Below are 83,408 nucleotides of genomic sequence, written 5' to 3' on the forward strand. Positions count from 1 at the left end.
GGCTGCTCGGCCCGCGCGGCGCGCTCGGCCGGTCGCTGGAAAACGCGGCGCGGCTTCGCCTCATCCGCCGCGGACGCGGCAGGCGCTCCGGAGGCCGCCGCAGGCGGCGCCTCCGCCGCTGCCGCGGGCGCTGCCCCGTCCGGGGCGACGGTCATCCGCCGCTCGACCCGTTCGAGCCGTTGCAGCAGCGCGGTTTCGCCCTCCGAAACCGCGGGCAGCATCATCCGGGCGCAGAGCAGTTCGAGCAGCAGCCTGGGCGCGGTCGCCCCGCGCATCTCGGACAGCCCGGTGTGCACGATCTCGGCGAACCGCGACAGCGTCGCCGCGCCGAGCTGTTCGGCCTGGGTCCGCATCCTGGTCAGCTCGTCACCGGCGGCGTCGATCAGACCGCGCTGGGCGGCGTCGGGCACCGAGTGCAGCAGCACCAGGTCCCGCAGCCGGTCGAGCAGGTCGGAGGCGAAGCGGCGCGGATCGTGCCCGGCCTCCACCAGCTTGTCGACGGTGCCGTACACGGCGGCGCCGTCACCGGCCGCGAGCGCGTCCACCATGTCGTCGATGAGCGCGACGTCGGTGACCCCGAGCAGCGCGACCGCGCGCTCGTAGGTGACGCCGTCCTCGCTGGCCCCGGCCAGCAGCTGGTCCAGCACGCTGAGGGTGTCCCGCGCCGAACCGCCACCGGCGCGGATCACCAGCGGGAACACCGAGGGCTCGACGCGCACGCCCTCCTCGCCGCAGATCCGCTCCAGCAGCTCCCGCATCACGCCGGGCGGCATCAGCCGGAACGGGTAGTGGTGGGTCCGCGACCGGATGGTGGTGAGCACCTTGTCGGGCTCGGTGGTCGCGAAGACGAAGATCAGGTGTTCCGGCGGTTCCTCGACGATCTTGAGCAGGGCGTTGAAGCCCTGCGTGGTGACCATGTGGGCCTCGTCGATGATGAAGATCCGGTAGCGCGACTGGGCCGGGGCGAAGAACGCGCGATCGCGCAGCTCGCGGGTGTCGTCGACACCGCCGTGGCTGGCCGCGTCGAGCTCGACGACGTCGACGCTGCCGCCGCCCTCGGGCGCGAGCGCGACGCAGGAGTCGCACTCGCCGCACGGGTCGGCGGTCGGCCCCTGCGCGCAGTTCAGCGACCGGGCGAGGATGCGCGCGCTGGAGGTCTTGCCGCAGCCGCGGGGGCCGGAGAACAGGTAGGCGTGGTTGATCCGCCCGGACGACAGCGCGGTCCGCAGCGGTTCGGTGACGTGTTCCTGCCCGACGACCTCAGCGAAGGTCGCCGGCCGGTACTTGCGGTATAGGGCGAGCGCCACGGTCGAGACCCTACGCGGTGGTGCCGACAGGGCGGATCCTGGTCCGGGAAGTAAAGGGGACCCCGTGCACCCGCCAGAGCCCGCTTACCCTTGCTGCCTTCCGGCCCTGGGGGAGTTCACAGGATGGACGCCGCACGAGGTCCACGGACAGTGTAGCCCACGCCCCGGCGGCCCCCGCAAAGGTGGGGTGCGGCAGCGATCCGGAGGGCATCGGAAATGAATTGAAGACAGGTTCCCGCAGCGCATTGTCGGCATTTGCCGGAAAGCTGGCTGCGGCGCCGGTGAAACCTCCGGCTCGAAGCAGCGGCAAGGTCGTGTTCGACGTCCCGGCCGACGCGGGCAGGCTCACCCTGAAGTACCTGCCGATCGGCGCCACCGAACCCCTGGCCGACTGGCGCTGATCCGCGGCGGGGCCGAGCTGGTCCGCTCCGGGATCGACTCGCCCCCATCGCCGAAGCCGACCCAGCAGTCCCCCTCAGCCCCTTTAGAGGAAAATGTCGATTATCTGCTTAAATTGACCCAGGGTACTGTTTTCGGGCGAACTATCCCCCTTGCCCATCGCCACCGCATCGTTGTTAATCTTGGCCAGGAGCTTCTTTTCTTCCACTTCGGTTGCGCGATTCGCCAACTTGACAGTGACTTGATTGAGATCGCTTAGCACCCTCCCATAGTAGTCATCATTCGACAGGTTGTCCCAATCAGTAAATTTCGCGAAATCCGCGGCCATAACTTCGCCGAGGCCTCCCGAGTTCTGACTCCAAGCATCCAAAGTCTCCTTGACCACTAGCTGCCGCTCGGTCATTTGCTCCACGGGCGGCATCTTGAATCGTCCCTCTTTCGACTCTTTCAGTGCCTTGATCAGGTTCCCCAAAACCTTGTCCATCTTCTCGGAATCGACGGGCGGCGTCGGAGATTCACCTTGCCCGGATTCCGCTTCCCTCCCAACCGAATACGCGATCTTGTTGATAGACATGACCCCCGCGGCCACATTCTTTTGGTGCTGCATCGGGTCACCGAAGAAGGCGCTGGCAGCATCGGTGGTATACGGAAGACTGACCTCTTGTTCGTACATTTTCGCGATGCTTTCCTGGACTTCGGGCGACTGCGCCTGGAGCCAGCTCTTGTCTTCAGGCGACAGAACCGAAACAAGTTCGTCAAGGAACTCACCCATGGGACTCCCCTCCCACTGGCCGACAATGAGACCTCAGACTGCCAGAAGAGCAGGGAAGGCACCTTTTCCATCACTCGGCAGGCCAGACTGAAATGCGATCGAGTGAATCGATCTCCTGAGAGTGGCGAGCATTCTCGATCACCTTCGCGGGGACGCGTTCACAGGCACTTCTGCATGCCTGGCTTCGCACGCCCCGACACCGCAGTCCCAGGACGAAGAACTGCCCGCGACGTTCGGCGGTTCGGTCTTGTCCACCGGGGTCGACGTCATCTCCTCGCGCTCGACGAGCCACCCGGCCCACCGCTTCGCGGCGCAGAGGTGGCCACGCTCCACGACGCAACCCCGTCGCCCCAGGTCACGACCCGTATCCGCTGCTCAAAAAGCCACCTGCTAGGCTTCCGCACGGAGGATTGGCCGAGCGGCCTAAGGCGCACGATTGGAAATCGTGTTGGGTTAACAGCCCTCACGGGTTCGAATCCCGTATCCTCCGCCAGCGCGGAAAGCCCGGGTGTCACCGACACCCGGGCTTTCGTCGTCGCGGGGTCAGCCCCTGAGGCGGACCACCTGCGGGTCGTGGTCGCTGGCCTGGTCGGCGAACTCGGCGTTGACGTGCACCACGTCGTAGTCGGCCGTCCCGGCGGCGGGGCTGGTCAGGATGTGGTCCAGCGCCTGGGAGTTCCCGTCGTAGACGTAGCTGTAGCGCTCGTTCGGCGGCAGCGAGTCCGCCGCGTCGACCAGCGCGCCGTCGGCGGTCAGCGTCCGCAGGGTCGGCGAGAAGCCGAAGTCGTTGAGGTCGCCCGCGACGACGACCCTGGCCTCGGCGTCGATTCCCCGCAGCTCGTCGACGAAACCGCGCACCGCCTCGGCCTGCGCGGTCCGCTGCTCCTCCGAAGTGCGCCGCGGCGGCTGGAACCGGCCGTGCAGCGGCTGGTCGCCGCCCTTGGAGTTGAAGTGGTTGGCGACCACGAAGACCTGCTTGCCCTGGAAGGTGAACTCGCCGACCAGCGGCTTGCGGCTGCTCTCCCACGCCGGGTTCGCCGGGTCGATGCGGCCGGGGGACGCGCTCAGCGCGGCGCGGTCGCCGTCGGCCACCGGGCGCACCGGGGTCACCGCGTCGCCACCCGGTCGATCCACAAAGGACACCCGGGCCGGGTTGAACAGGAACGCCACCCGGATGTTGCCGCCCGGCTGACCGCCGTCGGCGTTGTTCTCCGGGTCGATCTGCCGCCACTCGTAGCGCGGGCCGCCCGCCGCCGCGATCGCGTCGGTGAACCGGCGCAGCGTCTCGTCGGCGGCGACCACGCCGTCGTCGGTCGCACCGGTGTTGTCCTGGACCTCCTCCAGCGCCAGCACGTCCGGCGCCGCCAGGTTGCCCGCGACGGCCTTGGCGAGCTGGTCGAACTTGGCCTGCTCGTTGTCGCCGCCGAGGTTCTCGACGTTGTAGGTCGCCACCGACAGCTCGTCCTCGGCCTGCGGCCGGGTCGTCTCGCGCTCCAGCCCGCCCGGCTGGTGCTCGCCGAGGGCCGCGGCCTCCAGCACGTAGCCGCCGAAGCGGCTGTAGTCCAGCGGACCCGCGGTCGCGCCGCCCAGCCGGTCGCCCACGTCGGCCTTCGGGAACGGCCGCTCGGCGAACGGGATCAGCGACTCGACCTTCAGCCTGCCGCTGTTGTTCTCCGCGTACCCGGTGTAGGCGGTGCCGCCGCGCCCGGTCGCGTTCTGCTCGGGCTTGCTGGTCACCCACAGCGCGTTGTAGCCGTCGGTCGGCCCGACCACGCGGGCGTCGCGCACGCTCAGGCTCATGCCCTCGCGCGACTCGTAGAAGTCGAGCGCGAAGGCCGCCGGGTCGAGGTCGAGCTTGTCCAGCTCGCCCTCCGGGGAGTAGGCCGCCGGGACGGTCTCGGGCCCCAGCTCCTCGGGCCGGATCTCGCCCTTGCCGGTGACCTGCCAGGTCGCGCCGGTCAGCTCGGTGACCGACTGGTTCGGCGTGTCCTCGGGGCTCTCACCCTCGGCGAGCGGGTAGTACTCGGTGACCTTGCCCGCCACCGACACCGCGTCGCCGACGGCGACCCGCGGCGTTTCCCCGCCGGTGAACACGAACAGGCCCTCGCTGGTGCGCGCGTCGGCGTCCGGTTCCGGGTCCTGGACCCAGAAACCCCGGGCCGAGCCGAACGCCCGGACTCCGGTGACCACCCCGGGCACGTCGGCGACCTCCTGGCCGACGAGGTCGGACACCCGGCCGGTGCCCTGGATGTCGTGGATGCGGACCGCTGCCTGCGCCGTCGCGACCGGCGCCACGGATAACGCGCCCAGGACGACGACCACACCCGCGGCGAGCGTCGAGTTCCTCACCACTTATGCACCTTCCCCGTTTTGAAAACTTCACTCCGCAGAGTGAAAATACCGGGAAGGAATAACGAAGAGTGGTCATCCGTATGGCCCAAGTAAGGCTTCCGTATGACGTCCGCGCGGCACCGCCACGCACAGCAAAGAGCCGGTCACCGCGACTGCGATGACCGGCTCTTGCGAGCGGTAGCGGTGGGATTCGAACCCACGGTGGCGGTTAACCACACACGCTTTCGAGGCGTGCTCCTTAGGCCGCTCGGACACGCTACCGCCGACAAGCGTAACGGACGCCCTGATCAACCTCGCGCGGGGGTCACCGCCAGGCCCGCATCGCGTCCGCCAGGGTCGCCCGCGCCCTGGACAGCCGACCGCGCACGGCCTGCTCACCCGCGCCGACCCGGCGGCCGATCTCCAGCGACGAAAGCCCGTGGATCTCGGCCAGCAGCCAGACGTCGCGCTGCCCGGCGGGCAGCCCGGCCAGCGCCAGGCCCAGCGCCCGCACGCCCTGGCCGACCTCGGCCAGCCGCTGCGGGTCGCCCGCCGACCCGGCGAGCTCGGGCACGACGGCCACCGGGTAGGTCCGGCGGGTCCGGCGCCTGCGCAGCACGATCAGGCAGCGCCTGCGGGCGATCTGGAACAGCCAGGCCCGGGTCGCCCCGAAGTCGGTGACCCCGGCCATCTCGCGCCAGGCGGTGGCGAACACGTCCTGGACGACGTCCTCGGCCTCGGCGCGGTCGTTGAGCATCCGCAGGGCCAGGCCGAAGACCGGGTCCGAGTGGCGGCGGACGAGCTCGGTGAACGCGACCTCGTCACCGGCGGCGACCCTGGCTCCCAGCACGGCATCGGTCGGCTCCACGCCACCCCCCGCAATGCGATGGATCCGCCCGCTTCGGCTCGCGGGGTGGATCCATCGTCACAGCAGGCCGGAGGGTTCACCGGCTGGACAGGCCACCCGAACCGGTGATCATGGTCGGTGGCCGTGGAAGAAGTCCTCCAGCACGGCGGTGCACTCGTCGGCCAGGACACCGCCGACGACCTCGGGCCGGTGGTTGGTCCGCCGGTCGCGGACCACGTCCCACAGCGAGCCGACCGCCCCGGTCCGCGGCTCCCAGCAGCCGAAGACCACCCGCGCGACCCTGGCCAGCACCAACGCCCCCGCGCACATCGTGCACGGCTCGACGGTGACCGCCAGCGTGCAGCCCTCCAGCCGCCAGCCGTCGCCGTGCGCTGCCGCCGCCCGCCGCAGCGCCAGGATCTCGGCGTGCGCGGTCGGGTCCCGGAGGGCTTCGCGCTGGTTGTGAGCGGTGGCCAGCACCCGGCCGTCCGGATCGGCCACGACCGCCCCGATCGGAACATCCCCAGTGGACAGCGCGCCCGGCGCGACCCGCAGCGCGGCCCGCACCAGCTCGACGTCGGCGGCGCGGTGGGCACCGGCGCTCACTGGTCCAGCTTCTCCATCAGGCCCGCGAACTGGTCGCCGAAACCGCAGCGCTGGGCGATCATCTCCAGCTGCTCGTCGGGGTAGAGGTCGACCTCCTCGATGATCACCAGGAGCTCGCCCTCGGGCAGGCCGATGTCGGAGAGGATGGCCAGGTTGCCCTCCGGCCAGACCTCGTCGTCGTCCTCGTCCGGCGGGTCGATGCGCAGCAGGTCGAGCACGTCGGCGGCGATGTCGTAGTCCAGCGCCGCGGCCGCGTCCGAGAGCAGCAGGTCAACCCCGCCGGGGACGGGGCGGACCAGGACGAAGAACTCGTCGTCCACATTGCACATGCCGAACACCGCGCCGGTGGATCTCAACCCGCGCAGTTCCGTGATCGCGGCGTCGAGACCCGCCAGCACCGAGCTGTCCATCGCGCTGCACCGCCACCGGCCGTCCTCCCGCACCACGGCAACGGCGAAGCCCGCGACCGGCTCCTGGACCGTCATGAGGACACCGTAGAGGGTGCGAACGCCACCCGAAAGCACTATTGCGCGCTCGTAACCTTCCGAGCTCGCTTTCTTGCTCGTCCGGGTGCGCCGGTCACCTTCCGAAGTGGTCCGGCAGGATGGCCCCATGCGTGCCGTGTGCGTCATCGGACTGGGACTGATCGGCGGCTCCGTCCTGCGGGCCGCCTCCGCCGCCGGCCGCCCCGCTTGGGGCGCCACGGCGTCCTCGGCGGACGCCGACGCCGCGCGGGCCGACGGCTTCGCCGTCGAGGCCACCGCGGACGCGCTGCGGCGGGCCGCCGCGGAGGACGCGCTGGTCGTGATCGCGACCCCGCTGACGGCGGTCCGCGAAGTGCTCCGCGAGGTCGCCTGGCACGCGCCGGAGGCGTGGCTGACCGACGTGGTCAGCGTCAAGGACCCGGTGGACGCCGAGGTCCGGAGCCTGCTGCCGGGCGCGCGGTACGCGGGCGGGCACCCGATGGCCGGGGTCGCCGCGTCCGGCTGGAGCGCGGGCTCGGCGGAGCTGTTCCGCGGCGCCGCCTGGGCGGTGACGGTCGAGGAGGACACCCGGCTCGACGCGTGGCGGGAGGCCGCCGCGCTCGCGATCGACTGCGGCGCCCAGGTGGTGGCGGCCTCGGCGGCGGAGCACGACTCGGCGGTCGCCCGGATCTCGCACCTGCCGCACGTGTTCGCCGCGGTGCTCGCGGCCGTCGGCGCGGACGGCGGCGCGCTCGCGCTGTCGCTGGCGGCGGGCTCGTTCCGGGACGGCACCCGGGTCGCGGGCAGCGAGCCGGAGCTGGTGCGGGCGATGACCGAGGGCAACCGGGTCGCGCTGCTGGACGCGGTGGACGACGCGCTGGGCAGGCTCGGCGCGGCGCGCGGTTCGCTCGCCTCCACCGGCGGCCTGAAGTCCACTGTGGATGCCGGCCACGACGCGCGCGCCGAGCTGGAGTCGCTGCGCGCGGGCGACCCCGAGCGGCTGGACGTGCGGTGGGACGAGCCGGAGGTGCTGGAGCGCCTGCGCGAGCACGGTGCGGCGGGCGGCCGGATCGTCGCGCTCGGCGCCGAGACCGTCACGGTCGAACTGCCGTGACGCGGAGGGGCCGCCCGGTGCGCTCGGGCGGCCCCTCCCGGAACCACTCCGGCCGCTGCCGGCCGGGACGGGGCCGAGCCGTCCCGCCGTCAGCCCTGGCCGGGTGGTGGAACCTTTTCGCGAAGCTAAGCCGCCCAAGCCGCCGATGCTCACCCGGACCGGCGAATCCGCTCCACCGGGTGACGCAATCTCGTTGTCCCGCGATCGCGGTCAGCGCTACATTGCATGTGACCGGATGACCAGATTTCAAATCTGGTCATCGAGTCAACCAGGAGGAAACCCAGTGCCGCCCGAGCCCCGCAACCCCGACCGCGCCGACCGCATCCTCGACGCCGCCGCGGCGCTGATGCTCCGCCTCGGCTACCGGAAGGTGACCATCGAGGACGTCGCGAAGCAGGCCGGGATCGGCAAGGGCACCGTCTACCTGCACTGGCGCACGAAGAAGGAACTGTTCTACGCGCTGCTGCTGCGCGAGAGCATCGCGATGACCGAGCAGCTGCTGGCCGTGATCGAGGACGATCCGGAGGAGATCCGGATGCACCGGTTCGTCCGGAGCGCCTACCTGCTGACCATGCGCAGCCCGCTGCTGGCGGCGCTGCTCCTCCGCGACACCGAAGTCCTCGGCGAACTGGCCGAGATGGAACGCGCCGAGGACCTCGTGCTCAACGACCGGATCTACCAGATCTACGTCGAGCGCGGTCTGCTCAACGACATCCCGGACCTCCAGTTCGCCTTGCAGGCGACGGCGATCGGCTTCTACCTCACCGACCGCTTCGGCCACCACGAGGAACTCGACCTGGAGACCAAGGCGGACTCGCTGTCGCGGGTCGTCCGGCGGGCGTTCGAGCCCGACACCGGCCCGGACCCGGCCACGATCGCGCGCACGGCGGCCGAGCTCGGCGACATCCTGCGGGACTTCACGTCCCGCTACCGGAAGCGGATCTACGCGTCCGATCCGACGCGGGGAACCCGGTAGCCCCGGGCTCCCCCGACCAGAAGGGGCACCTGAAATGGCGACTGCCGCCGACACCTGGGGAATCAACGAGGCCCAGTTCTGGCTCCGGGGCGACCACCCCGAGCAGCCCGTGAAGTTCGATCCCGCCACCGGGCTCTGGAACGTTTACGGCTACCCCGAGGCACACCAGATCCTCAGCGACCCGAAGACGTTCTCCTCCGACACCCAGCGCCTGCTGCCGGAGAAGGTGGCCAAGAACTTCGAGGCGTTCTCCGAGGGCAACCTGGTCAACATGGATCCGCCGGAGCACGGCCACCTGCGCAAGCTGGTCAGCCACGCCTTCACCCCGAAGGTCGTCGCGGACCTGGAGCCGCGGATCGCCGAGCTGGCGGGCGAGCTGCTCGACGGCGTCGGGGACCGGATGGAGATGGTCACCGACCTCGCCTACCCGCTGCCGGTCATCGTGATCGCCGAGCTGCTCGGGGTGCCGGCGAGCGATCGCGGCCTGTTCCGCGAGTGGGTCGACGCGATGCTCAACAACAACGTGCAGTTCACGCTGACCGACACCGACGAGATGGAGAAGCAGACCGCGGTGGCCGTCGAGCAGGTCGGCAAGCTGACCGAGTACCTGCGCGAGCACGCCGCCGAGCGCCGCCGCAAGCCGCGCGAGGACCTGCTGACCAAGCTGGTCGAGGCGGAGGTGGAGGGCTCCCGGCTCAGCGAGAACCAGGTGGTCAACTTCGCCAACGTGCTGCTCATCGCCGGGCACATCACCACCACCGCGCTGCTGGGCAACACCGTGCTCTGCCTGGACACCAACCCGGAGCAGTACGCGAAGGTGCGGGCGGACCGGTCGCTGGTGCCCGCCGCGATCGAGGAGTCGCTGCGCTACTTCAGCCCGTTCGCCCTCGTCAGCCGGGCCACGACCGAGGAGGTCGAGCTCGGCGGCCAGACCGTTCCGGCCGATCAGCTGATGATGTTGTGGCTGGCGGCGGCCAACCGCGACCCGCGGCAGTTCACCGACCCGGACACCTACGACGTCACCCGCCCGGCGAACCCGCAGATCGCGTTCGGCCGCGGCATCCACTTCTGCCTCGGGGCGCCGCTGGCCCGGCTGGAGGGCAGGGTCGCGCTGAACCTGCTGCTCGACCGGTTCCCGCACCTGCGCAGCGATCCCGACGACGGCCCGACGTTCGTGCCGAGCCCGAGCATGACCGCGGTCCGGAGGTTGCCGTTGCTGCTCACCCCCAGAGCCTGAGCAGCAACGGCAGAAACCCCTGGTTACTGGCTAAGACGTTCCAACGGCCGAACGGTTGCCTCGAAGTTCGGAATTTTTCCGGCAACCGGACGACGTGACCGCCAGCCGCAACTACAGCACGTGCGGGAATCGACGGTCACTAGGCCGAACAGGGCATTTGGGTAGGCGTCCGCAACGCGGGCGCCTACCGGGCCGGAGCGCTTGCGGACGCTCGGCGCGGCGCGGAAATCAACCCGGGCGCCTCCCGGCCCGGAACCCGCTTGCAGCCGCTCGGCGCGATGCGGGAATCTCCGGGCATGACCAACATCGCCGACGAGTTCACCACCCACCTCCGGCAGCTCGGCGCAGCCGGGCAGGTCGTCGAGTTCGAAACCGAGGTGCCGACCGCGGCAGCGGCGGCCGAGCTGCTGGGCTGCGAGGTCGGCGCGATCGCCAACAGCCTGGTGTTCACCGTCGAGGACGAGCCGCTGCTGATCCTGACCAGCGGTGCGCACCGGGTGGACACCAAGCACGTCGCGCGGTCGCAGGGCCTCGGCCGGATCCGCCGCGCCACCCCGGATTTCGTGCTCGCCGCAACCGGGCAGCCCGTCGGCGGCGTCGGTCCGGTCGGCCATCCGCGGCCGATCCGCACCCTGGTCGACCGCCACCTGAACTCCTACCCCGTGATCTGGGCGGGTGCGGGCACGAAATACCGGATGTTCCCCACCACCTACCCGGAACTGATCCGGATCACCGGCGGGACCGAGATCGACGTGTCCGGATAACCCGGAAATGTCGACCTACCTGAGGGTAATGCCCGACTGGGTTCGCGCATCAGTTCGCCCGGCAGCGCGCCCGAAGCCGGCCGACGACTTTCTCCTCGACGAATTGAGTTCGGCGTTTTCCCAGCGCACACCCCTCCGGATCGATCAATAGCGCGGTTTTCGGGGATGCGAGAACGCAATACTGTGGTACCCGATGATCGAGCCTAACGGGCGATAACACCTTAAGGTGAAGCCCATCGATTCGATCCTGCACCCCTTCAACGGCACGGCTACAAAGGTCGTGGCTATCAGCCGTTCCGGGGGAACACCTGGGGCAGTCATCCGAGGAAGGAAGTATTATGCGATCTCTGTCTCGCGCGGTCGTCGTCGGTGCTCTGGCGCTCCCGCTCGCGTTCGCCTCCGTCGGATTCGCGTCGGCTGCCGACGCGAACAACAAGGACGACGGGCACAACGACGAGAGCAGCCACTGCTGGTACTTCAGCTGCAACGAGTTCTGGTCGTTCTCGGACAACGACACCCAGATCCAGAACTGGGGGATCATCCACAACACCGACAACAGCGACAACAGCACCAACAACGAGTTCAACTTCTGATCTCTGCCGCTGGGAGAGGGCCCCGTCGCGCCGCGGCGGGGCCCTCTTTTCCGGTTCAGATCGCGAGGGTGTCCAGGTGCCGCCGCAGCACCGCCAGGGTGCGGGCCGGTGAGATCGCCGAAGGGGCGGTGATCACGGTCAGCGCGAGACCGTCGAGCAGGGCGCAGAGCCGGTCGGTTTCCAGCGCGAGGTCCAGTTCGGGCGTCCGGCCCGACCGGACGCAGCCCTCGAGGATCCTGCGCACCACCATCCGCATGCCCTCGGACATCCGGCGCACGTACGGGGTGAGGTTCCCGTCGGTGCGCGCGGCTCCGCTGAATGCCAGCCACACGGCGGTTTCCCGGTGGCGCTGCTCGTCCAGCGGCAGGAACTCGGCGAGCATGTCCTCGACCAGCCGCCTGCGCTCCGGCGAGCCGCTGGCGGTCTCGCCGAGCCGGCCCCGGTGCACCGCGAACCGCTCGTCGACGGCGTCGACCAGCGTCTGGAACGCCAGCGCCATCAGCTCGTCGTAGCTGCCGCAGTAGTGGCGGACCGATCCAATCGCGAGGCCCGCCTCGGCGGCGACGGTGCGCAGGGACACCTGAGCCAGGCCGTCGCGGGCCACCACGCGGAACACCGCCTCGGCGACCTCGCGCCTGCGTTCGTCCGGATCGACAATCTTCGGCACCTTGCCGTTATAGCACGACCTTGCTAACTTCTTTTTGGCAAGATCGTGCTATTAAAGGAGTGCTGGTGAACCCGTTGCTCTGGGCGGTGATCGCGGTCGCCGTGCTGGTCGCGATCGGCAAGCGGTTCCTGGGCGAGCCGATGAACGCACGCGAAGTGTTCGTGACCCCGCTGGTGCTGCTGGGCATCGGCGTCTACGGACTGCGCGAGATCCCACTGTCCGCTGTGGACATAACCTGGATCGTCATCGGCAGCGCGGTCGGCCTGGGGTTCGGGGCGCTGCGCGGTACGACCGTCCGGATCTTCGAGCGCGGCGGAGTGCTTTGGCAGCGCTACACGAAGTGGACGGCCCTGGTCTGGGTGGTGTCGCTCGCGGGCAACGCGGGCATCGGATTCCTGGGCGCGGCAATGGGAATGCACCCCGACGCGCGCCCGATGACGCTGTCCATCGGCGTCGGACTGGTCGGCGAGATGATCAGCCTGGGGCTGCGTGCTCTGTCGAGCGGGACGCCGTTCGCGCCGGATCCGGACCGCACCACCGCCCGCCGCTGAACGCTCAGCGGGGTTCGAGCGCGGGGCGCACCGCATCGAGCAGGTCCGCCGAGGTCTCCTCGGCGCTCTGCCCGGTGGTGTCGAGAAGGACCTGCTGGGTGCCGGAGCGCCTCAGCCGGTCGGCCTCGGCGACCGCCCGCTCGGCCACCCACTGCTGGACGTGAGTCGAAACGCCGCGCAACTCGTCCCCGGCGAGCAGCGCCGACTCCCCGGCGGCCCGGCGCCGCACGCGATCGGCCAGCGTCGCGGCATCGGCGTCCAGGCCGACGCACAGATCGCCTGGCACCTCCCCGGGCTCGCGGGTCACGACGATCAGCGCCCGGGCCCCGGCGTCCCGGTAGCCCTGCCACACCTCCGCCAGATTCGCCTTCGCCACAGCGGAATCCGGGGCGAAGCCGAGCTGGTCGAGGTCGGCGTACGCGGTCGGGACGCCGTCTTTCCACAGGTTCTGCAGCACACCCCACGCGGCGGTCGACTTGCCCACCGCGGTGGGACCGGTCACGACGATCACCGGCCCCGGCAGCGGCCCGCCGGGCGGCGGGAAGAAAGGACCCGGGGCCACGACGCAGCGTTCGAGGAGGGCGTCCACTGTGGCGTCGGAGCTCTGCCCGGTGGTGTCCAGCGGAATCCCGAAGCCGGATCTTTCGAGCCTGTCGACCACCTCGAACAGCTCCTCCAGCAACTCGGCGGGCGACCCGCGCCCGAGGAACCGCCGCCGCAACTCATCCCGCTCGCAGCGCAACCGCACGAGGGTGAGCTCGATCTCGGGCCGGCCCTCGAAGTGCGGCCCGATCCCCAGCTCCGGATCCACGACCCCGGACACGACAACCTGCCGCACACCCGCGCGCCGCAACGTGCCGATCACCCGCAGCAGGTTGGCGGCCTTGATCCCGTGACCGGCGGAGCCCCCACCCGGCGGCGGCCCGATCAACCCGAGCTGATCGATGTCCACGTAACCGACGCTGCCGCCCCGCGCCGCGATCCGCGTGTACAGCCCCCAGCCGGTGGTCGACTTCCCCACCCCCGGCGCACCGGTCACCCACAGCACCGGGATCGTTTTCCGCCCCATACCTGGAGATCGTAGGGACGCGGGCAACGGGAATTCCGGTTCGGGACCAGCGGGCGGTTGATGTGATTTAGGGCACAAATTCGATTCAGCGCGACCCTGGTCAGGCTCTCGCGGTTTTCACCAAACGCACACGAGCAGACACTTTGCGTGTTGATCTCGGCGCGCCACCAGGGAAACGCTTTGCTTTCACAGGAACACCAAGAGTGACTACTTCGGCTTGATCACTATTCGGAACCAGTTCCGGTTCTATTCAGCAGCACCTGCGGATTTCCACCAGGTGAAACAGGACTCGGATGGTCCGCTTTCGCTGCGAGATCATTGGTCCGCCCGCACATCATGATCCGCAAACCAATAACCCGAACGTTCCTGGAAACGTCGGATCCGGCAGGCGGCGCCTGTTTGCCAACGTCCACTTTCTCATTGCGCCGAGGTCCCACGGATCCTTAGTGTCCAGTGACCGCCGGGGAGATCCCCGGCAAAGATCAAAACTGAGAAAGAAATCGATCATGAGACCACACATCTGCGTTCGGTGGGACGCATTCGACGCACTGCTTGAACAGCATGGCCTGCGGTCCAGGTACGCGATCGCCCGTTATTTGGATCTCAGCCAGCCGACGGTGAACCGGGTGCTCGACGGGAAGCAGTCTCCTGGAGAGCGGTTCATCGCCGCTGTGCTGAAAAGGTTCGACGTTCCTTTCGAAGACATCTTCGAGGTATTCGAAGGACGGGCGGCCTGCGAGGTGAGATCGTGACGACTTCGGCAGGTGGCCGGCACTTTCACCGCCGGTCCAAGGAAACGGTGCGCCGAACCGCATTATCGCGCACGGTCAACGGGGTGGAGGTCGTTCGCGACGAACCGACCGAGGCACCATTGCGCGACAAAGATCGGAAACCGATCCTCTGGACACAGACCCGCAAACTACTGCTCGCCGACGGATCGACCATCTACGGCTGCGCACATTGCGACTACGTCAACCACAACCCGCGCAGCATCCGTCCTCACCTCCGGCACTGCAAAAAGCGCCCTGCCGCACCGAGTACGGCCACCGCAGCGCCGACCGATCTGGTAGGCGAACTGGTGACGTCGTACGAAAAGCTCGCCACCGACCGCCAGGAGTGGAAAGAGCGAGCGCTGTCCGCCGAGCACCAGCTGCGGATGGTCCGCATCGCGCTCGGGGCCACCACGTGACCCGGCGCGGCTCAGTCCTCGCGCCACATGTCCAGCACCATGGCGTAGACCTCGGGCTTGCTCATCTCCGGGCGCTCCTCGACCATCGCGTCGACCAACCGCCGCGCCTCGTCGCGACTCACGCCGCGGGCCTCCGCCTCGCTCAGGTACGCGCGCTCCGACGCCGAAGGCCGCCCGCCGCCGACGCCCCGTCCGGGGAGCCCGGTCCGCCACCGCTCGATCTCGGGCACCCGCTCGGGCGCCCAGCCCGGCACGCCGTCGATCTCGACGTCCGGCGCCGGGAACGGGTGCGCCGAGCCGGCGGGGTAGCGCTCGCGCCACTTGGTGACCGCCGAGCGGGACACGTCGAGATGCCCGGCAAGGCCGGACGCCCCGAGGTACCGCGCCGGTCCTCCGCGGAACAGTTCCATCGCGCCATTCTCCCCCAACGTCGTCCCTGACGGGGACAACGTTATGGCACGGTCTGAAAACATCCCGAAAAGCAAAGGACCCCCTGCGAGAGGGGGTCCTGAGCTGTCTCGACCAGACGCGCGCCCGTAGGGATTCGAACCCCAAACCTTCTGATCCGTAGTCAGATGCTCTATCCGTTGAGCTACGGGCGCATGTTCATTTGTAGTGGGCACCCACCTCGCGGCGGGAACCACTGCGGAGGCTCCGGGATTTGAACCCGGGAGGGGGCGTAACCCCCAACCGCATTAGCAGTGCGGCGCCATAGACCAGACTAGGCGAAGCCTCCCGGTAGTCCTCGCGGCCACCGGAGAAAAGACTACACAACCCTCCAACCCCCCGGCACAGGGGGGTCGGTTACGGCTCCGGGACCCGCCCGGAGCCGGTCACCGTCAGCTCCCCGCGCCCTTGCTGAACTGCACGAACGGGGTCAGGGCCGCCGGGTTCTGCAGGGCGTCGCGGCTGACCGCCCGGTCCGGGTCCGCGCCGGCGAGGATCTTCTTCACCGGCACCTCCAGCTTCTTGCCGTTCAGCGTCCGCGGGACCTCGTCCACGACGATGAAGCGGTTCGGCACGTGCCGCGGGGACAGCTGCGAGCGGAGCGCGTCCTTAAGCGCGGGCTGGACGTCAGCCAGCTCGACGCCCTCGGCGAGCACCAGGAAGCACAGCAGTTCGCCGTCCGTCTCGCCCGCACCGGAGGTGTCGATCACCAGCGAGTCGACGACCTCGTCGAAGCCCTCCACCACCCGGTAGAACTCCGCGGTGCCCATCCGGATGCCACCGCGGTTGAGGGTGGAGTCGCTGCGGCCGTAGATGACCAGGGTGCCGCGGTCGGTGATGCGCACCCAGTCACCATGCCGCCAGACGCCCGGGAACGTGTCGAAGTACGCGTCGCGCAGGCGGGAGCCGTCCGGGTCGTTCCAGAAGAACACCGGCATGGTCGGCATCGGCTTGGTGATCACCAGCTCGCCGACCTCGTCGTGCAGCTCCCGGCCGTTCTCGTCGTAGGCCGCCACGGCCGCGCCGAGCATGCGGCAGGAGATCTCGCCCAGCCACACCGGGACGTCCGGGGCCGCACCGACGAACGCCGTGCACAGGTCGGTCCCGCCGGAGACGCTGGCGATCTGCACGTCCTCGCCGACGGCGTCGGCGATCCAGCGGAAGCCGTCGGTCGTCAGCGGAGCGCCCGTGGACCCGACCGCGCGCAGCGCGGAGAGGTCGTAGTCGTCCTTCGGGCGCAGCTCGCGCTTGAGGCAGCTCTGGATGTAGGGCGCGGAGGTGCCGAAGTAGTTGATCCGGTACCGCTCGGCCAGCTCCCACAGCACGTGCAGCCCGGGATGGCCGGGGCTGCCGTCGAACAGCACGATCGTCGTGCCCGCCAGCAGACCGCCGACCAGGAAGTTCCACATCATCCAGCCGGTCGTGGTGAACCAGAAGAACCGGTCGCCCGGGCCGAGGTCGCAGTGCAGGCCGATGACCTTGAGGTGTTCGAGGACCATGCCGCCGTGACCGTGCACGATGCCCTTGGGCAGACCGGTCGTGCCGGACGAGTAGAGCACCCACAGCGGGTGGTCGAACGGCACCGCTTCGAATGCCAGCCCGGCGCCCTCGTGCCGCGCGAGCAGGTCGTCCCACCGGACCGCGCCGTCCAGCTCCGCGCCGTTGCCGAGGTAGTCGACCAGGACGGTCGCGGCCAGGCCGGGGATGGTCCCGCGCAGCTCGTCGACGGTGGACCGCACGTCGAACGACCGCCCGCCGTAGACGTAACCGTCGACCGCGATCAGCACCTTCGGCTCGATCTGCACGAACCGGTCGGCCACCGCCCGCACGCCGAAGTCCGGCGAGCACGACGACCAGGTGGCCCCGAGGCTGGCCGCGGCCAGGAACGCGACCAGCGTCTCCGGGCTGTTCGGCGCCAGCGCCGCGACCCGGTCGCCGCGCCCGACGCCCAGCTCCACCAGCCCGGCGCGAGCGGCGGCCACCCGCGCCCGCAGCTCGCCGTAGCTGATCTCCTCGGTCCGGCCGTCCTCCCGGGCGAAGATCACCGCGAGGTCGGCGTCCGCCTTGCCCGCGCCCTCGCGCAGCGCGTGCTCGGCGTAGTTCAGGGTCGCGCCGGGGAACCACTGCGCACCGGGCATGACCTCGTCGGCCAGCACCCGCCGCGGCCGGTCGCGGAAGTCGACGTCGAAGAAGTCCGCCAGGGCGCCCCAGAATCCCTCCAGGTCCGCCACCGACCACTCCCAGAGAGTCCGGTAATCGGACAGATCCCGGTTCCGTTCGGTGCGCAGCCACTCGCGGAAGGCAGCCATCCGGCTGCCCCCCACCCGCGCCGGGCTCGGCTGCCAGAGCAGTTCAGGGGCGGTGCTCGATGTCATGGATCGTTCCTAACCCACGACCGCCCCTCCCGGCCAGAGCCGACGGCCACATATCCGATTATCGGACATCCGATCAACGCAGGTGCAGGTCGAACCAGTTCCGGGTCCGCTGCCACGCCTCGCCCGCGGCCTCGGCGTCGTGGTCGAAGCGGTGGTCGTCACCGGCGAAGCAGACCACGTCGGTGGCCACCCCGGCGCCCTCGGCCGCGTCGCGGAGCTTGTCGACCTCCTCGACCGGGGTGTCCTCGTCCGCGCCGTAGAGGCCGAGCCACGGGCAGGTCAGCTCGCCCGCGATCTCGACCAGCGCGGGCAGCGCGTCCGACAGCGGGTCGAGGATGCCGGGACCGCCGACGGTCACCGCCGCGCCGACCCGCCTGCTGGCCGCGACCACCAGGGCGGCGGTGCCGCCGATGTCGAACCCGACGACGCCGTGGTGGTCCGGCCGCACGCCCTGGTCGGCCAGCCACACGAAGGCGGCGTCGGTGTCGGCCAGCACGGACTCGCCGGACAGCCGCTGGACCTGGTCGTGGACGTGCTCGGCGGGATGCTGGTCGTGGAACTCGTCGGTGCCGTCGCGGTGGTAGAGGTGCGGCGCCACGGTGAGCCAGCCCTCCTCGGCGAGCGAGGCGACCAGGTGGCGCACCCGGTCGGTGACGCCGCGGGCTTCGTGCAGGACGACCAGTCCACCGCGCACCACGTTGTCCGGCTCGGCCACGGTGAGGCGGAGTTCGGTGCCGTCGGTGAGCGCAAGCGTCTCGATCCGGGTCTGGGTCATACCGTGCAGGTAATCACGCGAGGGTGAACGTCAGTCAACGTGATCAACCAGACGTGGCAGGTGATTTTGGCCTCCACTAAGTGAACGGTGGAGGTGTGGTCGGCCATTCGCCGCAATGTGCCGCCATGGCGCGGAAAACCCGCTTCCAGCCACGGCCACGTGCGGGGACGCGCCCGTTCGAATCCGGCGGGCGCAGGACGCCTCCCCGCACCGGGAGCATCGGGTCACTCAGTTCGGCGGAATCCTCGCCGCTGTCGATTTCCACCCGATCGGCACCCGCCGCGAGCAGCCCGCGAACGGCCGGACCGGGCGGCCCGCCGTTCACATCGGACCGGCGAGTGGACGACGCACGTTTCCCCCCGCTGGTAGACGCGCTACGTTCCAGGAGCGGAACCGCAGGAGAGCAAGGAGCTCAGGAATGACCGTTCGCACCCGCGCCGACCTGGACCAGCTGCCCGCCTACGTGGCGGGCCGGACCGTTCCCGGGTCGATCAAGCTCGCAAGCAACGAGGTCTCCGGGGGCCCGTTGCCCAGCGTCGTCGAGGCGATCGGGCAGGCGGCGACCGAAGTGCACCGCTACCCCGACATGGGCACGACGAAGCTGACCGAGGCGCTTGCCTCCCGGCTGCACGTGGCCCCCGAGCGGATCGCGGTCGGCTGCGGCTCGGTGTCGCTGTGCGAGCAGCTGGTGCTGGCGACCTGCACCGCCGAGGACGAGGTCGTCTTCCCCTGGCGGTCCTTCGAGGCTTACCCGATCATCACGCGGGTCGCGGGCGCCAGGCAGGTTCCGGTGCCGCTGACCGGGGACCACGCGCTCGACCTCGACGCGATGGCCGCCGCGGTCACGCCCGCCACCCGGCTGATGTTCGTCTGCACCCCGAACAACCCGACCGGCACCCTGCTGCGGCGCGCGGAGCTGGACGCCTTCCTGGACCGGATCCCGTCGGACGTGCTGGTGGTCCTCGACGAGGCGTACTGGGAGTTCGTCACCGACCCCGACGCCCCGGACGGGGTGGAGATCGCCCGCAACCGGGACAACGTGGCGTCTATGCGCACGTTCTCCAAGGCGTACGGCCTGGCCGGGCTCCGCGTCGGCTACGCGGTCGCGCCGGAGCACGTCGCCGCTGCGCTGCGCAAGGTGTGCATCCCGTTCAGCGTCAACGCGATCGCGCAGGTCGCGGCGCTGGCCTCGCTGGAGGCCCAGGACGAGCTCAAGGCGCGGTGCGACAGCGTCGTCGCCGAGCGCGTGCGGGTGCGCGACGCGCTGCTGGAGCTCGGCTACGAGGTGCCGGAGACCCAGGCCAACTTCGTCTGGCTGCCTTTGGGCGACCGGACCCAGGCGTTCAACGAGCACTGCCTGGAGAACCGGGTCGTGGTCCGGGCCTTCGTCGGCGACGGCGCGCGGGTGACCATCGGGCTGCCCGAGGAGAACGACGCCTTCCTCGCCGCCGCGCGGACCTTCCAGCAGTAGCACCGTCCGGGCACCGGCGAGCGCGCCGGTGCCCGCCGCGCGAACGGGGACCGCATGCCCGACATCCCGAACGAGGTCACCGCCGGCTACCTGGTCGTCGGCGCGGACGGCGCGGTCGCCGCCCGGGACGAGCGCCTGCGGTTCCGGTCGGCTTCGCTGGTGAAGCTGCACATCGCCCTGGACTACCTGGAAAACCTCGGCCCCGGAAGGGAAATCCCCGCCGCCGACCGGGCTCCGCTGGAGCGGATGCTGCGCGCGAGCAACGACGACGCGGCCAGCGAGCTGTGGGAGCGGGCCGGGCAGACCGAGGTCATCGGCCGGATGGTCGACCTGATCGGCCTGCGGGACACCACTCCCCCGGACAGCGAGGGGATGTGGGGCTACACCGCCATCAGCGCCGCGGACGTCATCCGGACCTACCGGTGGATCCTGCGCGAGGCGCGCCCCAGGGTCCGCGACTTCATCATGGGCAACCTGCGCAAGCACACCCGCTGGGCCGACGACGGGTTCGACCAGTCCTTCGGGCTGCCGAGCGCGACCGGCCGTCCGGCGGCCGTGAAGCAGGGCTGGTCCGGATTCGGCCCTGCGGCCAGGAAAACCGACCGCACGTCCGATGTCGACCTCACCCGTCCCGCGATGCACACAAGCGGCGCGGTCGGCGGCACGCTCGTCGCGGTGCTGACCCTGGAACCGGAGCACACCGACTGGGAGACGGCGGCGAACCGCACGACCGAACTCACCAGGTCACTTCTCGAGCCACTGTGGACATAACTCCGCGGACAGCAGGAAGGCCCGGCCGCTGAGAGCCGGGCCTTCGTGCCTGAATGCGGTGGTGCTCAGCGAAGAGAGGGGGAGTACTTCGCCGAGCACCACCGCGAGGGTGTGACCACCGATCACAGCGGTCACGTGGAGCGCGCAGTGACCTACGCACGAACGGAATCTAGTGCCCGGTCCGGATGCGCCGCTCGACGCGACACCGCCGGATGACCGGTTCGGGTGGAAGATCGAACCGGGCGGTCGATCTTCACCCCGCAACCCTTCAGCCGGTGACCGCGGCGTGGCCTGCCACCGCCTGCGCGGCAGGTGCGGTCGGCAGCACCTGGGCGGGCTGGGTGACCTCCGGACGCTGCTCCTCCGCCGGCTTCTCGGCCTCCTCTTCCTCCTCTTCGCACTCGTGCACGCACACGGGCTGCTCGTGCTTGCTGACCTGCTTCGGGTGGTCGACGACCGGGGCGTTGGTGCACTCCGTGGACGAGGACGACAGCAGCTTGCCCACGATGCCGAGGACGGCGATGTCGTTGCCGCACGCCTGGATCGGTAGCACGCTGAGGTTGTTGTCGTTGCCCACGTTGACGCCGTCGTTGTCGGCGCTGTCCGCCACGGCCGGCATGCCGCCCGCCAGCAGGCCGGAGGCCACGGCGACGGCACCGAACAGGTAAGTCCGCTTACGCATAGGGGTGCTCTTCCTTCTGTAGACCGGTTTCTGGGTTGACGGTGCTGGGTTTTTTCTCGTTGCTCACCGCAGGAGGACCAACGTGCCGAGCGGTAACGACGTCAGCGTGCGCAGGGCGTCGTCGGGAACCCGGACACAGCCATCGCTGCTGCCCTTGCCGAAGACCGACGGGTCCGGCCAGCCGTGCAAGGCCACCGTCCCCGGGCCACCGCCGTAGGTGCTGAACGTCTCGGAATGGGTGCCGAGCGGGAGGATGACCGGGCTGAACCTGGTCACGGTCTCCGCGATGGCGGCCATGATGAAGGTCCGGCCCCGCGGGGTGGGCGATCTGGCCGCGCCCACCCCGACGGTCCAGACTCCGATCGCCCGTCCGTTCTCCCGGAGTTCCAGCCGCCGGGCGTCGACGTCGACGTCGACGACGTAGGGCGTCCTGGCCCGTTCGGTCCGCTCGGGGCCGCCGAGCCGTACCCACCCGGTCGAGCCGTTCGGCCGGGAGGGAAGCAGAATCCTCGCCCAGCCACCGCGTTCGGCGATGACCGGAACCCAGGTCGGGTTGTTCAACTGCGTCGCGGGCAGCCGTGCGAACGCCGCACCTCCCGGTGCGCCGTGCACGGACAGTTCCTGCTTGACCCGCAACACGACTCCGGACGTCTCCGCCTGGGGTTCGGCGTCGACGGGAGCCGCCGGGAGCGAGCCGAAGGTGGTGGCCTCCGGCAGCGCGGGGTCGACGCGGTCCGGCGGGGCGGCTGGCCGCACCGCGGCCTGTCCCGCCGGGAGGTCCGCGGGCTGCGGCTGGACGCCGCAGGCGGCAAGCGCCAGCCCGCCGAGGGCCGCGATCGCGGCGCGTCGGCGGAGACCGACCGAGCACGATCGAACCCCGCGAGACCTCATGGTCGACTCCTGTGATTCGGCGACGTCGTCGGCGTCCCGGAAGGAATCCGGAAAACGACCCGGAATCCGCTTCATGTGGATCGACACCGAATCGCGAAGATCAGGTGCCGGAGGGACATTAACCCCGGTGCGCGGCGGGAACGGGTTCGCCGCGATGTCGCGAGTCGGCCGACATCAGCGCCATGACCAGCGAAAACGTGCCCTCGTTACACGCGAGGACGAACATCGAATCACTCACCAGAGTGGACTATTTACTGCATGAGGGTGAGCCCGGAAACGACGAACCGGGCCGCCCGCTCCCGGGGGAGCGAGCGGCCCGGTGGGATCCGCGGGGTCAGGCGGACCAGGTCGCGGCAGTGCCGAGCGGCTGCTCGTTGCTGTCGGTCGGGGCCCACTCGATCTTGACCGTGGACAGGTCGGTGTCGGCCGGGACGTCGTAGGTGATGGTCCCGCTGCCCGGCTCGCCGCCCTTGGTCAGCATCTCGATGAAGGAGTGCTCGATGCTGGCGGGGGCCTCCTCGTAGCGGTTGCCCTTGGCGTCGACCAGGACGAACTCGTCACCGCCGATGACGCCGGCGATGCCGTTGACCAGGGTGGCCTCGGCGTCGACGAAGACGTACTTGCCCTCGGCGGGCAGGACCGCCTCGAACGGCGCCTGGTCGGTCGGGGCCTTGAGGGTGACCTTCAGCGTGGTGCCCTTCTCGGGCGCGAACTGGACGGCCTCGCCGAACTTGGCGGTCTTGCCGCCCGCGGAGTCGTCACCGGAGCCCTGCTCCGAGGTCTCACTGCTGCTGGTGCCGCCGGCGTTGTCGGCGGGCGGGGTCGCGTCGGAGTCGCTCGAACCGCCTGCGCAACCGCTCAGCCCGACCAACAGCGCGAACGCGACAGGCGCGATCAGCCTTTTCAACTTTCCTCACACAAATCCAGGGAACTCGAACGGGTGAAAGATTGCCACAGACCAATCTCGCGGACAATTCCCTAAAGCAACTGATCGCAATTCCATCAGAACTGAACCGGAGATCAGTCGGTCCGTTTTCCGCATCCCCCGGAAAGGATACGCAAGAATCCGTAACAATGGAAAGTCCGATGCAACCGGCACGGCTCTCCGCGCGTCCAACCAGCGCACCCTCGCAGTCAGCGGACGAGGAGTTTCTCCACGGCCTCGGCGGAAGCGGCGCAGCGGAATCCGGTGTCGTCGTCGCGCATGGTCTCGGCGGCGTCGTTGAACGACGACGGGGTGGCGCGCGTGAAGGGGCTCGTCCAGCCGCCGCCCTTCAGTTCGCGCCTGCCCGGAATTGATTCAGTCGAGCACCACTCCCACACGTTCCCGCACATGTCGTAAACGCCGTAAGGGCTGACGCCGCTCCGGTAGCGGTCGACGGGTGTCGTGGCGCCGATTCCGTTCTCCCGCACGTTGCATTTCGCCGGTGTGGGCCGGTCTCCCCACGGGTAGACCATTCCGCGCGTGCCCCTGGCTGCCTTCTCCCATTGCCGGCTGCTCGGAAGCGATTTCCCCGCCCACTCGGCATAGGCAGCGGCGTCCTTCCACGTCACGAAGACGACGGGATGGTTCTCCGCGAACTCATCTGTCCAATGTGGAGGTGAAGGATGTCCCGTCGCTGCGGTGAAACGTGCGTACTGCGCGTTGGTCACGGGGTGGACGTCGATGTAGAAAGCGGGCAGCCACACGGAATCGTTGTTCGGTCCGGACAGGAAGGCGCTGCCTTCCACCTTCGCCATGGGACTACCGTCGACGGGGTGCCGGCCGTGCTCCACGTGCGCGCTGCCGGGAACCGGCGAATCCCCGGTCAGATGGGCGAAACGTGCCTGCGCGTCCGGGTCGCACCGCGAGAGGCACGTGTCGAGCGCCGCCTGGTTGATCGGGCGGGGCCTGATGTTCTCCCCGCCCGCCTCCCACTTCGAGATCATCCGCTCGCTGACGCCGAGGTGGGCGGCGAACTCGCGGATGCTCATCCGCCTGGCGTCGCGAAGTGCCCGCACCTCGACGCCGGACCAGCGCTGGACCGTCGCCACCTGCCGCTCCCCATGATCGTTTCCCGGGCGAGCGTAAGCCTTACAGGGTCTCAGGCGGAATGCCCGCGTAGAGGTCGCGAAGCTCTTGCAGGACCTTGTGATCGTCGGGCCAGGTGGCGTCGTCCACGGAGGCGATCGGGCGAACACCGACGGCGGCGTTGGTCGCGAACGCGGCCTCCATCCCGGTCAGGTCGGCGGGCGTGAGCGGCTCGGTGACGACCGGCTCGTCGAGCTCCTGGTTGAGCAGCGTCATCGTGATCCCGGTGAGGTATTCCGAACGCGGCCAGACGACCCTGCCGTCCCGGACGAAGCCGACGTTCGAGGTCGCCAGCTCGGAGACCGTGCCGTCCGGGTTCAGGAAGAGCACGTCGTCGAACCCCTCGCGCTGAGCGGAGCGCCGGAGCCGGAGCGGGCCGAACAGGCCGATGTGCTTCACCGCCGGCTCGTCCCGCTGGTAGACGGCGGTCCGCAGCTTCAGCGGCGACGGCGTCTTCGACGGCGCGGCGCGCGTGGTGATCAGGACCTGCGGGTCGGCGTCCGAACCGACGGTGCCCAGGTTGAACGCCGGGTCGTAGATGGTCACCCGCACGACGATCGGCTGGGGCTGGTCCTTCAGGGCGTGCCTGACGTAGTGCCGGACGCGATCGGTGTCGAGCTCCACGTCGAAGAGCCGCAGGCAGTCGCGGGTCAGCCGCCGCATGTGCAGGGACAGACCGCGCACCTGGTCGCCCTCGACGTGCATCGACGTGAAGTGGCCGTAGTTGGTCAGGGCAAGGGCTTCGATCTGCTCCAGCGTGGCGGGGACGCCGTTCAACTCCATGGCGGTCACCCTCCCACCCCGGCGGCTTGATCTTGAAGCCGCGAGCCGCCGAAGTTCGGTGAAAGTTCGGCGGCGCGAAGTGGGAACAGGCTCCTGTCTCAGACCTGGAGCGAAACCTCGTAGACCTCCTCCGTCGGGTGTCCGGCCCGCTCGTGGATCTTCTTGATCGCGTCCGCGCTCGGAGCCTCCGAAAGGCAGAAGACGATCCCCTCTGCCGGATCGGCCCAGGCCTGTTTGAAGTTGACGTCCTCCTCCGCCTGGATCGCGAGATCCGCACGGTGGGCTTCGTCCAACTGCTCCGGGGACAGACCGGTCATGCCGCGATGTACGTCCATGAACTGAGGCATGGGTGCTCCCCTCCACGCTCTCTCCAGCGTTCCACAGCTCGTCCGTCTTCAGGCTCTTCCGGGCTTTCCTCGAACGCTCCGGTCAAAACGTGCGGCGCACACGAGCCCGGACAAGCGAAGAGCCCGGCGGGAACGCTCCTCGCCGGGCTCTGGTCGCAGCAGCGGAAGCGGCGGGATTCGAACCCGCGGTCGCTCTCGCGACGCTCGCTTTCAAGGCGAGTGCATTCGGCCGCTCTGCCACGCTTCCAACGCCGCAGGGTATCGGCTCGGACCCGCCCGCAGACAGCCGGGATGCTCAGTCGTCGAGGCCGCGGAGGTGGTCGGTCAGCCGGTCGAAGACCTTCGCCAGGACCTCCTGCTCCTCGGGTTCGAGCTGGTCGATCATGTGCTCGCGGACGCCCGCGACGTGGGTCGGGGCCGCGTCCCGGAGCCGCTGGGCGCCTTCCTCGGTCAGGATCGCGAGCACCCCCCTGCCGTCGTTCGGGCACTCCTGCCGCCGCACGAGGTCGGCCGCCTCCAGGCGCCGGATCTGGTGCGAGATGCGGCTTTTGGAGTGCGCGACGTCCGCTGCGAGCCTGCTCATGCGCATCCGCTGCCCGGGCTGCTCGGAGAGCCGCACCAGGATCTCGTAGTCGGCGATCGAAAGCCCGTGCGCCGACTGCAACTCCCGGTTGAGCCGGTGGTCCAGCAGGGCGCTGCCGACGATGTAGGCGCGCCAGGCCGCCATCTCGTGGTCGTTCAGCCAGCCGGTTCGGGCTTCGGTCACGTTTGTCACTCGTTCAGGTTACCGGTTGGCCAATGGATCGTGCAGGAAAAAACAATTCGTCAGCTAACCGTTCCGCGCAGGTACGATTGCGGCGTGTCCGGCTTACTGGATCCCGATCCGCGGCGAATGCCGCTGGGTCGGCTGGTCGCGCTCACCGGTCACCGGCTGAACAGGCGCTGGCAGCAGGCCGTCGCCGAGCACACCCCGCTGAGCCGCACCGCGCTGACGGCGCTCACCGCGCTCGCCGAGCACCACGGCCTGACCCACCGCGAGGTCGCCCAGCACTGCTGGGTCCGGCCGGCCACGCTCACCCCGGTCGTGGACGGCCTGGAGGCCGACGGGCTGCTCAGCCGCAGGCGCGACGCCAGCGACCGGCGGGCGGTCCGGCTGCACATCACCGACGCCGGCCGCGAGGCGCTGCGGCAGGCGTGGCGGGGCATCAGCTCCGAGTTCCGCGAGATCACCCCGGCGACGACCCCGGCCGAGGAGGCCGTGATCCGGCGTTACCTGCTCTCGGTCCTCAACGGACTCGACGCGAAAGAAGGTGGCAGTGGCTCCTGCGGTTGAAGTGGTCGACCTGGTCAAGCGGTATCCGAAGAGCCGGTCCAACGCCGTGGACGGGCTCAGCTTCGAGGTCGCCCCCGGCGAGATCTTCGGCCTGCTCGGCCCGAACGGCGCGGGCAAGACCACGACGGTGGGCATCCTCACGACCCGGGTGCTGCCCACCGGCGGCAGCGCGCGGGTCGGCGGGGTCGACGTCGCGGCCGATCCGGTCGCGGCCCGCCAGAAGGTCGCGGTGGTGCCGCAGCGCGTCAACCTCGACCGGTCGCTCAACGCGCGCCAGAACCTCGTCTGGCACGCCTCCTACCACGGCGTCGGCCGCTCCGAGCGGCACCGGATGGCCGACGAGCTGCTGGCGCGGATGGGCCTGGCGGACAAGGCGAAAGCCCGCGTCGACGACCTCTCCGGCGGCCAGGCGCAGCGGCTGATGATCGCCCGCGCGCTGATCCACCGGCCGGAGGTGCTGTTCCTCGACGAGCCGTCCACCGGCCTGGACCCGCAGGCCCGGCTGTTCGTCCACGACCGGATCGAGGAGCTGCGCTCGGACGGCGTGACGGTGGTGCTGACCACGCACGACATGGACGAGGCGGAGAAGCTGTCGGACCGGGTCGGCGTGGTCGACCACGGCAGGCTGCTGACCCTGGACACCCCGGAGGCGCTGATCCGGTCGCTGCCCGGCAGCGGCACCGTCGACGCCACGATCCGCCCCAACGGCTTCGACCCGGCCGCGCTGCCGCGCCTGTTATCCGATGTGGACGGTGTGGAGCGGGTGGAGCGGATCAGCCCCGAGGACGATCCCGAGCTGCGCCTGCGGCTCTACGTCGGGGCCGAACCCGCCGGGCTGCTCGGGCCGGTCGCGCAGGCGCTGCACGAGCGGCGGATCACCGTCAGCGACCTGTCGCTGGGGGCGCCGACGCTGGAGGACGTCTTCATCGAACTGACGGGGAGGGAACTGCGATGAGCTCGGTCCGCGCGTTCACCGCGGTGCTCGGCCGGGACGTGTTCGTCACCGGCCGGGAACTGCCCAGCTTCCTGGCGCAGGTGCTGGTGCAGCCGGTGGCGATGCTGTTCATCTTCGGCACCGTGCTCGGCGAGCTCGGCTACACCCAGCCCGGCTACGAGCAGATCCTGCTGCCCGGCATGATCGCGCTGAACGCGTTCCTGGTGTCGCTGCAGAACACGTCCTTCCCGCTGGTGCTGGACTTCTCGTTCTCCCGCGAGATCGAGGACCGGCTGCTCGCGCCGCTGCCGATCAGCTGGGTCGCGGTGGAGAAGATGCTGTTCGGGGCGCTGCGCGGGCTGGTGGCGGCGCTGCTGATGGTGCCGATCGGGATCGTGATGCTCGGCGCGATCAGCTGGGACCTGTCCGGGCTGCCGTTCGCGATCCTGTGCATGCTGCTCGGTTCGCTGGCCGGCGCCGCGGTGGGGCTGACCATCGGCGCGGCGGTGCCGCCCCGGCGGATCAACATCATGTTCGCGGTGATCCTGGCACCGCTGATGTTCACCGGTGCGACCCAGTTCCCGCTGCCGCAGCTGGACCAGCTCCGCTGGTTCCAGGTGGTCTGCTCGTTCAACCCGCTGACCTACCTCAGCGAGGGCATGCGCGGAGCGCTGCTGCCCGGCGTCCCGCACGTCGCGCCGTGGATCTGCGTGCTGGCGCTGGCACTGGCGACGGCGGTGTTCGGCGCGCTGGGCATCAGGTTCTTCCTCCGCCGGGCACTGGACTGATCACTTCTTCCATGCCGGCCAGCGAAGACGGCGCCGCGTCAGACCAGAAGATCCACCCAGACAAGATGGTGATCCGAAGCGCCGTTGAGCCGAGACAGCTCGCCCCGCGGCCAGAACACCGCCGACCGGACCGGGACCAGCGACGGCAGAACGTAGTCGACGCGCAAATTCCCGGGTGACTCGTCGGAGAAGTCCGCGGTGTCGAAGTAGGCGGGACCGCGGTGGTCGGCGTTCGCGCCGCCCTGCGTGCGCGCGGCCTCGACCGCGCCGACGCTGCCCGGCTTCGGGTCGATGACGCCCGGGGCGCGCAGCAGCTGGTCCGCCGCGCGGTCGACGCTGTCGCCGTCCTCCGGGTCGGCGTTCTGGTCACCGGCGATCACGAACGGCTCGCCCGGTTCCAGCCCGCCCGCGCGACCGGCGTCGTCGCGGAAGTAGTCGGCACCTGCGACGTAGTCGGCCCAGAAGCGGATCTCGTCGTGGTTGCGCGCCCCGTTGCGGTCCTCCGGGCCGTCGAAGCTCGGCGGCGTCGGGTGCGAGGCCAGCAGGTGCACGGTCCGGCCGCCGACCTCGACCGGCAGGTCCCAGTGCGACTTCGACGACAGCCGCAGTTGCGCCCATTCCTGCGGCGAGTACCAGTCGCCGGGCTCCGGAGTCGCCGGGTCGTCCGGCCGCAGCGCGCCGGGCATGTCGGCCCAGCGGAAGTCCTGGAACGTCCGCACCTGGCCGATCGGGTACTTCGACAGCACGACCATCCCGTACTGGCCCGGGAATTGACCGAAGCCGAAGGCGTCGCCCGGACCGCCGGTGCGGCCGTCGTTGTCCAGGTCCATTCCCGACGGGACGCCGGTGTTGACCGGCGCGGTGTAGGCGTAGGGGTAGTCGATGGGCTCGGCGCCGTTGTGGCCGACCGCGAGGTAGTTGCGGCGGAAGGCGTCGACCGCCGCGCCGCCCGGGACGTGGTCGAACTCGTTGAGCAGCAGCACGTCCGGGCGGTTGCGCTGCACGACCTCGGCGACCGCGCGGGCCTGTTCGTCGTCCGGGGTGGACAGGTCGGCCAGCAGCTCGCCCTCGGCGGCGCGGTTCAGCGAGGCGTTGAAAGTGGCTAACCGGACGGTGGCCGGTCCCGCGCTCGCGGGCACTGCGAGCGAAGCCGTCACGGCGGTGGCCGCGACTGCGGCGAGAACAGCGCGTTTCATCCGATTTCCTCCAACAGCCGGGGTGGCCGCGGGAGCGCCCGCGGCCACCCGCAACGCGTCAGACCCGGTTCGGCGCACAAGCGTGCGCGTGCCCGGCGTGCTCCGGCTCCGCCGTCGCCACCCGCTGCGCGGTCAGCGGGCCTTCGGCGCTGCGCAGCTGCGCGCGCTGCGCCCGCGACTGCATCCCGTTCACACCTTCGGTGCTCGCGGAGTAGCCCTCGATCACCGCGGCAGCCGCCTTCGCGTTCCGCTCCAGCGCCACCCGGTCCACGTTGGCCAGCGTGTCGCCCGGCTTGTGGTAGTTCGGGTCGAACGCGACACCCGCGGTGCCGCCCCACTTCGCGGCCTGCTCCTCGGTCTTGATCTCCTCCGCGCCGGTGAACAGGCCACCGGCCGGGATGCCCACCGCGATGAACTCGCCGTAGTCGGACCGGCCGTCGAAGTCCTTGCCCTCGGTCTCGACGCCGTTGGCGGCGAGCGCGGCGACCAGGTCCTTCTCGATCTGGCCGGAACCCTGCGGGCCCGGTCCGGCGCCGACGCCGTCGGAGTTGTCGCCGTCGTAGGCGAAGTAGCCAGCGTTCGGCGAGCCGATCATGTCGAAGTTGAGGTACAACGCGATGTCGAGCTGCTGCTCGAAGCTGAGGCTCTGCACGTACTTCGTCGACCCGACCAGGCCGGACTCCTCGGCGCCCCAGAACCCGAACCGCACGGCGTTGTTCACGTGCGGGCTGCCGCCCATGCGCAGGGCCGTCTCCAGCATGCCTGCGCTGCCGGTGCCGTTGTCGTTGATGCCCGGCCCCTCCGGAACGCTGTCGAGGTGCGCGCCGGCCATCACGACGTTGTCCGGGCGCCCGGTCCGGGTCTGCGCGACGACGTTGCGGGTCCTGACGTTCTCCACCCGCGACTGCACGTCGAGGTGCACCTCGGCACCGGCCTGCCCGGCCAGCGCCTCGCCGACCTGCTTGGACACGCCGGCGGTGGGGATCTGGCCCGGCCCGCCGAGGGTTCCGTTGAGCGGTCCGTCGACGTTGTTGTAGACGATCGCCGCGGCGGCACCGGCCTCGGCCGCGATCCGCTGCTTGTCGCCGAAGGCGCAGGCACCGCGCTGGATCAGCACGACCTTGCCCGCGACGTCGGTGCCCTGGTAGTCGGTCGCCTCGCAACCCGGGGTCGGGTCGACCGGCAGCACCGCCAGCGGCGCCTTCAGCCCGCCCTGCGGGGTCGAGGGCGAGTACTCCAGCGCGTCGCCCTCGGTCGGCTGCCCGGCGACCGCGAGGCTGAAGGCGTCCAGGTAGTACGCCTGGTACTCGAACTCCGGCGTGGTGACGTCGAATCCGGCGTCCCGCAGCTTGCCCGCGACGTAGTCGACGCTGGCCTCGTAGCCGGGGCGCCCGGAGGCGCGGTTGCCGCCGTTCTGGTCCGCGATCCTCTGCAGCGCGATCAGGTGGCGGTTGACCGCGTCACCGCTGATCTCGTCGGCGAGGTCCCGCGGCGCCGCGGAGGCGGGCGCGACGGTCAGCGCCAGGGCCGTGCAGGCGGCGAGGAATCCGGTCACCGCACGCCCGGATGTGATGGTTCGCAAACTCATCATTTCCCCCGTTTCGGGTGAGTACGTGCCGATCAGCCTTGAGACATTCACCGGGCGAAGTCAAGACTTCACTCGCAAAGGTTAAGAACCGGGAACTCTTTCCCCTTTTTGCCGGACTACGGTCGGAACCATGTACGCGATCGCGATCCGTGAGCCGGGTGAACCGGACGTTCTGCAATGGACCGAGCAGCCCACCCCGCGTCCCGCCGCGGGCGAGGTGCTCGTCGAGGTGGCCGCGGCCGGGGTGAACCGGGCGGACCTGCTGCAACGGCAGGGCTTCTACCCGCCGCCGCAGGGGGCCAGCGAGATCCTCGGGCTGGAGTGCTCGGGAACCGTCGTCGAACTGGGAGAAGGGGTCACCGACTTCGCCGTCGGAGACCAGGTGTGCGCCCTGCTCTCGGGTGGTGGATACGCCCAGCAGGTCGCGGTGCCCGCCGGGCAGGTCCTCCCCGTTCCGTCCGGTGTGGACCTGGTCGACGCCGCCGGGCTACCCGAAGTCGCCTGCACAGTATGGTCCAACGTCTTCGTGGAGGCAGGTCTGCGCGACGGGCAGCTGCTGCTGGTGCACGGCGGTTCCGGCGGGATCGGGACCTTCGCGATCCAGCTCGGCCGCGCCCTCGGCGCGCGGGTCGCGGCGACGGCGGGATCGGCGGACAGCCGGAAGCTGTGCGCCGACCTCGGTGCCGATCCGGTGATCAGCTACCGGGACGAGGACTTCGTGCACGTGGTCAAGCGGCTCGGCGGGGCCGACGTGATCCTCGACAACATGGGCGCGTCGTACCTGGACCGCAACATCTCGGCGCTGGCCCCGGACGGGCACCTCGCGGTCATCGGCATGCAGGGCGGGCGCAAGGCGGAGCTGGACCTGGGCAAGCTGCTGGCCAAGCGCAACCGGATCTCCGCGCTCGGCCTGCGCGGGCGCCCGCTCGACGGGCCGCACGGGAAGGCCGCGATCGTCGCCGGGGTGCGCGAGCGGGTGTGGCCGCTGATCGAGTCCGGCGAGGTGCGGACGATCGTGCACAGCCGCGTCCCGCTGCCGGAGGCGTCGCGGGCGCACGCGACCCTCGAGTCCGGCGGGGTGCACGGCAAGATCCTGCTGGTGAGCTGACTCCGGTCTTCCCCACCCACCCGCCGGTCAGGTGGGTGGGTGGCTGGGGATGACCTCGGATGGCTGGGGATGGTTCAAGGGGGCCTGTGCACAACTGGTTGATCTTGAAACCCAGCTCCCGGCTCCCCGACCCCCGCGGAGCAGCCCCTCAGCCCAGTTCGGCGACGGCGCGGATGAGCTGGTCCACCTCGCCGGCGTTGGTGTAGTGCGCCAGGCCGACCCGGACGGCTCCGCCGACCTCGCCGACGCCGAGCACCGCGAAAACCCCGTGCGTTCCGGGGTCCGCGAAGGCGCAGACCCCGCGCTCGGCGAGGTGCTCGATCGCGTCCTCCGCCTTCACGCCGCTGATGGTGAAGGCCATCGACGGCACCCGGCGCATGGCGTCGCCGATCACCATCACGTGCCGCAGACGGCGCAGGCCGTTGGTCAGGTTCGCCAGCAGGCCCGCCTGGTACGCCTTGACCGACCCCAGCGAGGTCAGCAGGCGCTCGCGGCGCGGGCCGACCGCGGCGTCGTCCAGGGCGGCCAGGTAGTCCACAGAGGACACAACGCCCGCCAGCAGCGGGTACGCGTGCGGGCCGAGCTCCATCCGCTCCGGGCCGCGCACGCCCGGCTCCAGCGCCACCGACGGCAGCTGGTCGAGCATCGCCGGGTTGCGGAACGCCAGCGCGCCGACCGGCGGTCCGCCCCACGCCGAGGCGTTCACCGCGACGACGTCGGCACCCATCGCCGTGATGTCCAGCGGCACGAACGGCGCCGCCGCGGAGGCGTCGACGACCACCAGCGCGTCGTGCTCGGCCGCCGCTTCCGCCGCCTGGCGGACGTCGGGCCGGGTGCCGACCGCGCCGGAGGCCGCGGTGATCGCCACGACCTTGGTCCGCGGGGTGACCAGCTCCCTGTACTGCCAGGTCGGCAGCTCGCAGGTCTCGATGTCGACCTCGGCCCAGCGGACCGAGCCCCCGGAGCGCTGCGCCGCACGCTGCCACGGGGCGACGTTGGCCGGGTGGTCGAGCCGGGAGACGACCACGTCGTCGCCGATCATCCAGCCGTCGCCGAGCGCGTCGGCCAGCCGTTGCAGGAGCACGGCCGAGCTCGGGCCGAGCACCACCCCCGCGGGGTCGGCACCCACCAGATCAGCAATCGCGCGACGGGCGGCATCCACGATCGCCTCGGCGCGCTGCGACGCGGGGAAGATCCCGCCCGGGCCGGATACCGGAGCGCGCAACGCGGTCGACACCGCGGTCGCCACCTGCTCGGGTACCTGCATGCCCGCCGGGGCGTCCAAGTGCACCCACCCGTCGCCCAGCGCGGGGAACAGCCCGCGCACAGCAGCGACGTCGAACGCCATGCGCAACACCGTACGGAGCGCGGCGGGCAGCGGTGCCCCCGGGTGGCCGATATCGCATGCCGACTCGCCCGCGGGACCCCGCGCAAGCCAGGATGGAGCTATGAACCACAACGATCACGATCGGAACGAGGGCAGGCCGCAGGTGTTCGTGGTCGGCGAGGACGGCGCACCGATCGGCGCGGCAGCCGGCGGGGAGGCCCCCGAACGCGGCGAGGACGTCAACGAGCTGGTCGAGCAGCCCGCGAAGGTGATGCGGATCGGCACCATGATCAAGCAGCTGCTGGAGGAGGTCCGCGCGGCGCCGCTGGACGAGGCCAGCCGCAGCAGGCTCAAGGAGATCCACCAGTCGTCGATCCGGGAGCTGGAGCAGGGCCTGGCCCCCGAGCTGATCGAGGAGCTGGAGCGGCTGTCGCTGCCCTTCGCCCAGGAGCAGACCCCGTCCGAGGCCGAGCTGCGGATCGCCCAGGCCCAGCTGGTCGGCTGGCTGGAGGGCCTGTTCCACGGGCTGCAGACGGCGCTGTTCGCCCAGCAGATGGCCGCGCGGGCCCAGCTGGAGCAGATGCGCCGGGGCCTGCCCGCGGGCACGAGCGAGGCCGAAGCCCCTCACCAGCCCCGCGGCACCGGGCAGTACCTGTGAGTTCGCGGCGGTTCCGCGCGGAACCGCCGCGGGTCCGCGTGGAGCCGCCCGCGGCCACCGACGCCCACGGCCGGAACGCGCACCGGGATCGGTACTCTGACGCACTGTGCAGGCCACGAGCACGCTAGAGCGACCAGCAGCACCGCCCGAGACGTCGTCGCGGACCTGGCGCAAGGCGTTCAAGGACATCAGCGACGGGTTCCGGCAGCGCCAGCTGTGGGCCCACCTCGGCTGGCAGGACATCAAGCAGCGCTACCGGCGCTCGGTGATCGGCCCGCTGTGGATCACCATCAGCATGGGCGTGACGGTGACCGCGCTGGGCATCCTGTACTCCGCGCTGTTCGGCATGCCGCTGCACGAGCACCTGCCCTACGTGGCGGTGGGCTTCATCGTCTGGAACTTCATCAGCGGCTGCGTGACCGAGGGCACCGAGGTCTTCATCGCCAACGAGGGGCTCATAAAGCAGCTTCCGGCGCCGGTCAGCGTGCACATCCTCCGGCTGGTGTGGCGGCAGACCCTCTTCCTCGCCCACAACCTGGTCATCTACTTCATCGTGCTGGCGATCTTCCAGATGCCGGTGAAGTGGACCGTGATCACGGTCTTCCCGGCGATCGCGCTGCTGATGGTCAACGGGGTCTGGGTGGCGCTGCTGTTCGGCGTGGCCAGCACCCGGTTCCGGGACATCCCGCCGGTGATCCAGAGCTTCATCACGCTCGCCATGTTCATGACCCCGATCATGTGGAACGCCGAGAGCATCGCGAAGAAGGGCCTCGGCTTCCAGGCCAACTTCGCCGACCTCAATCCGCTCTACCACTACATCGAGATCGTCCGGGACCCGCTGCTCGGCGACGAGCAGCTGCTCTACCACTGGCTGATCGTCCTCGGGTTCACCGCGGTCGGCTGGCTGCTGGCGCTCGTCATCCTGCGCAACTACCGCGCCCGCGTCGCGTACTGGGTCTGATCGGGGGTCCGAGGAACTTATGGTCAGCATCGACGTCTGGAACGCGGCGGTCGACTTCCCGATCTTCGACGCGAAGTCGCGGTCGCTGAAGAAGGCCGTGCTCGGCAAGGCCGGCGGCAAGATCGGCACCGACAGCAAGGTCCCGATCATCGAGGCGCTGCACGACATCAACCTGTCGCTCTCGCACGGCGACCGGGTCGCGCTGGTCGGGCACAACGGCGCGGGCAAGTCCACGCTGCTGCGGCTGCTCGCCGGGATCTACGAGCCCACGCGCGGCAGCGCGCGGGTGGTCGGCAAGGTCGCGCCGGTGTTCGACCTGGGTGTCGGCATGGACCCGGAGATCTCCGGGTACGAGAACATCATCATCCGGGGGCTGTTCCTCGGGATGAACCGCAAGCAGATGGAATCGCGGATGGACGAGATCGCCGAGTTCACCGAGCTCGGCGACTACCTGGAGATGCCGCTGCGGACCTACTCCACCGGCATGCGGGTGCGGCTCGCGCTGGGCGTGGTCACCTCGATCGACCCGGAGATCCTGATCCTGGACGAGGGCATCGGCGCGGTGGACGCGGACTTCCTGGAGAAGGCCAGGGACCGGCTCAACGACCTGGTCAAGCGGTCCGGCATCCTGGTGTTCGCCTCGCACTCCGACGAGTTCCTGATCGAGCTGTGCAACACCGCCCTGTGGATGGACAAGGGCGGCATCAAGGAGCGCGGTTCGTTGCGTAGTGTGCTGACGCACTACAAGGGGCACGACCCCTTCGAGAACCTCAGCGAGGAAACCCTGGCCCGGATCGGCGAGACCGCGGCCTCGATCGGGAGCAAAGAGGACTGATGAGCACCGACTCCGCGCAGCAGCCCGAACTTCCTGCCGACTCCGTAGTAGCGGTCATCGTCACCAGGCACCGCAGAGAGCTGCTCGCCGAGTCGCTCAAGGTCATCGCCACCCAGACCCGGGTGCCCGACCACCTCGTGGTGGTCGACAACGGGCCCGACCAGCCCGCGCGGGACGTGGTCGCCGAGTGCCCGATCCCGTCGACCTACCTGCTGTCGAAGCGCAACCTCGGCGGTGCGGGCGGTTTCGCGCTGGGCATGCTGCACGCGCTGGCGATCGGCGCCGAGTGGGTCTGGCTCGGTGATGACGACGGCCGCCCGGCCGACGACCAGGCGCTGGCGACGCTGCTCGACGAGGCCCGCACGCGCAAGCTCGCGGCCGTCTCGCCGGTGGTGGTCAACATCGACAAGCCGGACCGGCTGGCGTTCCCGCTGCGCCGCGGCCTGACCTGGAAGCGGCGTCCGGAGGAGCTGCGGGCGCCGGGTTCCGACGGCGACTTCCTGCCGGGCATCGCCTCGTTCTTCAACGGCGCCCTGTTCCGCGCGTCCACGCTCGACGTGGTCGGGGTGCCCGACTACCGGCTGTTCTTCCGCGGTGACGAGGTGGAGCTGCACCGCCGGGTGGTGCGTTCCGGCCTGCCGTTCGGCACGACGCTGAAGACGCGGTTCGTGCACCCGGACGGCTCGGAGGAGTTCAAGCCGATGCTGGGCGGCCGGTTCCACGCCCAGGACCCGTCCGACGCGAACAAGCGGTACTACACCTACCGCAACCGCGGGTACCTGCTGTCCCAGCCGGGGATGCGCAAGATCGGTGCGCTTGAAGTGCTGCGGTTCGGGCTGTACTTCGTCGGCCAGCGGCGGGATCCGAAGGCCTTCCGGGAATGGCTTCGGCTGCTCCGGCAGGGCCGCCGGGAGCACTTCTTCCGGCGGTGATCGCGACACGCCGGAAACGTCACCGGCGGGTCACAGAATACTGAGAGTGGCCTGAGAGAAAGCTGAGTCGGCTGGTCAACGCGTTACCTCGCATTGCCGCCGAGTGTCAATTCACACATGCACCGAACGCAACGAATGGGCTGGTAACTGCGGCTACTATTCTCCATTCGTGTTCAACGGCCAGGACGAGAAAAACCGGATGGACGACGACGGCTCTCCGTCGGAGCCTCCGGTGCGAGCGGGTGATGGTCACCGAGCGAAGCGGCTGCGGCTGTTCGCGGCCATCACCGGCATCCTCGGCACCGTCCTGGCCCTCTCGCTGCCCTTCCTCCCGGTCAACCACGACATCACCACGCTGAAGTGGCCGACCGCGGAGGGGACCAAGCCGGTCTCGGCCCCGCTGGTCTCGTACTCGCCGGTGTGGCTGAACGCGAACCTGTCCTGCGAGACCGCCCGCGGCCTCGACGCCAGGACCGCGGCCAGACCGGCGATCCTGATCAGCACGAACCCGCCGAACTCCGAGTACGGCAGCCTCACCGGCATGGTCCTGCAGATCGACAACGGCCAGGTGACGCTGCTGTCGAAGGGCCAGTCGCTGAGCACCGTCCCGCTGCCCGCGGGCGACTGCTCGATCTCGGTGCACTCCGACGCGGTCGGCACCACGGCCAACGTCGGCGACAAGCCGCTGGCGTCGGTGCGCGGCGACCAGCGCCCGCAGCTGACCGGCATCTACTCCGACCTCGACGACTCGGTGGACAACGTCCGCGGGCTGTCGTTCGAGGCGCGGGTCGACAACCGGTACGAGAGCAGCGCGACCGTGCTCAAGATGAGCGTGATGGCGCTGACGGTGCTGGCCTTCATCGGTTGCGTCGTGGCGCTGCGCAGGCTGGACGTGCGGGCGGGCCGCAGGCCCCCGCGGCTGGTGCCGCCGAGGTGGTGGAAGCCGACGTTCCGCGACATCGCGGTGATCGGTTCGCTCTGCGTGTGGTGGGTCATCGGGGCGATGACCTCGGACGACGGCTACATCCTCACGATCGCGCGCGCCCGGGAGAGCGCCGGATACGTCAGCAACTACTTCCGCTGGTTCGCGGTGCCGGAGGCGCCGTTCGGCTGGTTCTACGAGCTGTACTCGCTCTGGGTTCAGGTCTCGACCGCCACGCCGTGGGTGCGGCTGCCCGCGCTGCTGATGGGCATCGTGAGCTGGCTGCTGATCAGCCGCGAGGTGCTGCCCAGGCTCGGGCAGCAGGTGCGGCGCAGCCACGCGGCGGGCTGGGCCGCCGCCGCGGTGTTCCTCGCGTTCTGGCTGCCCTACAACAACGGCCTGCGGCCGGAGCCGGTCGTGGTGCTGTTCTCGCTGCTCGCGCTGTGCGCGGTGGAGCGGGCGGTGGCCACCGGCAGGCTGATGCCCGCCGCGCTGGGGCTGGTGGTGGCCGCGCTGGCGGTCGGGGCGAACCCGCACGGCCTGGTCGCCGTGCTGCCCTACATCGCCGCGCTCAAGCCCCTGGTCCAGCTCGTGCGCAAGCGTGCGCGGGAGTTCGGCTGGCTGCCGGTGCTGGCGCCGATCTCGGCGTCCGGTTTCGTGATCCTGGTGGTGGTGTTCTCCGACCAGACGCTGCAGTCGGTCATGGACGCCACCGACCTGCGCACCGAGCTCGGCCCGAGCCAGGACTGGTACCAGGAGCTCAGCCGGTACAACCTGCTGTTCAGCGCCACCCCGGACGGGTCGATGACCCGCCGGTTCCCGGTGCTGCTGGTGATCCTGTGCGTGGTGACCTGCGCGGTCGTGCTGCTGCGCCGGGGCAAGATCCGCGGCGCCTCGCTAGGCCCGAGCAGGCGGCTGCTCGCGGTCGCCGCGCTGTCGTTCGTCGTGCTGGCGCTGACCCCGACCAAGTGGTCGCACCACTTCGGCCTGTTCGCCGCCGTGGGCGGTGCGCTGGCCGCGCTGACCGCGCTGGCGACCAGCAGCACCGTGCTGCGCTCCAAGCGCAACCGCGCCGCGTTCTTCGCCGGGCTGATGCTGGTGCTGGCCTTCGCCACCACCGGCCCGAACGCCTGGTGGTACGTCTCGGGCTGGGGCGTGCCGTGGTTCGACAAGGCGCCGCAGCTGTTCGGCTACAACGTCAGCACCATGTTCCTGGTCCTGACCGCGGTGGCGATGGTCGTGGCGTTCGTCGAGCACCTGCGCATCGACCCGCACAACCCGACGGTGGTCGACGAGAAGCAGCGCGGGATGGAGAAGCAGAGCCGCGCGCTGCGGCTGGGCACCGCGCCGCTGTCGATCATCTGCGCGCTGCTGGTGGTCATCGAGCTGGTCAACTTCGCCAAGGTGATCCAGAAGCAGTGGGGCAGCTACAGCCTCGGCGCCGACAACGTCAAGCAGATCACCGGCGCCAGCTGCGGCCTGTCCGACTACGTCTACGTCGAGACCGACCCGCAGGCGGGCATGCTCAAGGTCTCCGAGAACCAGCCGACCACCGCGGCGCCGCCGGTCAGCGAGGACATCCCGGTCCCGGCCAAGCGGCTCAAGGACAAGGAGACGCCGGACCAGTACCTCAAGGCCAAGCTGGAGGGCTTCAACCGGCCCGGCCTGCCCGCGGGCGACGGCAACGACCCGGACGAGCCGGACTGGTCCCCGCCGTACCGGTTCGGCGCCGACAACGCGCCGGTGTGGGGCAGCTACGACCAGACCGGCATCGGCACCGGCGAGCTGCGCACGCAGTGGTACGACCTGCCGGAACGCGCGGCCAGCGGCGAGGTGCCGGTGGTGATCATGGAGTCGGGCGCGGACGGCGGCGCGAACTCGGTCTACGTCGAGTTCGGGCGGGACACCGACAAGGGCTTCGAGATCATGCAGCGGCACTACGTCGGCCCGACCCCGGGCCCGATGTGGCGCGACCAGCGCATCACGGTCCGCGGCGACGCCGAGGGCGCCACGAAGATGCGGGTGGTCGCCACCGACCAGTCGCTCGGCCCGAACGGCTGGGTCGCGGTCAGCGCACCGCGGGCCCCGCAGCTGACGAACATGACCGACTTCGTCGGCGACGCCCCGACCTTCGTCGAGTGGACGGCCGCCCTGGTGCACCCGTGCCTGCAGATCCCGGGCATCCGCAACGGCATCGCCGAGATGCCGAAGTTCCGGGTGTCGGCGGGAGCGGAGGTCCGCGACATCGGCCAGGGCTGGTCGTCGCCGGACAGCGGCGGGCCGTTCGGGTGGATGAACGTCACGACAAGCATGCGGGAGCTGCCGACGTACGTGCGCAACGACATCCACCGCGACTGGGGCTCGCTGTACCGGGTCGACCCGTTCGTCCCGGGCGCGCTGCCCGCCGAGTCGGCGATGGACGTGCACATCGAGACGCACTGGGGCACGTGGACGCCGGGGCCGCTGAGCAAGACCGTGCAGCTGCCCGGCGACGTGCCCAACTCCGACGACCGCAACGACGTGCAGGGCTTCGGGAACAGCGACGAGGAGAAGGGCCCGGGGCAGCCCTGAGCTTCGGCGGGTTCCCGCTAAGCCCAGGGCGAAAGCGGTCCGCTCACGGTGAAACGGGGTGCCACGCCATCGGCACCCGTGGTGGTCTGAGCGCATGACCGAGACCAGACAGAACCTGGTGGTCCACCTCGCCGGGGCCGCCCAACCGCTGAACATCGCGCTAGACCGCGCCGAGGCCGAGGCGCTGGTCGAGCAGCTCGCCGACCTGCTGAAGAAGGGCGCGAGCAGGCTGCTGACCACCGCCGACGGCGGGCGCTTCGCGATCAACTTCGCCCACGTCGCCACCGCCCACGTCGAGAGCGGCCGGGGTGACTCCAACGCCTACGGCGCGCCGTCGCGGGCCACCGGCTTCGGCGGGTGACGGAAAAAGCCCCGCAGGCGCCTGGCCTGCGGGGCTTTCGCGGTGCGCCTGCTCAGTCCCGGAAGACGACCAGCTTCAGCATCACGAAGTTGATCAGCGTGCCCAGTCCCTGCGCGACCACCCAGATCCCGGTGATTTGCCAGTTGGCCTGCGGGTGCAGCAGCAGGATGAGCAGCTGGTTGGTGCCCACGTTGACGAAGAACGTCACCGTGTACAGCAACGCGAACGCGCCCGCCTTGGCACCGGTGTTGCCGGTGCCGGCACCGCTGAAGGTGAACTTCCGGTTGATCAGGTACGAAGCCGTGGTGCCGAGGATGAAGGAGATGGTCTTCGACACCCACGCGGGCCAGCCGAGACCGGCCAGCAGCGCCATGTACGTGCCGTAGTCGATCAGGGCGCAACCGCCGCCGATGACGATGAAGCGGATCAGCTGGCCGACCACTCCGAGGCTCTTGACCTCGGTGTTCGCGGCTTGTTCGGCAGCGGGTTCGGCCACGGCCACAGGTTCACCTCGGCAAGTCCGACTACGGGGCCCGTGCGAAAAATTCCCCGGGAAGTGTAGCGATGCCGCGCGGCACCCCGCCGGGGACCGGCCGCACCCGGCCGTGTGGGCGCCCACCCCGCGGATAGACTCGGCTGGGTGGGATCGGTAAAGGACGAGCTTCAGACGCTGACCGGCTGGGGGCGCACCGCGCCCACCACCGCGCGGGTGATCAGCACCCCGGACGTCGACGTGATCGCCAGCGCGGTCCGCGAGGCCGGTGAGCGCGGCGTCATCGCCCGCGGTCTCGGCCGCAGCTACGGCGACCCGTCGCAGAACGCGGGCGGCACCGTCATCGACATGACCGCCCTCGACCGGGTGCACCGGATCGACGTGGACGACGCGACCGTGGTCGTCGACGCGGGCGTCTCGCTGGACACGCTGATGCGGCGGCTGCTGCCGTACGGCCTGTGGATCCCGGTGCTGCCCGGCACCCGCCAGGTCACCATCGGCGGCGCGATCGGGTCCGACATCCACGGCAAGAACCACCACTCGCAGGGCTCGTTCGGCAGCCACGTGCTGGCGATGGACCTGCTCACCGCCGACGGCCAGGTCCGCACCCTGACCCCGGACGGCGAGGGTTCCGAGCTGTTCTGGGCGACCGTCGGTGGCATGGGCCTGACCGGCATCATCCTGAACGCCACGATCCGCCTCAAGCGCGTGGAGACCGCGTACTTCGTGGTCGACAACGTGCAGACCAAGAACCTCGACGAGCTGATCGAGCACTTCACCGACGGCTCGGACGACAACTACATCTACTCCGTCGCCTGGTTCGACTCGCTGGCCCGCGGCGACAAGCTCGGCCGCGCGCTGCTGACCCGGGGCAACTCGGCGAAGCTGGAGGACCTGCCCAAGAAGCTGCGCAGGGACCCGCTGAAGTTCAACGCGCCGCAGCTGATGACCGCGCCGCCGATCTTCCCGAACGGCCTGGTCAACAAGTACACGATCACCGCGTTCAACGAGGTCTGGTACCGCAAGGCGCCGACGAAGTACGGCGCGGTGCAGAACATCACCCAGTTCTTCCACCCGCTGGACCTGGTCGGCGACTGGAACCGGGTCTACGGCTCGAACGGCTTCCTGCAGTACCAGTTCATGGTGCCGTTCGGGCAGGAGGCGATGTTCCGCCGCTCCATCGACAAGATCAGCGCGTCCGGGCACGTGTCGTTCCTGAACGTGCTCAAGACCTTCGGCGCGGGCAACGAAGCGCCGATGTCCTTCCCGCGCGAGGGCTGGACGCTGACCGTCGACATCCCGATCTCCCGCGGCCTGGACCGGCTGTGCCAGGAGCTCGACGAGATGGTGCTCGACGCGGGCGGCAGGCTGTACCTGGCCAAGGAGTCCCGCACCTCGGCCGAGATGATCGAGCAGATGTACCCGCGGATCGGCGAGTGGCGCAGGATCCGCGCCTCCGTCGACCCCGAGGGCGTGTTCCATTCCGACCTTTCCCGGAGGCTGAGCCTGTGACCGCGGCGCTGGAGAACCGGAAGCTGATGGGCTGGGCGCGCACCGCGCCCACCCGGGCGCGGGTGCTCAGCACCCCCGACGTCGAGACCATCGCGAGGGCGGTGCGCGAGGCCGACGAGCGCGGTGTCATCGCCCGCGGCCTCGGCCGCAGCTACGGCGACGTCTCGCAGAACGCCGGCGGCACGGTCATCGACATGACCGCGCTGAACCGGATCCACGACATCGACCGGGACAACGCGGTCGTGGACGTGGACGCGGGGGTGAGCCTGGACCAGCTGATGCGCGCCGCGCTCCCGCACGGCCTGTGGGTCCCGGTGCTGCCCGGCACCCGCCAGGTCACCATCGGCGGCGCGATCGGCTGCGACATCCACGGCAAGAACCACCACTCGCACGGCAGCTTCGGCAACCACGTGCTGTCGATGGACCTGCTCACCGCCGACGGCCAGGTCCGCACCCTGACCCCGGACGGCGAGGGCTCGGAGCTGTTCTGGGCGACCGTCGGCGGGGTCGGCCTCACCGGGATCGTGCTGCGCGCCAAGGTGAAGATGAAGCGCACCGAAAGCGCGTACTTCATCGTCGACGCGGACCGGACCAAGGACCTCGACGAGACGCTGGAGCTGTTCTCCAACGGCTCGGACATGAACTACGACTACTCGATGGCGTGGTTCGACGCGATCTCGACCGGCGCGAAGCTGGGCCGCTCGGCGTTCTCCCGCGGTTCGCTGGCCAAGCTGGACGAGCTGCCGCCGAAGCTGCGGGCGAACCCGCTGAAGTTCGACGCGCCGCAGCTGCTGACGTTCCCGGACGTCTTCCCCAACGGGCTGGCCAACAAGCTGACGTTCAGCACGCTCAGCGAGGTCTGGTACCGCAAGACCCCGAAGGCCGGGCGCGGCCAGGTGCAGAACCTGACCGCCTTCTACCACCCGCTGGACATGTTCGGCGAGTGGAACCGCGCCTACGGCTCGAAGGGCTTCCTGCAGTACCAGTTCATCGTGCCGTTCGAGGAGCACGAGGCGCTGCGCAGGCTGGTGCAGCGGATCGCCGAGTCCGGGCACGTGTCCTTCCTCAACGTCCTCAAGCGGATGGGCGACAGCAGCCGCGCGCCGCTGTCGTTCCCGGTTCCGGGTTGGACGATCACGGTCGACTTCCCGATCAAGGACGGGCTGCACCGGTTCTGCGAGGAGCTGGACGAGATGGTGCTGGGCGCAGGCGGCCGGCTGTACTTCGCGAAGGACTCGCGGACGACGCCGGAGATGATCCAGCAGATGTACCCCCGTCTCGACGAGTGGCGCAGGATCCGCGCCGCCGTCGACCCCGAAGGAATCTTCAACTCCGATCTGTCCCGAAGGTTGGCCCTATGATCGACGCGGTTGGCAACCCGCAGTCCCTGTTCATCCTCGGCGGTACCTCCGACATCGCGCTCGCGACGGCGGAGCAGTACGCGGCGCAGCGCCCGCTGCGGATCATCCTCGCCGCGCGCCCGGAGGAAGCCGAGCTCCAGGAAGCCGCCGCCGAGCGGTTGCGCAAGACCGGCAGCACCGTGACGACGCTGTCGTTCGAGGCGACCGATCCGGACACCCACGGCGACGTGGTCGACAAGGCGTTCGCCGACGGCGACATCGACGTCACCCTGGTGGCCTTCGGCGTCCAGGGCGACAACGAGAAGGGCTGGACCGACCCCAAGGCCGCGCGCCTGGTCGCCGAGGTCAACTACGTCGCGCCGATCTCGCTCGGCGTGCACCTGGCGAACAAGCTGCGCAAGCAGGGCCACGGGCACATCGTCATGATGGCCTCGCCCGCGGGCGAGCGGGCGCGGCGCTCGAACTTCGTCTACGGCTCCTCGAAGGCCGGTGCCGACGTCTTCTACACGGGCCTGACCTACGCCCTGGCCGACGCGGGCGTGAAGGTGACGGTCGTGCGCCCGAACTTCGTGAAGACCAAGCTCACCGAGGGCATGAAGCCCGCCCCGATGGCGCAGACGCCGCAGCAGGTCGGCGCAGCCATCATCGACGCCGTGCGCAAGGGCAAGGAGTCGATCTGGGTTCCCGTGCAGATGCGCTGGGTCATGACCGTGCTGCGGCACCTGCCGCGGGCGATCTTCCGCCGCCTGCCGTTCTGATCGGCTGTCCGAGGAGGCCGTCCGGTTCGCACCGGGCGGCCTTCTCGCGTTTCAGCCGCGCGGACCTGCCATGGAGTGACTTCACGCTATAGTGCGCCGCGATATCCGGACAGTGACCGGTGGGGGTCTGTCGTGGCGGGGCGGCACAACCAGTGGAGGCGTTGGACGCTGGGGGGCGCGCTCGTACTGGGCGCAGGCGCGATCTTCCTGGTCCTCCGGGCGGCTGTCGGGGGCGGCCTGGGAGTAGGCGATCAAACAGCCAGCATCGTCGGCAGCATCTGCGGAGTGCTGGCTTTGCTCCTCGGGGTCATCTCTTCCCTGCGGCCTGCACAGCCCGGTGGGATCGATGAGCAAGCGGAGGTCGACAACGCGCAGCGTCACCTCACCGATCGGGTGCGGGAGTTGAGCGAGCAGGAGGAACGGAAGTGGGGGATCAATGATCCCCGACCACTGCCCGTTCGCTGGCATGTCGTCTCCGACCCGCTGGACCACGGGACGGACAGCGACGGCAACGCGGGCGAAACCCAAGAGGAACAGCTCACCCTCAACGGCACGTTCAGCTCGGTCCTGCGGTTCTACCGATCGATTCCCACCCGCCGGATGATCATTCAGGGCGAACCCGGCTCGGGGAAGACGGTTCTCGCTCACCACCTCGTTCTGGAGCTGTGCGCCGAACCCGACAGCGACCGACGAACACCCGTGTTGTTCAGCTTGAGCACGTGGGATCCGAAGGTTGATCTGCACAAGTGGCTCGTTGAACAACTGTCCCGCGACTACCCCGGTCTGAACGGCGAGCTGCCGACCGGCGGCACGCTCGCCGCCGTTCTCATGAACCGCCGCCGCATCCTGCCCGTCCTCGACGGCTTCGACGAGATACGCGACGAATTCCGGGATCACGCGATCGAGGGCCTGAGCCGATTTCACGGTCCGCTGATCGTGACGACCCGCCGATCCGAATACGGTGCCGTCACCGCCAAGACCAGAACGGTGGGCAACGCAGCGGCGATCGCGCTCGAACCCCCGGCGCTGGACGACGTACGCCGCCACCTGGCCGGCAGACCAAGCGAAGCCGCATCAGCCGCCTGGACACACGTCTTCGACCACCTCGAGGCCACTCCCGACAAGCCCGCGAGCCGGGAACTGGCGGCGGTGTTGTCCGTACCGCTGATGGTCATGCTCGCCCGTACCGTCTACCGCCACACCGACAACGGCTCGCCCACGGAGCTGCTCGACATCAGCCGGTCCCGCGGCCGGGACGGGCTCGAAGAGCACCTTCTGCGCACCTACATCGACACCGTCTACGACCAGCGCTACGCACCCCGCGGCGACGGCGGGAACACCGCGCCGTTCCCGTGCGAGCCCGACCAAGCCCGCCGCTGGCTCGGCTTCCTCGCCCACCACCTCGCCCGACTCAAGACCCACGACCTCGCCTGGTGGCAACTCGCCACCGCCCTCCCCTGGTACGCCAGAATCCTGACCACCATGAGCACGCTCGCGCTCGTGGTCGGGCTCCCGCTCGGGCTCACGGCCGGACTCACGGTCGGTCTCGCGTTCGGGCTTACGGTCGGGCTCACGGTCGGGCTGACGGTCGGGCTCACGGTCGGTCTCGCGGTCGGGCTCGTCAATGAAGTGAGCTTGCACCGCAGAGGTGCGGCGAGAGAACCAGAACGACTGGGCCTGCGCTTGCGACACCGGAAGCGCGGCCGATTCACGAACATCAAGAAGATCACGTCCCAATTCGCTGTCGGGCTCACGTTCGGGCTCGCGGGCGGGCTCACGTTCGGGCTCACGGTCGAGCTCGTGATCGGGCTCTCGGAGGGTTTCGGGCCCGATTTCGGGCTCTGGATCTTGTCTGGGCTCGTGGTCGGGTTCCCGTTGGGGCTCGTATTCGGGCTTGTGAACGTAGTGGCCGCGATGCTGGGCGACAGCCACGATCCGCAAGAATCCATCGCTCCGTGGACACTCCTCAGCGCCGACCGCGCAGCGACAATCGTCCGCACGATCGCGCCCATGATCGCGTTCGGGCTCCTGATCGGGCTCCTGGCCGTGCTCACGTACGAGTCCCCGGACCCGCTCAGCGCCGGATTCATGGCCGGGCTGGTCGGGCTTCTGTTCGGGCTGGTCGGGCTTCTGTTCGTGCTGGTCGGGTTTCTGTTCGGGCTGGCGCGGTTGCTGTTGTCAGCGTGGGGAAGCTGGCTCGTGTTCGCCCGCCTCTGGCTCCCGCTCACCCGCCGGCTGCCCTGGCGCCCCAAACGGTTCCTCGAAGACGCCTACAACCGAGGCGTCCTGCGCCAAGCAGGCTCGTTCTACCAGTTCCGCCACGCCCAACTCCGCGACCACCTCGCCAAGCAGCACCGCACCAAACCACGAACCGCGCCACCACCGGAAGTCACGCCAGGAAGCGAAGACCTTCACCCGGTACCCGAACCACGCTGACTCGCCAGCCCTGCGCCGAGCGGCTGACTCGTCTTCAGCCGAGGTTGTTCCTGGCCTGCTCGGCCGCGGCGTCGACCTGGTCGGTGAGCCGTTCGAGGGTGGCGCGCAGGTTTTCGAGCTCGGCGACCGACATTCCGGTCGCCCCCATCACGTCGGCCGGAACCCCCCGCGCGCGTTCCCTGAGCTCGCGTCCCGCGTCGGTGAGCGCCACGTCGACGGACCGCTCGTCGCTGACCCGCCGGACGCGGCTGACCAGACCGGCCGCTTCGAGCCGTTTGAGCAGCGGCGACAGCGTTCCGGAGTCCAGCCGCAGGGCGGTGCCCAGGTCCTTGACCGAGATCGGGTCGTTCTCCCAGAGCACGAGCATGACCAGGTACTGCGGGTAGGTCAGTTCGAGGTCGGCGAGGATCGGCCGGTAGAGGTTGGTGAACGCGCGGGACGCGCTGTAGAGCGCGAAGCACACCTGCCGGTCCAGCGTCAGGTACGACTCGGTGCTCATGGCAGCACCTCCCGTCTCACATGGCCTTGTCTCCACATCGGCCGTTCACCGCATTTTCGCACTTCGCCGGACTGCCATCCGCCGCCCCGCGGCACTTCACATTTCCGGCATCCGACAATCGTGACCTTATCGAGATACCGCAACGGTAAACCCGTTCACCTGTTTGGCAGATTTATGAAGCATGGGGATCGTTTCGCCTCCGCGGGGGGATAGTCGTCGTTTTGCCGTGTTCGCCGGGTTCGCGGCGCTGACCGTGCTGCTCGGCGTGCTGGCTGTGCTGGCGCCGGTCCGCGCCGACGCGCCGGTGGTCACCTGGCCGAAGGCCGGCCAGGCCCCGGTGTCGACGGTGCTACCGCTGTCGCCGTACCGGCCGCTGGACATCGACGCGGAGATCCCCTGCCAGGCCCTGGGGTCGGTCGATCCGAACGGCGGTTCCGCGCTGAGCACGCACGCGCCCGCCGACGGGCTCGGCATGAACGTCACGGTGCAGGGCGGTTCGGTCCGGTTCTGGGTCGACGGCACGGAGGTCCACTCCGAACCGCTGCGCGCGGGCTGCGCCTACCACGTGCGCGCCGACGCGCAGGGCGTCCGGATCGACCGGGACGGCACGGTGCTGGTGGACCGGAACGACCTGCGACCGCCGCAGGTTTCCGAACTGTCCACGCAGGCGGGCAACACCGCCGGGCTGGCCGTGCAGCTGCACCCCGACGCGCGCTACCAGTCCAGCCCGACGCCGCTGAAGCTCTTCCTGCTGATCGCGCACGGGCTGTGCCTCGTGGTGCTGCTGGTCGTGGCCTGGCGGTTCTGGCGGGGCAGCGGGCCGGGCATGCGCATCCCGCGGTTCGGTGCCGCGGACGGCGTGCTGGTGGTCGTCTCGCTCGCGTGGGTCTTCCTCGGACCGGCCAACATGGACGACGGCTGGTACATGATGATGGCCCGCAACGCCGGTGAAGCCGGGTACATGGGCAACTTCGTCTACATGTTCAACGCGACGGAGAACCCGTTCGTGCTGAGCCAGTACCTGTTGCAGCTCTGGGGGGAGCTCGGCGGCTGGTCGCTGTGGTGGATGCGGCTGGTGCCGACCATCTGCGGCGTCGTGACGTGGGTGCTCCTGCGGGTCCTGCTGGCCACCGTCCTCGGCCGCGCCGCGAACCTGCGCGCGGTCCCCTGGGCGCTGCTGGTCGCGCACCTGGTCTGGTACCTGCCCTACGGCACCACGCTGCGCCCCGAGCCGGTGATCGTGATGTTCGCGGCGGCGACCCTCGTCTTCGCCGAGGCCGCCGCGCTCCGCCAGTCCATCGGCGCGCTGGCGCTCGCCACCGTCTCCGCCGCGCTCGCGGTCACGGCTTCGCCGTCCGGCGTCGTGGCGGTCGCTCCGCTCCTGCTGTGCCTGCCGTGGCTGCTGCGCTGGCTGCGCGAGCAGGGCTGGGCGGCTCGGGCCTCAGCGGTGCTGCTCGCCGCCGCCTCCGCGACGGTGGTGGTCCCGATCGGCTTCGCCGACGCGACCCTCGGCGACGTGCTCGAAGCCACCGCCGTGCACAAGTGGTACTACCTCTCGCTGCCCTGGTACGAGGAGTTCGAGCACTACAAGACCCTGCTCAACACCGCGGGCTGGGCGCGCAGGCTCCCGGTGCTGCTGAGCCTGGCGATCGTGGTCGTGGTCGCGATCGCCAGCGGTCGCGGCGGGGTGGGGCGCGACCCGATCCGCAGGCTGGTGCTGGTCTCGGCGATCACCACGTCGCTGGCCCTGGCGCTGATCGCGCTGAGCCCGACCAAGTGGGTCAACCACTTCCACTCGGTGGCGGCGGCGCCGACGGTGCTGCTGGCGGCGGCGCTGCTGCGGTCCCCGCTGCCGCGGCGGGCCGGGCTGGTCGTGACGAGCGCGAGCGTGCTGCTGCTGGCGGGCGCGGTGTCGCTGAGCTTCGCCGGGGAGAACAAGTGGATGCCGTTCACCGACGCCGGGCAGCGGTTCGGCGAGCACCTGAACCCGGATCCGCTGACCAACAACCTGGAGCCGCACTTCGGCCCGCTGTACCTGCACAACGCGCTGCTGTGGGTCGGGATCGCGCTGGCCGCCTGGTTGTGGGCGAGGTGGCGGCGCCGCAGCGGCAAGGTGGTGCGGGTCGGCCCGGACCGGGCGGTGGTCGGTGCGGCCTCGGTCGGCGCGGTGCTGCTGATGGTCGCGCTGTTCACCTTCGCGCCGATCGGCCAGGCGCCGGGCTGGAGCGTGGCGCGGTCCGGGGTACAGACGATGTTCGGCGACGGCTGCGGGCTGGCCAGCGACGTGAAGGTGCAGCTGCCGTCCGGGAAGCTCGGCGATCCCGGACCGGCCACCACCGAGGGCGACTTCGGGGCGTCCGGTTCGCCGCTGCCGACCTCGCCGTGGGACGGTCCGACGGCGATCTGGCACGACGATCGGCCGGACGGCACGACCACCGGCACCGGCAAGCTGACCACCGGCTGGTACCCGGTGGTCCGGGCGAGCAGCCACGTGACCGTCCCGGTGGCCGGTGAGCTGGCCGGGCAGCTGCTGGAGGTGGAGTTCCGGACGCCTTCGGGGACGGTTTCCGAGCAGCTGCAACCGGAACTGCGGCGGTCGGCGCTGCTGGAGTGGCAGCAGCTGGCGGTGGCCGTGCCGCCGGGGACCGAGGCGCTGCGGGTGGTGGCGACCGACCAGGTCACCGGCGCGCACTCCTGGCTGGCGGTGGCCGAGCCGAAGCTGACCGAGTCGCGCCCGGTCACCGAGCTCACCGCCGGGAAACCGGTGCTGGCCAACCACATCAACGCGCCGCTGTGGCCGTGCGTGGACCAGGTCGGCATCCGCGACGGCATCACCGACACGCCCGTCGTGCGGCTCACCGCCGACGAGGGGATTCCGCCCGAGTGGCTGGACAACATCAGCAACCTGGAGTGGGGCGGCGCGTGGATGCAGACCACGCGGCAGTGGGGGCAGACCCGGCTGGCGGCCGAGCTGCCCGGCGGTCCGCCGCGCGCGGCGTGGGGCAACGTCTTCGTCATCCGCTACCTGCACCCGGTCGGGCAGTACGACCTGCGGGTGGAGAGCGAGACCAGGTCGAGCCTGACCCGGCTGCCGACGCTGGCCGACAACGGCTACCCGGGCATCGCCCGGAACGCGGGGACGCAGGTGTCGGTGAAGCAACAGGCCCGGTGATCGAGCGGCGGTGATCACCGCGGAGCAGGGGCGGCGGAAGTGGGGTTCCGCCGCCCCTGCTGCTGTTCGGGCTGGGTGTTCCGGTCGGGGGCAACCGGACGACCCCGGGCCGCGTGTAGGGGTCGTCCCCGGTTTCCGGGGCCATGAAAGGGGATTGGCCTTGACCAAGACACGATGGGCAGCGGTGGTCGCGGTGACCGCCGCGCTGTCGCTCGCCACGGCTTCACCCGCTCCAGCCGAGACGCCGCAGGCGTTCACCCCGATCGAGAGCCGCTACTGGGGAGAGCCCGCGCTGCGGGACCTGCTCGGCAACCCGGTCGACACCGAGTACACCGAGGGGGACATCTCCTACCAGCAGTTCCAGCGCGGCTGGCTGTACCACTCACCGCAGACCGGGGTGCACGAGCTGCACGGCGAGATCGCCTCCCGGTTCGTCCGCTCCGGCGCCCACCACCAGCTCGGCGTGCCGACCACCGACGAACTGTCCACACCGGACGGTGTCGGCCGCTACAACCACTTCTCCGCCGAGGCGTCGGTCTACTGGACGCCGGAGACCGGCGCGCAGGCGGTTTCCGGGCAGGTGCGGCGGTTCTGGGCGGACCGCGGCTGGGAGACGGGCAGGCTGAGCTACCCGACCACCTCCACGCAGCCGACCCCCGACGGCGTCGGCGTCTTCAACCACTTCCTCGGGATCGACCGCGCGGGCGCGTCGGTGTACTGGACGAAGATCACCGGAGCGCACTCGGTGCAGGGCGCGATCCGCGATCTCTGGGCCGCCAACGGCTGGGAGAACGGCTTCGGCTACCCCAGCTCGGACGAGCTCACCACGCTCGACAAAGCCGGTCGTTTCAACGAGTTCACCGGTCGCGACAACCCGCCGGCGTCCGCGTACTGGCACCCGGCGACCGGCGCGCACTTCGTCGCGGGCCCGATCATGCAGCGGTGGCACGAACTCCGCCGCGAGCTGTCGTACCTGAAGTACCCGACGTCCAACCCGTACGAGGTGTCGGAGGGCAACAGCCAGGTCGACTTCCAGGGCGGCTACATCAGGCTGGACCAGAACTCCGGGCAGGTGAGCGACGCGCCCTGGTGAGCAGGACCAGGGCGGCCACGGCGGTGAGCACGTAGCTGTTGCCCACCACGTGCTGCCAGGGAGCCCAGGTCAGCTCGGCACCGCCGACGCTGGGCAGGAAGTGCCACGGGGCCGTGACCGCGATCAGCGCCGTCACGGCCCCCAGCGCGTAGCGGCGGGCGGCGAACAGCAGGAACAGCCCCGGGACGACCCAAACCCAGTGGTTCGACCAGGACGTGGGCGAGATCAGCACCGCGAGCAGACCGACCGCGGTGAACGAGGTGGCGGCATCGGCGTGCCGGACGATCCGGACCACCAGCGCCAGCAATGCCAGGCACAGCAACGCGAAGACCGCGTTCCGCACGATCGGCGGCAGGTCGAACCTGGTGAGCGCGCCCAGCACGGACTGGTTGCTGTTGAGCGCGTGACCCGCGACGTCGGCGGCCGGGCCGCGCCGGAACCAGTAGTCGACCGAGGCGCCGAAGTCGACCGCGAACCCGATCGCGGTGCACGCGGCGGCGGTGGCGGTTGCGGTCACGGCGGCCCGGAAGTCCTTGCGCAGCAGGAAGAACAGCAGGAAGGCCGCCGGGGTGAGCTTGATCGCGACCGCGATCCCGACCAGCAGGCCGCGCGGCCAGCGCGGGTCCCGGGCGAGGCAGTCGAGCGCGACCGCGCCCATCAGCACGATGTTGATCTGTCCCTGCCCGAAGCAGGCGTGCACCGGTTCCAGCAGCATGCTCGGCGGGACTCCCGCCGCTGCCATGACGAACGCGACCCGCGGACCGGCCGAAGGCCACACCCGCCGCACGACCAGGTACAGGGTCGCGCCGAGTGCCAGCACGTTCAGGACGTTCAGCGCGCTGAGGCCGACCGTGGACGGGACGAGCGCGAACGGCGCCAGCGGCAGCAGCGCGAACGGCGGGTAGACCCACGGCAGCGGGTCCGGATTGCGCACCGGCGATCGTGCGTTGACGAAGTCACCGCCGGCGAGCCAGGTCCGGACGCCCCACCGGTAGACCTCGAAGTCGCCCCAGAACGAGTAGGTGGAGACGAGCACCGCGAGCGCGGCGGCCAGCGCGAGGGCCGAGAGCCCGATGATCGGCCACAGGCGGCGCGCGACGAGCTCGTCCGGCGGTGTGGTGGTGATCACCGTCTCGATCGTACGGAAAACCATCACCTGTTCGAGTGGTCAGGCGCGTTTTCGCCTCGGCGATCGCGGCGCCGGCGGCGGGGCTGTGGAAACGGCAGAGCCGCAAACGACAGGAGCCGCGCAAACAACAAGGCCCGCGTTCCGGACTTGAGGAACACGGGCCCTGCATCCCGGAACCGATGTCGTCGCTCCCCCGACGGAAAGACGGCATCCATGCCGGAACGACGGAAACACGACCCCCTCGGACGAGCTTCCGCTACTTCCCCCCTGCTCAGGCGCAGCTCACAGCAGCACGACTTCGCGGGTGCTCTTCTCGGTTCTGACCAACACTTCGGCATGGTCTTCCTTGATCGCCCGGTAGACGAAATCGCCGTAGCTGACGAGCCTTCGGCACGCCTCGGTCAGCGTGACGCCCTCCTGATCCATCACGCGTTGTAACGCCTGCACCATTTCCGGCGTCACGGCAACGTTTATCCGCTTCGGCGACGGGTCCGACTGCTCCCGTCCCGGCGAGGCACCGCCACCCTTCGGCTTCTCATCGGTCTTCATGAATCTCCCTCCAGTCGCACACCGGCACCCCTGCTCGACCAACTACTGATCTTGCGTGCGCGACACCTCAGAACATTACACACGCTGTTACCACGCAGTCAACACGTCGTACTCACGTCACATGTGGGTGAGTTGTGTGAAAAGTGTGGCTAGTGAGCTAACATGACTCTGGGTGTCGAATACACCCCTCAGTGAGCACAGCTTTCACGAAAGAGAGCCCGCAATGACGCGTGAGTCGACGATGCGTGACCAGGGTGTTCATCGAACCGACGAGGTGCTTGCCGACCAGACCTGGTACTGCCCGGCCCAGGTCCAGAACGAGCCGGTGATCGAGACCCTCCCGGCGATCGAGCTGTCCACCGACGAAGGGACCGCGCAGTGAGCACCCCCCAGCAGGATCTGGAGGACGAGACCTGGACCGACGACTCGGAACCGGCCGAAGCGCCGGCCGAGCCGCGGCTCATCGAGCTGCGCAAGCACCGCCACCTGGCGAGCATGCAGACCAAGGTGCTCTACGGCATCGGACTGGTCCTGCTCGTCACCCTGCTCACGCTGGTCCTGGGCGTCGGTTTCGGCGCCTTCAGCGAGGGCTTCGGGCTGGAGCTGCTGCGCACCATGCTCACCCCGACGCTCGCCGCCGGAGCGACGATCGTGGGCACCCTGTTCGCACTGGAACGAGGCAAGGAGGAGTAACCGAGGCCGTGTTTTGCCGTGCCGCCACGCTCTTCGGACGCGCCGGCACGGGAGAGCACAGCCGGGAGGAACCCGCGGGTCCGCCGGGCTGCGGGCTGCGGGCTGCGGGCTGCGGGCTGCGGGCTCAGGAAACCCTGGCGGCAAGCCCGGATCGGGCCCGGTCAGGGGCGCTGCGCCGCGACGACCCACATCCCGCGCTCAGCCGCGACCGGCTCAGCAACGCGGAATCCGATGTCGGCGAGCAGCCCGGCGATCTGGCCCGGCGAGAGCCGCAGCTTGCGGTAGCTGCTCTTGCGGAGCTCCCAGCCCGACCCGGTCCGGACGTGCACGAGGTCGTGGACGCGGACGTGCTCGCCCTCGTCCTCGAGGAAGCAGGTCATGACCCGGTCCTGATCACCGCGCACCGGCAGGAACCGGTCCAGCCCGGCCAACCGCACCGACAGGTCCCGGAAGGTCAGCACGATCCGGCCGCCGGGAGCGAGCAGGGCGAAGGACTCGGCGAGCAACCTGCGCACGGCGTCCTCGTCGGGAAGGTGCGGCAGGGTGTCGCCCATGCACGTCACGACCTGGACGGTTCCGGGTTCGGCGAGCCCGGCGAGTCCGTCGCGCAGGTCGGCGTGCACGCCGCGGACTCGCGGATGCGCGCGGTCGGCCAGCTCGGCAAGCAGCGTCTCGCTGACGTCGACACCGGTCACCGCGAAGCCGAGTTCGGCCAGTGCCACCGAGTGCACACCGGACCCGCAGCCGAGATCGAGCGCGGCGGACGGCTCGCCCTCGGGCCGGATTCCCAGTCCCGCGAGCAGATCCCGCTGCGCCCGGACGAGATCGGCGAAGTCCGCGCCGAACATCCAGGTGTAGTGCTCGGCGAGCAGGTTTTCGTAGTGCGCTGCGACTTCGTTGCTATGCATCCCGAATCCAAGTGGCCAGTGCAGCGAGGTACGGATTGCCCGCTGCTTCGTCGAGTTCGGCACCGAGCGCGGCGCGGTAGGTCGGCGTCGCCTCGGCGTAGCGCAGGCGGCCTTCCTCGGTGATCCTGGCGTACACCCCGCGCAGGTCCTTGCCGCCCTGCGCACGCGTGGTCAGCTTGTCCCGTTCCAGCCGCATCACCAGGCGGGTGGCGCTGCTCTCCTTCAGCCCGATGCGTTCGGCGAGCTCGTGCATGCGCAGCCCGCCTTCGTCCGCGGCGAGCGCCAACGCGCACAGCGCCCGGTACTCGGAGAGCGGAAGTCCGTGCCTGCGCTGGAGAGTTCGGTCCAGACCCGCCTCGATCCGGCCGAGCAGGCGCACGGCCATGCACCAGCGGTCGTTCTCCTCGTCGGTGGCCGACCGGTCGGTCGTCACGGCGCCCCTCCCGATGTTGATCTGGCTCGCACACTAACTGCTTGCACAAACAAGGTCAACACCGCGCCGGACCACGCCCGAAGGCGGAGCGGGATCAGGCCCGGTCCAGGCCCAGGCGCCGGGTGACGTCGTGGGCCATGGCGATGGCGTAGCTCTGCCCCCGGTCCTGCGGGTAAATCTGCGACATCGTCGCCAGCGTCACGTTCGGCATCGCCGTGTGGTGGCCGGGGATCAGCGCGCGGTACTCGGGCGTGACGATCGGCTGCGCGAACCCGGCCTTCGAGAAGTGCCAGTCCTGGATCCACGAGCGGTCGAAGGCCGGGTTCAGCTTGCGCAGCCAGGGGATGTAGTGCTCCAGCAGGTCCTCGGGCGGGGTCGTGAACCGCCAGTCCTCGCGGGGCACGTAGTTGCCGACGTAGACGACGTGCCGGCCGCCGTACTCGGCGGGCGAGACCATGTTCGTGTGCTCGACGACCGCCAGGAACGGGAACGCGGTGTCGTTGATGTTGAGCCAGTAGTACGGGATGACGCTGCGGTCGCATTCGAGGACGAAGCAGGTCGCGCCGAGGTACTGGTTGCGCCACAGCACGCTGTCCGACATCAGCCCGGCGGCCTTGGCGAACGCGGGCTGCGGCACGGTGACGATCACGTGGTCGAAGGTGTAGGTCGCCTCGCCCGCGCGGACCTCGACCTCGGCCCCGGGCTGGCGGATCGACGACATCGGCTTGCCGAACTCGACCTTGCCGCCCCGGTCGGTCACCGCGTCCAGCAGCGCGCGGTAGACCTGGTCGAACCCGCCGTGCACGTAACCGAGCCCGAAGGTCCGGTAGTGGATCCGCGCCCACAGCCACGCCATCGAGATGTCCTCGGCGCGGGCGCCGAACTTGCCGGTGAGCAGCGGTTCCCAGATCGTCTCGGTGACCCGCTTCCCCGCCCAGCGGCGCATCCACGCCAGCGCGCGCACGGAGTTGAAGCGCTGCCCGTCGCGCACGAGCTTCAGCGCCGCCGAGGTCGCGCCGAAGCGGAACCGGTCCAGCAGCGAGAAAGCCGGGAACCGCAGCATTTCCAGCGGGGTGCCGAAGTCGTGCAGCTCGCCGTCGAGGAACACCCCGGTCGCAGGCCGGTGGAACTCCAGCCGGTCGCCCAGTCCCAGTTCCCGGACCAGCTCGATCATCGCGTGGTCGGTCTGGAAGCTGTGGTGGTAGAAGCGCTCCAGCGGGGTGCCGCCGACCTCGATCGACGCCGCGAGCCCGCCCAGTTCGTCCGACGCCTCCAGCACGGTCACCTCGTGCCCGGCCTTGACCGCGTCGAACGCCGCCGTCAGGCCGGTCGCCCCCGCACCAACGATGCCCAGCTTCATCGGAAACTCCATCTGCGGTTGATCGTGTACTGGAACAGCAGGACCAGCGGCAGCGAACCGGCCTTGACCAGGTTCGGGTCGATGCCGAGAAAACCGGAGAACACCCGCAGCAGCACGAAGGTCAGCCCGATCCCGGCGACCCCCACGGCGTAGAACCGCAGGAACCGCACCAGGATCCGGTCGCGCGTGCGGAAGTTCAGCCAGGCGTTGAGCACGAAGTTGTTGGTGATCCCGGCCGTCGTGCTGAGCACGTTGGCGACCTGCTCGTGCAGGCCGACGACGTTGAACAGCAGCAGGAACAGCAGGTAGTCGAGGAGAACCCCGCTGCCCCCGATGACCGTGTAGAGCACCAGCGAGCGGCTGATCAGCCGTTCTCGCGGGGCATCAGTCGTCGTCATACCGGATCACTTTCCGGACGATGTAGAGCGGACGCTGCTGGACCTCGCTGTAGATCCGGCCGATGTAGCTTCCCATCACCCCGAGGGAAAGCATCTGCACGCCGCCCAGGAAGAGCATCGCCACCATGAGCATCGTCCAGCCGGACACGGTGACCTCGGGCAGGAACAGCCGCAGCCCCACCGCGTAGACGATGCCGACCGTGGCCAGCACCAGGCTGGCGAACCCGATCCTGGTGATCAGCTTGAGCGGGACCGTCGAGAAGCTCGTGACGCCGTCGGCGGCCAGCCGCAGCATCTTGCGCATCGGGTACTTCGTCTCGCCCGCGATCCGCTCGTCCCGGTCGAACAGGACCTCGGCCTGCTCGAACCCCATCGAGGCGACCATGCCGCGGATGAACCGGCTGCGCTCCCGGAACCCGCGCAGCTCCTCGGCGGCGCGGCGGTCGAGCAACCGGAAGTCCCCGGTGTCGACCGGGATCTCGACCTCGGCGCAGTGCCGCAGCAGCCGGTAGTAGCCGTGCGCGGTGAAGCGCTTGAACCGGCTGTCCTGCCTGGTCCTCCGGCGGGCCGAGACGATCTCCGCGCCGGACTGCCAGGCGTCGATCATCTCCAGGCTGACCCGCGGCGGGTCCTGCAGGTCGGTGTCCATGATGATCACCGCGTCGCCGTCGGCGTGGTCGAGCCCGGCGGTGATGGCGATCTGGTGGCCGAAGTTGCGGGCGAAGTCGACGACCTGCACGCGCGGGTCGTTCTTGGCCAGGTCGCGCAGGATCGCCAGCGACCCGTCGGCCGAACCGTCGTTGACGTAGACGAACTGGTAGTCGAACTCGGGCCGGGTCGCCACCGACGCCGCCAGCTCCTCGTGGAAGCTGCGGATCCCCTCGGCCTCGTTGTAGACGGGCAGGACGTAGGACACGAGCGAACGGCCCGCGTCCTCGACGGCTTTCTGCTGCTGCGGCACCGGAACTGGAACAGAGTGACTGATCGTCTCGGCCATGTTCACTCCCCTCGCCAACCCCACCGTGAAACCGGAACGCTCCGCACGTCGAAGCCGTTGCCCGGCAGGGGGTAATCCACCTCGATCAGGTGGCCCCACTCGGCATACTGCGGTTGGTCTACTACGCCGAGCAGCCGAGTGGGTACCTCCGTCCGGCGTCCGATCTCGCGGACACCGGCGAAACTGCCGCCGATCACCCGTTCGTAGGCCGCGGTGCCGCCGAAGCCGAGCGCGTTCGGCGGGTTGACCAGCACGGCGGGCGGTTCCGCCAGGCCGCCGCCGACGGCGGGCATCCGGTCCAGGCACGGCGCGGACCAGGTCATCGACCAGTCGACGAGCACGGGCGCCCTGCCCCGCAGGTACGTCTTGAGCGGGATGACCTCGCGCACCCGCGGCGCGGTCACCCCGAGCCAGCCGCCGTCGTCGGTGGTGGCGTCCACGGCCCGGATGCGCACCTGGTCGGCGCCGGGCGGGATCTCGGCCACCGGAACCGAAACCGACCGCCAGGACTCGTTGTCCTGCGGTTCGTCCTCGATGACGTGGTCCTGCGGGTAGGCGGGCACCTCGTCGGCGTCGTAGCCGGTGTCGTCGAGCACCCGCTCCCCGACGACCTCGCCGCCGGCCGCGAACTCCAGCGCGATCCGGTTGCCGTCACCGCTGCGACCCGCGACGTCGACGGCGAGCTCCCGGTTCCTGGGCAGCTCGGGCAGCGCGAACCAGCCGGTGGTCAGGCTGCCGGTGGAGACCGGCCCGTCGGCCGCGCTGCCCCACGCGGGCGTGCGGGGCGGGGACGACGGATAGCCGCCGTCGCGGCGGAAGCCGTCCTTCTCCGGATCGCTGCCGGAGGTCTTCATGGCACCGCCGGGCGCGTCGGGGGTGACCACGACGTGGTCGACGATGCCGCAGCTGTTGTCGGTCAGGCTCGCCAGGTTCTGGCCGCCGACGGAGTAGCTGCCGGCCTGCCGGAACGGTGCGACGACGAACGAGTACGGCACGATCACCGCGGTCGCCGCCACCGCGGCCACGCAGATGACGGCGGGCATCAGGATCAGGGTCCGGCGCGCGGCAGGGGCCCGGCGAAGGCGGCCCAGCAGGACCGCGGCGCCGAGCAGCGAAGCGGCGAGGAACAGCCAAAGCGCGGGATTGTTCAGCGGGCGCACGGGTTCCTCGCCCCACGGAACCCCGTAGTGCGAGTGCAGGAACCAGTTGTTCTTCCCCGCGAAGGCCAGCGGCGCGGCGACCAGGGCCAGCGCCGTGCAGAGCACGCCCATGAGCAGCACGTTGCGCTCCCTGGCCCACTGCTTGGCCGAAACCGCGATCAGCACGACCCCGGCGGTCAGCGTCGCCGCGCCCACCGCGGCCAGCGCGCCGAAGTAGTGCGTCCACTTCGACGGGGTCAGCCACATCAGCGCGAGGCTCAGCGCCAGGCACGCGGCGGGCACCCCGGCGGTCCGCATCCCCGGCAGCCAGCGGGCTCCCCGGCTCAGCAGCAGCGCGGAGAACACCAGGACGACCAGCGTGAGCAGGACCGGGGTCCGGCGCGCGACATCGCCCTGGAGGCTGAAGCCGAGCAGGTACTCGTAGCGCTGGATCTCCATGTACCAGGGCACGTTCGGGCCGTAGTAGCCGTGCATGCGGGTCGCCTCCCGAGCCCCGGCCAGCGACTGGTCGGCGAACATCGCGACCAGCCCGGCCGAGCCGATCCCGGCCAGCAGCGCCAGATCCGGGATCCGGACGAACCGCACGATCCGCGGCGCCAGCACGACGAAGGGGGCGACGGCGGTGATGCCCATCGGGTTCACCGCCATCGAGAGCCCGGCGGCGAGCGCCCCGAGGCCGAGCAGTCCGAGGCTCTGGCGGTGCACGGCCTGCGCCACGCAGGCCAGCGACGCGGCGATGCCGAGCGCGAGGAAGGGTTCCGGCCGCACGCCGAGCCCGAACGGCAGCCACCACACCAGGAAGCCCAACGCGGCGAGCGCCCGCACCCGGAACAGGCGGCTGTGCAGGGGAATGACGCCGCTGAGCACGCCGCGGCTGAGCAGCAGCCAGGTCAGCACCGCCGCGATGACGCTGGGCAGGCGCATCGCGAGCGGGTTCGTGCCGAGCAGCGCGAACGGTTCCAGCAGGTGCTGGGCGAGCGTGAAGGGTGCCTCGGAGGCGTTCTCCCAGCGGTAGTAGTTGCCGATGTCGCCGGTTTCGAGTCCGTTCCGGACGGTCGTGGCGGCGAACGAGTCGTCCGGGGTGTTCGGGCCGAGCAGCCACCAGCCGCCCAGCACCACCCAGACGACCAGGTCGACCAGCCCGAGGCCGCGGCCTTCGGGGGCGGGGCGGGCGTCCGGGAAGTCGGGCACCCGGACCGACAGCTGCTCGACGCGGAAGCGGTGCGTGCGCAGGGCGAGCACGCCGAAGGCGAGGACGACCAGCCCGAGCTGCACGCCGATCAGGGCGGTCTTGGCGGAGCTCGGCTCGCTCTCGAACGGGTTGGCGGCCTTGGCGCTGACGTGCATTCCCTCCGCCTGCTCCGGCCGCAGATCGGTGGCGAAGGCGACGATGTCCTGGACCCGGACGCCGGGCAGGACCACGGTCCGGTCGCCGATGCTCGCGGTGCTTCCGGCGGCGTCGGAGTGCAGCGATGCGGCGCAGTCGCCCCGGATCGGCGCGCGCAGCGCCTCCCGGCCGCCGACCAGGACCGCCGCCGTACCGGACGCGGTGGTCACCGCGAAGCCCTCGGTGGGCTGGCCGGGGAGCCGGCTGCTGACCAGCGTCGCGGTCCTGCCGAGCCGCTGCCCCGCCTTGACCACCGAGCACGGCACGTCGACCTGCACCTCGCGCGGCTGGTAGGGGACGAAGAACGCGAGCGTGGAGGACGGCGCCTCACCGGCCTTCGGCCAGGTGACGGTGACCTCCCGGGCGTCGACCGGAGCGAGGGGGACCGCGATGGCGGCGACGAGAGCGGCGATGCCGACGAGGATCCCGACGGCCGCGGCCAGCACCCGCAACGACCGACGCGCCGGAGCAGGCTCGGGGACCTCCGCGGCCACCGGCTCCTTCAGTTCGGCTGATACCGGTCCGTTCCCATCCGCCACGGCCGCTCCCCGCGATCAGCTCCCGCACGCTGACATAGCTGCGACCGCAGGATCTCCGAAAAGCCGGGGCGCCGCCGTACGAGAACGCCCGATCGGAACCGCCCGAACCGGCCTCACCGCTGAGGAGAAGCCACCACACCGGCAGACTTCTCGAATCCACCCGAAAGTGTGGGCACAGGCGGGATCCTGCCGAGCAGGGCGCTCAGCCCAACGCGCCCAGCGGAAAGCCCCCAGCCGCAAAGAGCCGCTTCGGTCCCGGAGACCTGCCAGGACCCTGGGGCCTCAATGCTCCTCGAACGGATACCCCCCGTCCCCACCGGCTCCACCGATCACGCCCCGTCGACTCCCCCGCTCGTACAAATCCCTCCGCACGTCGTAGCTCACGGAGTACACGTGCCCCCACGAAACCCCGGGAGCCCCGCGCAACCGGCTCGGCGTCTCCAACCGCCACGAAAGCATCGGCACCCCGGCGAAGACCCCGCCCACCTCCGGGTCGTACGCCATCGACCCCTCGCCGCCGGGCGGCGCGACGAGCACCCCGGGGCTGTCCGCGCTCCCGCCGCCGACGCGCGGATACCCGGTCCGGCACGGGAACAGCAACCCCATCGGCCAGTCGATCAGCGCCGGCTCCTGCTCGTCCAGGACCTCCCGCAGCGGCACGACGTTCCGGACCACCGGCGCGCTCACGGCGAGCCAGCCCTGCTCATCCGCCGTCGCGTCCTCGGCGAGCACCCGTACCCGGCTCGCGCCCGGCGGCACGTCGTCGACCGTCATCACGCGCCACGGCCGGAAATCCCGCCAGTCGACCGGCCTGCCGTGCCGCGGGTCGTCGAAGGGCAGCTCGGTCGGCGGCGGGTCGCGCAGCTCCCGCCGCACGGCACCGCCCGGGGTGGCGAACTCGACGGCCAGCGAGTTGCCCTGCTCCGGACGTCCCGAGACCCACAGCGACAGCACCTGTCCGGCGCCCAGCGGTGGCAGCTCGAACCACGTGGTGGCCAGCGATCCGACGGTCTGCGGCCCTCGCTCGCGGCTGTCCCACACCGCCGGGACTTCCTCGACGGGCTGCACCTCACCGTTCTTCTTCCGGTCCAACTCCGGCTCCGGCGGCGGTGGTCCCCCGGGGGCGAACCCTTCGGCCGCAGTCACCCCGGGCAGCGGTCGCAGCGCCGACGCGAACGGAAGGGTCTCGACCTCGTCCTCGATCCCGCAGCTCGTGGCGGTGAGGCTCTGCCGGTTCACCTGCGCCACCGAGAACCGGTCGCCCATCACCCGCGGCGCGGCGACGAACGACGTCAGCAGGACCAAGGTCGAGGCCAGCGCGGCGAGCACCAGCACCGACGACGGCATCGCCGTCCACGCCGGCCTTCCGGAGCCGTGCAGCGCCGCGAACCCGACGCACCCGGCGACGACGCCGAACGCCAGCCACAGCAACGGCTCGTCCAGCGGACGCACCGGCGTGTCCGACCACGGCATCGCGATGTCGGAGTACAGGTACCAGGCGTTCGGTCCCATGAACGCGAGTCCCGCCGCCACCGACGCCGCGAGCAGCCCGAAGATCCCGAGCATCCGCGCCTCGCGCGGCACCCGCACCCTCCAGAGCATCACGACGGTCACCGCCAGCAGCGCCGAACCGACCCCGGCGAGCGATCCGAAGTGGTGGGTCCACTTCGACGGGGTCAGCCACAGCCCGGCCAGCACCGCCGCGACCGCCCCGAGCAGCAGCTCCACTTCGGACATCCGCGTCCACCGGTGCACCCGCCGCAGCACGCAGCCGCCCGCGAGCAGCACCGCCGTGAGCACCAGGAAAACCGCGAGCCGCTTGCCCGCCGCGCCCCAGCTGCCCGTGCCGAGAAGCGCCGCGTACCGGTCGATCTCCTGGTACCAGCCCAGGCTCGGGCCGAACTCGTGGTGGATCGCGGTCGCCTGCAACACCCCGTTCCACGTGGAGTCGGCGAACATCGCCACCAGCCCGACCGACGCCGCGCAGCCGAGCAGCACCAGCCGGGTGGGGACCGCGGCCCAGCGCGGCAGCGGTCCCGGGCGCGCGATCACGCGCAGGATCCGCGGTGCGAAGGCGACCACGACGATCAGCGCGGCCACGCCGGTCGGCGTCACCGCCGCGGTCAGGCCGGCGGTGATCGCGGCGAGCCCGAGCCAGCCCAGCGGAGCGTCCGAGCGGTCGGCCTTGAGCAGGCAGGCGACCAGGACCGCCATGCCCAGCGAGACGAACGCCTCCGGCCGGACGCCGAGCCCGAACGGCAGCCAGCACGCCAGGAAGAACACGGCCGCCAGCGCGTGCCCCTTCAGACCGGCGCGGCACATCGGGCCTACGATGCCGCGGCTGACCACGACCCAGGTCAACAGGCCCGCCACGATGCTCGGGAACCGCAGCCACACGGGCGCGAGGCTGTAGTCCGACACCCAGCGCATCAGGTGCTGCACGAGCGTGAACGGCGTCTCGGACGCGTTGAACCACCGGTAGTAGTTGCCGATGTCGCCGCTGGGCTCGTAGTTGCGAACGGTCAGCATCGCGAACCCGTCGTCGTCGCTGATCGGCCCGATGACCAGCCACAACGCCAGGATCGCGAGCATGGCGGCATCAATTGCCATTAGCAGTGGCGAATTGAAGCGGATGCGCGGACGCGTTCGTGCGAGCAGCACCAGCGCGGAGAGCACGGCGCAGACCAGCGCGCAGGTGATCAGCGTCTGCTTCAGCTCGGTCGGCGCGGTGTCGAACCAGGAGAAGGTGCGGGCGGTGACCGACAGGGTCGCGGCCTGGGCAGGCGGCAGATCGGTGCCGAAGGTGAAGATCTCCGGCGCGGCGATCCCCTGCAGCTCCGTCGACCAGCCACCGACGGCGACCACCGATCGAGTGGAATCCGCATGCACCGTAAGAGTGCAGTCGCCGCTGAGCGCGGGCAGCGGCACCGACCGCTGTCCGAGCAGGAGTTCCGGCTTCCCGCCCCGGACGGCGAGCACCATCCCCTCCCGGTCGCTTCCCGGCGGGAGGGTGGTGAACACGGTCCCGGCAGCCTCGCGCACCGTCCGGCACGGGACGGTCGCGGCGAACTCGGCGGGCCGGTAGGGCGCGAGGAACGCCGTCGTCGCCTCGGCTTCGGCGGTCGGCCAGCGCACCTCGGTCCGTTCCGACCACACCGGCGCGAACGGCAGCGCAAGCGCGCAGACCAGGCCGAACGCCCCGACGACCAGGGCGACGGCGTGCGCGAGCCAGACCGCGGTCCGGACCGGGCGTTCCGGCGCCGGGCCGACGACGGAGTCGAGCGGCACCGGCTCGTTGGAGAGCTTCACCGGTTCATCTTGGCCACTGCGGCGGCCGGGCAGTGCGCGCGAGCGCCGGATTCCCCCGCTCGGCGGCCAACGCCCACATCGCACGGTGACGCCAACGCGCGGTCAGATCACTGGTTCGTGTGCATCCCGGTCGTTCGCCGTGCACGTGCGGTGTTCCGGGCCGGGTTTCGGCGTCCGAGCCTGTGGGGTCCGCTGTGGACAATCCGTCCAGCACTCGCGAAAGGACGGTCGATGTACGGACTTCTCTGCGCCGCCGCCATCACCCTGATCACCGGGCTCGCGCTGCTGCCGCTGCGCGGCGGAAGGGGCCGGCACGCACATGCCGGCCCCGGGACCCTGACGGTCCAGAACCTCCGCGACCAGGAGATCGAGTGGCCGCGGGTGGACTGGGACGACTACGTCGGCAGGCACCGGCTGCGCCGCCACGACATGTTCGTCCACCGCCTCGAATGGGCCCTGATGGAGTGGGCCGAATCGCGACCGGAGTCGCTCAGGACGCCCTGCGGTGGCTTCCCGCCACCTGCCGGGTGGTCACGTTGATCCGGTTCCAGGTGTTGATCGTCGCGATCGTGACGACCAGCAGCATCAGCGCCTGGTCGTCGAAGTGCTTGGCGGCGTTGTCCCAGATGTCGTCCGGGACCGGGCTGCTGCTGTCGGGCAGCCGGGTCATCGCCTCGGTCAGGGCCAGCGCGGCGCGCTCGGCCTCGGTGAACCACGGCGCCTCCCGCCAGCCCGCGATCGAGTGCAGCCGCTCGTCGGTCTCACCGGCCGCCTTGGCGTCGTTGACGTGCATGTCCAGGCAGAAGCCGCAGCCGTTGATCTGACTGGCGCGGATCCGGACCAGCTCCTGGATCTCGTGCGTGAGCAGGTCGTCCTTGCGGGTGGACTGCTCCAGCGCGCGCAGCGCCTGGTACGAGTCCGGGACGTGCTTGTACTGGTTCTTCAGCCGCGGTTCCATGTGCATCTCCCAGTGGTGTCGGATCATGACGCGTCGGGCAGCAGGGCGGCCCGAACTCTCTGCGGCGCGGCGGGGTTGTGGCGCTCGACGTCCCGCGCGATGCCGGCGACGGACCGCGCGGCCAGCTCGCGCCGCCAGGCCAGCTCGGCCTGGCGCATGCTCAGCGAGACCGCGCAGTGCTCCCGGTAGTCGATGTCCGGATCGCCGCCAGGGCCCTTGGCGATGATCTGGGTGCAGCGGAAGGCGTCGTCCGGCCCTTCGAGGGCGACGACGACGTCCAGCAGCGAGACCTCGGAGGCTTCCCGGCCCAGCCGGAACCCGCCCTTCGGCCCGGGGACCGAGGCCAGGATCCCGGCGCGGACCAGCGCCTGGAGCTGCTTGTTGAGGTACGCGGCGGGCAGGTCGTAGAGCCCGGCCAGCCGGGTCACCGGAACCGGCGCACCGGCCCAGGTCAGGTTCACGCACGAGTGCAACGCCCACTCCACACCCTGACCCATCCGCATGACCCAGACCCTACATATCCAGGACTTGGATTGTCCAGGATAATTTTTGTCCAGATCTCCGGAGAACGAGTCCCCGGGGCGGATCACCCCGGGGACTCGCGCGGATCAGACCTTGTTCAGGCCCGGCTTGCCGTCCTCGATCACGAACGAGGCCGCGGTCTCCACCGCGGCACCCTGCTTCGACACGTACGGCAGCACGCGGTAGTCCGCGCGCAGCTCACCCTCGGTGAACTTGGTGCGGATGTAGCCGCGCTGGTTGGCGTAGTAGCGGACGTGCGGGTTGTCGTTCAGGTAGCCCTTCTCCTTGTCGGTCAGCTGCGCCGAACCGTCGCCGCCGCTGGTGATCGACGTCGTGGTCAGCTCCGCGGCCACGGTCCTGCCGTCCGACTGGACGTCGTTGGCCCAGTGCGTGTGCACGTCACCGGTGAGCACGACCGGGTTGCGCGTCCTGGCCTGCTGCCAGCCCTGGATCACCCGCTGCCGCGAACCGACGTAGCCGTCCCAGGCGTCCGGGTTGTAGCCCTTGGCGTCGCCGTTGACGTAGTCGATCTCGGCGAACATGACCTGCTGGCCCAGCACGTCCCAGCGGGCGTCGGAGGTCCGCAGGCCCTGGAGCAGCCAGCGCTCCTGCTCCGCGCCGGTCAGGCTGCGCTTCGGGTCCAGCCGCGCCGGGTCGTCGTTGGGGAACTTGTCGCCGCCGACCTGGTCGTCCCGGTACTGGCGGGTGTCGAGCATGTGGAACGTCGCCAGCCGGCCCCACCGCACCTGGCGGTGCAGCCGCAGGTCGATGCCCTGCGGGACCTGGGCGCGGCGCAGCGGCATGTTCTCGTAGTACGCCTGGAACGCGGCCTTGCGCCGCTCCAGGAAGTCCGGCTGCGGGATCTCCGGCTTCTCGTAGACCTCGTCGGCCCAGTTGTTGTCAAGCTCGTGGTCGTCCCACACCACGACCCACGGCGCGGCCGCGTGCGCGAACTGCAGGTCCGGGTCGCTCTTGTACTGCGCGTGCCGCTGCCGGTAGTTGGCCAGGGTGGTGGTCTCCGGCCCGGCGTGGTCGCGGATGTTCCCGCCGGGGATCTCGTACACCCCGGCCTTGTACTCGTAGTTGTAGTCGCCCAGGTGCAGCACCAGGTCGGGGTCCTCCTCCGCGAGGTGGCGGTAGGCGGTGAAGTAGCCGTGCTCGTACTGCGCGCAGGACGCGAACGCCATCGTCAGCTCGGTCATCGCGTCCGGCAACGGCGCGGTGCGGGTGCGCCCGGCCGGCGACACGGTGCCCTCGGCGCGGAAGCGGTAGAAGTACTCGCGCCCCGGCCGCAGCCCGGTCAGCTCGACGTGCACGCTGTGCCCCAGCTCGGGCGCGGCCTGCGCCGAACCCCGCTGCACCACGCGGCTGAACTGCTCGTCCTCGGCGACCTCCCACTCCACCGGGAAGGTCTTGTTCGGCATCCCGCCCATGCCGTCCTCGGCGAGCGGGTCCGCCGCGAGGCGGGTCCAGAGCACCACGCCGTCCGGCGCCGGGTCGCCGGAGGCGACGCCGAGGGTGAACACCTCACCGCGACGGGCGAAGCCCGCGCCCTGCTGCGCGCCCGCGGGCAGCGCGCCCGCGACGGTCAGCGCGGCAGCGCCCGCGGCGGCGCCGCCGAGCAGCACGCTCCGGCGGGAGACGGTGGAATCGGACAAGGTGACCTCCTAGTTCGGGAATCCCCACCCTTGCTCCGAACGGTGAAGGTCATCCGCCGACCGGGTGATCGTAAGGTGAATAGTTCTCGCGCGCCCGCCGGGTCATGCCGCTGCGAGCCCCTCCGCCGCAGCGCGTCGGCGCGGGCGCTCGTCGGCGCGCGGACGAAGTCCCGGAAACGCGAAGCGCCCCCGGCCGGAAGAACCGGCCGGGGGCGCTCGTCGGAGTGCGGACTACAGGTAGAACGCCAGGAACAGGCAGCCCGCGAGGATGACGCCGAGGACCAGCAGGACCTTGTCCTTCAGCGCGACTTCCTCCGGTTCGCCCGCGACGCCGCGGTCGACGTCGACGGCGTACCGCAGCATCGCGATCACGAACGGCACGATCGAGATCAGGCCCCAGCGGGACTGCTCGATCTCGCGGATGTCGTAGGCCCACAGGGCGTAGGACATGATCGTGATCGCCGCCGAGATCGCCCACACGAACCGCAGGTAGGACGGCGAGTACGCCTTCAGCGACTTGCGGATCTTGGCGCCGGTCTCCAGTGCCAGCTTCACCTCGGCGTAGCGCTTGCCCGCCACCATGAACAGCGAGCCGAACGCGGTGACCAGCAGGAACCACTGCGAGATCGCCAGCTCGGCCGCGGCACCACCGGCCACCAGCCGCAGCAGGAAGCCGGACGCCACGATGCACAGGTCGATCACCGGCTGGTGCTTGAGCCCGAAGCAGTAGCCGAGCTGGACGGCGATGTAGACCGCCATCACGATCACCAGCGGGTAGCTGATGAAGGCCGAGATCAGCAGTGATCCACCCAGCAGCCCCACCGCGACCACGTAGGCGATCGGCAGCGGGATCAGGCCCGCCGCGATCGGCCGGTTGCGCTTGGTCGGGTGCTGCCGGTCGGCCTCGACGTCGATCGCGTCGTTGATGAAGTAGATGCCCGAGGCGGCCATCGAGAAGACGACGAACGCGATGACCGCGTCCAGCAGGACGCCGGTCTCCAGCAGCCGGCCCGACGCGAACGGCGCGGCCAGCACCAGGACGTTCTTCACCCACTGCTTGGGGCGCAGTTCCTTGACCAGGCCGGTGACCAGGCCCGCGGGCGTGCCCGCCTTCGCGGTCACCTTCGCGTGGTAGGCGTCCGAGGACTTGTCCTTCGGGTCGTCGGAGACCTTCTCCGGCTCCGCTTCCAGGACCTCGTCCCCGAACTCGGAGCCGATCGTGCCCTCGGCGTCGGACTCGACCTCGGCCTTCGCCTCGGCCGCGCGGGCCGCGGCCTCCGAGTCCACCTCGCCATTGCCCTCGGCCCTGTTCGCCACCTGGCCGTTGGTCCCGGCCCTGTCGGTGGCGTCGGCCCCGCCGTCGGTCTCCGGTTTCGAGACCGCCTCGGCGTCGGTTTCCTTGTTCTCAGCCACGGTTCCTCCGCCGTCTCATGAATCGCCGCACGCCCCACGCCACGACACCGCCCAGCGCGGAACCGGCGACCACATCGCTCGGATAATGAACCCCCAGGACAAGCCGGCTGACCATCATCGGCGGCACCAGCGCCGGGGTCAGCCTCTTCCCCGTCAGCCCGCCGTAGAGCACCGCGGCGGCCGTCGTGGACGTCGCGTGCGAGGACGGGAAGCTCAGCTGGCTCGGCGTACCGACCAGCACCTCGACGCCCGGGTCGGCGGGGCGGCGGCGCCGCACCACCCGCTTGACGCCGATGGACGCGCCGTGCGCGAGGGCGACGCCCGCGGCGGCGGTGATCCACTCACCGCGGCGCTTGCGGTCGACCAACGCGCCGATCGCGCCGATGGCCAGCCAGCCGCCCGCGTGCTCGCCGAACAGCGACATCGCCCGCGCGGTCTTCACCACCGGCGGCTTGGCCAGGACGCTCTGCACCTTGCGCAGCGCGACGGTCTCCGGGGTGACCGCCGACGTCTCCTCGTCGGTCTGTGCGGACTCCGGCGCGGGAGTCGTCAGGTCTGCGGACACGTTGTCTCCGGTGTTCGGGGCTGTCTGGTCACTTGTCGAAGACCTGCTTCCAGGACTCGGCACTGGTCAGGTCGGGAAGCGCGGCGCGGTACGCCGCCCGCAGCCGCGGCCACTCGCGGCCCAGCCTGCGGTAGGCCGCCAGGGCGCGGACGCCGAGCTTGCGGAACTCCTCCGGGTCGCGGCGCCGGAACGCGACGCCGCTGCCGTCGGCGTTGGACACCGTGGCGCTGTCGAGGTTGCCGAGCAGGAACCAGCGGGCGCTGTTCGCGGGCACGTTCAGCTGCGGCCGCTCGGCGGCCTCCCTGGTCGGTTCCTTGAGGTTGTGCAGCAGCGCCTTGGAGGCGCGCGCCGCGATCACCGCCGGGTTCACCGGCGGCTTGAGCAGGCCCTCCGCCATGACCGGGTCGGCCGACGGCGGCGGGAACTCCCGCGCCGACGGGACGGTCTTGGCGTCGTCGTAGTCCTTGCGCAGCTCGCGGACCTCGGGCAGCGCCGAGCGCAGCGTCTCGAACAGGCCCTCCGGACCGGACATGAAGTCCTCCAGGGCCTTGAGCTGCACCGCGACCGTCGAGTACTCCATCGACAGCAGGTGCCGCAGGGTGAGCTTCAGGCCCTGCTTGACGATCGGGACCTTCACCTCGTCCGGGCTGTGCAGGGCGGCGAGGATCAGCCGGTTGCGGGTGTGGAAGTAGGCGGTCCAGTCCGTGGCGTCGTTCTTGTCCGTCCACGGCATGTGCCAGATCGCCGCACCCGGCAGCGTCACCGTCGGGTAGCCGTGCTCGCCCGCGCGCAGCGAGTACTCGGAGTCGTCGTGCTTGATGAACAGCGGCAGCGGCAGCCCGGTGCGCTCGATGACCTCGCGCGGGATCAGGCACATCCACCAGCCGTTGTAGGTGGAGTGGATGCGCTGGTGCAGCTTCTTGCTCTTGCGCAGCGGCTTCTTGGCGAAGTCGTGGTCGGTGACCGCGCCCGGCGCGGCCCGCCACACCGCCGCCCCGAGGTCGACGACCTCGCCCATGGTGTGCAGCCGCGAGCGGGCCTGCAGGTTGAGCATCTGGCCGCCGACGATCACCGGGTTGGTGGCGGCGCGGGCGAAGGCGTTGAGCCGCAGCACGCCGTCCGGTTCCAGCGCGATGTCGTCGTCGATGACCAGGACCTGCTCGGCGTCGGTGTTGTAGACGCCCTCGTACATGACGCGGGTGAACCCGCCGGAGCCGCCGAGGTTGTCCTGCTCGACGACCTGCAGCTTGTCGCCGATCCGGCGGGCGGCCTCGTCGAAGCCCTCGGTGTCGCGGATCTTCTGCGGCCCCTGGTCGGCCACGACGACCTTCTCCACGACCGCCATGACCTGCGGGTCCTCGCCCAGCGTCTGGAGCGCGGTCACGCAGTCGGCCGGGCGGATCGTGGTGGTGCCGACGACCACCTTCTGCCTGGGCAGCGGGGTGTCGGTGGTCCAGGCGCCCTCGTCGATCTCCAGCGCGGCGTCGTTGGTGAACACGTCGAACCAGATCCAGCCGCCGTCCTCGAACGGCGCCAGCGACACCCGGAACTCCAGCGAGGTCCAGCCGTCGGGGCTGCTCACCGGCGTGCCCTGGAGGTGCACGCTGTCGCCGTTGGGCTTGGAGCGGTAGACGTCGAGCCTGCCGGACCCCCGGACCTTCAGCCGCAGCACGACCTCGCCGACCTCGGTCCAGCGCTTCCAGTAGCTGGCCGGGAAGGCGTTGAAGTAGGAGGCGAAGGAGATCTTGCTGTGCGCGGGCACCCGGACGTGGCGGCGGGAGACCACGGTGGCGGCGCTGGCGAGCACCTCCGGCTCGTCGATGTAGAGCGTCCGCACGTCCAGCGGGTCCTCGTCGCGCGGGAAGACCACGCGCTGGAGCACCTGCTCGGCGGGCACCTCGGTGCCGCCGGTGCGCACCGACGTGACGTCGCTGAGCTTGCTCTCGCCCGCCGCCTGCTGCGCGGGTGCCTCGTTGGGGGTCCGGTCTGGCACGTCAGTCCTCCAGGGAGCCGTCCAGCGAACGACCCTCGGTGAAATAGGGGGCGATCTTGTTGTCGAACATGCTCAGCGCCGAACCGATCGCCATGTGCATGTCCAGGTACTTGTAGGTGCCCAGGCGCCCGCCGAAGACGACCTTGCGGTCCTTGGCCTCCTGCTTGGCCAGCTCGCGGTAGGCCGTCAGCTTCTCCCGGTCCTCCGGCGTGTTGATCGGGTAGTACGGCTCGTCGCCGGTCTTGGCGAACCGCGAGTACTCCCGCACCACGACGGTCTTGTCCTTCGGGTACTTCCGCTCGGGGTGGAAGTGCCGGAACTCGTGGATCCGGGTGTAGGGCACCTCCTCGTCGGCGTAGTTCATCACCGACGTGCCCTGGAAGTCACCGGTGGGCAGGACCTCGGTCTCGAAGTCCAGGGTCCGCCAGCCCAGCTCGCCCTCGGAGTAGTCGAAGTACTGGTCCAGCGGCCCGGTGTAGACGACCGGGACCTGGGGCAGGTCACCGCGCACGTCGAAGTAGTCCGTGCTGAGCCGAACGTCGATGTTCGGGTGCTCGGCCATCTTCTCCAACCACGCGGTGTAGCCGTCGACCGGCAGGCCCTCGTAGGCGTCGTTGAAGTACCGGTTGTTGAAGTTGTAGCGGACGGGCAGGCGGGTGATGTTCGCCGCGGGCAGTTCCTTGGGGTCGGTCTGCCACTGCTTGGCCGTGTACCCGCGGATGAACGCCTCGTAGAGCGGGCGTCCGACCAGCGAGATCGCCTTCTCCTCGAGGTTCTTCGCGCGGGCGGTGTCGATCTCCGCCGCCTGCTCCGCGACCAGCGCCCTGGCCTCGTCCGGGGTGAACGCGCGGCCGAAGAACTGGCAGAGCAGGCCCAAGTTCATCGGGAACGAGTAAATCTGGCCCTGATACTTGGTGAACACCCGATGCTGGTAATCGGTGAATTCCGTGAACTGGTTCACGTAGTCCCACACCCGCTTGTTGGAAGTGTGGAACAGGTGGGCGCCGTAGCGGTGCACCTCGATCCCGGTTTCCGGTTCCGCCTCGGAATAGGCGTTACCGCCGATGTGGTCACGTCGGTCCAGCACCAGCACCCGCTTGTCGAGCTGGGTTGCGGTGCGCTCTGCGATCGTCAGGCCGAAGAATCCGGAACCCACAACGATCAGGTCATAGCCTGCGAAGCTCACAGTCGACGAGGGTAGCGGGGACGAACGGCCGCCCCGAAACCGCGTTGACGTTAGGACGCACATCCCGCTACGTGGCGTGTTGAGATCGACCCCTTCCCCGTCTTTTCGCTGGCCAAGAGGCCGCGAGTAACCACGTCGGGTGATCTGGGAAACACGTTTCGAAGCGGAATGATCACTCATCTCCGGCCGAAGGGTGACCCTCCGGCGAGTCGGGTTCGGTAGCATCGGGCCCGCCGACGAACCGCCTGCCACCAGGCGCGAAACATCGTGATCGGCGCTGCTGGGCTCCAACTCTGGGACGGTGGTCGAGGCGTGACCCGGACACGCGATCGTTATCTGCTCGTCGCTGCGATCGTCGTCCAACTGATGGCGATCTGGTTCGTGCACTGGATCGACACCCGCGGGTACATGGACACCGACATCTACCGGCTCGGCGCCCGCGCGTGGCTGCTGGGCAACGAGGTGTTCGGCGACGACCTCACCCCGGAGACGCCGGACACCGCGACCCTGCCGTTCATCTACCCGCCGTTCGCGGCGCTGCTGTTCGTGCCGCTCGCGTGGATGTCGTCGGACGCCGCCGTGGTGACCGTGGCGGTGTGCTCGCACCTGGCGATCCTGGTCACGGCGTACTCGCTGGCGCGCTCGTCGCCGTACCTCGCGCCGCGCGCCGGCCAGGTGGCGGTGGCCACCGGGATGCTGATGCCGCTGATCACGCTGGTGGAACCGGCCAGGGAGACGATCAACTACGGGCAGATCAACCTGGTGCTGATGGCGCTGGTCGCGGCCGACTGCCTGCTGCCGCGCACGCCGTGGCCGCGCGGCCTGCTGGCCGCGCCGCGGGACTCGGCGGACTGGTGGCTGGACAAGATGCTGGAGACCGGCAACGACTTCGGCACCGTCTACGCGGGCAACCTCACCCTGCGCAGCCTGCTGGCCAAGCAGGAGCTGACCGGGTTCGCGCTGAACTCGCTGTGGATCATCGGATCCGCGGTGCTGCTGGCGCTCGCGGTCCTGGGCATCCGCTACGCCCTGCGGGTGCGCAACGTCCCGCTGGCGCTGATGATCAACGCGGTCCTGGTGCTGCTGGTCTCGCCGATCTCCTGGTCGCACCACTGGGTGTGGGCGGCGCCCGCGCTGGGCCTGCTGTTCGCGATGGCGGTGCGGCACCGCTGGTACGGCGTGCTGCTCGTGCTGGGGCTGGCCCTGGTCACGGTGCTGATCGGCCCGCAGTGGTACCTGCCGTACACCGACGACAAGGAACTGGACTGGACGTTCTCGCAGCAGATCGTCGGCAACGCCTACACCCTGTTCGGCATCGGTTTCCTGATCGCCGCGGCGGTCGCGCACTTCCGGCTGCACCCGCCGGTCGACCCGCCGCCCGCGCCGGCGCGCGAGGGTCACCCGACCAGCGCAGCGACCTGAGCGCCGTCCGGGCCGGGCCCGGATACTCGGTTGCCGACCTTCCGGGGAGGTGCCGACATGCGTCTCGGGTCCGCCGTTGCGCTAGCCCTGCTGCTGACCGCCACCGCGGTACCGGCCACCCAAGCGACATCGGCCGCCCAGGCAACAACGGCCTCGACCACCGTCCGGCTCGCCGACCTGCCCGCCAGGGCCGGGGAGCGGGAGGTGCGGCTCGCCGACCCGTTCAGCATGGTCGGCCTCACCTGGTCCGGCGCACCGCCGGACCAGGTGGAGATCAGCTCGCTGACCCCGTCCGGCTGGGGCCGCTGGACCGCGCTGCCCGCCGAGCGCGGTGCGAGCGAGCCGCTGTGGACCGGCCGGACCACGAGCGCCCGGGTGCGCGCGACCCGCGCGGGCGCGGACGTGACCGGTGAGCTGGCGCTGGTCGCGCTCCGGCCGGATCCGGCGCCGACGGGCGCCCTGCGCACGGATGTGATCAAGCGCGCGGAGTGGGGCGCCGACGAGGGGCTCATGAAGTGGCCGCCGGAGCCGACCACCACCAAGGCGGCGATCGTCCACCACACGGCCGGGACCAACGACTACACCTGCGAGGAGTCCGCGGCGATCGTGCGCGGGATCTACGAGTTCCACGCGGTCACCCGGGGCTGGGGCGACATGGGCTACCACGTGCTCGTCGACAAGTGCGGGAACCGCTTCGAGGGCCGCACCGGCGGGCTGGGCGGGAACGTGGTCGGAGCACACGCGATGGGCTTCAACCGCAACACCTTCGGCATCGCGATGCTCGGCGACTTCAGCGGCGTGGCGCCGCCGCAGAAGATGGTGACCGCGGTCGGCGAGATGGCCGGGTGGAAGCTCCGCCAGGCCGGGGTGCCGGTCGACGGCGAGACCAGGCTGGTCTCCGAGGGCGGGGAGAACGTGCTGTTCCCGCCCGGTGAAGAGGCCACGCTGCCGACGATCTTCGCCCACCGGGACGTCGCGCACACCGCCTGCCCCGGCGACCACGGCTACACCAACCTAGCCGCAATCCGCCACGCCGCCATCTGACCACCGGTCTTCCGAAGCGGCTCCCGCCAGGCTGTTTTGATCTTCAAGCGGCGAAGCCGCTTAGCCCACCCGATCAACCGGCACCGCCGCGGGTTCTCAGGCGTCGCCTCGCGAGGACAGCTTTTTCCGTCGTATTGGACATACGTCGGAAAAAGATTCCGGAGCGAGGCGGCGTCTGAGGTTCCGCCAAGCGACCACGCACGCAGAACGAGGCCAAGACCTAAAACGTCACCACCAGCGTTCTAGGACCTGGGCTACTCCGTTGTCATTGTTAGTACCCGTCACCTCGTCGGCGACGGCCAGCGCGGACGCGTGCGCGTTGCGCATCGCGACGCCGTGGCCGGCCCAGGACAGCATCGGCACGTCGTTGGGCATGTCGCCGAAGGCGATGACGTCGGCCTGCTCGACGCCGAGTTCGGCGGCGACCGCGCGCAGGCCGCTGGCCTTGTCCACCCCGGCCGCGGAGAACTCGATCAGCCCGGCGCCGGTCGAGTAGGTCAGCTGGAGCCGGGTGCCGATGACCTCGTGGGCCACCGCCGCCATCTCGTCGCTGGTCATCTTGTCGTGCAGCGCGAGCAGCTTGACCGCGGGCTTGCCCACGACCTGGTCGGTCGGCACCACCCGGATGTCGGAATTCGGCCACACCCGGCGGAAGTCCTCCTCGGCGAGGAACTGGTCATCGACCCGGTCGCGCGCGCCGTTGGTCGTGCGCTCCACCGCGAAGGCGCAGCCAGGCAGCTCGTGGTGCAGTTCACGCACCACGTCGTGCAGGGTGACGCTGTCGATCGTGCTCGAGTCGAGCACGCGGTCGGCACCGGTGTCGTAGAGCACCGCGCCGTTCGAGCAGACCGCGACGCCGGCGACGCCGAGGCCGTCGACCACCGTCGGCATCCAGCGCGGCGGACGCCCGGTGACCAGCACGAACGGCGTGCCCTCCGCGACCACCCGCTGCACTGTGGCAGCGGTCCGGCCGCTCACCCGCTCCATCGAGTCGAGCAGGGTGCCGTCCACGTCCGATGCCACCAGGCCAGGTTTGCGCACCCCCACATCCTGCCTGCGGAAAGGCGCGGAGGGGACGCGATTCCGGCCACGTCACAGCAGGAGGAGATCACCCGATACGGTCAAAGGCGTGCGTGTTGGCATCGTGATTCTCCCCGAGCACCGTTGGTGGGCGGCCGAACCGCTGTGGCGGATGGCAGAGGAGTACGGCTTCGCCCACGGCTGGACCTACGACCACCTGGGCTACGGCTCCCTCGTGGACAAACCCTGGTTCGACGCGGTCCCGACGCTGACCGCCGCCGCCACGGCGACCTCCACGCTGCGGCTGGGCACCCTGGTGTCCTCGCCGAACTTCCGGCACCCGGTGCACTTCGCCCGCGAACTGACCGCGCTCGACGACATCGCCGACGGGCGGATCACGCTCGGCATCGGCGCGGGCGGGATCGGCTTCGACGCCCACGTTCTCGGCGGTTCCGAACTGCCCGCGAGCGCGCGGGTGGACCGGTTCGCCGAGTTCGTCGAGCTGCTGGACCTGGTGCTCACCAGGGACAACACCACCTACCGCGGCGAGCACTTCACCGCCGTGGAGGCGCGGCGGGCGCCCGGCTGCGTGCAGGCGCCCCGGCTGCCGTTCGTGGTCGCCGCCAACGGCACCCGGATGATGCGGCTGGCCGCGCGGTTCGGGCGGGGGTGGCTGACCACCGGCCGCTACACCGACGACCTGAACACCTGGTGGCGCTCGGTGGCGGACCTGTCGATGCGCTTCACCGACGTGGTCGCCGAGGAGGGCCGGGAAGGTCGGCGGATCGACCGCTACCTGTCGGTCGACGCGGCACCGGCGTACTCGCTGTCCAGCGTCGAGTACTTCCGGGACGTGGTCGGCCGGGCCGGGGAGCTGGGCTTCACCGACGTCATCAGCCACTGGCCGCGCCCGGAGGAGCCCTACGCGGGCAAGGAGTCCACAGTGGAGGAAATCGCCTCCGAGGTGCTGCCCGAGCTGTGAGTGTGCGGGCGGCGGCCCGCGGGTAGGCGCGGGGCGGAGGTGAGCGCGATGTCCGACCGGACGACCGCCCGGAACCTGCTGGAGCAGGGCGGGACCACCTACGCCGCGCAGGCCGGGATCAAGCTGGAGAACAAGCCCGCGCCGCTGTACCGGCTGCTGGTGCTGTCGGTGCTGCTGTCCACCCGGATCAAGGCCGACATCGCGGTCGCGGCGGCCCGCGAGCTCGCCGAGTTCGGCACGCCGGAGAAGATGCGGAACGCGACCTGGCAGCAGCGGGTCGACGCGCTCGGCCGCGCGCACTACGTCCGCTACGACGAGAGCACGGCGACCGCGCTCGGCGAAGGCGCTCAACTGCTGCTCGACGAGTACGGCGGCGACCTGCGCAAACTCCGGGACGACGACGTCCGCGCGATGCAGCGGAGGCTGCGCGAGGTGCCCCGGATGGGCCCGGTCGGCGTGCACATCTTCTGCCGCGAGGCGCAGGCCGTCTGGCCGGAGCTGCGGCCCTACCTGGACAAGAAGGCGCTCCAGGGCGCGGAGAAGGTCGGCCTGCCGACCGATCCGCGGCGGCTCGCCGAGCTGGTCGCCGATGACGACCTGGCCCGGCTCGCCGCCGCCCTGGTCCGGGTCGAGCTGGAGAAGGACCTGCGCGAGAAGGTCAGCGCTTAGGTTCGAGGACCTCTCGGCCGCCGAGGAACGGCCGCAGCGCCTCGGGCACCCGGACCGAACCGTCGGCCTGCTGGTGGTTCTCCAGGATCGCGACGATCCAGCGGGTGGTGGCCAGCGTGCCGTTGAGGGTGGCCGCGAACCGGGTCGGGCCGTCGGCCTCCCGGTAGCGGGTGTTGAGCCGCCGCGCCTGGAACGTCGTGCAGTTCGAGGTGGAGGTCAGCTCGCGGTAGGTCTGCTGGCTGGGGATCCACGCCTCGCAGTCGTACTTGCGGGCCGCGCTCGCGCCGAGGTCGCCCGCCGCGGTGTCGATCACCCGGTACGGGACCTCGATCTTGGCGAGCATCTCCTCCTCCCAGGCCAGCAGCCGCTCGTGCTCGGCCACCGCGTCCTCCTCGCGGCAGTACACGAACATCTCCAGCTTGTTGAACTGGTGCACGCGGATGATGCCGCGGGTGTCGCGGCCGTAGGACCCGGCCTCGCGGCGGAAGCACGACGACCAGCCCGCGTAGCGCAGCGGGCCTTCGGAGAGGTCGACGATCTCGCCCGCGTGGTAGCCCGCCAGCGGCACCTCGGAAGTGCCGACCAGGTACAGGTCGTCCTCCTCCAGCCGGTAGACCTCGGTGGCGTGGGCGCCGAGGAAGCCGGTGCCCTCCATGATCTCCGGGCGCACCAGCACCGGCGGCACGACCAGCGTGAACCCGGCGGCCGACGCCTGCGCTGCGGCCATGTTCAGCAGCGCGAGCTCCAGCTGGGCGCCGATGCCGGTGAGGAAGTAGAACCGGGCGCCCGCGACCTTCGCGCCGCGCTCCATGTCCATCGCGCCCAGGCCGGTGCCCAGCTCCAGGTGGTCCTTGACCTCGAAGTCGAACTCACCGGGCACGCCGACGTGCTTGAGCACGGCGTAGTCGTCCTCGCCGCCCGGCGGGACGCCCGGGCCGACGATGTTGGAGATCTTCTTCTGCGCCTCGGTCAGCGCCTGGTCGGCCTCGTTCTGCTCGACCTCGGCGGCCTTGACCTGCGCGGCCAGCTCCTTGGCCTGCTTGAGCAGCGCCTCCCGCTCCTCGCCCTTGGCCTTGCCGACCTGCTTGCCGAGCTGCTTCTGCTCGGCGCGCAGCGAGTCCGCGCGCGACACCGCTGACCTGCGACGCTCGTCGGCGGACAGCAGCGAGTCCACCACCGCCGCGTCCTCGCCCCGCGCGCGCTGCGAGGCGCGCACCGCTTCCGGATCCTCGCGTAGCATCTTCAGGTCGATCACAGCAGGTCAGCCTAGCCGCCCCGCGCGTGACCACGATCCCTGGGTGGGGCCGACGGCCGGGTGCGCCTGATCGAGGTTCCGCCACTCCGCGAGCGCGGAAAGGATCACCCCGGAATGCGGTGCGGGACGAAGGCGGCGCCGTCGTCGGTGATCAGGCCCGCGGTCTCCCGGATGCCCAGGCCCGCCGAGCTGTCGCCTACCACCCACGCGCCGAGCGCGGGCCGCATCCCGTCGAACTCCGGCAGCGGGTCGAACGCCTGGTAGACGTAGCCCTCCTCGCCGTAGAAGCCGCCGGTCTCGGTCTCCCAGCCCGGCGCGACGACGGAGATGTTGTTGCCCTCGCGGCCCAGCAGCGGCTTGCGCACGTACTCGGTGAGCAGTCCGGGCTGGCCGATGTAGGCGGGCAGCAGGTTCGGGTGTCCGGGGTGCATCTCCCACAGGACCGCGAGCAGCGCCTTGTTCGACAGCAGCATCTTCCACAGCGGTTCGACCCACTGGGTGGCCGGAAGCGAGCCGACCGCGTGCTTGCCGAAGTCGTCGTCGACCATCCACTCCCAGGGGTAGATCTTGACGACCGAGCCCATCGGCGCCTCTTCGAGGTCGACGAAGCGCTCCAGCAGGCTGTCCCAGCCGATCTCCTCGATGGCCAGGCCGATGGTGTTCAGCCCCGCCTCGGCCGCGGTCTCCTGGAGGTAGGCCGCGGTGATGTTGTCCTCACCGCTGGTGTCCGAGCTCGACCAGGTGAAGTGGACCTCGTCGGTGCCCAGCTGCTGCCCGATCTCCTGCCAGCGCTCGACCAGCTTCTCGTGGATCGAGTTCCACTGGTCGTCGCCCTCGTGGCACTCGGTCAGCCAGTGCCACTGCACGACCGCCGCCTCCAGCAGCGAGGTCGGGGTGTCGGCGTTGTACTCCAGCAGCTTGGCCGGGCCGGAGCCGTCGTAGCGCAGGTCGAAGCGGCCGTAGAGGTGCGGGTCGTGCCGCTTCCAGGACTCGGCGATGTGCGGCCACACCCACTCCGGGATGCCGAAGTCCCGGTACCGCTCGGTGGTGATCACGTGGTCCACGGCGTCCAGGCACATCGAGTGCAGCAGCTCGACGTCGGCCTCCAGCGACAGCACCTCGTCGAGGGCGAACTCGTAGTGCACGCCCTCGTCCCAGTACGGCCGCTTCGAGCCGTCGGCGGCCCGCGCGGGGGTGCCGAAGACCAGGCCGAGCTCCTCGACCTTCCGCTGCCAGTCGGGCCGCCGCTCCGTCGTTCTGCGCCGCAAGGTCAGCTCCCAGCGCTGCCGGACTTGTTGCTGATGCCGAACCCACCGCGCTGGATGGTGCTGCCCTTGGTGTTCTTGATGGTGCTGTCGGCGGGCTTGGTGAAGTTCGGGCTGGAAACCGGCTGGCCGATGCCGGGTGCGGGCTGGCCGGGCGAGGTGTAGCCGTAGCGGTACTGGGCCTGGCCGAAGCCCCCGCCGGGCAGGATGATCGGCATGAAGAACATGCCGGTGTGGGCGTCGTAGCTGCCGCCGTTGGCCCGGACGTAGTTCTCGTCGCACAGCTCGTCGCGGTCCTGCGTGACCTGCCCGTTCGGCGGCGCCGCCGCGCAGTACTGCGTCACGGCGTCGCGTTCCTGGCTGTAGGCCGCGCCCTGGTAGAAGGCGGCGACCAGGGCCACCACGCCGACCGTGACACCGCCGCCGATCATCACCCGGCGGCGGGCCTGGGTCTTGCGCGCGGCCTCGGCGAGCTCGGCGGCCTGCTTCTCCTCGCGCCGCTTCTCGGCGGCGATGCGGGCGCGCTTCTCGGCGAGCGTGGGCTCGCGCGGTGTCGTCGTCTCCGGATCCTGGAATCGCATCTGGCCCGGACGCGGTTCCGGCTCCCCCGGCGTCGGTCCCTGCGGCTTGTCGTCGTCCACTGCTCCGCCACTTTCCGTCATCGCCACTCCCAGCAGCAACAGTACCCATCCGAGTGTTGGCCCGGCGTGTGCCATTGGGACGGCGCGGGCCGCGAATCGGTTTCGAACCGAGATCAACGCGCATCAGGCAGGCCGGAGGCGGCCGAGGCATCATGTGTTCGATGTCCGACACCGAATCCTCTCCCCGCCCCAGCCGGAAGAAGCCGAACACCCGGCTGGTGATGATCTCGGCCGCGATCGGCGCGATGCTGATCCTCGTCATCAGCGCGCTGCTGAACTGGCCGGCGGGCAACAACAGGTCCGGTGTCGGCGGACCGGGCAAGATCGGATCGGCGCCCGCCCCGGAAGCGGTGTTCAGCGCGGCGGCGGGGACCTGCCTGAACTGGACCGCGCCGGACGCGGCGGACATCAGCCAGGTCACCTGCGCCGAGCCGCACCTGTTCGAGGTCACCGGGACCGCGGATCTGAAGGCGGAGTTCGGCGACCAGGCCCCCTACCCCGACACCGAGCGCTGGCAGCAGCTCAAGGCCGAGCGCTGCACCGAGGTGTCGAGGGGCTTCCTGTCCGGCCGGTTCGACCCGCACGGCCGGTTCGCGGTCGGCGCGTTCACGCCCAGCGAGCAGGGCTGGGCCAAGGGCGACCGCAAGCTGCACTGCGGGCTCCAGCAGCCCGGACCGTCCGGCAAGCTGTACCGGATCACCGGCAGCGCCTCGAAGATGGACCAGTCCAACATCTACCCCGAGGGCCGCTGCCTGGGCATCAACGGCACCGCGGTGTGGGACCCGGTGGACTGCGGCCAGCCGCACTCGGTGGAGATCACCGGGATCGTCGACCTCGGGCAGCAGTTCCCCGGCGGCTTCCCGGCGGAGACCGAGCAGGACGGCTTCCTGGCGGCGCGCTGCGAGGAGCTGTCGGCCGCCTACGCGGGCGGGCCGACCGTGGTGCGCGACAAGGGGCTCACGCCCTACTGGGACACGCTGCCGCCGGAGAGCTGGGACGCCGGGTCGCGCCAGGTGAACTGCAAGGTCAGCGCGCCGCTTCCGGACGGCAGCGGGCTGGCGCCGGTGACCGGCGGCGTCCGGGGCGAGGTGCGGGTCGGCCGGGAGCCCGGGCAGGTGGAGAGCGCACCGGTCGAACCGGGAGTTCCCGCCTCCGGCGAGCGCTGAGCGGGTAGAACTGGAGCCGTGCCGGTGGAGATGACCAGGGCGCGGTTCGACGAGCTCGTCGGGGACGCGCTCGACCTGCTGCCCCCCGAGTTCGCGTCCGCGATGAACAACGTCGTGGTGCTCGTCGAGGACCGCCATCCCGAGGAGCCCGAGCTGCTCGGGCTGTACGAGGGCATCGCGCTGACCGAGCGCGACAGCACCTACGGCGGCTCGCTGCCGGACCGGATCACGATCTACCGCGACGCGCTGCTGGACATGTGCGCGGACGAGGAGGAGGTCGTCGACGAAGTCGCGGTGACCGTCATCCACGAGATCGCGCACCACTTCGGCATAGACGACGAGAAGCTGCACGAGCTGGGCTGGGGCTGATGTAAAGAGGTTGGACTCACCCCTGCGGGGCGGCGCAGGTAGCGGAACCTCAGACGCCCTCTGGCTGCGGGATCTTTTTCC

The 83,408-nt window shown here is 70.2% G+C and carries 78 protein-coding genes, 5 tRNA genes and 1 other RNA gene; 36 read left to right on the top strand and 48 right to left on the bottom strand.

The window, feature by feature from the left end:
• The 3 genes from ABD691_RS31970 to ABD691_RS31980 all read right to left on the bottom strand — a co-directional run.
• The coding region (locus ABD691_RS31970; protein ID WP_344686096.1) for a DNA polymerase III subunit gamma and tau at positions 1–1,307 on the bottom strand (1,307 nt) is incomplete at its 3' end.
• Between the two features lie 51 nt (positions 1,308–1,358).
• Positions 1,359–1,453, bottom strand: an RNA gene (gene ffs, locus ABD691_RS31975) — signal recognition particle sRNA small type.
• A gap of 338 nt (positions 1,454–1,791) precedes the next feature.
• A complete protein-coding gene (locus ABD691_RS31980; protein WP_344686097.1) occupies positions 1,792–2,478 on the bottom strand; it encodes a hypothetical protein in 687 nt (228 codons plus the stop codon).
• A gap of 404 nt (positions 2,479–2,882) precedes the next feature.
• Here ABD691_RS31980 and ABD691_RS31985 point away from each other — a divergent pair.
• Positions 2,883–2,971, top strand: a tRNA-Ser gene (locus ABD691_RS31985).
• Positions 2,972–3,021: 50 nt separating this feature from the next.
• On the opposite strand, the gene ABD691_RS31990 is transcribed toward ABD691_RS31985, so the two are convergent.
• The 5 genes from ABD691_RS31990 to ABD691_RS32010 form a co-directional block, all read right to left on the bottom strand.
• Positions 3,022–4,830, bottom strand: coding sequence for an endonuclease/exonuclease/phosphatase family protein (locus ABD691_RS31990; RefSeq protein ID WP_344686098.1), 1,809 nt, complete (start codon positions 4,828–4,830; stop codon positions 3,022–3,024).
• Between the two features lie 175 nt (positions 4,831–5,005).
• A tRNA-Ser gene (locus ABD691_RS31995) sits at positions 5,006–5,091 on the bottom strand.
• A 43-nt stretch (positions 5,092–5,134) separates the two neighbouring features.
• On the bottom strand, positions 5,135–5,677 hold the full coding sequence (locus tag ABD691_RS32000; protein ID WP_344686099.1) for an RNA polymerase sigma factor: 543 nt from the start codon (positions 5,675–5,677) through the stop codon (positions 5,135–5,137).
• Between the two features lie 108 nt (positions 5,678–5,785).
• Positions 5,786–6,262 carry a nucleoside deaminase gene (locus ABD691_RS32005; RefSeq protein WP_344686100.1) on the bottom strand — a complete coding sequence of 159 codons (477 nt, stop codon included), beginning with the start codon at positions 6,260–6,262 and terminating at the stop codon, positions 5,786–5,788.
• The gene (locus ABD691_RS32010) at positions 6,259–6,747 is read right to left on the bottom strand and encodes a tRNA adenosine deaminase-associated protein (protein WP_344686101.1); all 489 of its coding nucleotides are present in this window, start codon (positions 6,745–6,747) and stop codon (positions 6,259–6,261) included. The genes ABD691_RS32005 and ABD691_RS32010 overlap by 4 nt, the downstream gene beginning before the upstream one ends.
• A gap of 127 nt (positions 6,748–6,874) precedes the next feature.
• On the opposite strand from ABD691_RS32010, the gene ABD691_RS32015 reads away from it, so the two are divergent.
• The 5 genes from ABD691_RS32015 (at position 6,875) to ABD691_RS32035 (ending at position 11,410) form a co-directional block, all read left to right on the top strand.
• Positions 6,875–7,840, top strand: coding sequence for a prephenate dehydrogenase (locus ABD691_RS32015; RefSeq protein ID WP_344686102.1), 966 nt, complete (start codon positions 6,875–6,877; stop codon positions 7,838–7,840).
• A 283-nt stretch (positions 7,841–8,123) separates the two neighbouring features.
• On the top strand, positions 8,124–8,816 hold the full coding sequence (locus ABD691_RS32020) for a TetR/AcrR family transcriptional regulator (RefSeq protein ID WP_344686103.1): 693 nt from the start codon (positions 8,124–8,126) through the stop codon (positions 8,814–8,816).
• 34 nt (positions 8,817–8,850) lie between these two features.
• Positions 8,851–10,053 (top strand): cytochrome P450, encoded by a 1,203-nt coding sequence (locus tag ABD691_RS32025; protein WP_344686104.1) that lies wholly within the window; start codon positions 8,851–8,853, stop codon positions 10,051–10,053.
• Between the two features lie 296 nt (positions 10,054–10,349).
• Positions 10,350–10,817 (top strand): YbaK/EbsC family protein, encoded by a 468-nt coding sequence (locus tag ABD691_RS32030; protein WP_344686105.1) that lies wholly within the window; start codon positions 10,350–10,352, stop codon positions 10,815–10,817.
• Positions 10,818–11,155: 338 nt separating this feature from the next.
• A complete protein-coding gene (locus ABD691_RS32035; protein WP_344686106.1) occupies positions 11,156–11,410 on the top strand; it encodes a hypothetical protein in 255 nt (84 codons plus the stop codon).
• Positions 11,411–11,465: 55 nt separating this feature from the next.
• On the opposite strand, the gene ABD691_RS32040 is transcribed toward ABD691_RS32035, so the two are convergent.
• On the bottom strand, positions 11,466–12,077 hold the full coding sequence (locus ABD691_RS32040) for a TetR/AcrR family transcriptional regulator (RefSeq protein ID WP_344686107.1): 612 nt from the start codon (positions 12,075–12,077) through the stop codon (positions 11,466–11,468).
• A gap of 65 nt (positions 12,078–12,142) precedes the next feature.
• On the opposite strand from ABD691_RS32040, the gene ABD691_RS32045 reads away from it, so the two are divergent.
• Positions 12,143–12,628: a DUF1453 domain-containing protein gene (locus ABD691_RS32045; protein ID WP_344686108.1), complete on the top strand. Its 486-nt coding sequence runs from the start codon at positions 12,143–12,145 to the stop codon at positions 12,626–12,628.
• Between the two features lie 4 nt (positions 12,629–12,632).
• On the opposite strand, the gene ABD691_RS32050 is transcribed toward ABD691_RS32045, so the two are convergent.
• Complete coding sequence (locus ABD691_RS32050) at positions 12,633–13,697, bottom strand: hypothetical protein (RefSeq protein WP_344686109.1); 1,065 nt, start codon at positions 13,695–13,697, stop codon at positions 12,633–12,635.
• Positions 13,698–14,203: 506 nt separating this feature from the next.
• On the opposite strand from ABD691_RS32050, the gene ABD691_RS32055 reads away from it, so the two are divergent.
• Positions 14,204–14,449: a hypothetical protein gene (locus ABD691_RS32055; RefSeq protein WP_344686110.1), complete on the top strand. Its 246-nt coding sequence runs from the start codon at positions 14,204–14,206 to the stop codon at positions 14,447–14,449.
• On the top strand, positions 14,446–14,886 hold the full coding sequence (locus ABD691_RS32060) for a hypothetical protein (protein ID WP_344686111.1): 441 nt from the start codon (positions 14,446–14,448) through the stop codon (positions 14,884–14,886). The genes ABD691_RS32055 and ABD691_RS32060 overlap by 4 nt, the downstream gene beginning before the upstream one ends.
• Positions 14,887–14,897: 11 nt before the next feature.
• Here the strand turns inward: ABD691_RS32060 and ABD691_RS32065 are convergent, their stop codons facing one another.
• The 5 genes from ABD691_RS32065 to ABD691_RS32085 form a co-directional block, all read right to left on the bottom strand.
• Positions 14,898–15,296 carry a hypothetical protein gene (locus ABD691_RS32065; RefSeq protein ID WP_344686112.1) on the bottom strand — a complete coding sequence of 133 codons (399 nt, stop codon included), beginning with the start codon at positions 15,294–15,296 and terminating at the stop codon, positions 14,898–14,900.
• Positions 15,297–15,415: 119 nt separating this feature from the next.
• A tRNA-Arg gene (locus tag ABD691_RS32070) sits at positions 15,416–15,488 on the bottom strand.
• A 44-nt stretch (positions 15,489–15,532) separates the two neighbouring features.
• Positions 15,533–15,622 (bottom strand) — tRNA-Ser (locus ABD691_RS32075).
• 103 nt (positions 15,623–15,725) lie between these two features.
• A complete protein-coding gene (locus tag ABD691_RS32080; protein WP_344686113.1) occupies positions 15,726–17,708 on the bottom strand; it encodes an acetoacetate--CoA ligase in 1,983 nt (660 codons plus the stop codon).
• A gap of 73 nt (positions 17,709–17,781) precedes the next feature.
• Positions 17,782–18,483 carry a dienelactone hydrolase family protein gene (locus ABD691_RS32085; RefSeq protein ID WP_344686114.1) on the bottom strand — a complete coding sequence of 234 codons (702 nt, stop codon included), beginning with the start codon at positions 18,481–18,483 and terminating at the stop codon, positions 17,782–17,784.
• Between the two features lie 418 nt (positions 18,484–18,901).
• Between ABD691_RS32085 and hisC the strand changes: the two genes are divergently transcribed.
• Together hisC and ABD691_RS32095 are read left to right on the top strand one after the other, a co-directional pair.
• The gene (gene hisC / locus ABD691_RS32090) at positions 18,902–19,954 is read left to right on the top strand and encodes a histidinol-phosphate transaminase (RefSeq protein ID WP_344686115.1); all 1,053 of its coding nucleotides are present in this window, start codon (positions 18,902–18,904) and stop codon (positions 19,952–19,954) included.
• 54 nt (positions 19,955–20,008) lie between these two features.
• Entirely contained in the window at positions 20,009–20,725 is a 717-nt protein-coding gene (locus tag ABD691_RS32095) for a hypothetical protein (RefSeq protein ID WP_344686116.1), read from the top strand.
• A 268-nt stretch (positions 20,726–20,993) separates the two neighbouring features.
• Here ABD691_RS32095 and ABD691_RS32100 read toward each other — a convergent pair whose 3' ends face one another.
• The 8 genes from ABD691_RS32100 to ABD691_RS32135 form a co-directional block, all read right to left on the bottom strand.
• On the bottom strand, positions 20,994–21,407 hold the full coding sequence (locus tag ABD691_RS32100) for a hypothetical protein (RefSeq protein WP_344686117.1): 414 nt from the start codon (positions 21,405–21,407) through the stop codon (positions 20,994–20,996).
• Positions 21,408–21,470: 63 nt separating this feature from the next.
• The gene (locus ABD691_RS32105; protein WP_344686118.1) at positions 21,471–22,298 is read right to left on the bottom strand and encodes a L,D-transpeptidase family protein; all 828 of its coding nucleotides are present in this window, start codon (positions 22,296–22,298) and stop codon (positions 21,471–21,473) included.
• A 334-nt stretch (positions 22,299–22,632) separates the two neighbouring features.
• A complete protein-coding gene (locus ABD691_RS32110; protein WP_344686119.1) occupies positions 22,633–23,205 on the bottom strand; it encodes a hypothetical protein in 573 nt (190 codons plus the stop codon).
• A 227-nt stretch (positions 23,206–23,432) separates the two neighbouring features.
• A complete protein-coding gene (locus ABD691_RS32115; RefSeq protein ID WP_344686120.1) occupies positions 23,433–24,332 on the bottom strand; it encodes an SUMF1/EgtB/PvdO family nonheme iron enzyme in 900 nt (299 codons plus the stop codon).
• 40 nt (positions 24,333–24,372) lie between these two features.
• On the bottom strand, positions 24,373–25,152 hold the full coding sequence (locus tag ABD691_RS32120) for an aminotransferase class IV family protein (protein ID WP_344686121.1): 780 nt from the start codon (positions 25,150–25,152) through the stop codon (positions 24,373–24,375).
• A gap of 98 nt (positions 25,153–25,250) precedes the next feature.
• On the bottom strand, positions 25,251–25,499 hold the full coding sequence (locus ABD691_RS32125; RefSeq protein ID WP_344686122.1) for an SCO4226 family nickel-binding protein: 249 nt from the start codon (positions 25,497–25,499) through the stop codon (positions 25,251–25,253).
• 162 nt (positions 25,500–25,661) lie between these two features.
• Positions 25,662–25,746 (bottom strand) — tRNA-Ser (locus ABD691_RS32130).
• 48 nt (positions 25,747–25,794) lie between these two features.
• The gene (locus ABD691_RS32135; protein WP_425565211.1) at positions 25,795–26,226 is read right to left on the bottom strand and encodes a MarR family winged helix-turn-helix transcriptional regulator; all 432 of its coding nucleotides are present in this window, start codon (positions 26,224–26,226) and stop codon (positions 25,795–25,797) included.
• Between the two features lie 132 nt (positions 26,227–26,358).
• Between ABD691_RS32135 and ABD691_RS32140 the strand changes: the two genes are divergently transcribed.
• From ABD691_RS32140 to ABD691_RS32150, 3 genes are read left to right on the top strand one after another with little or no spacing between them, the layout of a single operon-like run.
• Positions 26,359–26,832 carry a MarR family winged helix-turn-helix transcriptional regulator gene (locus tag ABD691_RS32140; RefSeq protein ID WP_344686124.1) on the top strand — a complete coding sequence of 158 codons (474 nt, stop codon included), beginning with the start codon at positions 26,359–26,361 and terminating at the stop codon, positions 26,830–26,832.
• Complete coding sequence (locus tag ABD691_RS32145) at positions 26,816–27,787, top strand: ABC transporter ATP-binding protein (protein WP_344686125.1); 972 nt, start codon at positions 26,816–26,818, stop codon at positions 27,785–27,787. Before ABD691_RS32140 ends, ABD691_RS32145 begins: the two co-directional genes overlap by 17 nt.
• On the top strand, positions 27,784–28,554 hold the full coding sequence (locus ABD691_RS32150) for an ABC transporter permease (protein WP_344686126.1): 771 nt from the start codon (positions 27,784–27,786) through the stop codon (positions 28,552–28,554). The genes ABD691_RS32145 and ABD691_RS32150 overlap by 4 nt, the downstream gene beginning before the upstream one ends.
• 38 nt (positions 28,555–28,592) lie before the next feature.
• Here ABD691_RS32150 and ABD691_RS32155 read toward each other — a convergent pair whose 3' ends face one another.
• Positions 28,593–29,750, bottom strand: a complete 1,158-nt coding sequence (locus ABD691_RS32155; protein ID WP_344686127.1) for an endonuclease/exonuclease/phosphatase family protein — start codon at positions 29,748–29,750, stop codon at positions 28,593–28,595.
• 58 nt (positions 29,751–29,808) lie between these two features.
• Complete coding sequence (locus ABD691_RS32160; RefSeq protein ID WP_344686128.1) at positions 29,809–31,338, bottom strand: M28 family metallopeptidase; 1,530 nt, start codon at positions 31,336–31,338, stop codon at positions 29,809–29,811.
• Between the two features lie 130 nt (positions 31,339–31,468).
• Here ABD691_RS32160 and ABD691_RS32165 point away from each other — a divergent pair, with 130 nt between their 5' ends.
• Positions 31,469–32,446, top strand: a complete 978-nt coding sequence (locus ABD691_RS32165; protein WP_344686129.1) for an NAD(P)H-quinone oxidoreductase — start codon at positions 31,469–31,471, stop codon at positions 32,444–32,446.
• Positions 32,447–32,594: 148 nt separating this feature from the next.
• On the opposite strand, the gene ABD691_RS32170 is transcribed toward ABD691_RS32165, so the two are convergent.
• Complete coding sequence (locus ABD691_RS32170) at positions 32,595–33,794, bottom strand: cysteine desulfurase-like protein (RefSeq protein ID WP_344686130.1); 1,200 nt, start codon at positions 33,792–33,794, stop codon at positions 32,595–32,597.
• Between the two features lie 100 nt (positions 33,795–33,894).
• Here ABD691_RS32170 and ABD691_RS32175 point away from each other — a divergent pair, with 100 nt between their 5' ends.
• From ABD691_RS32175 to ABD691_RS32200, 6 genes are all read left to right on the top strand, one after another.
• On the top strand, positions 33,895–34,431 hold the full coding sequence (locus ABD691_RS32175; protein WP_344686131.1) for a bacterial proteasome activator family protein: 537 nt from the start codon (positions 33,895–33,897) through the stop codon (positions 34,429–34,431).
• A gap of 106 nt (positions 34,432–34,537) precedes the next feature.
• On the top strand, positions 34,538–35,392 hold the full coding sequence (gene wzm, locus ABD691_RS32180; RefSeq protein ID WP_344686133.1) for a galactan export ABC transporter permease subunit Wzm/RfbD: 855 nt from the start codon (positions 34,538–34,540) through the stop codon (positions 35,390–35,392).
• Between the two features lie 19 nt (positions 35,393–35,411).
• Positions 35,412–36,227, top strand: coding sequence for a galactan export ABC transporter ATP-binding subunit Wzt/RfbE (wzt, locus tag ABD691_RS32185; RefSeq protein WP_344686134.1), 816 nt, complete (start codon positions 35,412–35,414; stop codon positions 36,225–36,227).
• Positions 36,227–37,159, top strand: coding sequence for a galactofuranosyltransferase GlfT1 (glfT1, locus tag ABD691_RS32190; protein ID WP_344686135.1), 933 nt, complete (start codon positions 36,227–36,229; stop codon positions 37,157–37,159). Before wzt ends, glfT1 begins: the two co-directional genes overlap by 1 nt.
• Positions 37,160–37,328: 169 nt before the next feature.
• The gene (locus ABD691_RS32195) at positions 37,329–40,652 is read left to right on the top strand and encodes an arabinosyltransferase domain-containing protein (protein ID WP_344686136.1); all 3,324 of its coding nucleotides are present in this window, start codon (positions 37,329–37,331) and stop codon (positions 40,650–40,652) included.
• A gap of 94 nt (positions 40,653–40,746) precedes the next feature.
• Complete coding sequence (locus ABD691_RS32200; protein WP_344686137.1) at positions 40,747–41,013, top strand: hypothetical protein; 267 nt, start codon at positions 40,747–40,749, stop codon at positions 41,011–41,013.
• A 52-nt stretch (positions 41,014–41,065) separates the two neighbouring features.
• Here ABD691_RS32200 and ABD691_RS32205 read toward each other — a convergent pair whose 3' ends face one another.
• Positions 41,066–41,515, bottom strand: a complete 450-nt coding sequence (locus tag ABD691_RS32205) for a GtrA family protein (protein ID WP_344686138.1) — start codon at positions 41,513–41,515, stop codon at positions 41,066–41,068.
• A 138-nt stretch (positions 41,516–41,653) separates the two neighbouring features.
• Between ABD691_RS32205 and dprE1 (ABD691_RS32210) the strand changes: the two genes are divergently transcribed.
• From dprE1 (ABD691_RS32210) to ABD691_RS32225, 4 genes are all read left to right on the top strand, one after another.
• Positions 41,654–43,018 carry a decaprenylphosphoryl-beta-D-ribose oxidase gene (gene dprE1 / locus ABD691_RS32210; RefSeq protein ID WP_344686139.1) on the top strand — a complete coding sequence of 455 codons (1,365 nt, stop codon included), beginning with the start codon at positions 41,654–41,656 and terminating at the stop codon, positions 43,016–43,018.
• A 26-nt stretch (positions 43,019–43,044) separates the two neighbouring features.
• On the top strand, positions 43,045–44,379 hold the full coding sequence (dprE1, locus tag ABD691_RS32215) for a decaprenylphosphoryl-beta-D-ribose oxidase (protein WP_344686183.1): 1,335 nt from the start codon (positions 43,045–43,047) through the stop codon (positions 44,377–44,379).
• Positions 44,376–45,137, top strand: coding sequence for a decaprenylphospho-beta-D-erythro-pentofuranosid-2-ulose 2-reductase (gene dprE2, locus ABD691_RS32220; protein ID WP_344686140.1), 762 nt, complete (start codon positions 44,376–44,378; stop codon positions 45,135–45,137). The genes dprE1 (ABD691_RS32215) and dprE2 overlap by 4 nt, the downstream gene beginning before the upstream one ends.
• A gap of 285 nt (positions 45,138–45,422) precedes the next feature.
• Positions 45,423–47,573, top strand: coding sequence for an NACHT domain-containing protein (locus ABD691_RS32225; protein ID WP_344686141.1), 2,151 nt, complete (start codon positions 45,423–45,425; stop codon positions 47,571–47,573).
• A gap of 34 nt (positions 47,574–47,607) precedes the next feature.
• Here the strand turns inward: ABD691_RS32225 and ABD691_RS32230 are convergent, their stop codons facing one another.
• On the bottom strand, positions 47,608–48,072 hold the full coding sequence (locus ABD691_RS32230) for a MarR family winged helix-turn-helix transcriptional regulator (protein WP_344686142.1): 465 nt from the start codon (positions 48,070–48,072) through the stop codon (positions 47,608–47,610).
• A 226-nt stretch (positions 48,073–48,298) separates the two neighbouring features.
• Between ABD691_RS32230 and ABD691_RS32235 the strand changes: the two genes are divergently transcribed.
• Both ABD691_RS32235 and ABD691_RS32240 read left to right on the top strand, forming a co-directional pair.
• Positions 48,299–51,244: an arabinosyltransferase domain-containing protein gene (locus ABD691_RS32235; RefSeq protein ID WP_344686143.1), complete on the top strand. Its 2,946-nt coding sequence runs from the start codon at positions 48,299–48,301 to the stop codon at positions 51,242–51,244.
• Positions 51,245–51,404: 160 nt separating this feature from the next.
• On the top strand, positions 51,405–52,337 hold the full coding sequence (locus ABD691_RS32240; protein WP_344686144.1) for an LGFP repeat-containing protein: 933 nt from the start codon (positions 51,405–51,407) through the stop codon (positions 52,335–52,337).
• On the opposite strand, the gene ABD691_RS32245 is transcribed toward ABD691_RS32240, so the two are convergent.
• Positions 52,291–53,466, bottom strand: a complete 1,176-nt coding sequence (locus tag ABD691_RS32245; RefSeq protein WP_344686145.1) for a glycosyltransferase family 87 protein — start codon at positions 53,464–53,466, stop codon at positions 52,291–52,293. The genes ABD691_RS32240 and ABD691_RS32245 overlap by 47 nt on opposite strands.
• Before the next feature lie 282 nt (positions 53,467–53,748).
• Positions 53,749–54,015, bottom strand: a complete 267-nt coding sequence (locus ABD691_RS32250) for a hypothetical protein (protein WP_344686146.1) — start codon at positions 54,013–54,015, stop codon at positions 53,749–53,751.
• Between the two features lie 223 nt (positions 54,016–54,238).
• Here ABD691_RS32250 and ABD691_RS32255 point away from each other — a divergent pair, with 223 nt between their 5' ends.
• Together ABD691_RS32255 and ABD691_RS32260 are read left to right on the top strand one after the other, a co-directional pair.
• The gene (locus ABD691_RS32255; RefSeq protein ID WP_344686147.1) at positions 54,239–54,397 is read left to right on the top strand and encodes a hypothetical protein; all 159 of its coding nucleotides are present in this window, start codon (positions 54,239–54,241) and stop codon (positions 54,395–54,397) included.
• The gene (locus ABD691_RS32260; RefSeq protein WP_344686148.1) at positions 54,394–54,708 is read left to right on the top strand and encodes a hypothetical protein; all 315 of its coding nucleotides are present in this window, start codon (positions 54,394–54,396) and stop codon (positions 54,706–54,708) included. The genes ABD691_RS32255 and ABD691_RS32260 overlap by 4 nt, the downstream gene beginning before the upstream one ends.
• Before the next feature lie 161 nt (positions 54,709–54,869).
• Here the strand turns inward: ABD691_RS32260 and ABD691_RS32265 are convergent, their stop codons facing one another.
• From ABD691_RS32265 to ABD691_RS32295, 7 genes are all read right to left on the bottom strand, one after another.
• Positions 54,870–55,616: a class I SAM-dependent methyltransferase gene (locus ABD691_RS32265; protein WP_344686149.1), complete on the bottom strand. Its 747-nt coding sequence runs from the start codon at positions 55,614–55,616 to the stop codon at positions 54,870–54,872.
• A complete protein-coding gene (locus tag ABD691_RS32270; protein ID WP_344686150.1) occupies positions 55,609–56,049 on the bottom strand; it encodes a MarR family transcriptional regulator in 441 nt (146 codons plus the stop codon). Before ABD691_RS32270 ends, ABD691_RS32265 begins: the two co-directional genes overlap by 8 nt.
• Positions 56,050–56,143: 94 nt before the next feature.
• Complete coding sequence (locus ABD691_RS32275) at positions 56,144–57,409, bottom strand: NAD(P)/FAD-dependent oxidoreductase (RefSeq protein ID WP_344686151.1); 1,266 nt, start codon at positions 57,407–57,409, stop codon at positions 56,144–56,146.
• Positions 57,406–57,807: a GtrA family protein gene (locus tag ABD691_RS32280; RefSeq protein WP_344686152.1), complete on the bottom strand. Its 402-nt coding sequence runs from the start codon at positions 57,805–57,807 to the stop codon at positions 57,406–57,408. The genes ABD691_RS32275 and ABD691_RS32280 overlap by 4 nt, the downstream gene beginning before the upstream one ends.
• Positions 57,794–58,804, bottom strand: coding sequence for a glycosyltransferase family 2 protein (locus ABD691_RS32285; RefSeq protein ID WP_344686153.1), 1,011 nt, complete (start codon positions 58,802–58,804; stop codon positions 57,794–57,796). The genes ABD691_RS32280 and ABD691_RS32285 overlap by 14 nt, the downstream gene beginning before the upstream one ends.
• Before the next feature lie 2 nt (positions 58,805–58,806).
• Positions 58,807–61,845 carry an arabinosyltransferase domain-containing protein gene (locus tag ABD691_RS32290; protein ID WP_344686154.1) on the bottom strand — a complete coding sequence of 1,013 codons (3,039 nt, stop codon included), beginning with the start codon at positions 61,843–61,845 and terminating at the stop codon, positions 58,807–58,809.
• Positions 61,846–62,172: 327 nt separating this feature from the next.
• Positions 62,173–65,199, bottom strand: coding sequence for an arabinosyltransferase domain-containing protein (locus tag ABD691_RS32295; protein ID WP_344686155.1), 3,027 nt, complete (start codon positions 65,197–65,199; stop codon positions 62,173–62,175).
• Between the two features lie 231 nt (positions 65,200–65,430).
• On the opposite strand from ABD691_RS32295, the gene ABD691_RS32300 reads away from it, so the two are divergent.
• Positions 65,431–65,739 (top strand): hypothetical protein, encoded by a 309-nt coding sequence (locus ABD691_RS32300; RefSeq protein WP_344686156.1) that lies wholly within the window; start codon positions 65,431–65,433, stop codon positions 65,737–65,739.
• Here ABD691_RS32300 and ABD691_RS32305 read toward each other — a convergent pair.
• From ABD691_RS32305 to glf, 7 genes are all read right to left on the bottom strand, one after another.
• Entirely contained in the window at positions 65,690–66,157 is a 468-nt protein-coding gene (locus ABD691_RS32305; protein ID WP_344686157.1) for a carboxymuconolactone decarboxylase family protein, read from the bottom strand. The two genes, ABD691_RS32300 and ABD691_RS32305, sit on opposite strands and share 50 nt — an antisense overlap.
• Positions 66,158–66,180: 23 nt before the next feature.
• Positions 66,181–66,660, bottom strand: a complete 480-nt coding sequence (locus ABD691_RS32310; protein WP_344686158.1) for an RrF2 family transcriptional regulator — start codon at positions 66,658–66,660, stop codon at positions 66,181–66,183.
• A gap of 105 nt (positions 66,661–66,765) precedes the next feature.
• The gene (locus ABD691_RS32315) at positions 66,766–68,337 is read right to left on the bottom strand and encodes an alkaline phosphatase D family protein (protein ID WP_344686159.1); all 1,572 of its coding nucleotides are present in this window, start codon (positions 68,335–68,337) and stop codon (positions 66,766–66,768) included.
• Between the two features lie 231 nt (positions 68,338–68,568).
• The gene (locus tag ABD691_RS32320) at positions 68,569–69,528 is read right to left on the bottom strand and encodes a decaprenyl-phosphate phosphoribosyltransferase (RefSeq protein ID WP_425565212.1); all 960 of its coding nucleotides are present in this window, start codon (positions 69,526–69,528) and stop codon (positions 68,569–68,571) included.
• 214 nt (positions 69,529–69,742) lie between these two features.
• A complete protein-coding gene (locus ABD691_RS32325; RefSeq protein WP_425565210.1) occupies positions 69,743–70,315 on the bottom strand; it encodes a phosphatase PAP2 family protein in 573 nt (190 codons plus the stop codon).
• Positions 70,316–70,343: 28 nt separating this feature from the next.
• Complete coding sequence (locus ABD691_RS32330) at positions 70,344–72,308, bottom strand: glycosyltransferase (protein WP_344686161.1); 1,965 nt, start codon at positions 72,306–72,308, stop codon at positions 70,344–70,346.
• 1 nt (position 72,309) lies between these two features.
• Positions 72,310–73,494, bottom strand: coding sequence for a UDP-galactopyranose mutase (gene glf, locus ABD691_RS32335; protein WP_344686162.1), 1,185 nt, complete (start codon positions 73,492–73,494; stop codon positions 72,310–72,312).
• 312 nt (positions 73,495–73,806) lie between these two features.
• Between glf and ABD691_RS32340 the strand changes: the two genes are divergently transcribed.
• Together ABD691_RS32340 and ABD691_RS32345 are read left to right on the top strand one after the other, a co-directional pair.
• Positions 73,807–74,916 (top strand): glycosyltransferase 87 family protein, encoded by a 1,110-nt coding sequence (locus tag ABD691_RS32340; protein ID WP_344686163.1) that lies wholly within the window; start codon positions 73,807–73,809, stop codon positions 74,914–74,916.
• A gap of 57 nt (positions 74,917–74,973) precedes the next feature.
• Positions 74,974–75,960, top strand: a complete 987-nt coding sequence (locus ABD691_RS32345; protein WP_344686164.1) for a peptidoglycan recognition protein family protein — start codon at positions 74,974–74,976, stop codon at positions 75,958–75,960.
• A 228-nt stretch (positions 75,961–76,188) separates the two neighbouring features.
• Here ABD691_RS32345 and ABD691_RS32350 read toward each other — a convergent pair whose 3' ends face one another.
• Positions 76,189–77,001 carry an HAD family hydrolase gene (locus ABD691_RS32350; RefSeq protein WP_344686165.1) on the bottom strand — a complete coding sequence of 271 codons (813 nt, stop codon included), beginning with the start codon at positions 76,999–77,001 and terminating at the stop codon, positions 76,189–76,191.
• A gap of 88 nt (positions 77,002–77,089) precedes the next feature.
• Here ABD691_RS32350 and ABD691_RS32355 point away from each other — a divergent pair, with 88 nt between their 5' ends.
• Both ABD691_RS32355 and ABD691_RS32360 read left to right on the top strand, forming a co-directional pair.
• On the top strand, positions 77,090–77,962 hold the full coding sequence (locus tag ABD691_RS32355) for an LLM class flavin-dependent oxidoreductase (protein ID WP_344686166.1): 873 nt from the start codon (positions 77,090–77,092) through the stop codon (positions 77,960–77,962).
• A 48-nt stretch (positions 77,963–78,010) separates the two neighbouring features.
• A complete protein-coding gene (locus tag ABD691_RS32360; protein ID WP_344686167.1) occupies positions 78,011–78,631 on the top strand; it encodes an endonuclease in 621 nt (206 codons plus the stop codon).
• Here ABD691_RS32360 and serS read toward each other — a convergent pair.
• From serS to ABD691_RS32375, 3 genes are all read right to left on the bottom strand, one after another.
• Positions 78,621–79,886, bottom strand: a complete 1,266-nt coding sequence (serS, locus tag ABD691_RS32365) for a serine--tRNA ligase (protein WP_344686168.1) — start codon at positions 79,884–79,886, stop codon at positions 78,621–78,623. The two genes, ABD691_RS32360 and serS, sit on opposite strands and share 11 nt — an antisense overlap.
• 104 nt (positions 79,887–79,990) lie before the next feature.
• The gene (locus ABD691_RS32370) at positions 79,991–81,154 is read right to left on the bottom strand and encodes a glutathionylspermidine synthase family protein (RefSeq protein WP_344686169.1); all 1,164 of its coding nucleotides are present in this window, start codon (positions 81,152–81,154) and stop codon (positions 79,991–79,993) included.
• Between the two features lie 2 nt (positions 81,155–81,156).
• Complete coding sequence (locus ABD691_RS32375) at positions 81,157–81,813, bottom strand: hypothetical protein (RefSeq protein ID WP_344686170.1); 657 nt, start codon at positions 81,811–81,813, stop codon at positions 81,157–81,159.
• 140 nt (positions 81,814–81,953) lie between these two features.
• Here ABD691_RS32375 and ABD691_RS32380 point away from each other — a divergent pair, with 140 nt between their 5' ends.
• The gene (locus tag ABD691_RS32380) at positions 81,954–82,958 is read left to right on the top strand and encodes a septum formation family protein (protein ID WP_344686171.1); all 1,005 of its coding nucleotides are present in this window, start codon (positions 81,954–81,956) and stop codon (positions 82,956–82,958) included.
• Between the two features lie 18 nt (positions 82,959–82,976).
• A complete protein-coding gene (locus ABD691_RS32385; RefSeq protein WP_344686172.1) occupies positions 82,977–83,327 on the top strand; it encodes a metallopeptidase family protein in 351 nt (116 codons plus the stop codon).
• Positions 83,328–83,408 lie beyond the last annotated feature (81 nt).

It is taken from the genome of Saccharopolyspora taberi (genome assembly GCF_039534165.1).
Taxonomy (GTDB): domain Bacteria; phylum Actinomycetota; class Actinomycetes; order Mycobacteriales; family Pseudonocardiaceae; genus Saccharopolyspora_D; species Saccharopolyspora_D taberi.

What these genes read in the sequence shown, in the direction of transcription:
- ABD691_RS31980 (WP_344686097.1), bottom strand. Translation starts at nt 2,478, where the DNA reads ATGGGTGAGTTCCTTGACGAACTTGTTTCGGTTCTGTCGCCTGAAGAC.
- ABD691_RS32305 (WP_344686157.1), bottom strand. Translation starts at nt 66,157, where the DNA reads ATGGAACCGCGGCTGAAGAACCAGTACAAGCACGTCCCGGACTCGTAC.
- ABD691_RS32095 (WP_344686116.1), top strand. Translation starts at nt 20,009, where the DNA reads ATGCCCGACATCCCGAACGAGGTCACCGCCGGCTACCTGGTCGTCGGC.
- glfT1 (WP_344686135.1), top strand. Translation starts at nt 36,227, where the DNA reads ATGAGCACCGACTCCGCGCAGCAGCCCGAACTTCCTGCCGACTCCGTA.
- ABD691_RS32120 (WP_344686121.1), bottom strand. Translation starts at nt 25,152, where the DNA reads ATGGAGTTGAACGGCGTCCCCGCCACGCTGGAGCAGATCGAAGCCCTT.
- ABD691_RS32285 (WP_344686153.1), bottom strand. Translation starts at nt 58,804, where the DNA reads ATGGCCGAGACGATCAGTCACTCTGTTCCAGTTCCGGTGCCGCAGCAG.
- ABD691_RS32360 (WP_344686167.1), top strand. Translation starts at nt 78,011, where the DNA reads ATGTCCGACCGGACGACCGCCCGGAACCTGCTGGAGCAGGGCGGGACC.
- ABD691_RS32310 (WP_344686158.1), bottom strand. Translation starts at nt 66,660, where the DNA reads ATGCGGATGGGTCAGGGTGTGGAGTGGGCGTTGCACTCGTGCGTGAAC.
- ABD691_RS32085 (WP_344686114.1), bottom strand. Translation starts at nt 18,483, where the DNA reads ATGACCCAGACCCGGATCGAGACGCTTGCGCTCACCGACGGCACCGAA.
- hisC (WP_344686115.1), top strand. Translation starts at nt 18,902, where the DNA reads ATGACCGTTCGCACCCGCGCCGACCTGGACCAGCTGCCCGCCTACGTG.
- ABD691_RS32175 (WP_344686131.1), top strand. Translation starts at nt 33,895, where the DNA reads ATGAACCACAACGATCACGATCGGAACGAGGGCAGGCCGCAGGTGTTC.
- ABD691_RS32025 (WP_344686104.1), top strand. Translation starts at nt 8,851, where the DNA reads ATGGCGACTGCCGCCGACACCTGGGGAATCAACGAGGCCCAGTTCTGG.
- ABD691_RS32170 (WP_344686130.1), bottom strand. Translation starts at nt 33,794, where the DNA reads ATGGCGTTCGACGTCGCTGCTGTGCGCGGGCTGTTCCCCGCGCTGGGC.
- ABD691_RS32015 (WP_344686102.1), top strand. Translation starts at nt 6,875, where the DNA reads ATGCGTGCCGTGTGCGTCATCGGACTGGGACTGATCGGCGGCTCCGTC.
- dprE1 (WP_344686183.1), top strand. Translation starts at nt 43,045, where the DNA reads ATGGGCTGGGCGCGCACCGCGCCCACCCGGGCGCGGGTGCTCAGCACC.
- ABD691_RS32380 (WP_344686171.1), top strand. Translation starts at nt 81,954, where the DNA reads ATGTCCGACACCGAATCCTCTCCCCGCCCCAGCCGGAAGAAGCCGAAC.
- ABD691_RS32345 (WP_344686164.1), top strand. Translation starts at nt 74,974, where the DNA reads ATGCGTCTCGGGTCCGCCGTTGCGCTAGCCCTGCTGCTGACCGCCACC.
- ABD691_RS32375 (WP_344686170.1), bottom strand. Translation starts at nt 81,813, where the DNA reads ATGACGGAAAGTGGCGGAGCAGTGGACGACGACAAGCCGCAGGGACCG.
- ABD691_RS32200 (WP_344686137.1), top strand. Translation starts at nt 40,747, where the DNA reads ATGACCGAGACCAGACAGAACCTGGTGGTCCACCTCGCCGGGGCCGCC.
- ABD691_RS32165 (WP_344686129.1), top strand. Translation starts at nt 31,469, where the DNA reads ATGTACGCGATCGCGATCCGTGAGCCGGGTGAACCGGACGTTCTGCAA.
- ABD691_RS32010 (WP_344686101.1), bottom strand. Translation starts at nt 6,747, where the DNA reads ATGACGGTCCAGGAGCCGGTCGCGGGCTTCGCCGTTGCCGTGGTGCGG.
- ABD691_RS32280 (WP_344686152.1), bottom strand. Translation starts at nt 57,807, where the DNA reads ATGACGACGACTGATGCCCCGCGAGAACGGCTGATCAGCCGCTCGCTG.
- ABD691_RS32105 (WP_344686118.1), bottom strand. Translation starts at nt 22,298, where the DNA reads ATGAGGTCTCGCGGGGTTCGATCGTGCTCGGTCGGTCTCCGCCGACGC.
- ABD691_RS32160 (WP_344686128.1), bottom strand. Translation starts at nt 31,338, where the DNA reads ATGAGTTTGCGAACCATCACATCCGGGCGTGCGGTGACCGGATTCCTC.
- dprE2 (WP_344686140.1), top strand. Translation starts at nt 44,376, where the DNA reads ATGATCGACGCGGTTGGCAACCCGCAGTCCCTGTTCATCCTCGGCGGT.
- ABD691_RS32275 (WP_344686151.1), bottom strand. Translation starts at nt 57,409, where the DNA reads ATGAAGCTGGGCATCGTTGGTGCGGGGGCGACCGGCCTGACGGCGGCG.
- ABD691_RS32030 (WP_344686105.1), top strand. Translation starts at nt 10,350, where the DNA reads ATGACCAACATCGCCGACGAGTTCACCACCCACCTCCGGCAGCTCGGC.
- ABD691_RS32135 (WP_425565211.1), bottom strand. Translation starts at nt 26,226, where the DNA reads ATGGCGGCCTGGCGCGCCTACATCGTCGGCAGCGCCCTGCTGGACCAC.
- ABD691_RS32155 (WP_344686127.1), bottom strand. Translation starts at nt 29,750, where the DNA reads ATGAAACGCGCTGTTCTCGCCGCAGTCGCGGCCACCGCCGTGACGGCT.
- wzt (WP_344686134.1), top strand. Translation starts at nt 35,412, where the DNA reads ATGGTCAGCATCGACGTCTGGAACGCGGCGGTCGACTTCCCGATCTTC.
- ABD691_RS32150 (WP_344686126.1), top strand. Translation starts at nt 27,784, where the DNA reads ATGAGCTCGGTCCGCGCGTTCACCGCGGTGCTCGGCCGGGACGTGTTC.
- ABD691_RS32055 (WP_344686110.1), top strand. Translation starts at nt 14,204, where the DNA reads ATGAGACCACACATCTGCGTTCGGTGGGACGCATTCGACGCACTGCTT.
- ABD691_RS32050 (WP_344686109.1), bottom strand. Translation starts at nt 13,697, where the DNA reads ATGGGGCGGAAAACGATCCCGGTGCTGTGGGTGACCGGTGCGCCGGGG.
- ABD691_RS32230 (WP_344686142.1), bottom strand. Translation starts at nt 48,072, where the DNA reads ATGAGCACCGAGTCGTACCTGACGCTGGACCGGCAGGTGTGCTTCGCG.
- ABD691_RS32255 (WP_344686147.1), top strand. Translation starts at nt 54,239, where the DNA reads ATGACGCGTGAGTCGACGATGCGTGACCAGGGTGTTCATCGAACCGAC.
- ABD691_RS32035 (WP_344686106.1), top strand. Translation starts at nt 11,156, where the DNA reads ATGCGATCTCTGTCTCGCGCGGTCGTCGTCGGTGCTCTGGCGCTCCCG.
- ABD691_RS32300 (WP_344686156.1), top strand. Translation starts at nt 65,431, where the DNA reads ATGTACGGACTTCTCTGCGCCGCCGCCATCACCCTGATCACCGGGCTC.
- ABD691_RS32100 (WP_344686117.1), bottom strand. Translation starts at nt 21,407, where the DNA reads ATGCGTAAGCGGACTTACCTGTTCGGTGCCGTCGCCGTGGCCTCCGGC.
- ABD691_RS32125 (WP_344686122.1), bottom strand. Translation starts at nt 25,499, where the DNA reads ATGCCTCAGTTCATGGACGTACATCGCGGCATGACCGGTCTGTCCCCG.
- ABD691_RS32080 (WP_344686113.1), bottom strand. Translation starts at nt 17,708, where the DNA reads ATGACATCGAGCACCGCCCCTGAACTGCTCTGGCAGCCGAGCCCGGCG.
- ABD691_RS32250 (WP_344686146.1), bottom strand. Translation starts at nt 54,015, where the DNA reads ATGAAGACCGATGAGAAGCCGAAGGGTGGCGGTGCCTCGCCGGGACGG.
- ABD691_RS32065 (WP_344686112.1), bottom strand. Translation starts at nt 15,296, where the DNA reads ATGGAACTGTTCCGCGGAGGACCGGCGCGGTACCTCGGGGCGTCCGGC.
- ABD691_RS32265 (WP_344686149.1), bottom strand. Translation starts at nt 55,616, where the DNA reads ATGCATAGCAACGAAGTCGCAGCGCACTACGAAAACCTGCTCGCCGAG.